Consider the following 115,343-nt stretch of genomic DNA (forward strand, 5'->3'; position numbering starts at 1 on the left):
AACCTTGCAGCAACACATCGACAGTACCTTCACCGCCATCGGCTAAAGGCAAGGTCACATAGTCAGCGTCAGGGAAGATTTCACGAAAGCCCTTTTCAATACACGCCGCCACCGATACCGCCGATAAGGATTCTTTAAACGAGTCTGGTGCAATAACAATTTTCATACTGATAAATCCAAAGGAATAATAATTTTGATAGGTTGCCGATCCAAAAATGCCCCTATGTCAGATTAGCAAGCCAATCAAGCAATAGGGGCAGTATATAAAGGAATTAGTAGACTCATCACGTTGCAGAGATTGAACCACCCAGTTTGTGAGAGAGATCGACTACTTACATATTGGAATCATAGTTTGAGAACATCGACCGAAACTTTAGGCTTGGTAGAGTAGAGTTAAATAAATCGATAATGATATAGTCCACCAAAATCAAATACCTTGGACACGACCATGCATTCTAGCGACATCATCAAATTGGCAAATTTAGGCGTTAATATCGAAATTTCAAAAGACTCTTCATTGCATCCTTCTGATGCGTTAGAAGTGGTAAAGATTGTTGCTGAAATCGGTAGCCAAATCATCATCAAGAAGAAGTACCACACGGACTATCTCATTCAGATGGCTGAAGTAGGTCGTGATCATGTGACGATCGCTGTTTAAACGCAGCCACTATTTCGACATTGACAGAACCTCAGCTTCAAAAATTTAGAGCGACATGTTGATATAAAAATGCAGCATATTGGGGGCAATATGCTGCATTTTCTCTTTTCGTTAGGAACATGGAGAACGCAAAGAGAAACTCGTTAAGCATTCTAAGTAGAGCTAGTGGTCAAACAACATCGGAACACCCGTTTGAACACATACTTCATTCAAGCGTTTTTGTGCCGTGAGTATATTCTCTTTCCAGCGTTCATCTTGAGCCCACATCTCGATCACGAGTGGTACAACGCACTCAGTCTCTTTCAACGTTTCAAAAATGGCATTGAAGTCAACTTCACCATCACCAATCACTAAGTCTCGGAATTGCCCTTTGTACTCGTCAGTCACTTTATACGTGTCTTTGAGATGGATCTGAGTGATATGAGGCTTACTCAGTTTTAGCTCAGTCACTATGTCGTAATTCCAACCAGAGATATTGCCCACATCCGGATACGCCGTGAAATACGGTGAATTAACTTCGCGACTCAGCACTTCGAACTTACTCAAAGAGTTCAGGTAATCAGTATCCATGATTTCCACAGCAAGCATTACGCCCGATCTTTCAGCCAACTGCGCCGAAAGCTTCATGCCTTCAATGAACCTCTGGTGAGTCACTTTATCAGCAGGCTCGTAGTAAACGTCATAGCCAGCCAGCTGGACGGTACGAATACCCAATTTGTAAGCCAACGAGATAGCCTTCTCCATATGGATAACCGCTTGTTCACGAATCGCCGGATCTGCTGAACCGAATGGGAACTTACGATGTGCGCTTAAACACATGGATTGCAGTGGTACACCATGCTTTTCACACAGGCGACGTAAGGCATACACTTCTTCGTCATTCCAATCTAAGCGGCTGCGGCGCTCGTCTGATTCATCTACCGATATCTCAAGAAAATCAAAGCCGAGTTCTTTGGTTGTTGCTAGCTTATCTTCCCAGCTAAGTTCGTTAGGTAGAGCCTTTTCATAAAGCCCTACACGGTGGCGTAACAAGTTTTGATACATAACGCCTCCTAGTTCCAGTAGCGATCGATCTGAGCTTTTAGTGCTTCTGCTGTTTCTTTACCTTTGTCACCCGCAAGTGCGCGACCCGCAATAAAGGTTTTCGCTTTAATGCCTTCAAATAGGTAAAGGTCTTCAGGCACGATGCCACCTGTGATAGATAGCTCGATGCCCATTTCAGACAATGCACGCATTTTCACAAGATCTTCTTCTGTCCAACCTACACCCGCTAATTCAGCGTCACGAGAACGGTGATAAATCGCTTGTGAAATACCTAGGTCGACCCAAGATTGAGCGTCATCCATTGTCCAATTTCCGTAAATTTCGATTTGGATTTCACCGTTAAATTCGTCAGCGACTTTCTTACATGCACCAATGGTTGCGATGTGTGCAGCTGCAGAAACTGTTATCCAATCAGCGCCGGCTTCGAATGCCATGCGAGCCAAAATAGCGCCACCATCTGTTGTTTTCATATCGCACACAAGGATATGGTCTGGGTGATTCTTACGAAGCGTAGAAACCGCCGTCATCCCTTCTGCAAACGCCAAAATAGTGCCCACTTCAATCACATCAACGAAGCTTTCAACGTTGTTTGCTACTTCAATTGCGGCAGGAAGATTTGTTTGGTCTAGGGCGATCTGAATCATTGGTTTAGTCATGTTGTTATCCTTTAATTTGTTCACGTATTAGACGGGCTAAGCCATCATGGTTGTTATCTGTTAAGCACACGCATTGAACGTGTGATTTGACGATGTCATCAGCATTGAGCATCGCTACGCCTAATCCGGCGTACTTGAGCATGGATATGTCGTTGTGGTTATCACCGACAGCTATGACGTCGGCGGCTTGATAACCCAGGTCTGCTATGTATTCAGCAAGGCGTAGGCCCTTACTGTTACCTTTCGCAGCAAAATCTATTCGGTTTGACCAAGAACGTTCTCCGTTGAAGTTCTCTTCTATCCATGGGTGTTGCATTAAACGGTCTACTGAGTCTTGGCTGCCTTCCACCACAAACTTCCAAACGTGTTCGGCTTGCTGAGCCGCTTCAGTGAATGACTCCACTTGGTATATTTGAGGTCTGTGTTGCTCCGGTGCGGTTTCCGCCCAGCTTTCCAACGCCAGCATGTAAGCAAACGGGTTGTACTGTGAGTACGTCATCGCATGTGTGATGTACATGACCATTTTGAGTTGAAACTCGTCAGCCATATCGATGAAGGTAAGCGCCTTATCTTTCTCTATGGCGTTTTGAGTCAGTACCGTTTCAGTCTGATAGTCATAAACATAAGTGCCGTTACAGCAGATGATTGGCGTACCTAACCCCAATTCGTAGTAGTAAGGTCGCGCAGCTGTGTGGTGTCGACCTGTAACAATCACGACATGACAACTTTGTTTGGCTTCTTGAATCGCCTTTTTTACCTCTGGATGAATCGTGTGATCATCCTTTAACACGGTTCCATCGAGATCTAACGCCAGCACTTTATACATAGAGTCTTCTCACTTATTCCCTAAAATCAGGCCTAATCAATATTGAAACTACTTAGAATCGAAACTCGTTAAACGGCTTACTTAAACGACTTGTTTAAACGAAAAACCGATTTACTGTTGGCCGTAATAAGCATTTTCACCATGCTTACGCAGGTAGTGTTTGTCTGACAGCTCTGGCTGAATTTTGATGCCGCTGTTCAAGGTGCGCGTTGCCAATGCCATTGCAGACACTTCCTCTAGCACCACCGCGTTATGAACGGCGTCATTAGCGTCTTTACCCCAAGAAAATGGCGCATGTCCTGCGACAATCACACTTGGAACTGCCATAGGATCAATTCGGCGCTGCTGGAACTCTTCAATGATCACAAGGCCGGTATTTTTCTCGTACTTTTCAGAGATTTCAGAGTGAGATAAACGACGAGTACACGGAATATCACCGTAGAAGTAGTCTGCATGAGTAGTGCCCAACGCTGGAATGTCGATACCGGCTTGCGCCCAAATCGTGGCACTGCGTGAATGCGTGTGAACAATGCCCTTCACTTCAGGGAAAGCTTTGTACAGCTCTAAGTGAGTCGCAGTGTCACTTGAAGGGTTAAGCTTCCCTTCAACAATGTTGCCTTCTAGATCGACGACGACCATATCTTCAGCGGTCATGTCGCAGTACTCGACACCCGATGGTTTAATGGCTATTACGCCGTTAGCACGGTCAAACTCAGAGACGTTTCCCCAAGTGAAAGTCACCAAACCGTATTTCGGAAGTTGCAAATTGGCTTCTAAAACACGTTGTTTCAATTGGCTATATTTAGACATCGTTGCCTCCTTACGCCGCTTCCGCTTGAAGCAATGCAGCATCAATTAAACGCGCCACTTCTTCTGGGCTTTTGCATGCACGAAGTTTCGAGAAGTCTTCATCGAATTCAATCAAGTTCGCCACTTGCATGGTGCCTTCGATATGCTCTTCTGAGTCTTTACCTGCCAACGTGATCAACACATCAACAGGCTCATCAACACCTTCAAACATGATTGGTGTTTCAAGCACAGTTAGCGCAAACCCAGTACGAATAACACCGTCTTCAGGGCGGCAATGCGGCAGTGCGAACGCATCGTGAATACAGATATAAGGGCCTTCTTCACCAATCGCTTTGGTAATCGCGTCGTAGTAACGCTCTTCTGCAATCCCCGCTTTCACCAATGCATCAGTCCCAAGCTTGATCGCCGCTTTCCAGTCAGCCGCTTTAGCGTTGAGTAGGATAGAGTTGTTCTGGATAAGAGATTCTTTTAGGTTCATGTTATTGCTCACTTATATAATTGTTTTTATTGGCTCAGTAGCGCTATGCCACTGAGCCATTTTCATTATTTGTGGAAGTTATTCTCGATGATGGAAACCAGCTCGTCGCCGAAGGTTTTCACCATAATCATGTTCTTCACTGCTAACTGTTGTTTACCTTCAGGAAGCCCCGTAATCTTCGCTGCAAGAGCAACCGAAGTAACGATGATGTCGAATGAGCCAAGGTGCGATTTGTAATCGGTGATGGCACTGTTGAATGTCGTGCTTGGGATGCCTTTCTTGTCCAAGTACTCTTTGATTTTCTTAGAGCACATCATTGAAGAACCTTGCCCAGAACCACAGCACACTAAGACGCGAACGGGTTTCTGATCAGCTGCTGGCGACACTCGATTTTCTGATTTTGTAGAAGCAGCCGTTGCAGAAGCCGATGGTGCCTCAGCGGTCGCTGTCGATTGTTGTGGTACCGCAACTTCAACCTCAATGCCTTCAGGCGTTACTGCCGTCATTGTTTCAGCAGCAGCTTCTGCGTCTTCTTCAGCTCGTAGTTGCTTAGAGGCGAAGTACATGTAGATGCCAGCCAATGCCAAAATCACAAAGAAGAACATGCTAGAACTTGAGATACCTTGCATGATTGGTGGGAATACCAGAGCCCAGTCAGCCATGCCCATCCAGCCATTAAACTCAGTACCTGATTGAGCGAAGATATGGATTGCCCAAGCAGAGCCAACCACTTCGATGATGCCCATCACGAAACAGATCTTCATCACCGCTTTCCAGCCACCAAAGTGGTTAGCAAACACGCCGATGGTTGCGTTCGAGAAGAACATTGGGATAAAGCCAGGGATGATCATGATTGGTGCGTCGAACGCGAGCATTGCAAGCACTGCCGTGAATTGACCCACTGCACCCCACATGAAACCGAATACCATTGCGTTCGGTGAGTAGGCATAAATTGCCGCACAATCGATTGCTAAAACAGCGTTTGGAATAAGACGTTGTGAGATACCGTTAAAGGCCTCAGACAATTCAGCTACGAACATACGAACGCCAGTTACGATAACTTGAATCGCTACTGCGAATTTCAAACCCGTTTCGAAAATGTAGATAAGCCAGTGAGTCTTGCCTGCCATGTCTTGAAGGTTATCAAGACCGAACGAAAGAAGAATAATGCCGAAGAAGCCAGTCATCACTAACGTTGTTGCAGCGATACTGTCGTGGAAAATGTGTAACCACTTAGGCAGTTTGATGTGGTCAACACTGTCGTTCTTGTCGCCAAGCTTCGGTGCAACCTTGGTGGCTACCCATGAAGCAAACTGTTGTTGGTGACCAATCGAGAAACCCGCCCCGCCAGTGACTTCTTGAGTCGGCTTGAACATGATGTTTGACGAAATACCCCAGTACAACGCCATCAATATTGCAGAGTAAATGATGGTTTCCCACATACTTGCGCCAAGCACGAAGTAGAAAACAGCAATAAGGCCAGCTTGCTGGAACATGATATGTCCAGTCAGCATGATGGTTCTGATACCCGTAATACGACGGAAGGCAACAAGAAGAATGTTCAGCCCAAGTGCCAGTAATACTGCATACCCAACCCAAGAGTAATTGTCGCCCATGGTTTCCATGGTAGACATCATGGAGGTGTACGGGTCAATCACCGACCCCGTCAATCCATGTATTTCACTCATTTTTTCAATAACTGGTTTGAAACCCGCTACCAATGTTCCCGCACCTACCTGCACTATCATGAAACCAACGATGGTTTTTATAGAGCCGGAGATAACAGTTGTTGCGTCACGTTTTAAAAGGATGTAGCCGAGACAAGTAACAAGACCGAGTAGCAACGGTGCTTTGGTCATTACCTGACTGTAAAAAATATAGAAAATATCATATAAGAATTCCATATCTTTACCCCTGGTTAGTTTTTAATTTTAATGATTTGTAGGATGTGATGATTCTAAGTTTTGCTCACGAACTAGACTTTACCAATCAAAAGTAATCATTCAATGCTCACTTGTGATTACTTTGATTTATATCAATTAACCACACTAGGAATACGCCTAATTGAGCTTGGGATCACACACAAAAACAACAAAGCATTTAAAATCAATCACTTATAAAAAATTGTGATTGAGATCCTATTTTTATATCGATGTGGTTTGACAATCATGATGGTGATTATTAGAATCAAAACAAATCAAAAGTAATCATCAAATTGTCACAACGACATAAAGAGTGATAAATATGAATGAAGTACAAAGACATAACGGCATCGTGTCGCTGTTAGAAGATATGCAGACAATCAACGTCTCACATATCATTGATAAATTTAGTGTTTCACCAGCAACTGCAAGACGTGATATCGCTAAATTAGATGAGCTAGGCCGACTGCGAAAGATTCGAAATGGTGCAGAGCGAGTAGAAACTCAGAAGAGGAAGTGGTCACCACTGAATATCAACAGCACTGAGTTCTATGAAGAGAAATCCGAGATTGCACAAGCAGCTGCTGGACTTTGTCAGTCGGGTGATACAGTCGTAATCAACTGCGGTTCTACAGCTTTTCTACTTGGCCAACAGCTATGTGGAGATGACGTTCAAATCGTAACGAACTACTTCCCACTCGCAAGCTACTTGATCAACGAGGATCATGACGATGTCATCATCATTGGCGGTCAATACAACAAAGCGCAGAACATCTTTTTGAATCCAGCTCCTAATTCACTAGGCGGTTATGCAGGAAACTGGATGTTCACTTCAGGTAAAGGCTTAACTGACGCCGGGTTATACAAAGCCGACATGTTAACAGCCGTCGCTGAACAGCAAATGCTTGAACAAGTCGATAAGCTCGTGGTGGTGGTCGACAGTTCAAAGGTTGGACAACGCACCGGAATGCTCTTTTGCAATACCAAGCAAATAGACATCGTCATCACCGGTAAAGACGCCAATCCAGAAGTTGTTAAGCAGATTGAAGCTCAAGGGACGCAAGTCATCTTAGTTTAAATCACAGGGCAAACTGCCCTCCCAATAATAATAAATTCAGCTCAGTGCCTTAATCCAAATTAAGGCGCTCGGCTCCCTACATCCAAAATTAATCAAATTATTGAAATAAAAGGTATTATCATGAGCAATGTAAACGAAATCACTCGCGAGTCTTGGATCCTAAATACATTCCCTGAGTGGGGCACATGGTTAAATGAAGAGATTGAACAAACGGTTGTGCAACCGGGTACGTTTTCTATGTGGTGGCTGGGTTGTACAGGTATTTGGCTAAAATCAGAAGAGGGTGCAAACCTATCAATGGACTTCTGGTGTGGTACTGGTAAAAAAACACAAGCCGTTCAAAAAATGAAAAACCAGCACCAAATGATGCGTATGGGCGGTGTGGAAGCACTTCAACCAAACCTACGTACCGCGATCTTCCCATTGGACCCTTTCGCTATCAAAGAGATCGATGCAGTTATGGCATCTCATGACCACGGCGACCACATTGATATCAACGTTGCTGCAGCGGTTCTACAAAACTGCGGCGACCACGTTAAATTCATTGGTCCTAAAGCGTGTGTTGATTTATGGATGAAATGGGGTGTGCCAGAAGATCGTTGTGTTATTGCTAAGGTTGGCGATGAGATCAAAATCAAAGACGTGAACATCAAGGTTCTGGATGCGTTTGACCGTACTGCACTTGTAACACTACCAGAAGGAACTTCTTCTATAGACAAAGAAATCCTAGACGGCATGGATGACCGCGCAGTGAACTACTTAGTAGAAACAACTGGTGGTTCTGTTTACCACTCTGGTGACTCTCACTACTCAAACTACTATGCTAAACACGGTAATGACCACAAGATCGACGTTGCACTGCTTTCTTACGGTGAGAACCCACGTGGCGTAACAGACAAAATGACATCTTCAGACATTCTTCGTGCTGCTGAGTCTTTGAACTGTGAAGTGGTTGTTCCGTTCCACCACGACATTTGGGCAAACTTCCAAAACGACCCACGTGAAATCGAAATGCTGTGGAACATGAAGAAAGAACGCCTGCAATACGGATTCGCTCCTTTCTTCTGGCAAGTAGGCGGTAAATACACTTACCCAACAGACAAAGGTCGCATGCACTACCAACACTTCCGCGGCTTTGCTGACATCTTCAAAAATGACCCTGAACTACCATACCGCGCATTCTTGTAATCATTAGTAACCACCTTAACTAGGGAGCGATTCGCTCCCTTTTTTCATCATCGAATAAGGACATTGATATGGTATTACGCGAATTTAAGAATCACTTTAGTCGTGGTGATTTGAAAGCAGCCATTGGTGTTGTTTCACCTTGTGCTAATGGCTATTACTTAATGGTGAAAAGCAATCAGTGGGGTGTGAACAGTTTTCTTGAATCTGATAGAAAGATGCAACCCAGAGTATTTAAGACTCAACAGGCGCTGTTGAATGCGGCAAAAGCGATCGGTTTTCCTTACCACTCGATCGATATCCAACATCTCTAACCGCTCATATTCCGATTAAATTAAGACCGGAGAGAACTGTTATTCCAACTGAATACGAAAGCCATTCACCTGATGAATAAAACAAAACAGGAAGCATTTATTAATCCACTCGATAAAAATAATTCTTACAATTAAGCGTGTTTATTCGTTAATAATATTGTTACTCAACGGCATAATAGTCACGAATCCATTCAACGAGTTAGGTTATGTTCTGCAAGCGCCTTTTGGCATTGGTTTTACCCATTTCTGTTATCTTTTCTACGCACGCTGAAACCTTTGGTGAGCGAATAGAGCGCATCGAACAAGAAAATGCATTAGCGAAAACAATAAGCGAGACACAAGCAGAGCTCATACAGAAGGTAGTACAAACCAACCACTGCGCCAAAGTGGCATTAGTCCATCATCATCGGATTTTAGGCCAATACAAAAAGCCAACCTCGTCTTCTGAACTATTCGTTAAATGGCGAGAGCTAGGCAAGGAACTAGACAACAAATATGAGACGAATTACCCGGGCTATCCCAAGCATGTATTTCAAGAGTACCCAACCGCTTCAAGCAAGGTTGATGGTTATCTCTTTGCTCTAATCGACAATGGTTTGAATGAAAAGTCATGGATAGCCAAAGAGTTCAAGCAGTGCAAAAACAATAAGCTAATCTCAAGAACCTAGCTTAGATTTCATGGTCAGGGCTTACCCGAAAAGAAGCCCTTTTAACAAGTGCAATCACTTTCAAGATCCGCCTAATAAAGTAAGAACAGCCCTTCATAGCCACCTATCTCTATTTGCGTGACATACTCTCCGATGTTGCCGTTTGCATCGACAGGCTTCATCGGTACGTCCAATACAACCGTAAGCTTCTCTGTCTCATAAAAGCTCGCATTTTTACCGTGGAAATCCGTACGGTACAACACTCGACCCTTATCGAACTCTCTCGCCAACACCATATCTTCAGGGCCACCAGCCACAACTGTTCGCTCAGACTGATGTAAGAAATAGGTATACGTAGGCAATACGTGTGTCATTCCATCGGGTAAGTCTGCATGCACCATTTCATTCATCGAGGAATCACCCACAATGGTGTAATCCGCAGGTACAGGCGTAGTTGTCGAAAGCATCAAGGGAATGGCTTCGAAGCCTTCGGGAATAATATTGCTGGGTTCGCCCAAATAGACCGCCAATAACGCACTTGGTTGATAAGCGACATTTTTTGGCACACCACTCTTCCAAAAGTTATCCGCTGTGGTGTTGTCACTTCCATAGACATAACCATTGTTCCACTGATTGAAATAGCTGTGTTGTGAATGGTGATTCAAGTAATAAATCGCCAATGCTGAGTATTGGTCTTGTCGCCAGTTTTGTTCAGAACCACCGAAGAACTGAACACGACCAAAACGCGTTGTCGCCTGAAAAATCACGCTTTGATCGGCATACGCCAATGCCGAATTATCCCAAAACTTGGAGATACCCGAATAGCCACTAAAACCAGTCGATGGGAACACGTAATGCTCCCTGAAATATAAAGAGCCCGCTTCCACAAGGTGAGATTGACCATTACGCCCAAGTAAGTTGGCTGTCCCAATATTCAAGCCTATCAAAGCATCACGATTGAGAGTTGCGAGGCTTTTTAAGAAAGCAGAGAATTGCGCTTTATAAAGTTCATCGGCCTCGGTAGAACCCGCCACCAATCCTAGCTCTTGCACCGTGCCACCAGAGTGAACATAAAACTGGTTTCCCCCAAGCAGCTTGTTGGTATCATCGTTATAAGCACCATTTAGCCCCTGCTCTGCCCAGTTTTGCTGATAATAAGCATGAACCGCCGATAGGTAATTGAGGTTGGCGACATTAGCTAGCGCCCATGAAGAGCTCTGACTCCACATTCGGCCAAATGGCACCACGCGCGACTCCCAACGAAATCGAGCGGTGGCATTTTTATTGGTGCGATTTTTATACTCACTTTGTGACAAGTAGTTGTCTTGATTCAGATCGGCTGAAACATCAAAACCACGGATCTTACGCCATTGGCTGATTGCATTCCCATCAGGTGTTGTTTCAGGCGCATCGGTAAGCTTCACCACAGGAAAGCTGTTTCTAAGCTTCACTTCTTTAAGGCGCGGTCTGTCACTGGCGTTATCACCTTGCCAACGGATTCTCATCACATACAGACGCCCGCCGTCGCGCACAAAAGTAGAACCAAAATATTGGCCTCCGCCATAGCTAGCACCACTACCGTCATGGGTTGTCGCCCTTACCCAATCAGATGGTAGGTTCCACAACACAGATTGGTTCTTGGTCATGTTGAGGGTTTTGTCTTTCTTCAGATCCAACGCAGACCATTGTGATACCTGCCCATGGGCATCAACTTCTGTTGGATACTCAAGCCAAAACTGACCACCAGAAGCGAATTGAGAGAACTTCAGTGTCAGCCTATCGAACTGCTCTGCGTGATACACATAAAGCGCACCACCTTGTTCGAAGTTCTCAAACACATCCGCATCCCAAGGCGGTTGTTGATAGAGCCAGAAACCCGCGTGGTCTTCACTTGCGGTATAACCGACGATCATAGGTTTTCGATTAAGAAGGGTATTTTCACCGTGGCTTTTGTCGACTTCAGCAATCACAGTGTCTTCAGAGAAATGCAGAAAGAAGTCTTCATAATTGGCACCGTTTAGCGCTGCGTTATTGCGAAGATCATTTTCTAACCAGCCAGAGTTTATCTCCAACTTTTGGTTGTACATGTAACCAATCGCTGTAATTCGCTCATTGTCGGCTTTGTCTGCATAAGAGCCAAACACGATATCATTGTTTGTGATTTCCCAATCAATGACATCCGTTGCCGACATTGGCGAATCGCTTAAGTCGACACCTTGCTGGTGCGATCCGGGTAATACAATCGCTTTACCGGCAGCAAAAGCGTTACTAGCGGTTAGGTAGAATGGAATGAGTGCTAGTAACCATAAAATGTAGGGGTTCATCATTCAGTTTTCCTAATCGATACTGTCGTTACTCAAAAATACGAGACGAAAAGCCAGCCAACTTACGTGTCAATTTAGGAATCAAAATACGAAAAAAGTATCGGTTAGAAACATGTATTGATCAAGCCCCCATCGGCTCAGTATCTCTTACCTCTAAAAATACCTCCTAATACATATGTAAAGTCAGCACGTTAGAACGAAAGCTAAAAACTTATAATCTTAATTTTGCTGACAAGCTAAGTATTCCAGAGTCACGATTCTCGGCTTCACTTTTTCTCATTATGAGAATTAAGTCGAACGAACAGTGAATGCGCGATAGCTACAAAGACAATTCAGTTTGGGAGAAGTTAATCTTGTTGTTCGAAGGAAAATGGAAAGCGGGAATTGGATTTACTGCATCTAATCTCAGTTTCAATGCCACTCTATTGAAACTCAATTGGGATAGGTTAGTCTCTGAAGCTATATAAGAACAATGGCAATAAAGAGTGGTAAATAAAGCAATGTACGTTGACTATCATACGCGGCTGATTCCCGTTGTCCGTTATCTAGAGAAGCACTTTAACGAGCCGCTCAACCTAATCGAAGTCGCGGCATTAGCCAACTTTTCACCTTACCACTTTCATCGCACTTTTAAGGCCGTTCAAGGCGAGACCCTTGCTGATTTCATTCGGCGATTGAGGCTAGAAGCGGCAGCGAATGATCTCTTCAAATCCAAGCAACCCATTATTAATATCGCATTGGACTACGGGTTCTCATCGTCTCAAAGTTTTGCAAAAACATTCAAACAACACTTTGGTGTCACACCGAGTGCCTTCCGTGATTGTGAAGATTACCAAGCGTTTTCTGAGTTAACTCGAAATAGCAAGATTGGACACACGTTGCGCAAGAATGGAAACGATGCAGTGGCAAGCAATTCATATACTGACTCCGAACGAACAACATGGAGTATGACAATGAAAACGCAACAATTCGAACCATCAAAACTAGCGTATGTACGAGTGACAGGCCCTTACGGACAAGGTTATGATGAGCCAAGCGGTCGTCTTTACCAATGGGCCGAAATGAAAGGGTTAGCAGGTAACAGCTGCATCTTTATCTATCATGACAATCCGGAAATCACACCAAACGATAAATGCCGTACTGACATCTGCTTGATGGTTCCAGACGACACTGAAGTACCCAGTGGGATCGAATTGAAAGATTTTCCCGGCGGACAATATGCAGTGATGCGCCAAACCATCACCGAGCCAAGTCAATACGCTAAAGCGTGGGACGACCTAATGATTAAGGTCATAGAGTCCGGCCTAGAAACCGAAGACCGCCCTTGCTTTGAGCTTTACCACAGTTACGATCAACAGACTCAGCATTCAGACGTTAGCTTCTGCACTGCAATTAAATAATAAGAGTAAATACAGTAACAAAGCCTACCTCATGTAGGCTTTCGTCCTTTGGTTAGCTAACCCTTACTAAAGCTTCTTAAAGTCTATGGTTCCACTTCCCTTGGTGGTCACGGTCGCAATTTTCTTGTGTATCGTAGCTGATGTGCTTATCGATATTCTTCAGTGTAATTCCTACCTGACCGAACGCCTTTTGGATGGTCATTGAGACTTGCTGTTGGCCTTCTCCCTCTAGGAAATTCGTTCTATCTTGATTGGTGTCGAACACACAAACGATTTTTAAGCTTTGTGGAAAAGAAGAGAAATTGACCGTATGAGTCACCCAAAGAAAACCATCGTAGCCTTTCAACATATCTTCACACACGTCAGTTAGCACATCTCTGATCTGATTTTCGATCTTCTTATCTGATTTACGCATGCAGAAAACTTCCTATTTAACACCTTAAAAAATAAGGTTTTTCAGTCAATGTTGTCTTAACCGATATTGGACACTGTGGTCGTTTCAAATGCAAAGTATTTATTGAGGATAATGGGCGAGAGGGGTTAGAGAAACGCCTCATGCTTGATAGCTTACGTGACTACCAAGTATGAGGCGTGTACCGGAGTTAGCCAAGAAACTAGCTTGCCGCTTGTTCCCAATCCGTCAGTAACTTCATGATTACGCGAGAGTCTTGATGATTCGCCATTGGCGCTGCAAGTTGTGTGTCGCCTTGCTCAACCGCGTGGCGGATATTGCGCACTTGGTAATGGAAGCCATCGCCTTGCGCTTCGACTTTCACTTCACGTTTCGATGTTTCATAGATCTCAACCGTGAATGTGTTGTCTTCGGTCGGTAGCCATGGGTTGGTGTCGAGCGTGATGCAGCCTTTGCTGCCTAAAATCGTAAAGCCATGCTTTAAGCCATGGTCTTCTGCAGTATGGATTTGCGCAGTGAAGTGGTCATTGAAGCGCATCATCGCCGATGATTCACAGATATTGCCATCTTGGCCACGTCGACCGATTGCTGAGATCTGCAGATCATCAAACACACTTTCACCAAACTGGTGTTGTGCGACAGAGTGAATCAGCGACATTGGGTAACAGCCCAAGTTGTACAGTGCACCTTTGCTCGCAGGGTTAACGAACTGATCAATCGCAGCGACGTATGAACCTTGAATAGAGCGTACTTCACCGATCTCACCTGTAGCTAATTCTTGATGAAGCTTGGCGATCAATGGATGATTCAAGTACATCAAACCTTCTGCAAAAAATACACCCGCTTCTTTCACCGCTTGCAGAGCTTGTTCGGTTTTTTCCATATCAACCGATAACGACTTTTCACAAAGAATCGCTTTGCCTTTTTGAGCAGCTTTAATCACGTATTCGTGGTGAACGTGATTAGGTAACGCGATATAGATGATGTCGACTGACTCATCTTCAATCAAGGCTTCATAGCTGTTGAAGGTCAATGTTGGCTTGTACTGCGCCGCAAACTCATTGAGTGTTTTCTCTGTGCGTCCTGCAACGGCATACAGTTCACTTTGAGCATCGCCTTTGATCGCATCGGCCATAACGCCTGAGATAAAGCTGGTTCCTAGAATTCCCCATTTCATGGCTTATTTCTCCTGCTCTTTTGATTCAAGCTGCGTTTCGAACGCTTGAACTAACTCGGTAATATCACGCTCGATAAACGCTTGAGTGTGAGGCATGCCAAAGTGCTGATTAATCGCTTCACGGTTTACGTATTGCTCAAGCAAAATCACGCGGTCGCTTTGGTCTTGGTCATAGGTTGCTATTGCTTGTAGGCAGCCTGATTCGCTCTGCATATCTAAGCAAAACTGTTCGATGGCTTCAACTGCAGCCTCACGTTCAATGTTGGTTTTAATCTTAAGTTCGGCAGTAACAAAGATGGTTTCGTTTGTTTGAGGCATTTCACGCTCTTATTTTAGTTAATTATCGGTTTGTCATTAATATAATTAACCCCTAATAATTGATAAACTTACCTTTTGTTTATTATTTATCAACCAAGAGTGTTCAATGGATAAGTTCACCAGCATGAAAGTCTTCGTTTACGTAGTGGAGCAAGGTAGCTTTCGCAGTGCCGCCAACCACTTCAACCTATCGGCGACTATGATCAGTAAACATGTCCATCATCTTGAATCGAGCCTCAACTCTCAACTGATTCATCGCACTACACGTAAGCAGTCTCTAACCGACTCGGGGCAGCTTTATTATCGAGAATGTAAGCGAATTCTCGAAGACATCAGCAATGCTGAAAACCTGATTCAAACCTTAGAAAACCAACCTCAAGGCACGGTAAAAATAAACTGCCCAGTTACCTATGGGAACAAGGTGCTTGCCCCAATCGTAGCGAAGTTCCTTGCGAATCATCCAACGATTAATGTCGAACTCGTATTAAACAACGATCTTGTTGATCCCTACTCTTCCGATATTGATTTAATTGTGCGAATTGGTGACCTGTCTGACTCCAGCTTAGTCGCCAGATATTTAGGGGACTACGAGATGTGTTACTGCGCGGCTCCAGAGTACCTTAGTCAACATCCAGAAATCCGCGTATTGGAAGACCTTGCACAACATCCATCGCTTGGGTTCAGTTATAGCAGCCGTCGTGATGTTAATGGCCGAGATGCACAAACGCGGAGTGCGCAAAGCAGTGAATCGCAACTCCTACCCCCTCAGAGCCACCAAGCAACGCATAGCGCGGTGAATAAAGGGCAAGTGCGTTTGATGTCGAATAATGGGGATGTGTTGCGATATGCCGCCCTGCAAGGCGTGGGTGTGTTATTGCAGCCAACTATTTTAGTGTCAGAAGAGATTGAACGTGATGCTCTAGTGGAGATCCTACCCGGTATGGTTCCTTTACCTAAGCCAATTCACTTACTCTACAAAACCAAGCAACTGTCGTTGAAGAACAGAACCTTTGTCGAGTTCTTGTTGGCCGAGCTTGCTGAATAACGAGATAGTTTATGTAACTAGGACTTATAAGCAGTGATAAGCGTTAAATCATTTGCCAATGACTCATCAGGCGCTTACCAAGATCAGAGGGCGTGGTGTTATGGACGACCATCTCGTCACATTGATTGAACACCATGAAGTGTTTTAGCTCATCACATAAGGCATGAACAAATGATTCATGTTTTTTGATTCGCTCTTCCATAACCAAGTTGCGAACATTGAGTAAGCGACTCTTCCTATCAACTTTACAATCCATTCGTGCCACCAGCTCTCCTTGCCACAGAATCGGCAAACTAAAGTAACCAAACTGACGCTTGGCTTCTGGAACATAACACTCAAGAAGGTAATCAAAATTAAACAGTGATTGCATTCGCTTACGTTGAATCAACAGGTTATCGAACGGAGACAGTATCTTTAACTTGGTTCGAGATAGAGGCTGATTCAGCAGTTCAAACGCATCGGGCAACATGTAGTAATCAGAACCTTGAACATCCACTTTCACGACTTGTTTATCTTCAAGCATCTGCTGGAGTGTTTTCTGAATCAGTGGTTTGGTGTTCTTAAGGAGATAGCTCATTTCCGATGTAATGCCCACACCGTTCGCTTCTAAATAACGAACAATCAGATGCTCAATGTATTCTTGCTCAGTTGGTTCAGAGGTATCAATGCCACTTGGTAAAACTCGCTCGGTTAAGTCATACACCTTATGAAAGTTCACTCGGCTTGGCACCATTAAGTCACCTTGCATAAACAAAGTCTCTAGCGCCTGTTTGGCCGGTTTTCCGCCCCATCCTCCAGGGTTGGGTCTATCCCCTTCAAAGTCTTTCGCCATCAATGGCCCTTCGCTCTCAATACGTTTGAGAACATGCGCCATAAGTACATCATCTTTTTTATACCAATGCTTGAGCTTACCGCTCGCAAACCCATTCTTTCGATGCAGGCTGAAGCGGTAGTCACGCATAGGTAAATACGCGGCGGCATGCGACCAATACTCAAACACTTCTCGACGTTCTAACAGCTTATCCAGATGATTCAACTGGTAATCTTGATTGCGATTCCAAAGCGTGTGGTGGTGAGCTCGCTGAATCACAGAGATGGTATCAATTTGCACATAGCCAAGGTTTTCAATCGCAGACAGCGTGTTCGCCAAAGCGCCACCATTACGTTGCTTTTTAGGCGGCAGCTTCTTAGGTGGCAATTTTTGCGAAAGCAATACCATTTTTTGTGCTTGTGCGAGTGAAAGTGATTCCATGAAATTCAGACTCTAATTGATACCAATGATCAGCTTATGATTCCGCAATAAGCTCTTGAAGGATTTGCTTGTACGTTTCTACCGTCTGCGCGCCAGTGACTGCACTCTTGCGGTTGAATACCACAGTAGGAACCGCAGAGATGCCCATGCGTTGCCATTCAAATTCTTGCGCTTCAATTTGCTTTAAGTTGTCGGTGTTCTTCAAGCGTTTCAGTGCCTTCGTTGAGTCCAAGCCAGCCGCTTCAAGTTCTTGCGCAATCACCTCAAGATCAGACAGATCTTTCTGCTCCGAAAAGTGCGCAGTAAAGAAGCGTAGCTTTAACTCCGTCTGTTTACCGTGAGCGAGAGCAAAATCAAGCAGCACATGTAGGTGACGTGAATTCACCATTCTCATGCTGTCATAGAAATTGAAATCGAACCCAACCGCTTTGCCGCGAGCCGCCAGTTGCTCACGTGAGCGCTGACTTTCTTCGGCACTAGAGCCGTATTTTCTCATGATATGCTCACGCAGGTTTTCACCCTCTTGCGGCATATCTGGATTCAACTCAAACGGCTGCCATTCAAGTTCAATCTGTTGCTCTAAGCCAAGTTCTGAAACGGCTTGCTCTAGATTTTTGTAGCCGACTACGCACCAAGGGCACATTACGTCAGAAATAATATCGAGTTGAAGTTTCTTGCTCATAATCTTTCCAAATATCGTTGCTAAGGCGTATCCAATTCGAAGCGGATACCCATCTTTCTGATCAGAATACAATAAATTGAACACTCGTTCAAATTTAACTCTATGCACCATTAGCCAACAAAAAAGCCGACTCATGTTAGTGAGTCGGCTTTGATAAAAATCGGATTGAACTTAACCGCGTTACGCTAGCAGTTTCTCAAGCACTTGGAATACACCTGCATCGACGTTACTTGGCGCGCCAAAACGTGCGATCTCTTTCAGCTTAGGGTGTGCATTTTCCATCGCGTAAGAATGGTAGCTTTCTTTGAGCATTTCGTAGTCATTTAGGTAATCACCAAAGCTCATGGTCTGCTCGAAAGTGAAACCTAATGTGTTTTGTAGATGTTTGATTGCCGCCCCTTTCGACGCTTCAGCATTCATCACATCCAACCAAATTTTTGCACTCACAACCACTTGGTAATTGTCACCAAACTTGGCATCGATGCTTGGGTTTACTTTCTCTTGTGAACCGTCGAAGTGACAAATAGCAACCTTGATAAATTCATCTTCTACCGCCAGCAAGTCTTCTACTTGCTCACGACGATGGTAGTACTTAGAGATCTCCTCTAGAGCACGTTCGTCTTTGGTTTCGATGTATGCCGATTTCTTACCACACAGCACCACATGTGCACCTTCAATAGCACGCGCTTCTTTGATGATGTCATTGATGGCATCAGTATCAAGCAAGCAGCTGTAGAGCTCTTGGCCTTTGTGCATCACTAATGTGCCGTTTTCAGCAACAAACATCATGCGATCTTTTAGCGGAGCAAATGTCTCCATCAAGCTGTAGTACTGTCGACCCGATGCCGCAGCAAAAATGATGTCTTGAGCTTCTAGTCGCTCATAAAGATTGAAGAATTCAGGGTCTAGCTTTCCGTGTTCATTAAGCAGAGTGCCGTCCATATCAGCAGCGATAAATTTGATGTTCTGTTGTGGCATTTCCGGGCTTACCTATAAGTAAAAATTAAAGTGTAAATTATGATTTTCGTTATCTTGTGTAACGGTTCTATGTTCGATTATATCGCTAGAGTAGCCAGTGAATGCAATGCTTATTTCTGAGCTCTAATAAATCGCTTCAAATGTGCTTCAAACGCAAAACTGAACTGCCCGACATGTCGCTTTGAATGATTGAGTCCTACATACCTGAGGTGAACGAAACCTCTCAAGGCTATACGATCCTTAGACTCTATCACTTTATTTTTTGACCACTGTAATCATGATTCTAGCTATCACTTCGACCTTGTTTTGCATCGTTACCATCAAGTTTTTAATCACACTTGCCAATTTGGCGCGCCATCGCGTTCACATTACGCCTAAAGTTTCTCTGAACAGAACGAAATGGCCAACCGTGTCCATTATTATCCCCGCGAGAAATGAAGAAGATAATATTGAGACCAGCCTCAGTTCGCTAATGAAGCAAAACTACCCAAAAGACAGGTTTGAAATCATTGTGGTTGATGATTTTTCTACTGACTCGACACGAACCATCGTTGATACGCTAATCGACGCATCGAGTGTTAACGTTCGTTGTATATCAGGAAGAAAGCTACCGCCCAATTGGCTTGGGAAAAGCAACGCTTGCATGGTCGGCTCACAGCAAGCAACCGGTGAGTACTTGTATTTTATCGATGCTGATACAAAGTCTGAACCCTTAATGCTACAAAGCGTTATCCATTTCGCCTCACGACACAAAACGGATTTGCTGTCGTTCAACCCTAGACAAGCATTCACATCAACGGTTGAGAAAATCACCTTACCCGGCATATTTCTTTCAGTTGCGTCTTACATGAACTTCAAGAACGCAAACGACAAGTCAAAATCAGACGCTATTGCTAACGGCCAAGCCATGCTTTTTACACGAAAGTCGTACGATGCTGTCGGTGGACATACTGCAGTAGCCAGCGAGATATCCGAAGACATCGCTTTTGCAAAACTCGTGAAGAGATGCGGTTTAAAAGCGTTTTGGGCTTTTGCGGACGAGCTTATGAGTACTCATATGTATTCAAACTTTAGTTCGATTTGGGCGGGCTTCTCCAAAAACATGAATCTTATTGTAAATTGCCAATCAAGATTCCAAGTACTTGGTGCATTCATCAAAACGAATATCATTGCATGGGCTGCCCCGGTGATGCTGCTTGTATCAACTCACCATTTCATCGGCGCCCCTTCATCAATCAATAGCTACTCCTTAGCGATCAATGCTCTGATGTTGCTCGCTTCCATTGTCACTTATCTTATTTTGGTCAAAGAGCTCTTTATACCAGCTCGTTATGCGCTAACCGTGCCTTTGGGAATTTCGTTGCAAAGCTTGTTGATTCTCAACAGTTACCGCTTATCAAAGAACAATAAAATCACTTGGAAAGGGCGAGCACTGTCATGATCAGTAAGATTCTAGCTTTCATTATGATCGCGACGTCTTTTTCAGTGTCGGCATCGGATGCAAATGAGTGGAAGCTCGTTCGTGATAAGAAGGGAATCGAAGTCTACAATCGAAAAATTGAAGGTAACGACTTTAAGGAGTTTCGTGCAGAAGCCGATATCCAAGCCAACCTTACGTCAATCATCGCTTTGTTTACGGATACTTCAGTAGGCACTCAGTGGGTAGAAAACATTGATAAAATGGAAGAGATAGAACACTTTAGCGAAGCACACACGGTCACTAAAACCTATACAAAAGCGCCGTGGCCCGTCTCGGATCGTGAAGCCATTGTCGAAAACTTTATCGAGCAAGACCCAGACACATTAACCGTGATGATTACCCAACACGGCAGACCCAATTATCATCCAAATGACGACAAACGCATCGTCAGAGTGGCTCATCTAGAGTCGCGATGGATCCTCACACCACTGGACAACAATACAACTCATATTTCTTATCAAGTGTTGAGTGACCCTGGAGGATCGATTCCATCTTGGTTAATCAATATGGTCGCCGTATCTCAACCCTACAAGACGCTTCTTGGTTTGTCTGAGATGTTGGATTCACATACCTACTCTGAGAGTACACTGAATTTCATCAAGAACTATGAGTCAGCTGAGTAATCGAGTTTTGAAGCTCCAAGATAGACTGTTTAATGGAGATAGGAACGGCCTGTCTTCGTTAATCTCCTTAGAGATCAAGCCAGAGTCGCTAAGACGTTTAGTGCTTGTTGGTAGGCTTTTTTCTTAGCGTCATGGTTTGAATCTGATGCTGAATCAAACTCGCCAAACTCACTTCTTACAATCAGCCCTTCGATAAACGTCATAACCGATTCCGTTCGTCGTTCGAGCGTTGCAGCATCTGCTTCTTCGCCACCGCATACCACGTTGTGAATCGTGTTCTTGAGCCAAACCTTGTGCTTGTGCGAAAGCATCGCTATGTCATCTTCTGACTCTTTAAATTCAGCAAGCGCATGCATGAACATGCAACCTTTGAAGTCCGGTTGTTCAAACCATGAAAAATGCCAATCTAAAAGCGCATCCAGTTGACCTTGTAACCCAGAAGTGGATGCAAGTGCCGCCTCTAAACTCGACTCAAAACGCTGGTGACGCCTTTCCAACACCGCTTCAATCAGCTTAGTTTTAGAACCAAAGTGACGATACATGGATGTCTTAGAAACCGCTGCTTCATCTCGGATCATATCCACCCCAACAGCGGTATAACCAAACTGGTTAAACAAAGACTCAGCCACATCCAAGATTAGTTCTTTCTTACTCATCCTATCCACTCATTCAATTAGGGTCGCAAAATTTTACGTTGTAAAGAGTGTACAGATCTGTATCATTCAAATCAAACAGTACAGATCTGTACACTTTTATTATTTACTCAAAAGCGAGGAGTTAGTGATGATACAAAAACTGATCGGTGGAGGAGAGCTACCTCCAAAGGCAACATTGAGCCAACTACTTAAGGGCTTTATTGGTGGTACGGTAGGCATATTGATCTTGTGTTTACTTGCCGAGCAGTCACAAGTGCCTTGGTTAATGGCACCGTTCGGCGCGACTTGTGTGCTGTTGTTTGCAGTACCAACCTCGCCGCTTGCTCAACCACGCAACATCATTGCGGGTCATTTCATTTCAGCCGCAGTCGGACTCGCAGCGCTGTATGGTTTTGGTGATTCTTATTTAGTGATGTCGGTAGCAGTAGGTAGCGCGATATTTTTGATGCAGTATTTTCGTGCGGTTCATCCACCAGCAGGCGCTAACCCGATTGTTATCGCGTTAGCAGGCACATCGCTTGTCGATTGGACCTTCTTGTTTACGCCTGTTCTAGTAGGCAGTGTCGCGCTCGTTTTGGTGGGCGCTATGCTCAATAACACCTCGACACAACAACGGTGGCCGCTGTATTGGGTAGGAAAGTAGAACTGAGCACTTATTTCTAACTCGCGCAGTAATCATTAAGTTGGCCTTAATCGCGGATGTGAATATTGCATGTTTGATGTTTAAGTTTTGCGACTTTTAAAATTCGCGTTGACCGCCAAAAGAAATAGGCTTACTATTAATCGTCTTTTAACGATTAGTAGTAAGTGAGCCACCTAAGTATGACTGCAACATGCCAAGCAACAGAAAGCTGTTCTCTACCTCTTCCGCCGAGTAATGCTGAAGCAGAAAAAGAGATGGCTGCGTTAGCAAAAGCACTCGCTCATCCAGCAAGAATTCGCATACTTAGTATCTTGTCCGCATTAGAAAAATCGGGCGGCTGCTTAAACAGTGATCTGGTAAGTGAGTTAGGTTTGGCTCAATCAACGGTATCAGAACACCTAAGAATATTAAAAAGCTCAGGTTTTATCACGGCTGAGTCTATCCCGCCGAAGATGTGTTACCGCATCGACCGCGACAATATTCAACGCTTCGAATCGGTATTTAACAGCATTTTAAAATAGAAGTTCACGCTTGAGGGATCGGCTTTGATAGCCTTTACTTTTAAGCGTGTTTTTTTGCCACAATTAATCGTTTTTCGACGATTTACGATATCAACAAAGAGAGATTACCATGAAACCAAAGTTAGGTTTTCTAGATCGCTACTTAACACTCTGGATCTTCATCGCCATGGGTATTGGTGTACTGCTTGGCACCGTATTCCCACAAATCGAACAGTGGAACGAATCTATGTCTGTTGGCACAACCAACATTCCACTAGCGATTGGCCTTATCTTAATGATGTACCCGCCTTTGGCTAAGGTTAACTACAGCCTATTGGGTACTGTGGTAAAAGATAAGAAAGCCATCAAACTGTCTCTTATCATGAACTGGTTGGTTGGCCCTATCCTAATGTTTGTATTGGCGCTGACGTTCTTGGGTGATCACCCAGGTTACATGGTCGGTGTGATTCTGATTGGTCTTGCTCGTTGTGTGGCAATGGTTCTGGTTTGGAACGACATTGGCGGTGGTAACAAAGAGTACGGCGCGGCATTGGTTGCTCTAAACAGTGCATTCCAAGTGGTGAGCTACAGCTTTATGGCGTGGCTATTCATCAGCGTTCTTCCACCAGTATTTGGTTACGAAGGCATGATGGTTGATATCTCAATGATCGATATTGCACACAGTGTTCTTATCTACCTAGGTATCCCATTCCTAGCGGGCTTCCTGAGCCGTAAGATCCTTGTGTCGATGAAAGGCGAGCAGTGGTACAACGATGTGTTCATTCCACGCATCTCACCAATCACACTGATTGCGCTACTGGCGACTATCGTTCTGATGTTCAGCCTAAAAGGTGAGATGATTGTTGAACTGCCAATGGACGTATTGTTGATTGCTGTTCCACTGACTATCTACTTCACAGCGATGTTCTTCATCAGCTTCTTCATCGGTAAGAAGATGAGCATTGAGTACGACAAGAATGCATCAATTGCCTTCACAGCGACAGGTAACAACTTTGAGTTAGCTATTGCCGTAGCCATCTCTGTATTCGGTATCAACTCAGACCAAGCATTTGCAGGCGTTATCGGTCCACTGATTGAAGTACCAGTGCTGATTTACCTAGTGAACGTTGCGCTTAAGATGAAAGACAAGTACTACAACGGTCAGACGGTTAAATCTAGCATCTAGCATCTAGCATCTAGCATCTAGCAGAAGATAAAAAACTAAGGGCTTACCTTTCGGGGTAAGCCCTTTTTATTTGTCTGCCGCTTGTGAAAGATTAGTCGAGCAAGGTTTTGAGATGCTCTTCCAACCACAGCAAACCCGGCCCTTTCATCGCTTTCTTTGATATCACCAAATCGACAGGAGGCGACCATGTTTTATGGTCAAATGAGACGTTAATCTGGTTAAGCTTTCCCTGTTGAATCTCATCTTCCACCAAGTAACTCGGCAAGTATGCCCAGCCCACCGAGCTATGTACGATCATCTCTTTGATAGCGACAAAGCTGTTCGCCCACCACACCTTGCCTGCAACCACAGGAAAATGGTCAATCACCTTACCTTTGTTGCCCCGTAGAATAAGCTGACGATGAGAAATAAAGTCGGGTAACTTCGCAACTGACACTTTCGCTAAAGCATGGTCTGGATGACACACGGCAACGAACGGTAGGTTACCAATAAAACATGGCTCTGAATCGGCATGGAAAGCGAGATCAGTAAACATCAAGCCGATATCCGCGCGGTCTTGTGACACCAAACGATTAACATCGGTACTCGCCGCAGCCATTAACTCAACTTCGGTGGCTGGGAATGTTCGGCTGAATTTGTCCAACACCTTAGGCAATGAAGGAAGCAACAAGGCATCATCTAAAGCGATGCGCAGTAGCCCTTCCTCTTGATTATTGATGGCATTGACTGACGAGTTGAGATCTTCCACCTGAAGGATAATCGCTTTGACCTGTTTGAAGATCTGTTGGCCTTGCGCCGTCAGCGTTGGCTTGCGTGTCGAACGGTCAAAAAGTTGAACATTAAAATCTATTTCAAGATTACTGATGCCTTGGCTCACCGCCGACTGTACCTTACCCAATTCGCGTGCACTGGCAGAAAATGACCCTAATTCAACGGCATACACAAACATCTTCAGCTGTTCTATGTTGTACATTCGGTATCTCCCAACACTTACTATCACCATATGTGATGCTAACTATCTTTATATTATCACTTAAATAGATATTATCTAGCCAAGTCATTAGCCGATAGAGGCTAGAAAACAGAAAGAGAGTAAAGAGATGTCACATAAAGAACGCATGTTGCACATGGTGCTATTTGAATTAGCAGCCTTGATTTTAATGGCCGTGGCGGCAACTTACATTGTCGGTGGCGGAGCAGTAAAAATGGCAGGCTTGGCGCTGTCTTTATCGCTGATTGCGATGACATGGAACTACGTCTACAACTACGGTTACGACAAGATTTACGGTGCTGACCGCAGCAAACGAACCAAGAAAACGCGTATTCTGCACGGCTTAGGTTTCGAGCTAGGCTTGATGTTGGTGTCGTTCCCGCTACTGATGTGGGTACTTCAACTCGAATTCTGGACAGTATTAATGATGGATATCGGGATTGTTATCTTCTTCGTGCTTTACGCAATTGCGTTCAATTGGGTATATGACTCGATCCGAGCTCAGTTGGTTGCGAGAGGAAAGGTCGCAGCTCTGGTTTAGAGAACCGAGTTCTAGAAAAACAAACACCCAAATTAAAACTGCCTAACTACACCGTAGTTGGCAGTTTATTCATTTATGCATATAAGCTCACAGGTTAACGCCCTTGTTACATAGCAAGAACATCGCCTAGCCCTTCTTAATTAAGTCTAATTATCCACCACTCACGAATCAGCATCACAAATCCAGCCATCAACTCCTCGTACCAGTTGTGCATCCGTTTACATACAGGTAATTTTAGCGGCCTCGAAACACATCAATTCGAGCAATGACGTTCATGCGAGCTTCTTTTTCGAACAAAAGTGTTCGGATTAACATTTCAAGTGACTTTAATTAACAATTTTATGCTCAAACGCTCACTTTTAATGTTCGTTTATTTTCGAGTTCGCAAATTTATGCACAATACACGTGCTAGATAAGCAAAACTAAAAAGGACTCGAACATGACAACAAACAAACACCCTTCTTTATTTGGGCAATGCTTAGCCGAATTTATCGGTACAGGGTTGCTCATATTTTTTGGCGTTGGCTGCGTGGCAGCACTGGTATTAACCGGTGCAACATTCGGACAATGGGAAATCAGCATCATCTGGGGCTTCGGTGTTGCTATCGCGATTTACTGTACAGCTGGTGTTTCTGGCGCACACATTAACCCTGCAGTGACCATCGCACTGGCAATGTTCCATGGCTTTGATAAGGCGAAAGTTGTGCCTTACATCATTTCGCAGCTACTTGGCGCATTCTGCTCTGCTGCTTTGGTTTACAGCCTGTACAGCAACCTATTCACTGACTACGAAATCGCGCATAACTTCGTTCGTAGCAGCCAAGACGCATTATCAACCGCTGGTATCTTCTCGACTTACCCACATGCTTCACTCTCTTTCTTCGGCGCTTTTGCTGTGGAATTCGTGATTACCGCTGTGTTGATGTTTGCCATTTTAGCGCTAGGTGATGAGAACAATGGCGCATCTCGCGGCGCAATGAACCCACTGCTGATCGGTATTCTTATCGCGGTAATTGGTGGTTCTTTAGGTCCACTGACTGGCTTCGCAATGAACCCTGCTCGTGACTTTGGACCAAAACTTTTCGCTTACTTTGCAGGTTGGGATTTCGCATTGAGCGGTGCTCGTGATATTCCTTACTTCATCGTTCCAATTCTTGCTCCAATTGCAGGTGCATGTTTTGGTGGTTGGTTGTACCCACGTGTTATCGGTGCTTACCTACCAGTAGAAGGCCAAGGCTGCACTATTCCAAACCAATGTGAAACAACAGAAGAAGCTGAACAAGCTCAAGCTTAATCACTAAGCGACCCTACATTTACTAGAATATAAATAACAAAAGAAAAAGGATTCTTACCATGACCGAGCAAAAATACATTGTTGCCCTAGACCAAGGCACCACAAGCTCTCGCGCTGTAATCCTCGACCACGATGCAAACATCGTAAGCTCTTCTCAACGAGAATTTACTCAAATCTATCCGAAAGCGGGTTGGGTTGAGCATGATCCAATGGAAATCTGGGCAACTCAAAGCTCTACATTGGTTGAAGCTCTTGCTAAAGCAGGCATTCGCAGCGACGAGCTAGCGGGTATTGGTATCACTAACCAACGTGAAACCACCATTGTTTGGAACAAAGAAACAGGCAAACCGGTTTACAACGCAATCGTATGGCAGTGTCGCCGTACAGCAGACATCTGTGAAGACCTAAAAGCACGTGGCCTAGAAGACTACGTACGTGACAATACTGGCTTAGTCCTTGACCCGTATTTCTCAGGTACAAAAGTAAAATGGATTCTAGACAACGTTGAAGGCGCTCGCGAAGACGCTGAAGCAGGAAAATTGCTATTCGGTACGGTTGATACTTGGTTAGTTTGGAAGATGACTCAAGGACGTGTACACGTTACGGATTACACTAACGCGTCTCGTACTATGTTATTTAACATCAACGACCTATGCTGGGATCAAAAGCTCCTTGATGAGATGGGTATCCCTTCATCAATGATGCCAGAAGTGAAGCGTTCTTCTGAGGTTTACGGTCAAACGAACCTTGGTGGTAAAGGCGGTACTCGTATCCCAATCGCGGGTATTGCGGGTGACCAACAAGCTGCACTTTACGGTCAAATGTGTGTAGAAGCTGGCCAAGCTAAGAACACGTACGGCACAGGTTGTTTCCTTCTGATGAACACAGGCCAAGAGAAAGTAACGTCTAAAAACGGTCTACTAACAACACTGGCATGTGGTCCTAAAGGTGAACCTGCATACGCACTGGAAGGTGCGGTATTCATGGGCGGTGCATCAATCCAATGGCTACGTGATGAGATGAAACTACTGGCTGGCGCAGAAGATTCTGAGTACTTCGCAACTAAAGTAGATTCTTCGAACGGCGTTTACGTGGTTCCTGCATTCACAGGCCTAGGCGCACCATACTGGGATGCTTACGCTCGCGGTACGATTGTTGGCTTGACTCGTGGTGTTAACTCGAATCACATCATCCGTGCAACACTAGAAGGCATTGCTTACCAAACTCGCGACGTACTAGACGCGATGCAAGCGGACTCTGGCATCAAGCTAGCAAATCTGCGTGTTGATGGCGGCGCAGTAGCGAACAACTTCCTAATGCAATTCCAATCAGACGTGCTGGATACTGAAGTTCACCGTCCTGAAGTAACGGAAGTAACGGCTCTTGGTGCGGCGTACCTTGCAGGCCTAGCGGTTGGTTTCTGGGACAGCATTGATGAGCTTCAAGGCAAAGCGGTTCTAAACCGCACCTTCATGCCACACCACGATGAAGAGAAGCGTAACCGCCGTTACAAAGGTTGGAAGCGTGCTATCAAGTGTGCGCAGGTTTGGTCTGAACTGCACGATGACGACGAAGAGTAATACTGAGTATTCAGTTAGTCACTATTAGCTAGATACTAGTCGTTAACTGAACTGAGGCCTTCGAATAATCACTTTCACGTCGGTTGGATTGTTCGAACCTCAGTAAACGAAACTAAAAAGAGCACTATTTTGTGCTCTTTTTTGCGTTTCAGGCTCAAATTTTCCACTCTGAGCACCGTTTTTGCGGTTTAGACACGATTCCTTACCATCATTACTTCTCTCTCTTCGTCAATTCGAGCACAATAGCGCGAGTTTATATTTTCGATTTTGACACGTCAGAGCCTTTGGCGTGCAGGGAGTGGTAAGTTAAGTGAAGCAGATACCAAGACACCAGCAGATTGTAGACCTGGTTAAAACACAAGGATATGTGAGTACCGATGAGCTCGTTGAAAAGTTCGATGTCAGCCCACAAACCATCAGACGAGACCTCAACGAACTCGCCGATAGCAACAAAATCCGTCGCTATCACGGTGGTGCAACCATTCCTTTAAGCTCAGAAAACACCTCTTACAACACGCGCAAAGCGCATAACTTCAACGAAAAAGACGTGATCGCCGACGAACTGGTAAAACACATCCCAGATGGCGCAACCTTGTTCGTTGATATCGGAACCACACCAGAATCGGTGGCTCGCGCACTCAACAAGAATCATAAACAGCTACGAGTTGTGACCAACAACATTAACGTTGCGAGCATCCTTCTGCCGAACCCAGAGATCAAGGTTATCTTGGCGGGCGGTGAAGTAAGAAACCGCGACGGCGGCATCGTGGGTGAAGCAACACTCGATTTCGTTAAACAGTTCCGCCTTGATTTCGGTATCTTAGGGATCAGTGGTATAGACTTTGACGGTTCACTGCTCGATTTTGACTATCATGAAGTTCGAGTGAAACAAGCTATCATCGAAAACAGCCGCAGTATCTTCTTAGCTGTCGACCACACTAAGTTTGGTCGTAATGCGATGGTTAAGCTTGGTAATATCTCTCAGGCACACATGGTGTTTACTAATAAGCAGCCGCCGGAAGAGATTCTTAACATCCTTAAAGATTCAGACATTCCGTTAGAAGTCATCGATACCGCTCAGCCTTCTACACCAAGTGAATAGCCCTGCTAATCCAAGCTCGATTAAATTGAATTGAATTGGTTTTAGTTAAGTTAAGTAAGAGCACTCGCATTCCTGAGCAATCAAAAGCCAGTTCTATTGATAAACACTTATCGATAGCTGGCTTTTTTATGGTTCATCGCGGATTAGCGGGAACTAAAAACAAAAACGGTAGTAAGTGATATGGTTTAATCGCCAAACAAAAATCATACACAAACTACCGTTTTCATGCCGAATCCTGCTTTTCTATCTTCATTCTGGGAAGGCTTTAAAATAGTAAAGTCTCACCAGACAGCATCACTTATTATCCTGACTCTTAAACTAACTCTGAGGCTAAATGCCCTTTTGGTCTTGAGGCCGAGGCTATCCATGAGTATCAATGGCGTCATGTAAAAGAAGCGATGTTGCTCGGTGTTCCTGTTGAACTTTCCGTTCAAATTCGAAGGATTAGGTGCCGTGAATGCGGCATAAAAGCAGAGGCAATTTAAATACACAGCAAGACAGCTATCTTACAGAAATATTGAATATCAATAAGGACTTAATGACCACTTATATACTCGCTCACAACTCAAAGAGCTTTGGTATTGTGAATCAGAAGCGCATGCTAAGGGGCTCTGGGAGGTGTGATGGGCAAAAGTACAAGAGAGGAATTAAGCCATTGAAAGAGTTCACACCAAAACTGAGCCACTATCTTCACGGTATTATAGCATCGGCAAATTATCAGCTAAACACCTACACCCTAGAAGGGACAAACAACAAGATAAAACTAATCAAGCGAATGAAGTATGGGTATCGAGATACAGACTACTTCTTCTTGAAGATAAAAGCGGCTTTCCACGGAAAGGAGCTATGAACCAAAAAAGCCGCCCCAAAGGACGGCCAAAACTCGCGTTTTATAGGTAATTCTTAGAATGCGTACTGAGCACCCGCACCAACAACAACGTCGTCAGAAGATGCCGCCAGTGTACCAGATGCAGACCAACCAGTGTCAACAAATGAATGAGCAACACCAATCGCTAGAGCAGCCTCAGAGCCCGCGTAACCAACACCCGCACCGAATGCAGTCATGCCGTTAGTAACCATTGGGCGAGCATTCACAGTCGCAGCATTTAGAGCTTGAGTTTGGTCAATGCGAGTATCTAAGCGGTCAACTTCACCGAATAGAGTGTCGATGTCTGATGCGTTTTGGTTGCCTAGAGCGTAAAGCTCATCGATTTGGTTTTGTTGTGTTGCAGCGTTCTGTGCAGCAGCTTTACCCGCTTCAGTTAGTGCTTTGCCTGAACCTGCTAGACCTTCAAGGCCGTCAACAAGTGCATCACGTGCTTTACCTGCATTATCGTTTGGTAGTTTAGGTTCAGTTTCAAGTTCACGTTCAGCTTGGCGTTCTTCCTGCTTTGCTGTCATGTATTCGTTGAACTCTTCAGCAGATACAGTAACTTCTTCACCCGTTGCGTAACTTGTGAAAGTCATTTTAGCAACACCATCTTGTGACGCTTCATGAACAGTTACCTGATAACCGTTTTTAAATGCTGCGTTCTCAATTTGTGCCTTCTTCTCTGAGTTAGAAAGGCCGTCTTTCCATTCAGTTACAACAGTCTGAGCGTGTGCTTTGATAGCGTCAGGATTGCCCGCAATTGGTTGAACTGGGTTAATAGGATCGATGATTGGGTCTACACCAAACTCAGGAAGGTTAGGGTCGATAATTACATCATGACCACCTTTGCGCTCGTCGCGGCGTGTCATCATGTTAACGTTAGCCTGTTTTTTAAGACCAGTTAGAATTGAATCCACGTTATCAGGGTTAGACAGGTCGATTTGGTCGATTTTGCTGTCGCCGTTAACGTTAGCAACTAAAACATAACCGTCAGCCGTTGGCATGATGTGAGCATCGTGGCCCGCTTTTGACATCACAGTATTGAAAGCATTGATTTTCTGAACTGTGCCGTGGTCGATACCAATTGGATCGTTTACGCGGTCTTGAATGCCGGCTACTGAACCGAAAGAAGTTGCGATGATTGCCGTTGCTAAGATTGTGCGTTTCATATTCATTTTACCTATAAATATTAATTAAGCGTATATATACGCATTGAGTTTCAAAAAAAGGCCAATTCAATTTGGCTTTAACTCGATGTCCGCTTCGATGGGATATATTATGTACATATACCCATTACGGCGCAACCTTTTTTTGGTATAAATACGAATTAATTTTTAATATATTGATTTATAAAGAAAAAATACCGTTATAAATACAGTTTTTATACTTGCCATTGCATGTCGCGTGTCATGTTCTGAGATAATGCGCCTACAAGCCAGTTAACTCCATTGATAGTTTGCGCGTTTGTGTTCTCTGCGAGGGTGCTATGGAATAACATTCTAACCACTTGAGGAAAGAAGCCACAGCTCCCACAGCTCTGACCCAAGAGTCCTCGAAAGCTTGCGGGCTTGATGTATCTGGCATCGCCATCATGCGAGGAAATACTCGTCCCTACAATGTCAGAGCTCTCACGCCCATCATTTCTGCAACCCGTCCGCAGGATGACGCGTCCCATCCCTCGTTCATAAATAAGTCATATATGATTTCATGTTGGAAATGTGTCAACCATATTTAGGACGGTACAGACCTTATTCATTGATGCGTGAGCGGTAGCCAGAACATAGAGTCCCAACATTTGAACCTCTGCTTTCATAAGCAGAGGTTTTTTTATGCGCAAATCACATAAAACGCGCATAAACGAAAATAATAAATGACCGAAAACGAAAGTTAATATAGGATTCAATTATGTTCTAAAATGCTCGTTCGCTCAGAAAGAGGTCAAAACCATGAGTGCTCAACAAAATAATTCAAAAAATAGTACATCTTCAACTCTAGACTTAATCGTGATCGGCGGCGGCATCAATGGTGCAGGCATCGCGGCAGATGCAGCAGGTCGTGGTCTAAACGTTGGTTTATACGAAGCAAATGATTTCGCCTCTGCGACATCGTCTGCAAGTTCAAAACTTATCCACGGTGGCTTACGTTACCTTGAACACTACGAGTTTCGTTTGGTTTCGGAAGCACTGGCCGAGCGTGAAGTATTGCTAAGAAAAGCACCTCATGTTGCTCAACCAATGCGTTTCCGTTTACCTCATCGACCATTTTTACGCCCAGCTTGGATGATCCGCTGTGGCCTATTCCTTTACGATAACTTGGGTAAACGCACCACGCTTCCTGGCAGCAAAACAGTGAACTTGGCAAAATCAGGTTTACTAAAGCCAGAGATGAAAACCGGTTTCGAATACTCAGATTGCTGGGTAGATGATGCGCGCATGGTATTGCTCAACGTGTTAGCGGCTAAAGAGAACAACGCTGAAGTACGTAACTATTGCCGTGTTGAAAAAGCACACCGTGAAGGCGGTATCTGGCATGTGACGATCCTTGATGTCATGACAAACCAACGCTTTGAACGTAAAGCAAAAGCGCTAGTGAATGCAGCAGGCCCTTGGGTTAAGCAATTCTTTGATGATGGATTAGAGCAGGCTTCGCCTCGTAATATTCGTCTGATCAAAGGCTCACACATTGTTGTGCCACGCATTCACGACGAACCACAAGCGTACATTCTACAAAACAAAGACAATCGTATTGTGTTCATGATCCCTTACCTAGATAAGTTCTCGATCATCGGCACCACCGACCTTGAATACAAAGGCGACCCACGTAACGTCGCAATTGATGATGTCGAAGTGGATTACTTGATTGATATTGTTAACCAGCATTTTGTTAAACAGCTTGGCCGTGAAGATGTAGTTTGGACATACAGTGGCGTAAGACCGCTTTGTGACGATGAATCTGATTCACCACAAGCGATCACTCGTGACTACACGTTGGAATTGGACGCAGAGCTAGATCAAGCACCACTGCTTTCGATCTTTGGCGGCAAACTAACCACTTACCGTAAGCTAGGCGAAGCAGCACTTAAGAAGTTAGAACCACACCTAACCAACATGGGTGCGCCTTGGACAGCCAACAACACGCTTCCAGGCGGTAACTTCAGCTGTAGCAGAGAGCAACTTGCGAAGATGATCCACACTAAATACCCTTGGGCATCTGAAGCGTTGTTGCTTCGCTACGTGACTCAATTCGGTACTTACACGTGGAAACTACTGGAAGGTGCGAATAGCGAAGCTGACCTTGGCACCCAATTCTCAAGTGAAGCTCATGGCGTTTATCAAGTTGAAATCGATTACTTGATCAATGAAGAGATGGCGATGACTGACGAAGACATCTTGTGGCGCAGAACCAAGCTAGGCCTTTACATGAGCGAATCAGAGCAGCAAACGGTGACTGATTACTTGAAAGAGAAACTACAAAGCAAGGTAGTGAGCTTTTCTCAAGTAGGCTAATTCCACCAGCCAACAATACATTTCAAGAACCTGATTATCTCGAAGCTTAGCGTCCCCCGCGCTAAGCTTTTTTATTGTCTATTACTTCCCTCTAGCTGAGACTTCGTTCGCACTTCCATTTTCAACAAAATCTAAATAGTGTTTTATTAATCCCGTTGATTATCAACTTCACAAAAGGTTGCTATTCTTTATCTCAACGAAACAACACATTTAAAAACGCTCGCGATGTCAGCGCTTTAATAAGGAATCTACTCCATGCAAAAAGTTATCCTGATCACAGGCTCTACCGATGGTATCGGCTTCGAAACTGCAAAAGTACTCGTTCAACAAGGTCACCACGTTTTATTGCATGGACGTAACCCAAGCAAACTCAAAGACGTTGAGCAGCAACTTGTGGCTATTTCGACGGAAGCGAAAATCCAAAGCTACGTGGCAGACTTGTCTGTTTTGGCTGATGTGGATGCGTTGGCTGACCAATTAATTGCTGAGCACGATAAGATTGATGTACTGATTAACAACGCAGGCGTATTCAACACTCCGAACCCAATCACTAAAGACGGTTTAGATGTTCGTTTTGCTGTAAACACAGTGTCACCGTATCACCTAACCAAGCGTCTATTACCAGTGTTAGGCTCATCTAGCCGAGTGGTTAACCTTTCTTCAGCTGCGCAAGCCGCAGTGAGCATCGAAGCGCTAGAAGGTAAAAAACCGCTTTCTGATGGCGACGCTTACGCACAAAGCAAGCTTGCGATCACCATGTGGACTCGTGAAATGGCAAAAGAGTTAGGTTCTGCAGGTCCGATGGTGGTTGCGGTAAACCCAGCCTCCCTATTGGGCAGTAAAATGGTGAAAGACGCTTACGGCATTGCAGGCGGCGACCTAAGCATTGGTTCTGATATTCTTGTTCGTGCATCATTGTCTGACGAGTTCGCACAAGCGGGCGGTCAGTACTTTGATAACGACAACAACACCTTTGCTAACCCGCACCCAGATGCAATTTACGGTGATAAATCACAACAAGTTGTCGCTAAAATTGATGAGATCATCGCAGCAACGCTTTCTTAATGACAGCTACACTCAATTGATTTTCTGATTCCAAGAAAAAGCCCAGCATGACTAACGTATAACTTAGTCATGCTGGGCTTTTCGTTAAATCGGTTTATCTCTACTTTTGTTCCCAATACGGCGGGTTGCCATAATACTCAGAGAAGTAGTCTATAAAGGCTCTCACTTTTGGCGCAAGCAACCTTGTACTTGGGTATACCGCCCAAATCGCCGCTTCAGAGGTGAGTGGGAAATCTTCCAACACTTGAATCAACTGGCCACTTTTCAGTTGCTCGTACGCACACCAATTCGACGTCACCGTAATACCAATGCCACCTAACGCCGCATCACGCAGTGCTTCGCCGTTATCCGCTCTAAAAGATCCCGAGGCCTTAATCGTTTTAGGTCCGTTTTCAGTGTGGAAGGTCCAGCTTTCTAAACCAATCAAACTAATACATTGGTGGTCATTAAGATCTTGAGGCGTGGCAGGCTTGCCGTACTTAATTAGATAGTCTGGCGACGCACACACTACACGCTTGTCTGTCGCGAGCTTTCGAGCAATGAGTGTCGAATCTTTCAGTTCAGAGATGCGAATTGCAATATCGAAGCCGCCTTCTACAAGATCGACCATAGAATCTGACAATCTGAAATCGACTTTTAAACCTGGGTAGCGTTCAAGGAAGCCAGGCAATGCCGGAACAAGGTGCAAACGCCCAAAAGACGCAGATGCCGTAACGCGCAATGTTCCAGTTGGAGAGTCACAGCCCACACCAACCGCCGACTTGGCAGCATCCACACTCGATAACACCTCTTCAGCGTGAGGTAAGAATGCCTCCCCCTCCTCTGTTAAAGACACCTTACGAGTGGTGCGGTGTACTAGGCGAACGCCCAAATTGTCTTCGAGTTTACTGATGTGCGAACTAGCGACCGCAGGCGACAACCCCAGCTCTTGACCAGCCATACTGATGTTATGTGTGGAAGCTAAACGAACAAACAATTTGAGGTGTTCAATATTCATGTGATTACCAATAAAATCTTAAAAATCGTGTACCAGTAACCCTCATTATGCGTCATTTATATAACAATACAACGCATTAACTCAGTTGAATAATGAAGATGTTATTGAGCCAAAAAGAAAAAACTCCCGAAGGAGTTTTTAGTATCTAAATCTGCAATTCGCCATTTCGCTAATCAGCAAAATTACCAGTTCACTAACCAGTTAAACGAGCGTGCAGTGCGTCTTTCAGTACAGAACGATCGTGTTTCAGTTGGTGCATCGAGCCGTCATCAATGGGTGAATCTTTCAGCTCAAGCTTACGAATCTCTTTATCAAGGTTGTCGTACGTCTTCATATCTGCTGCAAAGCCATCGTCAGTTTTAACAAGCTCAGCAATTTTATCTTTCATTTCAGGAAATTCGTGAACAAGAGAATGATTTTCACCTAGCATAGAAACCTCTTAAGTTGAGTAAAGTGATTGGTATTAAACATATTCATTATTTACCTTAGCAAGGGACTCAAATAACAAATGAGATCCAGTACACAGCATAGAATATAGACAATTCAGATTCACAAATTTACAACATGTACCTAGAAAATAGCCTTATTGATTTTGAATTGTCTTAGTAACGAAAGTAGGTTCACGGCGATTATCACGCTTCACAAACACTACTTCCATTTGTGTTGTTTTATCTTTGTCGCTTTGTTGGCAGGTATCGCTTTTAAGTAAACGCTACCAAGCAAACGTCTGAATAACGCTATCTTTAGCCATCGGGTTTGATGCTATTGCATGGTTCACCTTCGCTAAAAATTGCTCTCTAGAATCCAACAGGAAGCCTTTTTGAGTCACGATGTTGTTACCATGGTCGCCCCAATAGAAAGTATCGATGTTTAGATTCTCAAGCAGGTACTTTTCTTCTTCCAGAATCTGAAGTTGCGTCGGCATAATGAACTTGCCGTCTTTTACTTCTTGTTCCATCACAGTACCAGGCTGAATCGCTAACGCCATTGGCGCAATTTGTTCAGGCTTCATGATATTCAATAATCTTGTAGTCTCGACAATATGTTCACGGGAACGATCACGTCCGCCAAGGCCAAAGATGAACGACAGCAAGGTTTCAATGCCGGCTTCTTTTGCCAGAGCCATACCTTCAAGCGCTTGCTCTGGGGTCATGCGCTTTTTAATGTTGTCGAGTACAACTGCATCGCCCGACTCAAGACCCGCATAAGCCATGGTTAGGCCTGCACTTTTGAGCTCTTTAAGTTCGCTCAGGCTTTTACGACGGAAATCGTTCAGCCCACTATAAAGCGATACTTTTCTGCTTTCAGGGAAGGTATGACGAAGCTTATCCAAAATCTTAAGAAGGTAATCTGTGCGAGCGGCCATCACGTTGCCATCAATAAGGAAAATCGATTCAACGTAAGGATAGATCAAACGAGCTTCTTCGATATCTTTAAACACATCTTCGATGTCACGAACCTTGAATCGCTTATCGCTGAACATATTACAAAACGTGCATGTGTTAATGCTGCAACCTAAAGTGGTTTGAATAAGAATGCTCTTCGCCTCTGTCCATGGACGATATACTTTTCCCTCGTAATTCATATTGGTTTCTCCGGTCTATAAGCACGAGAGCGTGCTTGAATAAAACAGAGTTTATCAACACCAATATTCATTGATAATCTGCAATATAGTCGAATCAGTTTTTAGATTTTGTATAAAATATCCATTACTCTCTAGCGTATCCGTTAATTAAAAAAACTGAAATCCGACAATCAGAATAACCAAAAAACAACAACACAATAACTTCAATAGTAACTAGGCTTATTTCACCTTGGCCCAATTGCAGATTCGTTGTAGCCCATGAGTAACACTTTTTTACTATTACGTCTTTATACGTTATATTAACAAAAAACGACTCAGGATAATAAAATGGCACGCATATCAGCAAAAGAGAAAGAAGAGAAACAAAAGAAATATGACGAGGTGGTATTTAACATCTTCATCGCCGAAGGCTGGGATGCGATCAGCTACGGACGTATCGCTAAAGAAGTTGGGGTGACAGCTTCATCGCTACAAAACTATTACCCACGACTAGTCGATTTTGGCAGAGCACTGCAGGGGCGCGTCTTCCCTATGGTCGCACACCAATTAGATTTCACTTCTAAAGAGGCATTTGTATCTTCATGGGATATCGCAATTCAAGGTGGAGGCTTATTTCCTTCATTGGTGAGAATGCTCATTCAAAGTGCTCTAGAAACCGAAACTAGCCCGCAAACAGTTCAGGGCATCATCCGACTAAAAGGTATTTTAGGGCAGCATATGAGCCTAGAAGACGCAGATGCAGCAATAAAGTCCGCATTAGGAACAACGATAATAACTCTTATGGATCAATAGATTAGAAATTAATTCGTAATATAATTAAATTTTCTTCCAAAAACCATGTGTCTCTATTGGTATATGCACCTAGGACTCACCCCACCTAAACAGAATGACTTTTAAATCCGGTCAAACGGCTTTATTTTGAATATTAATGCATGCATATATGTTTGTTTGAAAGTTTGTGTGGCGCACAACTTTGAAGGTGCTGATTGGTCTGCTCCAGGTACTATCGCAGCTTCTTCTGATGATTCAGTACTAGGTGCGGGTGTTCAATACGCATTCTAAGGGTTACCTATAAAACTAAAGTTTTAGCCCCTCGAAAGAGTTTTTTTTCGTTTAGGTAAAAACAAAAAGCTCTGTAAAACTACAGAGCTCGATTAAACATACGAAAGGGCTAAGATTGGGTTAACTACTACACCCTTGGGTATGAACTCGGTTCATGTCGTCACCGACTTGCGCTTCTTGAGATCTCGTAGATTGGCATCCTGCCACGAATAATAGCGTTAAAGATAAGATAAGCCATTTCATAATAAATCCTCTTTTTTCATGACTAAAGCATAGTGCTTAAAAGCGCGGATACCTCAGCCATTAACTAAAGCCTTACCTGCCGATAAAGCCTTGGTTAATGAACAAAGCATCGCTTCATTAATTAACGACCTGCTTTTGTACAAAAAACTTTCACTCCTATGAATAAAAATTGCACATGAGCGAAAAGAGGACCGTTATGGAACTAAGAATAAGAGCTAGATACTAGTCACTCGTCGCTAAGCGCACCGCTGCTTCAGAGTGAATTACTGTTGTATCAAACAACGGTACATCTGTATGTTGCTGTTGAATCAGTAAGGCGATTTCAGTACAGCCTAGAATAACGGCTTCTGCTCCTTGTTGGCTTAGCTTCTCGATGATTTGACGATAGACAGCTCGAGACTCTTCTTTAATTTCGCCTCGGCATAGCTCTTGATAAATGATGTTGTGCACTTGTTTTCGGTCACCGTCATCAGGAATAACAACATCGATACCGAATTTATCGGCTAAACGTCCTTTATAGAAATCTTGTTCCATTGTAAAAGCTGTGCCGAGTAATCCGACTTTCTTCACGCCCTGCTCCAGCAGCTCCTGCGCGGTGGTATCAGCGATATGTAAGATGGGGATCGTGATCTTCTGTTCGATTTCAGGAACGACCTTATGCATGGTATTGGTACAGATAAGGATGAAGTCCGCGCCGCCCTTCTCTACCGATAAAGCTGCATCCGATAAGATGTCAGCCGTCTCTGCCCAACGACCTTGGTGCTGTAGCTTTTCAATCTCATCGAAGTTCACGCTGTACATACAAACCTTTGCAGAATTGAGCCCGCCAAGTGTGGCTTTCACACCCTCGTTAATGGATTTGTAGTAGCTCACTGTAGATTCCCAACTCATGCCACCAAGCAATCCGATCGTTTTCATTTTTCTATTCCTTTAATTTCTGACTATCCCGATTAAAACGTCTTACGTTGAAAATTTATAGTACGTTCTTGCTGAAAGTGAGGCATTAAGCTCGCTTGGCAGATTATAGAATCAAAGCCTCAGCATACAATGAAGCTCCCTAAAGGTTATATTGCTGGCAACTCCACGTTGTCTTTTGAAGTTCTGGTTATTCGATGCCTGAGCGCAAAACCGGCAAATACCAAACCCACAATAAACCCGAGCCAGAAGCCACCCGCTCCCATTCTCGACACAATTAAATCTGTCTTTGCTAAAACATAGCCTAATGATATTCCGACTAACCAATAGGAGATAAAAGCCACAAGCAAGATTGGGAGGGTGTCTTTATATCCCCTTAGTGCGGCGACATAAATCGTTTGAATGGCATTAGGAACCTGGAACAAAGCTCCCCATAACAACAAGGTTGTAGCAAGGCCAATTACATCTTGATCTGTTGTATATAAATTAGCGATAGAACCCTTAAACAATAAGATGAGAAGCATCACGACACCCGAAATCAAGGTAGCAATCATAACGCCTACCGACACTATTCTTCTCGCCCTGTCTGACTCATTTAGCCCCAAGTAATAACCCACCCGAATCGTCACAGCAGCGCCGATGGAAAGCGGGATCATCAGGCTAATCATTGTGAAATTAACCGCTATTTGGTTACTTGCGACCACAATAGAACCAAGTGGAGCTAACATCATTGCAATGAAGGCAAACACGGCAACTTCCAGAAAAACAGCCAATGCTATTGGCATTCCTGTCGCTAAGAGTTGTCGCTGTATTGCTACATCAAAACGACCACAGTGGCTAAATAACTTGAATCGCTCAAAGCGTTTAGTAAAGACGATATAAACCACAAGCGATATCGCCATCGACCAATAAACAATCGCAGTAGCGACACCACTTCCCACGCCACCTAAAGCAGGCATACCTAAGTGCCCGTAAATGAAGACATAGTTCGCGGGAATATTAACGAAGAACCCAATAAACCCAATCACCATGGAAGGTTTTGTCACCGACATCCCTCCAGTGAAACAGCGCAGACTTTGAAATATCAAGAATGCAGGAGATCCCCACATAAGCGCGTTCAGATAACTCGATGTTGTCTGTACTAAACCCGAATCGACTTGCATTACTTTTAAACCTAGGCTCGCATTACTCATGATCGCCATCACCACGATGGAACACAAAGCCGCCATGTATATGGTTTGGTGGATCAGAGGGCGAATAGCGTTTTCCTGCTTAGCTCCATGTTTACGAGCAACCATCGCAGGAACAGCCATAATGGTTCCCCCCACCACAATAATCGTTGGCAACCAAACACTATTCCCAAGAGCAACAGCTGCGACGTCAACTGCGCTCACTTGCCCTGCCATCACGGTATCAACAAACCCCATCAATGTTTGAGCGATCTGAGCCACTAAAATAGGCCACGCGATTTGCATCAATGTTTTGGCTTCACCAAGGAAATTCTTCATAGTTAAAATCTTCACTCTTCATCTTATATTTTTATGATACATTTGTATCAAATAAAAATTCAAACGCTAATTTACGGAGCAGATATGCCGAAGATCGTTAATCATGATGAAAAGAAAGCTCAGATAATCGAGGCGTTTTTAGACTTATCGACAACAGCAGGGTTGGAAAATGTGTCGCTGCGAGGAGTAGCCTCTCATGCCAACGTATCTTTGCGTCAGGTTCAATATTATTTCGGTACCAAAGATACGCTTGTGTTGGCTGGGCTACATTCTTTGGAACAACAGAGTCACCAAGCCGTCGCGGAAAGTTTGTCTAAAATTGGCGAACAAGCCAGTGCTTCAAATACTATAAAGGCCATTTTTAAACAAGCACTTCCAACTGATGAACAGAGCCGACGCTTTCACCACCTCTGGATGTCCTATGCGATGTTATCGATAACGCAATCTGGATTTGAGGATAAGACCTTATTGACCGGAACAGACCGACTTCAGGCACAACTAGAGTCGCTTCTTAATCAGGGAGTGGCGGATGGAGAGTTTTGTCGTGAGCTGAATGTCGCGTTGGAAGCCGTAAGTTTACTTGGTTTGATTAATGGTTTGGGAACAGCAGTGCTCTTAAAGCAGCAGACCTTTGAGAGTGCTACAAACACGTTCATGTATCAGTTATCTAAACTGTCTCGTTAGTGTCGTGGCGCTGATTTAGCTTCTCTTCCCGACACAAGAAACAACGTAAGACATAATAGTGAGACAAAAAAGCTCGAATCAAAGATCCGAGCTTTTATGAATCAAGGATCAATCAGGCGTTAGTACACCTCACACCAATCTGATTTCATGTCGATTAACGTCCAATCATCTCTAGAGTTCGCTTCGTCGAGTGCTTTATCGAGCTTACCGACATGAGATTCGCGATCGTACTTCCACTCGCGCTCGGCATCGGTGTGATGAACAATCATAGCCATTGAGTTAGGTTGGCTCGTTGCCCACTGCATCATTGCTTGGTCACCGTCTGAGTTACCCACCGCTAGAATCGGCTTCTTACCGATAATATGCTGAATGTTGGTGACTTTTCCGGCTTTGTCATCAATCGTCAAAATGGACGAATCTTTGGTCACGGTCGGGTTGCCATCGTTGTAGCTGTAGTTGTATTTAAGCGCGCTGCCGATGATTTGCTCTGGCGGGATGTTATAAGCTTGCGGAGCCCACGCTCGCATGAAATCAACACCACCTCCCGACACGATGTAAGTTTTGAAGTCATTCTCTTGCAAGTAGGTCAGCATCTCTTTCATTGGCTGGTAAGTTAGGTCTGTGTACGCTTTATTAAAGCGCTCGTCTTTTGCTACCGCCAACCATTTCTTAACCTCTTGTTGGTATTCTTCGACTGTCATACCAGAGTGTGTCGCCATGATGATTTTCAATAAACCTTCTTCGCCACTGCCCAGAACGCTTTCAATATCATCTTCGAGTACAAACTTAAACGGTACTTCCGTTTTCCACTCAGGGTGCTCAGGTGCCATCTCTTTTACACGATCTAGCGCAAAGGCCAGTTGGAAGTAATAAGGTTTTTCAGACCAAAGCGTACCGTCGTTATCAAATACAGCAATACGGTCTTGGACCGCAACGAACGTATCTGACTCAGCTTTGGTGGCTTGACCAACAAAGTCGACGATAGCTGATTTACTCTCGCTGTCTTTCCACGAAGGCAGCAAACTAGGATCGCAATCTTTAGCAAAAGATGAGAAAGAAAGGCTAGATAAAATCGCAACGGACAAAAGGGTTATTTTCTTCATAGCACTACCATGTTGTTGAATTAATTACCGGGTTTAATGTAATTCATCCTAGTTGGTCTACTCTGATTTTCCACTTATGAACACTATAACCAGTGTTTATGTTGCTATTGATACAGACGTAAAACGAGGACTGACCTCACGGCCAACCCTCATTGTTTTAACGCTAAATTGAAAACTTAAGGGCTAGGCGGAGTGCCTTCACCATTGGAAGCGATGGCATCTATTTGCACCAAAGCGCCCATAGGAATATCAGAGACACCGATAACCGTGCGCGCAGGCAATGGACCGTCAAAATAATGCGTGCAAACGTCATTGAGCACATCTAAATCAGCCATATATCTCAATTGGATATTGAGCTTCACGATGTCGTCCATGACATGCCCAACGCTCTCAATCACTTCTTTAATATTATTGAGGCACTGCATCGCCTGTTCTTTGGCACCATGCGTCACAATCGCGCCAATTCTAGGATCAAGTGGCAACTGGGCAGAGATATTGTTGTAGTGAGAAAAAGCCACGGTTTGTGTTGAGATCTCGCTGATTGGCGCCGCTTTGGTGTTGTTTGCCTTAATCACTATACCATGACGATCTTCAACAGCTTGTGGTGGTGTGCCATCGCCGTGTGAAACGGTCGCATCCATCTGTACTAACGCTCCCATCGCCAAGCCTTCAACAACCGCCACCGAACGTGCTGGCATATAGCCGACAGCCCTTGCAATCGCAGAGTCAGGGAAGAAGGTCGTATACACTTCATTGATGGCAGCAAGGTCATCCAAACTTCTCACATGGATATTCACCTTCACAATGTCATCAAGTGGAACATCAACATTCTCCAGAATCGATTTGATGTTTTTGAGACATTGAATGGCGTGCTCTTTGGCGCCACCAACAACAATATTGCCCGTTTGAGGATCAATCGGTAGCTGGGATGAAATATGGTTATAGTGAGAGAAAGCCACCGTCTGAGTTGATAAAGAACTGACTGGTGCATGTTGGGTGTTTCTTGCGATTTTAACTAACTCACAAGCCGCTTGAGGATAGGTACCTTCACCATTCGAGATCACCGCATCCATTTGCAAATGAGCACCTTCTAACGGTAAATCGGCTACCGCGAGTGTCGTGCATGTGGGTACGTAGTGTTGGAAAAAAGACGCATAGATTTCATTAACCGAGTCGAGATCCGCAATGTTCTTCAAGTATATGTTTACTCTCACAACATCGTGCATGCGGTGTCCAACGCTCTCCACAATCGCTTGAATGTTTGATAAGCACTGTTTTGTTTGATCTTCTAAAGAGCCTGAGATCAGGCTGCCTGTTTTAGGATCAATCGGTAATTGAGCAGAGAGGTTATTGTAGTGTGAAAATGCCACCGATTGTGTTGAGAAAGGGCTCAATGGTGCATCTTCAGTGTTTCTTGAAACTTTAATAATATCGGCACTCATGTCGATACATCTCCTATTCGAGTATTGATGTCAGATAGAGCCAATTAGCTGCATGTTTACCGACATTTCAAAATAAAAGGTACAAAAATAGCCGAACCAATAAATCGTGATAAATACTGGTTCAGCTTAATTCGAGCATCACAGTGGAGGCTCTTACGCCCCCACAAATAAACCCCTACAGAGTGCTTAAGAAGCTGCTGATTTTTTCTTCATGATGCTTAACGGTTTCTTGTGTTGGGATAACCGCATCTTTATGTGTGAAGTACACTAAAATCGCCATCTGAGCAGTGAGTCGGTTTTCAGCTTCATCGAACGCCACTGAGTATTCACTTTCTAGTGCGCCGCGAGTCACTTCTTCTTTGTCATTCGCAGGTAGGCAGTGCAGCAACATTGCACCCGGACGAGCCTTAGCCATTAGCTCTTCAGTAATCACATAGTTAGGCATGAATGCCGCAAGGCGCTCTTCCTTCTCATCCATTTGCGTCACCCAGTAGAAACTGTCGCCATACACCACGTCACAATCACTGATACGCTCTACATCATCGGTAATTTCAATCGTGCCACCAGACTCTTCACAGAAGTTCAGCGCCATGTCGATCCACTCTTGTTCCATGTGGTATTTCTTAGGGCCAATTTGCTTGAAGCCCATGCCGTACTTAGCACAAGTCAGCATCAAAGAACGGCACACATCGGTCGCATCACCCATGAATGCCAAGGTGAGATCTGACAGTTTACGTCCATCTGTGATGTGCTCTCTGATCGTGTAGAGATCCGCTAGCATTTGAGTTGGGTGAAAACGAGTATCAAGGCCGTTGATTACTGGTACCGTCGACATTTCCAGTAGGCCATCGAGTGTTTCAGGGCTATTGGTACGAGCCATGATGATGTCGCACATACGTGATAAAACACGAGACGTATCATCAATCGACTCTTTACCCCCTAAGTGAATGTCTTTTGGAGATAGGAATAGCGCATGACCACCCAGTAATGTTGCCGCCACCTCGAAAGAAACACGTGTACGAGTCGAACCCGCTTCGAAGATCATCCCTACTGATTTGCCTTTAAACAGAGGTGGAATTGCATTGTCTTTACGCGCCTGTTTCAGGTGAGTCATCAGCTCCATCATGTTGTCCATCTCTTCTACAGAGAAGTCTTTCATGGAAACCATGTGCTCTAGGTTTGCTTTGTTTAGTTCAGTTGCGCTAGAAGAAGGTAATTTCATAATAAGTTCCTATTTTTCATAATTTTGTGTGCGGTTCTTTTCCGTTCACTTTCATGGCGATTTGATTTCGAATACCTGCCATCACTTTCAAGAACCGCTACGTTTGGATTAAATATTGGTGTTAACGACTGTTTTAAGTCTTTGTTTTATTTTAATTCTCATTTCTAAATTGGTTTTATTGTTCCAACTAAACTCTTGGCACTTGTTGTGTGATGCAGTGGATATTGCCGCCACCTAACAAAATTTCTCGAGCTGGGACGCCGTTCACTTCGTAACCGGGATAAATATCTTCTAAGATCCCGATAACATCGTTGTCGTAGCGTTTGTCCAATAACGGCAGCACGATTTGGTTGTTAGTAATCAGGTAATTGGCATACGACGCCGCTAAACGCTCACCCGCTTCTCGCTCCATTCCGTCTGCGATATCGATACCTGCCGCTTCTTCCTCGGTCATAAATAGAGGGCCTGGCATTGGCAGCTTGTGTACCTTTATCTGACGGCCTTTGGCATCGGTCTGACTGGTGAGGTAGTCATAGGCTTCATTGCTGATCTCATATTGTGGGTCGTTCTTGTCATCGCACCATGTGAGAACCACTTCACCCGGCTTCACAACGTGGAGAATGTTGTCGACGTGACCATTGGTTTCATCGTTGTATAAACCACGAGGCAGCCAAATGACTTTCTCAACATTGAGGTGTTCGCAAAGCACTTCCGTCAGCTCTTCTTTGCTCATGTCTGGGTTGCGGCTTTCGTGTAATAAGCACTCTTCTGTTGTGTAGAGCGTGCCTTCACCATCAACATGAATTGAGCCACCTTCTAGTACGATTGGAGCGCGGTATCGAGAGTCACGAATGGTTTCACACATCTTTTGAGCGACTTGGTTATCGCGGTTCCATGGTGAATACAACCCATCCACAAACCCGCCCCATGCATTGAATTCCCAATCCACACCTCGGCGTTCACCGCTGTCATCAACAACATAAGTCGCCCCGATGTCGCGCATCCAAGAGTCATCCGTCGAGATTTCCAACACTCGAATGTCCTCAGGTAAACGAGATACCGCGTTATCGTATTGCTCAGAGCTCGCTAGCATGGTGACCGGTGTTGTTTGGCTTATCTTGGTTGCCACGTCTGCAAAGACCGCTTGTGCTGGTTTTGCACCATTGCGCCAGTTGTCGGTGCGCTCTGGCCAAGCCATCCAAATTTCGCTGTGTGGCTCGTGTTCCCCTGGCATTCTGAAGCCATCGTGTTTTGGAGTAGTCTCAATCAGCTTTTTCATCGTTATGTCCCCTAAATTATGCTTGAGCTTCTTTTTTATCTTGCGAATCGGCAGTGTCGTTATCGTCCGAGCCTTGCTGTTTCTTGCGCTTTAGCGCACCGAGCAGAATCCACTCACCAGCGAGAACAGTGGCAATCACGCCAATCAAAACAGGTCCTGTGTATCCCCAATCAGCAACGGTTAGATCAAGCGCCTCAGGGAAGATGAATAAAATCACGGCTTGAAGGATGACGAAGAAACAAACAATGGACATGACCCACTGAGCCGCCATACCACCCGGTACTTTAAATGGACGTTCACGTTGACCATCAACCACACGAAGCTTTAGGTATGCCGGGAACATGAACAGATAAGGAAGTAAGAAAATGCAGCTAGAGAAAGCAAATATTGACCAGAACAGATCATCATTCCCTTGTGCAAACAGTGCGTAAGACAGGATAACGACCGTTGATACGGTACCTGTGATGTTGTTTGCACCAACTGGAGAGCCTTTCTCTGATACTTTCGCCACAGGCGCTGGCAGCTCACCTTCTTGAGCGGCTTCTGCTGCAGCTCGGCTAGCACCCATTGTCCAGCTCACCATGTTTCCGATAAGCGTTAACAGAGCGAAAGTACCGAAGATGTAGACCATGGCTGTACCAAACACGCCACCACCAAAGAGTGTTTTGAAGGTGTCGATAAGGCCCGATACTAAGCCAATACTTTCAACAGGCAGCGCCATTAAGATGCCTACCGTACCGAAGATGTATAAGAAAGCGGTGATACCGATAGAAAGGAAGACGGCCTTAGGCATATCGCGAACATCTTTCATTTCTTTAGTCATGGTCGCAACCAGTTCAAAACCCATTAGGTTGAACACAATCGCTGGTAAGAAAGAGACGGCTGAGTCCAATGAAGGCATCATTGCGGGTAGCGTAAATTCGTTGGCAACACCGTTTTTCATCGCATAGATGAAGCCACCTACGCCTAATGTGCTGATCACGATAATTTTGAGTACCGCGCCAATATTCGTAACCCAAACACCGATGTCGGCCGACACATTACAAATCCAGACCGTTAACCAGGTAAGTAATATACAGATAGCGATTTGGCCCCATAAAGACAGGCCCGGCATGAAAAGTTCGGCAAACATGCCTGCAAACATGATGTATACCGCTGGCATCCATAAACCAACGTTAATCCAATAAAACCAAGTTGTTCTGACTGCCCATTTAAAGTTGAAGGCTTGCTTTACCCAATCGTAAATACCACCTTCCCCTGGATAGGTCGTACTCAATTCAGAAGTAATTAAGCCGTATGGGATAACAAAGAAGACCAGCATTAACACCCACCAGCCAATGGCACTGACACCAATACTGGCTGACGCGGTTAATGTGTCGACCACCAAAACTGCACACAGTGTAAAGAGTGCAATTCCCGTAACCCCCATTTTTCCTTGCGTTTCGTTACTCATCTCTTAGCTCCTTAATCTCTAATTCGGGATTAATTAAACGGCAAAGCGATGAAGTGAACTGGGATGAAAATTGAATATCGGTTTTACACAAACGAATTCGGGTAAAAAACAAAATAAACCCAACAAATATTAGATTTATAATGATAAAAGGCGGAATACTTGATTTTGGTCAATAACCATTCGATTAATAAATACATTTTCTATTTCAAAACCAAGATCACATATCTAGTTAATCTAGAGATAATTAAGGCTTTCTGTGACATATAGGCGACTAAAAACATCAAATATTGAGCACAAATCGAATTGTGATTTTTATCCCCACGACTCCGACAATATTTAAATACAATTCAAACCAACTTATTTGCTATGAGCGAAATATCATTTGGAGAATTAAACATGTCGAAGCCTATTATTGTTGTTGCTGTCGGTGGGAATGCTTTACTACAACGTGGTGAGGTAATGAGTTGCGAAAACCAAAAAAAGAGCATCGCGCAAACCGCCGCTTCTTTGGCTGAACTAAGTAAAGATTACCGTTTGGTTGTTGTGCACGGAAATGGCCCTCAAGTAGGCTTACTCTCGTTGCAGAACAATGCTTACAAAGATTGCCCACCTTACCCATTTGATGTACTTGGCGCTGAGACGCAAGGGATGATTGGTTATCTTATCCAACAAGGCTTAAACGCTGCGATTCAAGATCGCTTTACCACCACGATCTTAACTCGAATTGTTGTTGACGAAAATGACCCTGCAATTGCTGACCCGACCAAATTTATTGGCCCTGTCTATACAGAAGAACAAGCTAAACAACTCGCCGAAGCCAACCAATGGATTGTGAAGCCTGACGGAGCACACTGGCGCCGCGTGGTTCCGTCCCCTTCACCGAAAGAAGTACTAGAGATAAAAGCCATCAAAGACTTGCTAGAGAAAGAACACTTAATTATTTGTGGCGGCGGCGGCGGTGCTCCAGTCGTCGAGAAAGATGGCGCTTATGTGGGTTTCGAAGCGGTCATCGATAAAGACATGACAGCGGCTCTTATCGCAGAAGAAATCGGCGCTGAACATTTGCTGATCCTCACCGATGGCTCTCATGTTTGTTTAGATTGGGGAACCCCAAAAGAAGAGAAGCTTGAAAACGTGTCAGTTGAGCAAATGAAAAAATACACTTTCCCAGCCGGTTCTATGGGGCCGAAGGTCGACGCATGTTGTCAGTTTGTGGAGAAAACAAAACAACACGGACACATTGGTGACCTGTCGAGTGCATTAGAGATCATAGAAGGAAAAACAGGGACACATATTAACGCCTAATAACAGCTTATCATGCTTTATATAAATAAAGGGTAACAAAGTCTAAGTTTTGAATATTCCAATTGGAACTTTGATTAAAAACCCTTTATGTTTTTTGTGTTCCAAATAACAGTGAGGACCATTAGATGCGCAAAGTAACCACCGAAGAAAAGTTAATTCGAATTCATGATGCTGTTGTGCAACTAATGGAACGCCGTGAAGCGACTGATATTTCAATGTACGATGTTGCCAAAGAGTGTGGAATGGCAACATCCACGGTTTATCATCACTACCCGAATATTGAAAACTTATTCCACAACTTGTTAGACGACGTATTTATTGACTTCGATTCTCTGCTCGGTAAATGTATAGATGTGGAACATGTTAATCACTGGACTGATATCAATCGTATGATTGAAACAGCGTATGTGAATTACTATAACAATCACCCGATTGCTAAAAAGCTTATTTTAGGTCGTCATACATTCACAGAGTTAGGTCATGCAGACACAGAGAATGACTTAATTTTGGGCAAAGAAGTAGAAACGATTTATCGACAGTTCTTTGATGTTCCTCAGTTACCGCAATCAATCAATGTCTTCGCTATCTCGCTGCAAGTTGCTGATAAAATTTACTCTTTGTCCTATCGTCAACACGGTCACATCACTCCAGAGCTTGCTAATGAAGCCATCCGGCTAACGGAATCTTACCTACAATTGTACATTCCTCACATTTGTCCTAAAACGATGAAAAGCCAAACCCACTAGTCTTCAACAAAGGCTGTTTTGAGGTTTACCCCAACCTCAAATGTCGTTATGGTGATTTGTAATACATCATAAAAACAAGGACAGTCTGAGAGCTATGAACAGTACGATTGAGACAATTTTGGGGCACCGCTCCATTCGCCAATATACGGACCAACCAATAGAACAACAGCACCTCGATTTAATTGTTCAGGCAGGCCTTGCCGCGTCGTCATCGAGCTTACTGCAGGCTGTTTCTATCGTGAGAGTGACAGACAAAGAGAAGCGCAAACTGTTAGCAGAATACGCAGGCAACCAAGCTTATGTGGAGAGTGCCGCCGAGTTTTTGGTGTTTTGTATCGACTATCAACGCCACGCTCAGATTAACCCAGAAGTAAAAACCGACTTTACTGAGCTAACCCTTATTGGCGCGGTAGATTCTGGCATCATGGCGCAAAACTGTATGCTGGCGGCGGAGTCTCTTGGTTTAGGTGGCGTATACATCGGTGGCTTACGTAACAGCGCGCAACAAGTCGATGAGCTACTGGAACTTCCACAACACACCGCGGTGCTATTTGGCATGTGTTTAGGTCACCCTGCGCAGCAGCCTGAAATCAAACCTCGCCTTCCTGCTCACGTAGTGATGCACGAAAACCAATACCAACCGCTGAGCCTAGACGAAATTGCTCGCTACGATGATTCAATGCAGAGCTACTACGCAAACCGCTCAAGCAATCAAAAGCAAAGCAGCTGGTCACAGCAGATCACGCAAAAGCTGTCTGGTGAGTCTCGCCCTCACATTCTGCCTTACCTGAACAGCAAACAGCTGACCAAGCGATAGATCGAGAGCGGATCTAAAGACAGAAAAAGATTCCGATGAACGAGCTCCGTTTTCGCCATCACAAACAAAAATGTCAGCGTATTATACGCTGACATTTTTCTTTTCTAGGGTGCTGATTCTCTTAGAGGTATTTCTCTATTGGGAGAAGCTGTAGGAAGCCTGACTGCATTCGTTCCCACTTGCCTGTTTCTGGCTCGCTGTCCCAATTTTGGTCACCTGAGTACCAATACACATCACCATCTTCAAGTTCCAAGCGCCAGCTATTGTCTTCGCTCATCGCCTGTTCAATGGTTTTAGCTAGCATTTCAGCAATCGCTTTGTTCTCGATGATTAGCACCGATTCCGTATTAAGGTAAGTCGAACGCAGGTTGAAGTTAAATGAGCCAATACTCGCGATACTGCGGTCAAATACAACAGATTTAGCATGCAGACCATAAGCTGTCTCTGGTGCACATTTAGACACGTCTTGGGTAGATGCTTGACACAACTTGGAATCTGGTTTTAGCTCAAACAAGTCGATGCCATGCTCTAACATGTCGTAGCGTCGACCCGCGTAAGCAGAGTGATTGGTCACCAAATCATTAGAGGCCATTGAGTTGGTCAGTGCCTTTATCTCGACGCCTTCGTTGTTCAACGTTTGCCACTCTTCTAGCTGACCGTCATCGAATACCAAGTAAGCCGACTCAAGCAAGATCTCTTGTTTCGATTCGCTTGCGAGCTGGCCTAACAGAACCGCCGTTGCTTTAGGTTCATCAGTATTGTCTGAATCGACAGGCACAGGGCGATCATAAGCAAAACGAGCATTAACCCATGTCATCTCATTAAGCACCTCTTTCAGCAGGCTATCTGCCGTTTCGCGATCTAATGGTAACTCTGGGTAGTTTTTGTATTGGGGAACGGTGATATCGTCAATCTTTGAAAGGTCCGGTTGTTCGTCGTCACCCAGCATATCGACAGGGTAAGACCAACGGCTGTCCCAATACTCAATAAAGCTGGTTTGGATCGTGGTAACGACTGAGCCCATCACCAATACATCACGATCTCGGAAGTTGATCTCGTCAGAAAGATCGAAGTATTCATCACCAATATTACGCCCACCAACTACTGACAAGGTGCCATCAACGGTAAACGACTTGTTGTGCATACGGCGGTTTAGGCGAGAAAAATCGCCAAGGAAGCTCAACCACTTACTAAAACCACGACGTGTTGGTGTTGGGTTGAAGATTCGGATCTCGACGTTTTGGTGTGCATCCAATGCCGATAATAGGCCTTCACGCTCATTGAGGTTAATGTCGTCGAGCATGACTCGCACCTTAACACCACGATCAGCTGCGGCTAACAAACGGCTGGCTAGGTACCTGCCCGATTCGTCAGAGTTCCAGATGTAATATTGAATATCGATGGTGTGTTCTGCACTTTCAACCAACGCCAAACGCTGTGCTAATGCATCCCAACCGGATTCTTGTAAACGAACGGCGGTAGTTGCCTGCTCTGATGCTTGTGGTTGATATTCATCCGCTAAAACCGACAAAGTGCTTGGTCCATAAGAGGTGTACGGTTCTGCTGGGTGGTCGATGCCTTCTGGTAATGAAGAACAGCCGCCCAAAATAGCGGCCAAAACTAAGGTTAAACTGATGCGTTGGAGCACAGGCATGTATCTGACTTCCTTTTCACGATGACGTCTTTAGAAACTGTCCCGGCAGCTTTCGACTCACAAGCTGTTCAGGTCTATTCATTGATTATTACTGCTAAAGCCTGAAATTTATAGGTAATTATCCACTATAAATGAAACATCAGTACTCCATCGTGAGTAACACATCACTAAACTGCGCCCTGAAACCTTCACTTTGTTCTGAAATTACTGCGCTCTCAGCTGTTCGATACCTAAGCAGTAAAGGCTTAACGGCTTTCTCACCATCTCAACCGTAATTTCCGTTCTATCTGGGTTGCAGTTCAGCGCAAGCGCATAGCCATGCAGATAGTCCACCAGCAAATGAAGGGCGTCTTCCGTTTGTTCTGATGTTAGCTCCAAAGGGCTCATTACCGCTTCAAAGCGCTCGCTAAACACCTCAACAGGCCCAAGAGATTTCATCGTCAGCAGGGTTTCGAGCAACCCACGATAGTCATTCAACACCGACAGGTAACTCACGCTGAGCTGATAAAGGTTCTCTTGCCACACTTGGTTTTGTTGAGGCTGAGCAACTTCTCCTACCAACGACACAGTGATCGATTCCAAGAGATCATTTTTATTCTTGAAGTAATGATATATCGCCATCGCATCCACACCGAGCTCCGTCGCTAACCCTCGAATACTCGGTACTTTACCACTTTCGCGCATCATGCTTTTTGCCATATCTAAGATCTTGTCAGCGCTGAGTTGGCTTGATCCACTCTTTGGTCGACCTCGCTTTTGATCCTTGACAGTCATAACACCACCTCTTAAACTTAATTTCTACACTGTAGAATATTTTAATTTATTATGGTGTGATTGCCAAGTTCCTGTTCAATTTCGGAGTTAAAAATGTCAAATATTGTCTTTATCGGCGCGAGTCTTGATGGTTACATTGCAGACAAACAAGGTGGCCTAGATTGGTTACACGCGATCCCAAATCCAGAGAGCGATGACATGGGTTACAACGCCCATACTGATCGCATTGATGCTTTGGTCATGGGCCGTAACACGATGGATATGGTGTTGAGCTTCGGTATTGATTGGCCTTACAGCAAGCCGGTATATGTGCTGAGTAACACCTTGACGGAAGTGCCTAAGGAACTGGAAGGTAAAGTGTTCCTTGTGAAGGGCGAGCTCACTCAGATCATCAAGGATCTGAACAGCAAAGGCATGAACAACCTTTACATCGATGGTGGTGTCACCATTCAAAACTTCATGAAAGAAGACCTGATTGACGAACTGATCATCTCGACGATTCCCGTCGTTCTTGGTGGCGGCTCTCCTTTGTTTGGTGACTTAGTCTCTCCTCTCGACTTTACACTGAAAGGCGTCACGACTTACCTTGATGAGATTGTACAAACTCACTACTTGCGTAAGCGTTAAACGGCTAACCCACATACTCGGGGTAACTGTACTGATGAGCCAAAACCGACTTGGCTCATCATGAAATCCCATCATGCTTGCCAGACTATCCCCTTTCCCACTCTGCCTTAGCTCTTACCCAAAGCCGTTCTATATTTTATTGACAAGATAGGTCGACATTGACATTCTGTAATGCTGCGTTGATTTTGCCGCACTAGCTGCCCTGCAGTTCTAACTTTTTCAAGATAGGTAAAATATGAACTACCCAAGCACTCTTCCAGCACCTCACAAAACACTTCTTATCAAAGTGATTGATGTCCTGTCTCAAGATCCTCGAATTTGTGGTATTGCCGCGAGCGGATCTTTTGGATCTGACTCGATGGACAAATACAGCGACTTAGACTTTGTTATCGCAATCAACCCAGCCGACTACGAAAGCGTGATGCAAGAACGATTCAACATTCTTGATAAGATTGGCGGTAAAATTGCGGCATTTACCGGTGAACACGTTGGCGAGCCACGCTTAATTGTGTCGATATTTGGCCCAGAACCAGTACACGTTGATTTCAAATTTGTCTCTCTACCAGATGCTGCCGTGCGAGTTGATAACAACCATGTGTTATGGGAACGAGATAGCTTATTGACCGATGTATTCAGTACCGCTGAACCACACTATCCACAACCAGATCCACAATGGATTGAAGATCGCTTCTGGATCTGGACGCACTATGCAGCAACCAAAATTGCTCGCGGGGAATACTTCGAGACGGTCGAATTCCTCTCCTTCCTTCGTCAAAACGTGTTGTCTCCGTTAGCCCTCAAGCAAGCTGGATTGACACCATCTGGCGTGAGAAAAATTGAATCTCGTTTACCAGAGTTTGCACAAGCACTTGCTCAAACAGTTTCAATGCCAGAGCGTGATGCTCTAATTCCTGCGCTAAAACAGGCTGTAAAGCTATACCTCGAGTTAAGGGGTAACGAACAAATTACACTCGATGAAAAAGCTCAGTCTTTCTGTCTTCAATATGTGGAAGATGAACTGAGCTAATTCATACCAAATGAATCCACCCAAAGGGTGTAATTGTTCATCAACCAAAAACGCCGAGAGCGATTTGTTCTCGGCGTTTGTATGTTGTCCTTTGCAATCTGTTCACCGCTTTTTGTTCGTCGTAATGTATTCGCTATATCCTTTAAATAGCCCTTCCAACCCGCAATAAAATCCTCCCTACCAAAACCTCCCCTAAAGTAGTACCATTTATCGTATCTCATTCTTAATGGTATCTGGGTCTTATGAAGCTTTTAGTCGATCGCACTGGTGAACAGTTTTTAGAAATTCTGGAAGAGTCGGGAGACAAACTGACGGTTCAATTCATTAGCAATGAAGGCAATCGAAAGGGTAAACCATTCCAAGATAGCTTGAGTGGCTTGTTCCTCACAGGTTGGAAGCCTCGCACGACCTCAACTGCCATTGGTCTAGAACGCTTTAAACAAGGCAAGCTGCAAGACCCGAAAGTGAGCTTTGCGCTACACCAACTCTACCCGCTCGGCCGAGATGTCAAATTGCCTTCTGGTGACATCGCCACAGTCGCAAGTTACGCCAATACTCACAGCGATGGCTACTACATGTTTGTACGTCTTAATGACGAATTGAAGCGCCTAAAAATGACGCCAGAATGGGAACTGCTTCCTTCTGTTGTGAGGTTAGCGCTGCCTTATTACCCTGCCCCAAGAAGTCAGCAAGAACTCGACAACATTGATGACTTTGATGCTTGGGCTGGCGGGTTTTAATCTTCAATCAAGGTAAAAAGTTACATTGGATGTTGGGTATGAAGAAAACCCAGACCTCTAATCAAAGATGCTTTTCCTAAAAGAAGTCCGCGTCATATTTAACACTACTCACCCACCCACTTGCCACTGATAAATATATTTCATTATTGCAATTCTTGACGGGAAGAGATTTTTGCATGTTGCTTCAGGTAAACACCAAACCAGTTTAAGCAATATGACTTGCTTTATGAAAACATTCTAAGAGAAAGACACATCACTTCTGCCTAAAACAACGCTATTAAAATAAAAACAAAAATTTACGATCAATTGAAAATTATCAATCGATAGTCGCCGAACCAATTCTACTTTGCTTCGAATACTTAAAATGTATTTTGATGCATCATGCAACCCTCACATTAGCCAAGCCATCAACCAATTAAGAAAATATTCATCAAAAGACCAATCATCAAGATTGATTTACATCAAGTTAGCATTTGATTTACACAACTCATACCTCAGGTGGGTGATGCCAACGCAACCATATTTTTTTAACGTGATTTCAATGCTAGGAACGGCACCTGAAAATATGGAGGCACTATGGAAGTATCTAAAACAGCTATTGCGTTGACACTAGCGACCAGCTCATTGTTGACAGCTTGTAGTGACAATGACAGCGCTTCTTTAAATAACACTGACCACGGGCAATATTCTATAACCGCCATTGACGGTTACCTTAAAAATGCCAAAGTTTGGCTCGATATCAATCATAACTTTGAACACGACCCCGCAACCGAACCTGTCGCCTATTCTAATGGTGAGGGCGTGGCGAACCTTGAATTGGATGGCTTCGAACTGCATGGGCTAAGCCCACAAGAGTATCCTGTTGTCGTGGCGGCAATTGCCAACCTTACAGAAGATCTTTCTAATCCAGGTCAAACAGTCACTTCCGACTTTCTTTTGTCAGCCCCCATAGGGGAAGATACCGTCACTCCTCTTAGTACCTTGGTACATCTGCATATCTCTCAAAATTTCGCGGCAGGTACTGACACGACAAAAGAGGAAGCGGTAAGCCACGTTGCCAACACTTTCAACCTCTCACCTTCGCAAGTACTTGGGGATTATATTGCAAGTAACGACGGTTCTTCAGAAGATAATGAGACGCTATTTATCGCAGAGAATATTGTCGCTTCTCATGTCTTAAACCTTAACTCACAGCAACTTGAACAATTGGCTAACACCCCTACCGGCGAATCCGAGTTAGATGAAAAGCTAACCATGGTTTCCGACAAAATTCAGCACGCACTCGAAACAACTGGGACAGAAACCCCTGTGTATACAGAACAAGATTTCACTCAAGATGATGACGGAGATGGCGTTATTAATGTTGACGATCTATATCTCAATGACTCTTCCCAAGCAGGCGATCCTGACAGCGACGGAGTCGATAGCATCCTAGATTTATTTCCCTACGATCCTACAGAACATGCCGACAACGACTTAGACGAAATTGGTGACAATGCCGATACCGATGATGATAACGATGGTATTTCGGACGATTTAGATGAATACCCTTATGACATATCACGGGCGGGTGACCCTGATGGTGATGGCTACGACACGTTGGTTGATGCATTTCCCAATGATTCAACAGAATGGCAAGACAGCGATAAGGACAATGTGGGCGACAACCAAGACCTGTTCGACGATGACCCGACTGAGTGGAGTGATTTCGACCAAGATGGCGTTGGCGATACAGCCGACCTTGATGACGATAACGATGGTTACCCAGATCTAGAAGACCAATTCCCTAACGATGAAATGCAAGCCGGGGACAACGATAACGACGGAATTGACTCTGTCACAGACAACTGCCCTTTCGATGCCAATCCTTCACAGTCTGATATGGATGAGGATGGAATTGGAGACGCATGTGATAGTCATTCACAGCTTGACGCTACATGGAATCAAACTAAATGGAACCAATCAAACTGGCAGTAACCTTGCCTAAGGATAGAATTATGCGAAATATAAAACGGAACCTGGTCACTACTCTTTTGCTCACCACCACTTCCATAAGTTTGGCCCATGCCCAAGAGCTTGTTACCTTTTCAGCAGGAACCCCAGCGAAGGCAGAAGAAGTGAATGCTAACTTCTTATACCTTGAGGAAAAAATTGAAGCAGCTAATAATAGTGAAGACTCAACGGTATCTATTAACTGCAGTGATGATAGTCAGGCACTAAAAAACCTGCTGGACTCGACCTATTACCCAAGCCCGCTCACTGTAACATTCAGTGGTAATTGCACAGGCCCAATTACCATCAACAAAGACAACCTGCTTTTAAGTGGTGAAGACGGCAGTGTGATCTCTGGTGCAGTTGAAACAGCTGATGACCCAGAGCTCTACGCTTTGATTATTTTAGGTAAAAGTAATATTTCTTTTCAAAACTTTAATATTGCCTCGGGTATGATCGATATCGACAGAAACAGCTATGTTAAGTTAAGCAATGTTGCCCTTCCTGCACCTCAAATACTAGATGGTGAAGTGCTGGACAATATCTACATTAATTCATCAAACCTACGAATAAAACAAGGTAGCTTAGATAACCTTAAACTCGGTGCTTATCATGGTTCGTATATCCGTTTTGATAAAAACCTCACTGGTATATCACAATCAATTAGGCTCGCTGGCAACTCTGTTTTAAAAAACAAGTTAAGCCCTTTAAACATTAATGATTCTTTAGAGCTTTACCTAAATGCGACCTTTTATGGCGGAGAATTAAAGGCGCATTCACTGGAGGTTGCAGACAGCTCGACGCTTGAAGCAGAAAGCATCTTGCTCTCAGGCTTTCTTGCTCTGAATGCAAACTCTTCTCTCTCTGTTGGAAAAATAGAAGCGAAAGCTATGGAATGCCACGCTGCTTCTTTTTACCTACCAGGCGATTTTACACTAACAGGTATAGACGAAGAGGCGGGCTTTGCATCATTTGAGGCTTATCATGGTTGCAATGCTGAGATAGAAGGAAGTGTTAACTTTGATGGATTATATGGAGTAGAGGCATGGAATAGCCGAGCCAACATCGGTGAGCATAGTGCCATAGATCACTACGACCTATAACTTATATAAGAAGAAAGACATAAAGATAGGTACTAGGTCATACATTTAATAAGACATAATTAAGTGCGACGCGTTGTTATTAGCGTGTCGCTTTTTTACTCTCTTCAACCCTGCTGTTCATTTTGGTCGTCAAAAACAAACTCATTCCACCATCACCAATCAAACCAGAATAGGAACTGCTCCCTTCTGTTGTGAGATTAGCGCTACCTTATTACCCAACCCCAAGAAGCCAGCAAGAACTCGACAACATTGATGATTTTGATGCTTGGGCTGGAGGGTTTTAATATTCATTAAACTATGCCCTGTAGACTATAAACCTCAATTTATTATCAATTAATTTTTGATAATAATTCAAACGTAGCGCGGTTTATCGTTTTGGCTATTCCTACTATTATTTATCCATCGACACAGACTAGGGTTCAACAAGCATAGACCCGCTCTTGAGCTAATAAGCCCTGTGGCAAAGAACAACACCATTTCGGTAAATCAAATAATATAGGTAATGAACATGACTCAACTGACTATCATCGCAAACATCGTCGCTAACGAAGACAAAATTGAATTGGTTAAAGCAGAGCTACTAAAACTGATTGATATTACTCGCGCTGAAGAAGGTTGCATCAACTACGACCTACACCAAGACAACGAAAACCCTGCGCATTTCACTTTCTACGAAAACTGGACGTCTCGCGAACTTTGGCAAACACACATGGGTAATACTCACCTCGCTGAGTACATGGCTGCAACGGAAGGTTGTGTTGCGTCATTCACACTTAATGAGATGACGAAAATCGGTTAGTTTCTGACTGCGAAAATCGATAGACACACAAAAGTCGCCTCTATCGACTATGTAGCATCATAAAGAACATACACCACTAAAATCCCGTATCTATGTACGGGATTTTTTATAGGTTGCAGAAATAAACGACAATACATTATCTTTGAAAGCACAGGGTTATAAAACTCTTTAAATTTCGTAATATTCAAAATCCAATAAAATTGACAATTAAATCAATAAAACTTTGGTTTATAAAAACAATAAAATAAATATATTAACATTAATATGACTTCATAGGGGTGGGATTATTAAAAACATAAGTACCTAATACTTTAGTTTATTAATTACCATCACTATCCATCTTTATTGGTACTTAGGAGGTAGGCTTTCAGGGCTAATATATATTTGTTCCATTAATCTTAATGAAACAAGTATATAAATTGACATAAGGAAAGTCATTATGAAAAAAGTAGCGATCGCAATTGCTGTAATGGCAGCATTAGGCAGTACCGTAGCTAGTGCGGATAATAATTTAGCCGCTTCAACTACCCTTACTAAAAATGTCCCTCAAGAGTGTAATATTGGTCTTTGGGCTACTGGTAGTGATGGTTCTGTCGGTGGTTCATTAACTAGTATTTTAGGCACTGGATACGGTGACTTTGTTAGTAGCGAACTCAACGACCTTAAAACGACTGGTCAGTCTATGACTGGTGCTGTGAAATGTAACGCTAATGGCGGTTACACAGTTACTGTAGTTCCTACATACGGAGTGCTTCGAGCGCAAGATAATAACGGTCCAATTGACGTTAATTATACATTGGAGTTCGGTACCCCTACTAACTTTAAGCACGCAGGTGCAGTTGCTGCTAGCCTTGGTAGTCTCTCAGCAGGTGGCATACTACCTGTTGGCACAGGTAGCAACGGGCAGGTTGGTGAATTCAAAGTGATCATGAAAGCACCGGGTAGTTTCGATTACGCAGGTCAATACACTGAAACCCTAACATTTGACCTAACACCACTTTAATAAAATTAAAGTCTATGGAGGGCTTCGGTCCTCCTTTGTTTATTGCTGCTGGGACGTCTGCCATGAAATATTTAACTCTTATTCTATTAATATTGTTTACTCAAACATCTTATGCAAATTTCAAGATATCACCATTATCCCAAAGCATGGATGTCAAAAAAAGGTCTGCCAGTTATACATTAGAGAATATGACACCTAACAGCGCTGCTTATAAAGTCACAGTAGTTCAAAGAGATCTTGATAAAAAAGGAAAAGAGCTAAGAATTCCAACAAAAGAATTGAGAATATTTCCATCAAAAATAATTTTAAAACCACTAGAGAAAAAACGCGTGAAAGTTTTATATCTTGGTAAAAGAGATATTTCAATTGAGAAATCATATCGCATTATCTTTACCCAACTAGACCGAGATGTCTCTGAAGATGAAAGTGAAGGCGTACAATCCAAATTTAATTTTAATACGGCATTTTACGTCACACCGAAAGAAGCTAAAGCCGAGATCAATCCATCCGTTCTTGAATATAAAGGCAATAAATATTTGTCACTAAACAATCAAGGGAATGGGCACATCATATTGAAAGACTGGAAATTGCAATTAAGTAACCAAGGTAAAAATAGAATCTACCCAGATGAACTACCGAATATCAATATCCTTGCAGGTAAAGAGGTACTGCTGCCACTCAACAAAACGGTAGCGGTTAACCAAGATGTAGAAATCGTATTCAACTAATGAGTGAAAAGGTGGTTTGCAATGGATATGCGATTCTCCTGTTACATAGTGTTAGGAGTACTACCCAGTCTCGCGATGTCGGAAGAGATGTTATTCCCACTAGATGTGCAAATCCTCAACAAGCAACTGGAAATCAGTGCCTACCTTGATGATGAGCAAGAGGACAGCTGGGCATTGGAGGGCAACGAACTACTACCGACACTCATCGAGTCACTTAAGCCTTCAAGGCTCGAGACATTGCGAGGGGTATTTAGTGATAGAAAAGTCACTCAAGACGACTTCAAACAACTTGGCTGGGAGGCTGACTATGACACCGGAACGCTGGTAGTCCAAATTAAAGTCCCTGTTGCTGACAAAAAGACCATTGATATTCCTTTGGGCAACTCTGGTGTTTACACTCCACCTGCGGGGATGTATCAGGCGCCGACATCGACATTCAGTGGTCTACTCAACTCGTATTGGTCACACAGCCATAATTTGATCGATACTGAATATTCGGCGTCACAAGTCGCTCTAAGAGGGCTTTTTGCATTTGGTCCAGTCACCTTTGAGGACGGTCATACCTATACCTACAACCATTTCACCAATGAAGACTATTGGCTAAGAGACCGCACACGTCTCATGGCTAACTTGCCCAATAACGCAGGTTATTTGCAGTTTGGTGACTACCTCAACGAAACGGATATAGAGTCATTGCCTAGCAGCGAGCTGTTTGGTCTATCGTATTCATACCAGCCCAGTTATCTCAAAACGTACAGTGCGCCTAATGTTGTGCCAATTAGCATACAGACGCCATCGCTAGTCACCATTCGTATTAATGGTGAGGACTACCGTAATCTGCGTTTAGCAGCAGGGGAATACAACCTCAACAACCTTCCGCTAGAGCAAGGGGTCAACGAGGTCGAAGTTACTTATATTGACCAGAGTGGCGTGGAGCAAAAACGCTACTTTAACCTTATTGATCATCCGCAACTATTACTCAAAGGTGATATCGAGACTCAGTGGGTTTATGGTGCCGAACAAGTGTATGAGGATGATGGTGATAAAGACATCGACACTGAAAAGATGGCAGGCCAAGCGGTTATCTCTTATGGGCTCACCGATTGGTGGACCTTATCGCCCTCTGTTGCCATCCACAAAGAGAGGGAGAACTACGCATTAAAACAAAGCTTTTCTATTGGTGACTATTTCCTATCACTCGATGGTAGTTATAACGATTACCACGACTATGATTCTTATGACCTCTCGAATCAACTCTACAGCGAGGAGCTATTTTATGGCGCGCTCACTAGTACATCTTTAACTTACGGAGTTAACCGCACTAGCGACGATACTCCGCTTACTCAGACGGTTTCATTATCGTCAGGGGTGGAAACGCCAATTGAAAATGGTTACCTCTCATTTGCCTTACAACATCAATTTAATAACGAAGAAACATTAAGCCAAACCGCATCCATCAACACCAGTTATCGTTTCAATAACAATCTGTCAACGAGCTTGAACTTAAGATGGCAAAGATACAATGACACCATAGATCGAAGCTTCTATGCCAATATCTCTATACCGTTCAATATCTTTGGGCAAAGTGTCTCAGCAAGCACGTCATATAACAGTACAAACGATGAATACCAGAGCTCACTCTCGGCATCGAAATATGATCCTAGTTATTACTGGCGAACATCTGCTCAGTTTGTCGACGAAAATTACGATGGCTTTGATGCATACGGCAAATGGTACTTAGATAAGGTCAATCTTAATGCTCGTTATTCATCAACCAATGAATCAAACGATAGCACTGCCAGAACGCTAACTGTAGGTGCTGATACCGGAGTAGCATGGTCGGGAAGCCATATAGCGTGGACATCACCTTTGGGTAGTAGTTTCAACCTTGTTTCAATTCCCAAAGCGTACAAAGAGAAGTACACCCTAAGCTACGATGAGTATAAACGTTTGCAGATATTGCCAGTTGAAGATGGGGGCAGTTCAACGGTAGTTGTACCCGTGCCTAATGAAAATTTTAAACTGATTAGAGTAAGTGGCGATAACCTCGACTTCAATGAGGAGTTGAAGCAAAAAGAATTCGTTGTAAAAGGGGGGCTATATACGGGCTCTCACTATGAGCTTGATATCGTAAAGGGCTATTTTGTGAGTGGTTTCTTACACAACTTAAACCAGGAGCCCTTAGCTGATGTCGTGGGAGAATTTCAAAATCAACTGACCAATGAAAGCTACCCTTTTTTTACTGATGAAGAAGGAAGTTTTGAGTTGGATACCCTACCAGAAGGGCACTATTTTGTTTATTTCTACGATGGAGTGGCTAAAGGTTTTCAGCTAGATATATCAAGATCACAAGTTGTTGATGATGTATTTATAGACCTAGGCATGCTTAAAACGAGTAAGTTCGAGAATTGATTCTATGGCTTCCTCTATCAGTTATTCGGTTTAAGGCTTCAGAATTAAAATTTATTAGACATTATACCCCACATGGGTGTGGAACAATATGCATAATGAAAACATAATAAATTGTGTCCCATAATTCAAAGGATTGAGAAATTATGACTGTTAATCAATTTGCCACTATTTTATCTAGAGACCTTAATTATAGTCACAAATTAATTAGCCAACTAAGAGATATAGATATCTTCAACTTAGAGAAATTTGGCGTAGTAAGCGATATGGAGAGAGTACTCTTCATTAAGAGCGATATTTTAATATTAGATTTCAATGTGCTGTTTACCATGTCTAATGAAGAACAGAAAATCATTAATCTATTGAAACAAAAGATTATCGTCGTCAATGTTCCAATTGGCTTGATCTGTGAAGAACTGATGCGAAGACGACAACTGAGAGCCGTACTGAACAATGGCACATCAATTAGCCAATTAAGTGGCGTGATATTAAGAGTAGGGAATGGAGGAATGTGGTTTCCCATAGAATGGATGGAGAAGATAATCGATAAGTATCGTGCTCTATCTCTATCATACGACAACACTATCCAATACTTGACTCACAGAGAAAAACAAATTTTAAAGAAACTGGCAGAAGGCTACTCCAATCAGTCTATCGCGGATAAACTTTTCATAACCGAGAGTACCGTAAAGACACATGTACATAAAATTTATCAAAAGCTCGGGGTTCACAACCGAAATGAAGCAATTTTGTTTGCTAGTCACAATTAGCTGCTGATTTTTGAAATTTATCAGATATGGTCAGTCGGTTAAGTACGACTAAAGGTTGAATGGTATGAAAGATGATCCAAGTGAAGGCGTATTAATTTCTCGAGAGAGTATTCAAACTGAGTTTCTCATATCCGGCTTACTTTCTGAACTGCATTTAAAATTGTCGCTAGTCGATTATAACTACTTATCAAAACCAATAAATTTCAAAAAATTTGACTTAGTTGTCATAGATTATGAAATGCTGGAACAGTTAAATGAACAACATCACTTCCAAATGTCATGTAACGTTTCGAAAATTCCTGTCATCATAATCAACTGTGATGATAATATTGATCTTGAAGAAGTCTCCCTTTGGACAAGTGTTATGGGGATTTTTTATATTAAAGATTATATTGAAACCCTATATAGAGGCTTTAGCTTCGTTATAGATGGAAACATATGGCTAAGCCGAGATGTTTCCCAAAAGCTATTGAATATATATCGGTCAAAAATCAAGATAGAGGACACAACTCAAGACTGCTTACTGACTAAAAGGGAGTGGCAAATACTCAAACTCGTTGGTAATGGCTTAACGAACTCAGAGATATCGAATCACATCCACGTTGCAGAAGGCACTGTCAAAACACACGTTTACAACATCTATAAAAAAATCCGGGTCAAGAATAGGGTTGAAGCGATTTTATGGTTAAAGTCAGTTGAAAATGACTTTGAGACTGAGCTTAAGCACAAAGCTATTTTGGAACGATTTAATGATGGGTAGAGATGTATAATTATTTCATAATATCAATGTATTATAAAGATAACCCTGTTGCTCCATAGGATAATTTTTGTCTATGAGCGAAGCTAACTTCGTTCATTTTCGGTTTCTGATCGCTCCCTCACTATGCTCCATATGGACAAAGTCAACTTTACCAACGCTTTCCCATTCCCTTTGCCATAACTAATGTTGTTCTGACTCTGCTCTGATAACTGATTTAACTAGAATGATATGTTGCTATATCCTAATAAAGGAATATTTAAGTACCCACTTATATCAGATATTAGTAATGTAACATTGAACAAACATCATATTTAGTTGATTATGAAAACGTAGGAGATCGAATTTATCTTGATCTTAATCATTTAATTCATCACTTTGTAAAACTTCCATAAAATTTCACCCAATAGGGTGATGATAATAAGCTATCGAAATGAATTAATATAAAATAATGATATAAAATATAACTAAACTGGTGTTGGCTAATATATGTCTATAAAGAGAAATAACGAGTTTACAAGTCCAATGGTACCTTGTTTTCCAAATGAACTGGAAAATGAAGTTCGCGATGGACTAGAAAAAATCGGAATTGAGCATGTTAGTCTTATCATTCTCTCTGAAGGCATGGACATTATCTTTGAAAATTTAGAAAGCCTTTCTAAACGAATATCCATCAGCAAAATAATATCGGAGAGCATTGAAAGTTACATTGAATCAACTCTATGCAATCAGAAAAACACCTTAAAATTTACCTACGACAATGTGCTGGAGAATCGAATATTTGACCATAAAAAACTATCAATAATCACCAAGCATCTAAGCAAATATTCTATTTTCTATCCTCTAAACTATGAACACAAAATGGTTGCTATATTTCACAGCGTAGAATCATTGTCTGAGCATCAAACTAAGCAGTTGGAGCTTGTATCCAATATCATGACGGCATGGTCTAACTCATGGGTTGCTCATAATACTATGATGCATTTCTGGAAAAAGTACTCAGAGCCCAAAAATATTGATATTACCTCTGCACTCACAAAGTCAGAGTTCAACGTTTTAGAGTTGTTAATAAAGGGTTTTACCGGGCCAGAGATATCTAGTATTCGAAATGTTTCAAAAGAAACGGTACGAACTCAAATCAAAAGTATTCTTCATAAAACTCACTGCCATAGTCAAAATCAACTGATATCACGATTCTCTCAGGCTCAATGGACTCTGAACTGTCACCATCGCGGAATGTACTCTTGAAATAGCTAAGCAATGACTTAAGTAGAGTATAATTTCATTTGCTTTAGACGAGAGAATAGGCAGTTATGAGTGTTTTTAACTTTCTTATTATTAAAAGGAATATATTAATTTTTGGCATTAGCTTTCTTGTGTCATTATCCATTATAACAGTCTCAATCGTATAGTGGATTCAATAGAGGTTGAGAAAAAGAAAAGAGCGGAATCAATTTCAAACCTTATTAATTACAATGTTGAGTACAACCTCTCTATTTTCAAAGAGAATATTACTAGCTTTGAGGAAAATCCAACTTTAGAAAGTAAAACATTGCATACAGGGTCCACAGAAAAATTCCTACTTCCACCTGATAAAGCACATATGATGGTAACGTGCTCTTCTTCGATGAAATGACAAGTTCAGTCCTCGAGCTAAAAGATAAGGCCGAAACTTATTGCAGAGCTACATTTAAACGCAGTAATTTCTGAACATAGCGGCCTCTAGTTTGTATAAATGACCGCAAAGTCTACAAAACAAAGTCTAGATTGTAATATTCTCAACTAAACATTATCTCAGCCAGTCATCAATTAACGGACTAGGCAAACGATACCCTTCACAGCCATTACTTTACATCGATTTATGAAACATTCCGATTTCAATCTAATTCCGATCTTCATTGCGGTCATGGAAGAACGAAGTATCAGTGCTGCTGCACATCGTCTCAACATTAGCCAATCAGCGGTGAGTCAAAGCATCCAAAAGCTCAAAATACTGTTTGATGATCCTCTTTTCTTTCGCGAAAGCCATGGCGTTTCACCCAGTAAGTTCGCGAAAAGCATTTACCCAAAGCTTGCCGACGCAGTTCATCAAATCAGACTCACCACTCCTCCTCTTTCTAACTTTAGCCCTGAAACCTGCTCACGAAATTTCATGCTCTCCGCTGTTTCAGTTATTGGATTAAGTTTACTCCCTATCGTCTCCGACCTTATATTCGATCAAGCGCCCAACGTTACAGTCAAAGTGGATTCAAACTTATCTAATGCGGATATGCGGTCCTTACTCAGAAACCAATATGACTTATCGATTGATATCGATTTTGGACAGTATTCGGGACTTAAGTATCAAGAGTTGTTGGATGAAAAGTTATGTGTCTTGTGCAGAAAAGATCATCCGCGCTTAACGTCAACTACCGTCTCAGAGAGCCAATTCTTGTTCGAAAAACATGTCGTGCACACCACTTCAAGCCCAAAAAAAGCCTACTTACATGACAAAGGGTTGAGTTGTGAAAAGATCTTAGGGGAACGTGATATCGTTTGGAGCGCTAACAGCATAGTGGAGATGATGAGTGTGATTGAAAATAGTCATCACATCAGTCTGTTCCCCAAACGATTACTCAGTAAATATCTAAAAGATTCAAGCTTAAAGCTCATCCCTTGTGACTTCATTACCGAAAGCGTTAAAGTTGCTATGTTTTGGCATCCAGCACGACACAATGACGCCGGACATCGTTGGCTGAGGGAGATCGTCTCTAAAGCCAATCATCACCTTGAACTGGAGTTCAGTGATCCCGTCAGTGAATTAGGGACTTTAGAAGTCACTACTACAAACTCAGCCGAGGCTGAATAAAATCGATAAACGCGGAGATACGCTTGGATACCGATGACGACTTGTAGAACACCGCATTCACCAGTTCTCTGTCTGTGTGATTCAATTTCACTTTTTCCAATACAGGGACTAGCCGACCTTCCGAGATATCTTGCTGTACCATAAAGCCCGACAAACACGCAATGCCATTCCCTGCCAACACTAGCTGCCTGATGGTTTCACCGCTACTGGCTTTGACGTTTGGCTCAATATAATGGTGATTGGGCAACGGCCATTGATTAAGCACCTTATTATCCGAAAAACCAACAGTAAGGTGACTGCTGAGATCGTCTGTCTTCTGTGGAATACCACGCTTCGCCAAATACTCTGGTGAAGCGACCATATACAACAAACTCTTACCCAATGGTCGTGCATGGAGTGTTGAATCGGCAAGCTTACCAATTCGTATCGCGACATCGGTGCGCTTTTCTAACAGATCAACAAAGCCTTCGTTAGAGGTTAACTCAAGCTCAATATCTGGATAAGCTTCATTAAATGATTGCACCAAAGGCACCAACTGATGAAATACAAAAGGGCTGGCTGCATCGACTCTTAATCGGCCTTTTGGCAGTTCTCCGCGCGAGACAATCTCTTCTTCAGCGCTCTGAATCATCTGCAAACCGAGACGAACGGAATCCACAAACTGACGCCCCTCTTCAGTTAGCTCGACACGCCTTGTGGTTCGGTTAAATATCGATACGCCCAATTGGGATTCAACCTTACTGACAGAGCGAGATACCTTCGCGACCTGCACATCCAGTACCTCTGCTGCCGCTGAAAAACCACCCGCATCGACAACGGTCAACACCATTTCCAAATCATCTGATCGCGTTAGCATAAGGCTCCTTATCTACTCTCATTGTGCCTGAAGTTACTAGAGTGCTTAGTCAATTGAACGTTGTATCTGTTAAACATCTAACGGATTAAGTAGCTCAAAACCTACCATTGACTCATCCAATCATTATTGCAGATAACACAAAAGTTATTTGTTAATAGTGGCATTTTTCACAAATATATTTTGCTCGATAATCCTCGCCATCAAACGAAGCGCTCTTATTGCAGCCATAAACTGCCCCACTTTATCGCGCTCGATACTTAACACAGAATAGTAAGAGAGATGATTATGCCCTTAGCATTACTCGCATTGACGCTCAGCGCCTTTGCCATCGGAACCACAGAATTTGTCATTGTAGGCTTGATTCCTACCATGGCGACCGACTTGAATGTATCAATTCCATCAGCTGGACTGTTAGTGAGTTTGTACGCGTTGGGCGTAGCGATCGGCGCACCAGTACTCACAGCATTAACGGGAAAATGGAACCGTAAATTAGTGCTGTTAACCGTGATGTCTTTGTTTGTTGTCGGTAACTTACTGGCGTGGCAGGCTCCCGGCTATAACACGCTGATCGCGGCACGTATTCTTACCGGCCTTGCGCATGGTGTGTTCTTCTCGATTGGGTCGACCATCGCAACAGGGTTGGTCTCTAAAGACAAAGCGGCGAGCGCCATCGCAATCATGTTTACCGGTTTAACCGTCGCATTAGTAACGGGTGTGCCGTTGGGTACTTACATCGGCCAAACATTTGGCTGGCAAGCAACTTTCTTGATCGTTGCATTGCTTGGTCTTATCGCTCTGATTGGCAGCACTATTTTGGTTCCGAGCAACCTTAAACAACCACCGGCCGCTAAGATTTCAGCACAGTTAAAGGTACTGACTCAGCCTCGTTTATTACTGGTGTACGCCATCACAGCACTTGGTTACGGCGGGACATTCACAGCTTTCACTTTCCTTGCTCCAATACTTGAAAACATATCAGGGTTTGATTCAAGCTCTATCAGCCTAATCATGTTGGTTTACGGAGTTTCCGTCGCGATAGGTAACATCTGGGGCGGTAAGATGGCCGACAAAATGGGGCCAATTAAAGCGCTGACGGTCATCTTCTCTGGTCTAGCAGCTATATTGGTGGTGTTCAACTTTACCGCAGTTAACCCATACGCATCAGTGGCTACCATTTTGGTGTGGGGTGCATTCGCATTCGGTAACGTACCGGGGCTGCAGGTGTATGTCGTTAAACTGGCAGAGAAATACACACCAGACGCAGTAGATGTGGCATCTGGACTCAATATTGCGGCTTTCAATGTCGGTATCGCTTTAGGTTCTTGGGGCGGAGGTTTGATTGTTGCGGAGTCTGGACTAATGAACACCCCTTGGGTCGGCGCTGTGATTGTTTTAATTGCTCTTGGATTGACTCGATTCAGTGGTGCGTTAGATAAGAAGCAAACACAACAAGCTGTTCCATCTAGCATCTAGCATCTAGCATCTAGCAAGAATAGACAAAATAAAGCCCGAATCTAAGTTCGGGCTTTATCGTTTAAATCTGATGGTTATTAGTTATCAATCGCTTTCAAAACTTTGCATGGGTTACCTACGGCAACCACATTGTCTGGAATATCTTTGGTCACCACACTGCCAGCGCCAATCACGCTGTTTTTACCAATGTTCACGCCAGGGCAAATGATCACACCTGCGCCAATCCAAGCATTGTCACCAATCGAAATTGGAGTGCCGAACTCAACACCTTCGTCAACACGACTCTTTACATCTAGCGGGTGTCCTGCAGTTAACACCTGAACATTAGGCGCGAATAGCACATTGTCGCCAATCGTTACCTCTGCGACATCTAACACGACACAGTTGAAGTTGGCATAGAAATTCTTACCCAGTTTGATGTTTGAACCGTAGTCGCAACGAAATGGTGGCTCTAAATAGGCACCTTCCGAATCAGGGATCAGCGTATCAATCGCAGTGCGCCACTCTTCGGTATCTGGAATGCTGTTATTGAGTTTTTGCAATACCTTACGACATTCGATTCGCTCGCCATATAGCTGCTCGTCCCATGCTAAATAAGGCTCGCCAGCCAGCATTTTTTGTTTTTCTGTTTTCACGTTACTTACCTACTCTTTCACATTACTTACCTAATAATGGTCAACACATCGACCAAAAAACGCAATATCGTACATCTAATAAAACGGAGTAAGCAAGGTTTGAGCTCTATTTCAGAGATGTGTAGCCCATCACTTTTTGTAGGCTAAATATGAAATCGACTCTCTGTTAATTGAGCTTAAATACGCTGAGCGATTGAATCACGAATCACTAAACTGCCCGTCGTATCCAAGGCTTGTGCTTGCTTAGTTTCACCGACGATTTGCAGAATCGCCTTTTGCGTCATTTGCTCTAATGGCACACTCACCGAAGTCAGGCTAGGTGTAAGAAATGCACCCACCTTACTGTTATCAAAGCCGACAATAGAGATATCTTGAGGTAAAGAATATCCCAGCTCAGTTAATGCCTTAATCGCACCAATCGCCATATCATCGTTTTCAGACAGAATTGCAGTGAAGCTTGCTTTGCTTTCCACTAAAGCTTGTACGGCACGGTAGCCACTCTCCATTGTCCAATCGCCCTGAACAACGTTAGATTCGTTTAGCTTAATATCGTGCTTGGTGAGCACATCTTGATAGGCTTGATAACGCTGTTCATCGGTCGACGAGCCTGCTTTACCACGAATGACCGCAATCTCCGTATGACCCTGCTCGATGATGTGTTCAACCATCAAACAAGCACTTTGGTAATGGTCTGTGGTGATTGCATGATTGGGCTTCGAAGGCATTTCTCGGTTGAGCACTAAAATCGGCGTATCAGTGCTTTCGATAATCTGCACTATCTCGCTTTCCGTTAAACATTGCGGATAAATGATGATGCCGGCGCATTTCATGTCGAGTAGGAAATTGATCGCCTTCCTTTCGTCTTCAGCACTGTGTTTACCATCGGTGATAACCAGTTGGTGATTCGATTTTTCGCTATAAGAAGCCGCGTGATACATCAAGGAAGAGAAGTAAGGGCCGTTGAATAGCTCATTAGTGATAACGAAGCCGATGAAGTTGGTCTTCTTGGTCGCCAATTGCTGAGCTAGCAGGTTTGGTCGATAACCCGTTTCTTGAATCGCATCAAAGACCTTTTTCACCACATCAGGGCGCACGATATTCTTGCCGTTTAAGACACGAGAAACCGTCGACTTTGATACACCCGCGCGGTTCGCGACATCAAGCATTGTGACCATTCGCTTCTTTTCCTCATATAAAAAATTAGCCGACATAAGCCGACTAATTTAATGCTAATTCATATTGCGTATAACTTTATATTACGTGTAACTACGCAGCACAACGCATTCTAAATAGTGGCGCCGTTAGATGCAATCACGCCTTTATACCACTCAAACGACTTCTTGCGCTTGCGCTCTAAAGAACCAGATTGGTCGTTGTGCTTATCTACGTAAATGAATCCGTAGCGCTTTTTCATCTCACCTGTGGTGAACGACACCAAATCGATGCAGCCCCAAGGGGTATAACCCATCAGGTCGACACCATCAATCGCAACCGCTTTTTTCATCTCTTTGATGTGATCGCCAAGGTAAGCGATGCGGTAGTCATCATTGATACTGCCATCTTCCTCAATGGTATCTACCGCGCCAAAACCATTTTCAACGATGAACAATGGCACTTCGTAGCGTTCATAAAGAGAAGCTAAACAGAAACGCAAACCTGTTGGATCAATCGGCCAGCCCCAGTCGCTCGACTTAATAAACGGGTTATCAACCGAGTTTTCATGACCACCGTCCATCGCTTCATCCGTCGATTGGTGAGAAGACGAGTCTAATGTGTTCGACATGTAGTAACTAAAGCCTAAGTAATCGGCCTTACCTTCTTTTAGGATCTGCTCATCTTCAGGCTGCATTTCGATATTAAAGCCTTTGATGGCCCAATCACGCTTGGCGTAGCTTGGGTAGTGACCGCGAACCATCACATCCGAGAAGAAGTAGCGATCACGCATCGCTTGCTGCGCCACCATGATATCTTCGGGTTTTGATGATCGAGGGTAAAAAGGCACCATCGCACACATTGCACCGATCTGAAGATTTGGGTTGATCTCATGACCTTTCTTAACCACCAACGCACTCGCGACAAACTGGTGGTGAACCGCTTGATACATCGCTTCTTGCGGCTTTTCGCATTGCGGGAACTTCACGCCAGAGCATAACCAACCGAAGATGTCTGCCGAGGTGTTCATCTGATTATTGATCTCGTTAAACGTCATCCAGTACTTCACTTTGTGCTGGTATCGATCCATTACTGTGGTCGAGTACTTAACGAAGAAGTCGATCACTTTACGGTTCATCCAGCCGCCATATTCTTTGGCTAGATGGTAAGGCATTTCAAAATGGCTCAGCGTCACGACTGGCTGAATATCGTATTTCAGAAGCTCGTCAAATAGGTCATCGTAAAAGGCTAAACCTGCTTCACACGGCTCTGCTTCATCGCCATTTGGGAAAATACGCGTCCAAGCAATACTGGTTCTAAAACACTTAAAGCCCATCTCAGCGAATAACTTAATGTCCTCTTTGTAACGGTGGTAAAAATCAACCGCTACTTGGTTTGGGTAGTTTTCGCCATCAATCACACCATCGGTGATTCGACGTTGAACACCATGAGCGCCTGCCGTTAACACATCGACCACACTCACACCTTTACCATTCGCATCCCAGCCGCCTTCTAGCTGATGCGCCGCAACCGCACCGCCCCATAAAAAATCGTTTGGAAATTCGTTGTTCATACCATTACTCGCTACAAGTTATTCGTGAAAAGATCAGGATTAGAGAAGCAATCACAGCTCTGAAACCGATTTCAATAAAAGTAAAGATACAGAATGAAACCGGTTTCAACAATACATTTTTGATCTTTTTTTGATCAGAGAGGGCTCTCACTACATTAGATAAACTTCAAATTCTCGTTTGACCCGTCTACAAGTGTAGGCTTTAGACTGCGCGGCTTGCTTGTGGCATGACAAGCAATTCACAGGCTCAAATACGGCCTGTGAACCACGTAAAACTGTTAGATGAGGTAGATATTATGGCTATTGGATTTGATTACGGAACCGCAAATTGTTCGGTTGCTCAAGTGGTGAATCAAGAGGTAAAACAGATCCCTTTGGTGGGTAATGACTACTACATCCCTTCAACGTTGAGTGCGCCAACCGCAGAAACAGTTTCAGAGTATTTGTTTCGTTGTTTAGACATCAAACCGATTGGTGAAATCGGCGAAAGTGTTTTGAGTCGCGCAATGAAGATGAACCGCAATGAAGGCATTGACGTTCAAGCTGACGATGTACGTTTCGGACAACCCGCACTCGATCTTTATCTAGAAGATCCCAAAGAGATCTACTACGTTAAATCACCCAAATCGTTCCTTGGCACTGTGGGGTTAAGGGATCTACAACTGTCGTTTTTTGAAGACTTGGTCTGTGCCATGATGGCGAATGTGAAACGCCAAGCAGAGGCATCCATTCAACAAGATATCACTCAAGCGGTGATCGGTCGCCCGATTAACTTTCAAGGCCGCGGCGGTGACGCATCCAACCTGCAAGCTCAAGGCATTCTAGAGAGAGCAGCGACTCGCGCTGGCTTCCAACAGGTTGAGTTTCAATTCGAACCTGTTGCAGCAGGGCTTGAATACGAATCAACATTAACCGAAGAACAGAATGTGTTGGTCGTCGATATTGGTGGAGGCACCACCGATTGTTCGATGATTCGCATGGGACCTAAATGGGTCGGAAAAGTTGAGCGTTCTGAATCTTTACTTGGTCATACAGGCCAACTGATCGGCGGCAATGATCTGGATATTTTTGTCGCTTTTAAGAACTTTATGTCTGAGTTTGGTATCCACAGCTTACGCAAATCAGGCTTGGCAATTCCAATTACTCAGTTTTGGAACCCTATCGCCATCAATGATGTACAAGCTCAACGACGTTTCTACGGTAGCGATAACCTCATCGAACTTAAGAGTTTGATGGGTGAATCTCTGGTGCCAGAGAAACTCGCTCGATTGATAAAGGTTCAACAAAACAGCCTAGGTTACGGCCTAATCAAAGAAGCTGAGAACGCGAAGATAGCATTGGGTGAACAAGCGCATTACGAGGCAAGTATCGACCTAAAAAATGAGCTACTAACCATCCCAATGTTAAGCGAACATATGAAAGACGCCATTGCTGACCCGACCCGTAAGATCCAAGCCTTAGTGAAAGAAGCTCTAGCACAAAGCCAAACTAAGCCGGATGTGATTTACATGACAGGCGGTTCGGCTCGTTCGCCTATTTTACGTGACGCAATTCAATCCGTTTTACCGAACACGCCTATCGTGGCGGGTAATTACTTTGGCTCAGTGACCGCAGGTTTGGCTCGTTGGGCAGACCTGCGTTTTAGATAACGACCTCGACTCACTATATCGCTGGCAAAATGAAAACCAGCGGCCTCTAGCAATGCCTTCATTGACTCTTCAATGGGTATTGCTCACTTACTACTCCTATCTGTTGACCCGTCTACCGGTGTAGGGCTTATGCTCTGCACTCACTTATCACGAGGTGTGTTATGTCTATCCATCGTTCCTTTGCAGCCCCTCAGCCGCTGCTTTCTTTTTTTAATGGACTATCCGATCCCGCAAAAGGAATTGCACTCGCTTTAATTTCAAACGCGCTGTTTATTTTAGTCGGCGTGATTGTGCGAGAGCTCAGCCAGACCATCGACATTTTCCAAATATTGCTATTCCGACAGTTAGTTTTTGTCACCCTACTGATGCCTTCTATCGTCAGTAACATGGATGCGATGTTCAATCCTAAGATGGTGTCAATGCATGTATGGCGTGTCACTGGGGCATTCATCGCACTCTACTTTAGCTTCTTAACCGTGAGTAACATTCCGTTTGCCGACGCAACAGCGTTAGGGTTTATGAAGGTATTATTTGTGGCGGTCATTTCCCGTCTGTTCCTACAAGAAAACGTTGGTTGGGCACGAATGACAACCATATTAGTCGGATTTACTGGGGTGATGTTGGTTGTGCAGCCGACCCTAGAGAGCGAATCTCTGTTCTACGTTGGGACGGGCTTGGTAGCAGCGTTAGGCGCAGCAATAGCCGTTATCTGTGTAAGAAAAATGGCGAATATCGAATCTAAGGTTGTGGTGCTGGCTTATCAAGCGATCTTTGTTGGAGCCGTCGCACTTATCCCTGCGATCATTGAATGGCAATGGCCAACATGGTCTGAACTCGCTTTGTTGGTGTTGGTCGGCGTGATTTCTTCCATCGGCCAATGGTTTGGGGTCACTGCCTACAAGTGGGGAGAAGCGAACGTGGTATCGAATGTCGAATATTCACAGATGATCTACTCAATGATTCTTGGGTACCTGTTATTCGCAGAATTACCAAACAGCTTGGCGTTGATTGGCGCAGCAGTGATCGTTTTCAGTGCGGTTATGCCCTTTGTAATCAAGCGAAAGAAAACTCAGTAATTCACGACTTAATTTGCCCCTTCACATTTGATAGGGGCATTTATGATCTAACAATCAATGCTGCTCGAAATACTGGTCGTGTTGTGATTTAGCTGATTGGTCTTGAGTGCCAGGATAGAACTGTACGAGCGTTTGATCGGCTAAAGTGAGGTGAATCCAACCTTCTTTGACCCTCAACCAATTGGTGCCGCTTGTCTCATAGACGCTAGGAAAACTGCCCCAGCCTGATTTTGATACTTGCAGTTCTTGGAAGCGATTAATCGGAGTGAGTTTGTTGCTGTTGAAGTCAGCATTGGTGTAAACCAGCATAGGCTCGATAGCATCGGTTGGCTTAAACGTATAACAGCTGACAGACTCTGAAGTGCGATCAAACCATTGGTAAGGCTGTGCGCCGGTTAAATCATAAACGGTGCAGTCATTGAATTTAAACGCCCACTCTTGGTGAGCTTTAAAGCCGAGGTAGCCTATTGGCTGTGATGGTTCAGGCTTAGAGTCAGTCTCTGGCTCATAAACCGGTTCTGAGGTAGCACATCCCATAAGCCCAAGACTAAAAAGAAAAGTCACAGCACGCTTTATCATTGTAATACCTCAGTTCCGTTCGTAGATGAGTAACTCAATTAAGTCTCTACATTAAACGGTAAGTTCCAAGCGATTACCATCAGGATCGAGTACACAGCTCTCATAATAGCCATCACCTGTTCTTCTTGGCCCATCTAAGCGCTCATAACCCTCTTCAACCAAGCGGCGAGTCAGTTCATCGACAGCCTGCTCCGACCCTAATGAAATCGCCATGTGAATGAAGCCGGTGAATTGATCATAGATGTCATCTTTCGATTCAGGAACCGAGTCCATTTCCATGATCTCTAAGCGGCTACCACTCTCAAAAGATAAGAAGTAAGACGAGAAGCCTTTGGTTGGGTTGTGGTATTTCTGGTTAGATGTCGCACCAAAGTAATCCTCATAAAAGCGTTTAAGTACTTCGAGTTGTTTGGTCCAAATCGCAATATGTTCAATCTTCATTTTTATCACCTAATGTTTACGTATGACACTAGATTACTCGCCAAACAAGGAAGGATAAACAGAACAGAATTCATCATAGATGTTCCTATTTAAAGAACGTTTGAATTATCAAAATAACAACAATTAGCTGCACAGTATTAACATCTAAGTTTGTGTAATACATAGCTTTGATCCATAGTCGGGTTTTTACACAATCCGAGATTTACACTGTGAGCTTTTTAAAACTGATCATGCTAGCTGCAATATGGGGAGGCTCGTTCCTTTTCATGAGAATTGCGGCTAATCCTTTAGGCCCAGCAGTCCTAATTGAAGCGCGAGTTCTATGCGCAGCAATCACCCTACTCTTGGTTTCTTTTTATCTGAAAAGGAAGCTCTCTTTTAATGTTCACGCGAAACACTTTTTCATTCTTGGGTTGTTTAACACCGCGCTTCCTTTTCTGTTTTTCGCTTATGCGGCTCAAACACTCAATGCGTCGACGCTTGCCATTCTTAACTCCACAGCGCCAATTTGGGCCGCGATCATCGGGGCGATTTGGACAAAAACAGCGCTTGAGAGCAAGGTATTACTCGGGTTAGGTATCGGTGTCACGGGTGTATGCGTGTTGGTCGGTTGGGATGCGATGAACATAGGACAAGAAGCGATTATTCCTATTTTCGCCGCAGTTATGGCTGCGTTTAGTTACGGCATCGCATCTAACTACACCAAAACAGCTCCAAAAGTAGAAGCCTTCAATAACGCACACGGCAGCATGTGGGCGGCGGTGTTAATCGTATTACCATTTGTGTTCTTCATTCCGATGAGAGAAGCACCCGATCTCACGATTACCACATCAGTCATTTTGTTAGGTGCTGTTTGTACTGGGTTAGCGTACCTACTTTATTTCAACCTCATCAATGAGCTTGGCGCGCCTTCGGCACTATCAGTCACCTTCTTGATTCCGGTGTTTGGTATCCTTTGGGGGAACTTATTCTTAGATGAGGCGATTGGTATCAACACAGTGGTTGGTTCCATTCTTGTTATCACAGGAACTATGTTGGTGACGGGCTTATCCCCAGCTCAGATGATCAAAAACGCACGTGAAAAGCGCCGACAAAAAGCGAGTTAGGCTCAAATCAATTCCGCCTTTAAAGCAATAAAAGTGGAACAATCAGATACAGAAACGGCCTCATTTTCGAGGCCGTTTTTATAAGGGTTGTCTAGAAATTTAACTGATTGCAGACTTGTTCATGTACTGCTGAATTTTGTTTCGCAGCCACTGGTGAGCCGAGTTCACATCGGTTCGTTTATGCCAAATCATGTATTGCTGCATTGGCAGTATTTCAAACGGCTGATCTAGCACTTGTAGTTGGAAGGCTTCTGCAAACTGATTAGCAAAATCACGCGATGTACTGCCTACGCAATCTGAGCCCGACACCAATACACACATGGTCATCAGCGAGTCACATTCTGCGCTGACCTTACGTTGCTTGAGTGGTGATTTAGTGAAGTAATCTGCCGTATACAAGCGAGTACGACGCATCCGAAAAGTAATGTGCTTCTCGTTGTAATATTGTTCTTCGGTCACCGAACCATTGATTCTGGGGTGTCCTTTTCTTGCAATGAGCACAAGTTCATCTTCAATCACAGGTTGCTTCATGTAACCATTCACTTGAGGGTAGTGAATATCGATCGCCAAATCGGCCTGCTGCATACTCAAGCTCTGCAATAACTCTTCTTCGTTATTCGGCACCATATTGAACTCGATCGAGATATTACCCAACGTATCATCTTGCTCAACAAGAGGTTGAAGCTTGGTGAGACCGATCTCGTTAACCAGAATGCGAAACACATGATGTTGCTGATTATCGAACTGCTTTAGTGTGCTGACCGCGCTGGTTATCCCTTCTAACGCCGGCTCAACTCGGATTGCCAATTGTACCGCCGCATTGGTCGGAGTGATCCCACGCCCTTCGCGAATAAAGAGGTCGGTATCCAATTGAGATTGCAGTCGCTTCAATGCACCGCTGACTCCGGGTTGAGTCATACCAAGGGATTCCGAGGCTAAGGTAATCGACTTTAATCGATACACTTCCAAGAACACGCTCAGTAAATTCAGGTCTAACTTTTCAACATCACTCACGGCTACTCTCCATGTTTGCTTGAAGTCGTATCGAGCATACGACAAGGTTCGGTTTTCAATAGGTCACTGATAAAGCGTACAACACATAACAGTTCGTTATGTGTTAAATAAAGCTTACTTTATTTTTTACTATATGTGTTAGCCATACAATTTCCTCATCGAAACGAAATCCGAATTGAAGAGGCTCTAATGACAACTTCACGTACTTTCAAGAACGCATCCCTGTTCCTTGCAATCTCTCTGGCATTTCCATCCATTGCAGCGAATCACGACCACGCACACTTTAGTGAGATTGGCGATCAAGGTGGCAAAGACGCGACCGAGATGACCGCACAAGCCAACCAAGAGTTTGCGAAAACGCTGAACTACTCAGACACGCGCGCCTTCGACAATAACAACAGAGGCCTGATCGCGAGCTTCGACCAAGAAACTGGCGATATCATCCGAAACAGTTTCAACTTTATCGAACCCAGTGTCACCAACGCCGACAAAGCACCAGATTCAGTGAACCCATCATTGTGGCGACAAGCGGTATTGAACCAAGCTGCCGAAGGCCTGTATGAGGTTGTCCCAGGTAAGGTTTACCAAGTTCGCGGTGCCGATTTAGCGTCTATCTCTTTCATCCGCAGTGACAACGGTTGGATCGCTTATGACGTGCTACTTACTAAAGAGTCCGCGGAGAAATCACTTAAGTTTTTCCAAAAGAATGTCCCTGACGGCGGTAACTTACCTATCGTCGCGATGATCTATTCTCACTCTCACGCCGATCACTTTGGTGGCGCGAGAGCGATCAAAGAAGCGTACCCAGATGTAAAGGTGTACGGTTCTAAAAACATCACTAAAGAAATCGTAGATGAAAACGTATTAGCGGGTAACGCGATGTCTCGCCGTACCGCTTATCAATATGGTGCGACACTGAATCGCCATGAACACGGTATTGTGGATGCGGCACTCGCGAAAGGCTTGTCGACGGGCACCATCACTTACGTATTGCCAGATTACGAACTCAACCATAACGAAGAAATTGAGACGCTGGTTATCGATGGTCTAGAAATGCAATTCATGGATGCATCGGGCACTGAAGCCGCCTCTGAAATGGTGACGTATATACCAAGCATGAAGGCACTTTGGACAGGTGAGTTGACCTACCAAGGCATGCACAACCTGTATACGCTGCGCGGTGCAAAGGTGCGTGATGGCTTGAAGTGGTCTAAGAAAATCAACGAAATGCTGGTGACTTGGGGTGAAGAAACTGAAGTGTTGTTTGCTTCTCACTCATCGCCAATTTGGGGCGAACAAGAGATCTCTGATTACCTAAAAATGCAGCGTGACGCGTACGGCTTTACTCACAACCAAACCCTTCGCTTAGCGAATAACGGCGTGGTTCTGCAAGACATCGGCGATGAGATCTACAAAGTGATGCCAGACAGCATTCAACAATCTTGGCACACCAATGGTTATCACGGTACTTACTCACATAACGCTCGCGCGGTGTACAACATGTACCTTGGCTACTTCGATATGAACCCTGCGAACCTGAACCCGCTACAAATTCATCCTGAGTCGGTCAAATTTGTGGAATACATGGGTGGCAGCGACGCTGTAATTGAAAAAGCGCAGCAAGACTTTAAACAAGGTGAATACCGCTTTGTCGCAACGGCGTTGAACAAGGTTGTTCAAGCAGAGCCAGAAAACAAAGTCGCACGTGGCTTACTGGCCGATACTTACGAACAGCTAGGTTACCAATCTGAAGGTGCGGGCTGGAGAAACATCTACCTAACAGGTGCACAAGAGCTGCGTATCGGCACACAACCGGGTGCGCCGAAAACCGCTTCTCCGGATGTATTGGCGAACATGACTATCGAGAACCTGCTGGATTACTTAGCGGTAAAAGTGGATTCATTGAAGGCGCAAGACACGCCGTTCACCATGAACATTCAGCTGCCTGACGTGAAAGAGTTCTACTACGTAGAAATGTCGAACGGAAACCTAAACAACATTCAAGTAAGCGAACTGCAAGAGGCTGACACCACACTGATCATCAATAAATCAGACGTGTCTGACATCGTGTTGAAAGAAACGACACTCAATAAGCTGTTAGAAGAAGGACAAGCAGGCGTGAAAGGTGACAAGTCGTCTTTGAACAAGCTGTTGTCTTCACTGACTGAGGCTGACACCTCGTTTGAGATTGTTCCGCGCCCGAATAAAGGCGAAGAAGTGGACGCTGAGCTATACCAAGATTCAACGGTACACGCTCATTAAATGCCCGATACATTAAACCTAATAAAAACAACAAGCAGTTAGCTAGAAAAAACGTTCTATAAAGAACATAAAACAAGCCCCAGCCTTTGGTCGGGGCTTTCTTGTTTATTGTGTCGTAGTTGGGTGATTTACTGCGTTTGACCGTTCACTTCACAGTCCCAATAAGATGGCGAACCGTAATATTGAACAAAGTAATCGATAAAGACACGCACCTTAGGCGCAAGCAATTGAGCACTCGGGTATACCGCCCAAATCGCAGCCGCATCTTTTAACGGGTAATCCGGCAACACCTCGACCAATGTGCCCTCAGCTAACTGCTTATAAGCAATCCATGACGCGCACATCGCAATGCCTAAACCATCAACACACACATCCCTTACCGCTTCACCATGATCGACACGAATCGCGCCCTTTTTCTTGATGGTGATATCACCTTCGGGCGTATCGAATGTCCAACCTTCCAAACCGGTTTGATTAATGCATTGATGTTGCTTGAGATCTTCTGGCGTTTCAGGATAACCATGAGCGGCTAAGTATTCTGGCGACGCACACAAAATGCGTTTATCCGTAGAAAGCTTACGAGCGATCAGGCTTGAGTTTTGAAGCTCGGCATTACGGATCGCCACATCGAAACCACCATCAACCAAGTCGACGATTGAATCACTCAGTGAAATATCGACCGACAAATCAGGATACTTAGCTAAGAAGCCTTTCAACGCGGGCATAACATGCATTCGACCAAACGATGACGGAGCAGATATTCGTAATACACCTTTTGGCAGTTCGTTACCGGTTCCGACCGACGCGACACCCGCCTCCACACTCAACAAAATTTGTTTAGCATGAGGGAGAAATGCCATGCCCTCTTCAGTAAGAGACACCTTTCGCGTGGTGCGATGCACAAGACGAGCACCAAGGCTCTCTTCCAACTTACCAATATGAATACTAGCAACCGGAGGCGACAACCCCAGTTCTTGTCCGGCTTGACTGATATTGTGCGTAGATGCGAGTCGCACAAACAGTTTTAGATGTTCAATATTCATCAATATTTATTAGCCTGCGCTGAGTGCACACGGCTTATTGGCAGCGGCGGCACGAGGAATAATGTGAGTTTTAATATAGGCATTAAGCTTAAACCATGCAAAAGCGCCCGCTAAAACATTGGCGATGGTCGCAGCAATAACCGCATTGATCATATCTCCGGTTAGCGCCCCTAGCCATATCGCCGGAATGTAGAACACAAACAGGCGAGAGAAGGACACACTCAACGCTTTGCGAGGCACACCCAATGCGTTAAACACCGAAGCCACCAACATGCAAAGTCCCAGTGGCCCATAGCTAAATGGTATGAACAGCAAAGTCACTTCAAACCAGCTTCGAATGCTCTGCTCTTCTGAAATCACAGGAATAATCCAGCCACTAAAAATAGCTAATAGTGCCGCCATCGCGGTGTGGAAAATCAATAGGAACTTCGCGGTACTATTCAATAATTCAGGGATTTTACATCGTTGCTGCGCGCCTAAGTAACGGCCTATCATTGGAGGAATCGACATGGTCAGAGCCAATGAGAACACCAACATAAAGCTTTCGACACGTGCTAATAGGCTCCAAAAAGCCATCTCACTTGTGCCGATTCGAGCAATCAAAAGCACGGAAACGAACGCACTTATCGCGGGTAGAATCTGATTAGCCGTGGTAGGAATGACCGTCTTAATTAACTCAAAGCAATAGCCTCTGATCTGGTCGTTGCACGCACCATTAAAGCCAAACCACCCTTTACCTCGTGATCTAACCAACATGTAAATCGCACCGAATGCGTAGCCAATGCTGGACGCAATCGCTGCGCCTGCAATACCCATATCCAAGCCAAAGATTAGAATAGGGTCGAGAATCAGGTTAATCACACTGGCAGCCAAAAACATGCTGCCTGTCGTTTTGATATCACCGTTTGCTCGATAAACACAGGTTGCCAAATAAAGAGCAGCGACAGTCAGTGCACTGAACAACCACAGTGGCCAATACACATTAAAAATCGACAACATAGATTGGTATTGCGCCTCAGACACATCATTGACGAACGATGCAAAAACAGAGTCGCCAAAAACCACTAACCCAAGGCAAATCAAGGCGATGATTGTGACGCCGAAGCCAACCGACAGTGTGGCGATTGAGGTCGATTTTCGTTGCTCTTTTGCTCCCACCGCCTGAGAAATAATAGACGTTGCCGCCACACCAATGCCCACTTGAACACCCGTAAATGCCGCCTGAAATGGCAAGGTAATACCGTGAACAGCCAGCTCATTCACCCCAAGTTGACCGATAAAAATCGAGTCGACCAGTTGCACCATCATGATCGCAAACACACCCAACGTCAGGGGCAGCGTTTTATCAATAATGGTTTTCAAAGTCGCGGATCGCATCAACATAGGTCGGTTTACTCTCATCTGTTGTGTGGGGCATTAATGGCCTAGTTGAGCAGTATACGAAGCCAGAGTGAAATAATAAGAGCGCTAAAGGCTGAATGAGTTTTTAGTTTTCGTTAACAATCGAGTTGGTAAGCACAATCAAAACAACAAGTCTCATTTAACACATTGAATTTATTTAATTTAGCAACCAAAAGATCACTCTTAATAATTCGTTAATAGTGTTTCGTTTAATGGTTAATTGTTGGTTTGAGCATTCCTAGCTAGCCTGAATTTAGGCCGCATTCACCACCGAATAGGCTGAAATGAAATCTTTCAGAAGGAATATGGAAATGGCATATCAAGGTTATACAACGTTTAAAGCTCAAGCCGAAGATGGGATTCTTACCGTCACTTTTGACTTCGGTACTGTGAATGTTCAAGGGCAAGAGATGCTTGCCGATTTAAATGGCTTAGCAATGAGGCTGGAGCGCGACCGTGACATCAAGGTTGTGGTATTCCAATCAGCAAACCCTGAGATTTGGGTCTGTCACTACGACACCAATTTGTTAAAATACATGTCGACAGAAGCTGTGTCTCGTGAAGAAGCAAAACTGCTCGACCTGCAATCTGTGTTAGAGCGCATCAGCAAACTACCACAAGCCACCATTGCCAAACTTGAAGGTTTCGCACGAGGTGGAGGCCATGAATTTGCACTGGCGTGTGATATGCGATTCGCTGCTCGTGGCAAGTACAAATTCATGCAAATGGAAGTGGGCATGGGCATCCTTCCTTGTGGCGGTGGCGCATCACGTATGGCTCGCCAAGTTGGCTTAGGTCGCGCACTCGAAATCATCCTAAGTGCTCGAGATTTTGATGCCGATGAAGCGGAAGCGTACGGCACCATCAACAAGGCTTTAGAGCCGGATGAGATTGGTGAATACGTTGATACGCTAGCGAAACGAATTTCAAAATTCCCAGCAGAATCGATCAACGCATGTAAGCAAGCGGTGTACGAATCCATCGACAAACCTATCGAAGAAGCACTAAAAGCGGAAGCATACTGGCTGTACCAAGCAACCAGCAAAACCCCAGCGGTTAAGCGTTTCCAAATTGCCGATGAGCAAGGCTTAGAGCACGATATCGAAAACCAACGTAACTGGGAAACTCTGGTTATGAACGTTCAAGACATCAAATAGCTCGTTCACTTCCCTTATTTGGGTCAGCCGAAAACTGACCCATTTATCTTTAAATTAGCCTTTTTTTGTCCCATAGACTCACATTTGAGTCTTCAGCCTGTGAGCCAAATGCAACTATGTGTCATTAATCTTTGTTATAACGTTGTTCAAACTATTTTTTGAAGGATCAAAAATGCAAAAAATAATTCTGATCACAGGAGCCACAGATGGCATTGGTTTAGAGACCGCAAAAGCGCTGACTCAGCAAGGACACCACGTTCTCATTCATGGCCGCAACCCAGCCAAGGTCCACAAAGTCGTGACGGCTTTATCTCGCCTGTCTAAAAACGCCGTCATCGAAAGCTATATCGCCGACCTATCGACGCTCTCCGATGTTGATAAGCTCGCGACCCAAATCAAAAGTAATCACAAGCGACTCGATATACTCATCAACAACGCTGGCGTCTACAAGGTGTCAGACGTCACTACTCCAGATAATCTTGATGTGCGTTTTGTGGTGAACACCATTGCGCCCTATCTTCTGACACAGAAGCTGCTCCCTCTTTTTGATGCGACAGGTCGTATCGTGAACCTATCTTCAGCAGCGCAATCATCCGTAGATTTAGACGCACTTACCAGCCCAAATGCAGGCGAACTGGATGGCCCAGTTTACGCACAAAGTAAGCTTGCGCTAACGATGTGGTCTATCGAATTAGCCAACTCCTTATCTAACCCTCGATTAGAGAATGGCCCCGCCGTGATCCCTGTAAACCCAGCCTCTTTCCTCGGCAGCAAGCTAGTAAAAGATGCTTATGGCGTTGATGGTAACGATCTGGCGATTGGTGCGGATATCCTCTGTCGTGCCGCACTCAGTGAAGAGTTTGCTAACGCTTCTGGGAAATATTTTGATAATGATTCTGGATTGTTCAAAGACCCTCACGCGGATGCATTAGACCCTGCCAAAAACCGACAACTGGTGATGGTGCTTGATCAATTACTCGAAGAGAAGTTGTGCGTCGCGCACTGATCATTAATTAGTAAATACGACGACTAACACTCCCCAACAATCCAAGCCGCAGTTCTATCTATCTAGACGAAGAACTGCGCGCTCATTCGATTATTAAAATTTCTTTAATACTGATTCCCTGCTTTGCCCAATTATCACCCAAGATGCAGATTGTTAGACTTGTCCTCGTCGAAACAATACAGGCTAAGGCCGAGGAGCATTTATGCGTTTTGAAGGCAAAGTTTATCGTCCTTGGATGGAAGCAGAGAGCGTTCTCATCCAGACAACATTGGGATGCAGCAATAACCAATGTACCTTCTGCACGATGTTTGATGATAAGCGTTTCAAAGTACGAGACATCAAAGACATCTTTGAAGATATTGATGCCGCGAGAAAGATCTACCCGCATGTAGAGTCTATCTTTTTGGTCGATGGTAACGTGATGGCAATCCGAACCGAGATGCTGATTTCGATTCTGGATTACATCAAAATTATCTTCCCAGAGATCAAAAATATTTCTCTGTATTCAGGCTTCAACGACTTCCGTCGTAAGAGTTTATCGGAACTGAAAGAGATCAAATCGGCAGGTTTGAGCATGGCGTATTCAGGCTTAGAGTCAGGTGATCCTATTGTTCTGGATCGTATTCAAAAACGCATGACACGTGAGCACGCAATCGAAGGCATGAACCTAGCGCGTGAAGCCGACATAAAAGTGCTGGCTTCGTTTATCTTTGGCCTTGGTGGTCGTGAACGTTCAAAAGAACATGCGATTAATACCACCAGCTTGCTGAACATCATGCAGCCAGATGCGATTGCACCGATGGCTTTGGCGGTTCAACCGGGTTCAGTATTAGAGAAAGAAGTGCAGCGCGGCGAATTTGTATTGCCGACACCATTGCAGATTCTAGAAGAAGAGAAGTACTTGCTCGAAAACCTAGAGGACTTCGATTGTTACTACTGGGGCGATCATGGGAACAATATCTCGCCAATGCGTGGCATGCTCCCTCAAGCGCGCAAGCCGTTTCTTGATAAGATCAATCAAGACATCGCGCATAACCCGATCACTAAGCAAAACGTAATTAAGACCTTTGCTTGGTAGTCGCTCGATTTAACTCATAACGAATAAACATTAACAAACTAAACGACAGGCGTTGCCACTCCATATTATGGAATAATCAAAGTCCAGCAGCGCCTAACGTATCTCTTAGTTTTTCAGATTCAAATCCCTAAGCCAAAGCCGCTAAGAACAGCTTGAAGGTCGCGATGCGTTCACTAGTGATAACAAATAGCATCGACATGGTTCACCCATCGACAAATTAGCATGGCGTTAACGAAAGGCCGGCACTACGCGTGCTTGATAAAGGCTTGGCTTAACTGCTGAAAGAGTGAGTCTACGTTGGGCAAGGGCATTACATGTTCAGATAAAAGCGTATGAACGTACGGCTCTACCACGGTCGGGTTGCCGCAAATCTGATTGTAAAAGTTCACGGGAGCAACGATGTGCTCTAAGTCCGCATCTAATAAGATACAAGCTTGCGAAAGTACGATTTGACCACCCCCTCGTTTCAGCAATACACGCTGAGCAGTACCCACTATTTTCTGTTTGTTGATATTGAGATTGTAGTCACCATCACAGTAAGAACCCGGGGTTGCATGTACATCCACATCAACGCCTAACTCTTTAAAAAACAGGGTCAAGACGTTGCACAGATGTAGATACGCTTTTTGGATGTTGTAGGCTTCATCACGAGGCCAATGGTAAATGTGCGATAGGTTAATGATTCCCGGCAATTGGGGAACAGGAGCGCCACCTGTTTTACGTGAAGTAAGTTGCCAACCTTGTGCCTCGAGCTGTTTTCTAGACTCTAGTGTCACTGGCCACTTTTTACCTGAGGGCAAAACGAGTGTCGGCGTTTTTGCTTGCCACAGCATTAAGGCTTGTCCAATCTCACCCGCCTGTATTTGCTGCAATAGCTCATCTTCTTTTTCAAACGCACGATCAACATCAATGTGCGGGTAACGTACGAGTTTATTCGTTAACTTCAATGCACTTTCCTCTACAGCTTGTTACGGCCTACCATTTAACATACCGCAATGGTTGATGACATATGTGACTATGTAAGATGAAAACAGCACCAAAATTTAGTTAATGGTGTCATAGTCGCTTGTTAGTTGCCCATCTCAGAGGCTAGTGCTAACATTTGTACACACACTAATAAAGGAATACATCATGGACACTAGAATTCAATTTCGTGTTAATGAAGAAACAAAACGCCTAGCTCAACAGATGGCTGAGAGCCAAGGTCGTACACTGAGTGGGGCTTGCCGTGAGCTTACTGAGCAACTCGCTGAGCAACAAAGACAAACATTATCTCACGATGCATGGCTAACTGAACAAGTAAACCTAGCATTTGAGAAGTTTGACTCAGGAAAATCCGTTTTCGTTGAACACCAAACTGCTAAATCTCGAATGGAAGAACGCAAAGCCAGAATCCGTAATCGAGGTAAGCAATGATTTTATGGGAAGAAGATTCACTCAATGATCGTGAAAGGATCTTTGAGTTTATCTATGACTTCAACCCTGATGCGGCAGAGAACGCAGACAACCTCATTGAAACAAAAGTAGAAAACTTGCTTGAGCAGCCTCTAATGGGTGTACAGAGAGGCGGTATTCGTGGACGATTACTGATAATTCCTGAGGTTTCGATGATCGTCTCCTATTGGATCGAAGGCGACATTATCCGAATTATGCGCGTGCTCCACCAGAAACAGAAGTTCCCTATGGATTGATTACTTCCTCTGGGCAACTAACGCTAAGCATTGAGAATCTACTTGAATTTCTTGTTATGTGTAATTTTTTCCCTTGAGTACCAACCTTACAATCTCACCGATAGAAGTGATGTACAGGCTCGCACCTCCACTCGTTTCGTATTTCTCACAGTCCTCGTAACAATCGCTATCTTTAACTACCACAGGTTCAAAATATACATCGACTAAACCAGTGTTAATAAATGTATTTTCAGAATTAAAATCAATCGGGTCTGACGACTCACTAGCAAACTCTAAAAAATCACCAATAAACATACTATCGATAATTCGACTGATTTTTAAAAATTGATTGTATGTAATTTCTCCGACAAGAAACTCAGAGAAGAATATTGCAATGACTTTACTCGTATAGTGGTCTTCTGCTTTCTCTATGATATAGATAAGCTTCTCTCCAACTTTTACTTTATAGTCATCCGAGTTATCAATTGAATCAATCATACTTCGGCGCTGTTCTACTGGAATATCAGACAACTCAGAAAGGAATGATATAAGCTTTTTCGTAAACAGAGCATCACGCACGCTACCAATCGCATTGATACCACCTACAAGACTAGAAAGAACCGGTATGTCTCTTAGTACTCCGTTATCTAAAATTGCATCTATACCAACTTCGGCAAGATTTACCGCCAAATTTCTAAGATCATCTTTTTTAAGAGATTCTTCTAACGACTTTGAAAGCATCATTTTCTCTGTTTCCAATGATTACACATAACGAATGACATGGGTTCACCCTACCGAAGATCCTCCACATTGATGTGATACTTAAATCCATCGGAGGCACCATGTCTGATTATTCTTATTTCTGCGGTATCAACCTAGCTAAAAACCACTTTAGCCTTCATGCAGTAGACCAAAATGGTACCGTCATACTTCATAAGTCGGTAACTCACTCTAAACCACTGAGTAAAATAGCAAATATGCTACTCATGCGTATAGATATTGATACGTGTGGTGGTACATATTATTGGATAAGAGTGATCTAAATTATGCTTAGGCTATCTCCAAAACAGTCCGACACCTTTTCTCGATAACACAGTGTATTGGTGGCTTCTGTCTAACAAGGTTGTCTGATATGGTGGCGGCAGAACTTCAGCAATTGTTTAGATAGTATTAAATATGAAAACACTAACCATACTTGATGGCGGCATGGGTCGAGAACTCAAAGAAATTGGCGCGCCATTCTCACAGCCTCTTTGGAGTGCTCAAGCGCTAATCGAAGCGCCAGAATTTGTTAGCCAAGCGCATCAAAATTTTATCGATGCAGGCGCTGAAATCCTGATAACAAACAGCTATGCGTGTGTTCCCTTTCACCTGGGTGAAGAGCTGTTCGAGCAACGAGGCTTTGAGCTAGCAAAGCTTTCTGGCGAACTGGCTAAGGCTGTTGCTGACAATGCCCCTAACACAGTGAAAGTTGCGGGCGCGATTCCACCGCCATTTGGCAGTTACCGACCAGACTTGTTCAAGGTTGAAGAAGCAGCGCCAATCATTCAAACGCTTTACGATGCGCAAGATCCAAACATCGATCTTTGGATCGCGGAAACCATCTGTAGCCTGCAAGAATTCGAATCCATTCATGCGGTACTTAAGCAGTCCGATAAGCCGTGTTACTACGCTTTTAGCTTAGAAGACACCAAGGTTGACTCTGTCAGCATTCGTTCTGGTGAGAGCGTAACAGACGCCATCAAATTGGCCTGCCAATCAAACGCGAAAGGAATTATGTTTAATTGCTCGGTACCGGAAGTGATGAACCAAGCCATCATCGATGCTAAACAAGTAATTGATGAGTTAGGCTGCGACCTAGACATCGGTGTCTACGCAAACAACTTCGCGCCGATCAGCAGCGAACATGAAGCTAACGACATGCTTCAAGAGATGCGTGAGTTAGATGGTCAAGGCTACTTAGCTTATGCAAAACGTTGGCACGCATTGGGTGCCAATATTGTCGGTGGTTGCTGCGGCATTGGGCCAAAACACATTCAGGCTTTAGCTGATTGGAAGCGCTCGATATAAGACTAGTCATGCACGGCTAAAGCAAGCTTATTAAAAATAGAGAACAGGTTGAGAAATCTGTTCTCTATTTGTATTGGGCAACTCTAAGTACACTTATTACAAAGCAAAGATTTGGAGTAAGTAATGAGCAACACGCAACACAAGATCAAATGGGGTATAGCTGGACTAGGTAACATCGCTAACCGCTTTGCGACCGCACTCACCGAGCACTGCTCATACGGCGAACTCTACGCAGTGTCAGCACGAGATCACTCAAGAGCCTCTGTGTTTGCTGATGAATTTGGTTGCGACAAGGCTTATGGGTCTTATGAAGCCATGGCGCAAGACCCAGACGTTGAAGCGGTGTACATCGCCACGGTTCATCCTTATCACAAGCCTTTAGCTGAACTGTTTCTAAGCCATAAAAAGCACGTTCTGGTAGAAAAGCCTGCTTTCACCAACCTTGGTGATTGGCTAGAGATGAAAACTCTTGCCGAACAAAACGGTGTGATGCTGCTAGAAGCGATGAAGACCGTCGTGTTCCCTGCTTATCGTGAGCTCACGTCATTCTTAGCCAACAACAAGATTAAGATTGATTCGATAGAAGCCAGCTTTGGTAACCATCACAACTACGATCCTAAACTGTTTATCTTCAACCCGGACTTGGCAGGTGGGGCAACGCTCGATGTTGGCGTCTACGGGCTGTGGTTTTTCTACGATTTATGCCGCACGCTTGGAGTTAAACCATCTAGCCCTACAGTAGATATGTCGAGCCTTTATGAGGGTTCGAACGTTGATACCGACTCCTGCTTTCAGTTTTCCGGCGAGATCAACGCCACCATCTCGGCATCGACAGTGCGCGACCTTCCACGCGCAGCTCGATTAACTGGCCCAGATACCACCATCACGATTCAAGAAAAATGGTGGAACCCAGCCTACATCGAGGTCGAATACCAGAATGAAACCTTTATCATCGAGCACCCAATTCAAGGCAATGGGTTCGAATATCAAATCGAACACTTCTCACAGCTGGTGCTAGAGGGAAAAACGCAGTCTGATATTCTAAGCTCAAAGGTAAGTGCCCAGGTACTGGATACCATGGAAAAAGCACTCATTGATGCTGGCTACCAACATTTAACTCAACCTAACGTTTAGGACTTCGAATTGGGCAACCTTAAGCGCAAGCTTGAACTGTACGAAAAGATATTTCAGGCTTTTGGGCCTGGAGTATCACGCTGCCAAGTCAGCCAATTGGCAGCATTACTGCATGTGAGTGAGCGTCACGTTCAAACTCTATTAAAAGCAATGACAGCGCAAGGCTGGATTGAATGGCAAGCCAGTTCGGGGCGCAACAAAAAGGCGCAGCTTACGTGTTTGATTGAACCGATGGAAGCGTGTTACCAATACGCCCAAAGCCAAGCAGATTCAGGCAATATTGAGCAGGTGTTTAACACCTTAAGCTTCAATGGCCGCAACGCTGGCGCTGAGTTGCAAGCCTTTCTAAACAGCAACAATCATTCAACACAGAATGTCGCGTACATTCCCTTTCACCGAGAACTGGAGACACTCCACCCTCAGCGTGTGCTAAGGCGTACTGAACGTTTCTTAGTGATGCAAATTTGCCAACGCCTCACCCTAATTCAACAAGGGAAGCTGACTGGTGACTTAGCTTATCAGTGGCAACCTAATGAAGATGCTACCGTTTGGCATTTCCAAGTTCGTAATGGTGTTCAATTCCATAACGGTCGAACGCTTGAAGTCCAAGACATAGTACGTTGTCTCGACTCACTTTCTAAGAGCAAACTCTGGCGAAGTTGCTATCAACATATTGTTGAAGTGTCGGCTGTCACTGGTGATGTGCTCAAAGTGACTCTGAGTGAGCCTGATTGGCATTTGCCTCGGTTACTTGCTAGAGCTGAAGCTTCGATATTTGAGCACACATCAAAAGATAAGCTAATTGGCTCAGGTGCTTTCGCGTTGGAGATTTTCTCAAGCAAGATGTTGAGGTTAAACCGTAACAGTGCCTATTCACACAGCGCACCTATTCTCAATCGAGTCGAGCTTTGGGTTTATCCTGAATGGTCACAAACTAAGACATGTGCGCAAAACCAAGTGTGCGTCAAAATGCCAGAGAAAACGGTCACGGTGAGTGGAGCGAACGATTCAGTTCTACAGAATTGCGGGTCAACCTTCTTTAAGATTCAAAACCCAAAGTTGTCGACAACCACTCGTGAGTTCACTGTTGAGGACACCTCTGAATGCCAAGCGCTTTTCGAGCAATTATCAGTATCTGGCGATCAAAAAACCAATATCGAATATGGACACTACACGGCGACCAAAGACATCGCACTGTGCAGCATTATTGATGAAAACGACACCTTCTCCTCATGGTTGAGCTTCTTTACTCGTTTCCCTTTTGAGGACTTATCTCCAGCCACAGAGAAGCTAAACACGATTGAACAAGGGATAATCTCAATTCGACACGAGCCAGATTTCGACCGAGCGATGAATATGCTGTTAGAACTTAGACGCAGGTTAGATGAAACCGGGGTTGTGGTTGAGCTCAAACAGGAGGCATTTAACTTGGAAGTATCAGAAAAGATACAGGGTGCACAGGTGAATGGTTTCGGTTGGTGCGATCTCGAAAAGGTATGGATTAGTCATATCTGAACCACTCCTTGATAGAGATAAATCATTAGGCACAAAGACTTATCTTTAACACTCCTCTGCCAATAGCAAACAACGGGAGTGCTAGATTACGGTTGAAACTCGGCTCAAATTCAATAGACCCATTAGAAGGTAAATCATGAATCGACATCTAAAAGGCTCAATACTGTTTCTCTGTGCATTTTCATTTAACAGTATGGCAAGCACTGAATGCGACGCGATCACAGGCTGTGAGAAGAAATTCTGCGAGATCGAATACCAAATCAAGAAAGCGGAACAGTACGACAATCAATACAAAGTCGAGCGATTGACCACCGCACTTAAAGCTGCGAAAGAGAACTGCACCAATGAAGGTTTGAAAGCCGACCTCCGTGAAAAAATCGAATCCAATGAGGAAGATTTGGCCGAATACAGAGCCGACTTAGAAGAAGCCAAACAAGACGACAAAGCCGATAAGATCCAAAAGTACCAACATAAGATAGACAAAGAACTGCGCAAAATTGATAGCTTAAAGCAGGAACTGGCTGAAATCCCCTAAACCGCTGTTGCGATCAATTCAAACTAAATACAGTCAGCCAAAAACAAAAATGGTCTTACTGATTCGTAAGACCATTTACAATCTACCGCTAAAAACAGTACCCAGAATTAAAACGACTAATCCTCAGATCCTAGAGTACGAAGCTCTAAGTCTTCAGCTTATCCCACCAATGCTAATCCAGACTCTTTATAGATGCGGTTAGCCACTTTGAATGCCGCAGGTGACATCAGCGTTTCTTTGCATCGCGTTTTAAACTGCTTAGTATCAATCGCCTGCTCTTCCAATAAGTATTTCAACTCACTTAGGTAGTTAGCCTCAAACACGGCTTGGCCAAGCGGTGTGCATTGGTATCGGCTCGATTCTTGGTATCCGATCACCGTCAGCACCGATTCGGGCATTTCCCAAAACTTGGCAATGGTGTAGGTCAAACGAATAGAGTAGCTATTCATCAAACGCTTCAATGCTAACGAATTCGGCGGAACTGAAGGGTCTACATGTTTAAAAGCTTCTACCATCATTTGGAAGATGATCATCTTACCTAGGTTACGAATCAGCCCAACAAAGTAGGCTGTGGCTTGGTCTTCTTGAGCTTGTGACTCTTTCATCAGCTCCTTAGAAAAAGACGCGGTTTGGATGCTGTGATTCCAAATTTTCTCACCGAAATGGCGCCAGTAGATGTTATTGCCCGGCGTAAAGTTCTTCATGTAAGAATTCACCACTCCTTCAATTAGCCCTTGTGAGCCCATGTTTAGGAATGCGGTCTTCAAGTCGGTAACTTGTTTTTCACTACGCTTATAGAAGGCGCTGTTAGCCAGTTTAATCACATCGGCTGCCATGCTTGGCTCACGCTCAATCACCCTTAACAGTGCCTCGACATCAAACTCGTCGCTCTGTAGTTCACCCATTAATGTCGTGACAGAGGCAGGCATAACGGGCAGCTCATTAAGCAACGCTTTCGGAGAACGAATCAAGCGTTCGATTTGGCAAGCCACAAAGTCGCTAAACGGATCTGACTCTGTTCTTAGGCGTGATTCCCCAAACAGATAATCAAGAAACTCACCATCGTGAAGGCTTATCGTTTTATCGACAATTAATGATGATGGCTGAGCAGACGACGGCGGAACAAAGATTGAAGTGCAAGGCGTGACTTGGTCTGCTTTAACATTTTCCGGCTCAGAGGTCCTTTGTTGAGAGATAGCTTGTTGGGAGACACTTTTTGAAGAATGACTTTGCTTACTTTGATTAGCAACGAAAGGGGAAAATAGTACCTGTAATACCCTTTTAAACATCAATATGGCTCCTAGATGAATACAACATAGATCGGGATATATAACGACGGTGATTATCGCACAGGCAACTCATAAACCATACAGTGATAAATGAATCATTAACCTTTCAGCTGTATAGGATCTGTTACTCAACGATTTGTTAGGCAAAGCCCCCAGTATTCGCCAGAAACAAAAAGAGCGAGCAAATAAAGCTTGCTCGCTCTTCCATAATCTAAATAGTGACGCTGACTAAAACTAGCGCTCTGCTACTTCTAGTACAATCTTGCCTACGTGCTTTTTCTTCAAGAACTCATCTTGTGCAGTATGGATATCAGCCAATGGGAAAGACTCCGCGACAATCGCGCCGATCTGCTGCTTCTCAATGCGATTAACCAAGTTTTGGAACACTTGTGGCTCTAAAACCGTGCAACCGAAAAAGCTAAGGTCTTTCAGGTACAGAGTACGAACATCAAGCTCGACCATCGCACCACCAATCGCCCCTGATACAGCATAACGGCCATGCGGTTTTAGAATGTCAAGAAACTCTGGCCACTTGTCACCGGCAACCAAATCGATAACCACATGCATACTGCTTGCACCTAATGCTTCCACCAAATCAGCATCACGAGCAACCACCTCATCAGCACCTAATTCAAGTAACTGTTGGTTCTTGCTTGGGCTAGTAATTGCAATCACGTAAGCACCGCGCGCTTTCGCCAATTGAATCGCTGCCGAACCCACACCGCCCGATGCGCCAGAGATAAGCACGCGATCCCCTTCAACCACATTCGCGCGAGTCAGCATGTTCTCTGCCGTCGAGTAAGAACATGGGAAAGACGCTAGCTCAACATCCGACATAGAGCTGTTCACCGCATAAGCGTGCTTCGCTGCGACTTTTGTGTATTCAGCAAAACCACCATCGCACTCAGAACCGAAATACCATGGTTGTGGCAGATCTCGTCCGTACACTTCTGTTACACAAGGTTCGATAAGAACACGTTCACCAATACGATCAGCAGAGACTTCATTACCGACTGCCACGATGAAACCACACACGTCAGCACCTTGGATACGAGGGAACTTTAGCGCTTCACCCGACCAGCTTGCGTCGTCTGAATCGTCACTTTTTGAGTACCAACCGATTCGTGTGTTGATATCGGTATTGTTAACGCCTGCTGCCATTACTTTGATCAGCACTTCATTAGGTTCGATTTGAGGAACCGCGATATCTTCGCGGTAGCCAAGCATTTCTGCTCCGCCGTGACCCAACATCTCTACGCCTTTCATTGTCTTTGGTAGTTCGAATTTCATCGTGTTTCCTCGAGTAATTTTGTAACCATATTCTGTGTTGATGCCACCGCTTCTTCGCCTAATACTGGCCACGCGCTTGATACGCCTTCATGAAGTAAAAACAGTGGTGTCGCGAGATCATCTCGCAGGCTCTGCTTGCCTATAAGCAAACGAACTTGTTCTTTATGCTGCGTAACGGCTTGGTTAATAAGCTCATTATCTGGGAACGCAGCGATCGCATTCATCGACATGCACCCATGCGGCGCATACTCTTCTAACCATTGTTGGAGCTTGTTGAAGATATGAGTGACAGATTCCAATCCAGCCTCTGGCGACGCCTCCAATAAGAAATCGAGATAGCGTTGGTGTCGGTATTCCAATGCACCAACAATCATCGCTTCTTTTGAAGGGAAGTGTTTATACAGGGTTCTTAGGCTTACGCCGCACGCGGTTTTCAGCTGTGCAACGCTCGGCTCAGCAAAACCTTGTTGGCTGAACGCTACTTCAAGGCTTGCTGCAATCTGTTCTCTCAACATAGTGCTCTCTCAATACCCGACAAAGGGTAGAATGATTGTTCTACTTACAGGGTAGAACGATCACTCTACCCATGTCAACATCCTAATTTACGAATCAATAAAATGAAAAATTCCGCACCAAATAGAATGCGGAATTTATAAATATAGATGAGAGACTTATCGTTTAAGCTAGATTCGACTACGTATCGTCACCAACACAGATAACGCGCCACAAAGTACTAGCACCACACCTAGATCTTGAATCATTCCCGCTAAAGCAAGCCCTGAACCAATCAAGGTGTAATACATCAAACCAAACAGTGCGCCTGCACTTCCTGCTTGAGATTGATAGCTTACCAAGGCACGGCTCAATACATTAGGAATCGCGATTCCAAACGCCATAACCACCAGCATCATCGGAAGCAAGAACCAGATCGTGTGTTGTGAAAAATACACACCCACCGCACCTAATGTTTGAAGCCCTGCCGCTAAGCTAATCAAAGAGATAGATGATACTTGTCGCTTCAATAGTGCTTTGTTAACCAAGCTTCCCAACAAGGTTCCGAATCCAAGCACCACGCCACTATAACCAAACTGCTCGATGCTGAATCCAAGCTGTAAGAAGGTGAATGAACCCAGTTGGTAATACGAAAACAACGCAATGTTGAACGACGCAACAAGTAGTGCCGAGACCCAAATACCGCCGTCTTTGATCATATGAAGACTGAGTGATTTTAATTGTAACGGCTGCTTAGATTGTTGTGTTTCAGGCAGCGACCATAAGCTATGTAACAGCAACGCTAGTACCATAATAAATAAGGCAATAAACACATATTGATGTCCACCCGCTTGGCTTAATTGACCACCAAGTAGCAACCCGATGATTGGGCTAATCGACAACCCCATACCCATGTAACCAAACACCTTGGCTAGCTCTGTTCCGCTAAAAGCATCTCGAAGCATGGTTTGAGTGACTACAGAGCCAACTGCAAGTCCAAAAGCACCCATCGCTCTTGCTATCATCAACCACGTAAAACTGTCGGTTTGCATGGCAATAAGTGCAGAACAGGCGAATAGTCCCATCCCCAATAACATGGTGGGACGACGTCCCCATTTATCCGCTAACACGCCCCATACCACCACACCCACCGCAAATGCAGAGAAGTAAATCGATAGAGTTTGAGCAGCTTGTGTGTAACTGACATCAAAGGATTTCGATATTGAATCCAGAGTCGGGCTATAGATGGTTTCTGCGATTTGAGGGAACATCAACAGCAGCACCATTTGCCATAAAGAAGGTTTTGTTTTCATCATTTTTCCAAGACCAGTGAACTTGACGGGAAGTCTAGGGGAAACTAACCTTGACTCGTTAACAACATTAAAACCAAAAACAACAAGATTGGGACAAATGGCACTAATTAGTGAGACTATCGAGTTTGATGCAGACAGCTTACCCGCGCCTGTAATTGGCATTGCCGCAGAGCTAGGCAAACATGACTCGGGCATACATCATCACGTTAAGGGGCAACTTCTGTATGCTCCGCAAGGCTGTATCACCTTGACCTTAGAAAACGCCCTTTGCATTTTACCGCCGACCAAAGCCGTGTGGATCCCGCCCTATACCAAGCATCGAGCGCAGATGACCAATGTTGTTGCCTATCGCTCGCTCTATTTTGATAGCAGCATTTACACCTGCCCAGAGGCCATTGAGATTGTGGAAGTGAATGATCTTTTGAAAGCGCTGATCAATAAGATGGCCTTTTGGGATTGGAACATCGCACCAGAGCAAACCACCAACACCGCCAACCTATTCTGGGAAGAGTTTTACAGCGCCAATCAGCATTCGTTCATCTTGCCGCTACCGACAGATCGCCGCTTTAAAAGCTTTTGCAAGCAAGTTCGAACCGCCTCTTTTCTCGCCCCTGCATTATCGACATTAGCGAACTCTGTTGGCGCAAGCACCAAAACGATTACTCGATTGTTCAAAGCCGAAACAGGCATGACCTATCAAGAATGGCGACAACAGTGGCGCTTGTTTAAAGCGATTGAATTGCTCTCAGAGAACCGACAAGTCGGCGATGTGGCGCACCAGTTAGAGTTCTCATCCAACAGCGCGTTTATCGCCTTTTTCAAACAGCAAACCGGACAAACGCCACTGGCTTTTACCAAGTTAGGGGCGTGATTGTTGTTATCCAAACTCTTTGATTTCACTTAGCTCAGATACAAAAAAACCAGAACTTGGGTTCTGGTTTTTATTTAGAGATATTAAGTTAATCAATCAACACCAACGAATCTAGAATGCCTTTGCCGCTGTGGATCCCGCCTTCGTTTTCGCTGGCTGGCTTACTGCGGATCAAATAACCTGCGTAGCCGTCCAGCTCGGTCACTGGCTTGCCTTGATAGTAAGCGGTGAATAGGCCGACTTCGCTGACTAGATCTGTGACGAGTGTTTGTTGTGTGTCACGAACTGCAATAGTCGGTACGTCACGTTCATGTGGGTACAAGCGCTGCATCAATGCCCATGCGTCGTACTCTTCTGGCTTAAGTTGGCTCAGTTGCTCGCTGATATCATCACCGAATACACAGTGGCCACCGCCCTCGCCTTGGTTTTTTAGCACCCACTCTTGCTTGTTCGCTTGCGTGTTAAACCATTCAATCGACTCACTGGTGATTGGCTTCATGTCAGCTAAAACACTCTTCACCAATTCCGCTTCTTCTAGCGTTAAACCCCAGCGTGCGTATTCTGATGCAGGCATCATGGTCAGCAGCATTTGCATGGTTTTACTGGTCGCAAGCTGCTGGCTGAAGGTGGCATTCACAGCGACATGGTGTTGTTCGATGAACAAACGCGTCTGACTTAGCGTATGGCAACAAACGGATTCATTAAGCTCGGGCGCCCAATAGTCTGAATACTGATAACCCGCTCTTAGATACACAACATCGACTGCGCCTATATCTTGCAGCAATAGACGTTGGTTATCACCCGTAGAAAGCTGAGAGCTCAATTGTTCGAAGGTACGGCGAACCGTACGAACACCCTGCTTTTGTAGCTCGACTTCAAGTAGATGTTGGTCATACACGTTGTCTTCGTTCTTCTGCACCACCATCAAGAAAACTGGTTTGCCTTGCTCATTGAAGCCCGCTTTAACTTGTCTTGCGGTCGTTGCAATACCATAAGCTAGCTGGGTTAAACCTTGGTTCTCTGCAGGTGTTGCCGACTGATCTTCTAGCCAGTTCTTGTACGTTTCTGACCATTGGTTTTGCATGTACGAGTGGAATTCTGTTGCGCGTTGACCAAAAGGCGCCATGCCTGCCGCAATACCATTGAATTCAATGACTTTTGCGCCATGCTGGCGATCGTCCATAAAATCGGTTCGCATCAATAGCAATGGCTGACGAGCTGGATTCAAACGTTCATCCGCACTGCCATGAGCTTGTTGATGAAGTGCCATCAAGCGACCGAAAAATGGATCGGCTTGCGCCATATCACTCAATGAGGACTGCAAAAAATCATGATCTTCCGATACGTTGCTGATCAGCTTAGTGATAAGCGGAGTCACGCGGCGCAGGTGTTCATAAACCTCACGTTCCATTGTCATTGGCGCAATACTGAAAGGGCAATGCCTAGCGGTATTGTCTGACTGGCGGAACGCAACGCCGTGCATGATCGCCCACTCACATGCATCTTCAATAATCTGTTGTGATAACGGTGGAATTGTCATATCTCATCTTACAAATAAAAATAGCACCCGGAATAAGACGAAGCTTAATCCCAAAAGACGAAACAAAGTGAAACTTTTTATCAAATAATTATGTTTGCTCTTTATTTCAAGGGCTTATATGACTGAAACATCTCAACTATCGAGTCTGTTCGATGATCAAATCACGCAACCATTTGTGGCTCGGCTCTGAGTCGAAATATTTATGCCACAGTAAGAACAAGCCTCCTGGCACTAAATCAACCGGAACGGGCTTCATCACCAACTCACCGCTATCAATGTAATCGCGTACCGAGTTGTATGGGTAACACATCAACAGATCGCTCTGCTTACACAGCTTAATAGCGCTGGTGATGTCTGACACGTTAGCGGCTTTGTTGATTTCAAGCTGTTTGGAGTTCAATACTTCCATCAATAGCCAGTCGCCAGCTCCGCCCGTCACCAACTGTATGTGTCGGTACTTCAAGAAGGTGTCGAGGTTCCACTCTTCTTGCAACGCGGGGTGGTCATTCCGCATCAAACACACCGAATAATCCAAGCACAACTCAACGTAATCCAACTCATCAGGAATACACTGCACGTGAGTAGAGGCACGTTCATCCAACTCGAATATACCAATGCCAAAATCGACTTCGCGCTTTAATAAACGTTTAAAGCTGTCGCTACTCCACGTTGAACTGTTGATAGTAATATGAGGCGCATCAGCTAGCGCTGTCGGCATAAAGTGCGGATAAATCGCCGTGTAGGCAGTTTCGACAAGGTCTATAGTGAAGGTACGTTCACTGTCTTTAGGGTCGAAAACTTCGGGAACAGTCAGCTTTTCGATCTGCAGCAAGATTTGGTGGATCTTAGGCGCTAATGCGAGTGCTTTAGGGGTTGGGAATAGCCCTTTGGATTCGCGCTCAAACAGCGGATCATCAAACAATGCTCTGAGTTTAGTGAGCTGTTTACTTACCGCAGATTGGCTCAAAAAGAGTCGTTCTGCCGTTTTACTCACGCTTCGCTCTTCAATCAGAACGTGTAAGCAAAGCAGCAAATTCATATCGCATTTAAGTAAGCTTTTAACATCTACCATGATATTCCCTAAATTCAGGTTAATGATGATTAATTGTCACTTTAAATCATATCATGGTCTTGGTAAATTTAGCGCATGTGAGTTAACACGCTCAAAGAATAATAGAATTAAGGAATACTCATGGATTTTCTAGCACTACCAAAGATTGATTTACACTGCCACCTAGACGGAAGTGTTCGCCCAGATACGATTATTGACCTAGCAAAACAGTACAATATCGAACTACCTGAAGATCGCGATGCGGTTGTTCAATCTCTAACTGTGCCAGAAGATTGCAAAAACCTAGATGAGTACCTAGCTTGTTTCAGCCTGCCACTGCAAGTCATGCAGACTGAAGAAGCAATTGAACGTATCTCTTTTGAGCTTTACGAAGACGCGGCACTAGAAAACGTTAAGTACCTAGAAGTTCGCTTTGCGCCAATCCTGCACGTAAACAAAGGTCTGTCTCTTGATACGATCATTGCAAGCGCAGTAAAAGGCATGAAGCGTGCTGAAGAGAAATACGACATCAAGGGCAACTACATCATGTCTGTACTGCGAATGTTCCCTAAAGACTCTATCAAAGACGTAATCGACGCAGGCAAACCTTACCTTGGTAAAGGTGTTGTTGCGTTTGATATCGCCGGTGGTGAAAAGCCTGGTTTCTGCGCTGAATTCCCTGAATACACGCAATATGCTATCGAACAAGGCTACCGTGTGACAGTTCACGCTGGTGAGCAATGGCATGGTCAGAACGTTTACGATGCAGTCACTATGCTAGACGCTGAGCGTATCGGTCACGGTGTTCACATCCAAGGCAACGAAGATGCGTACAACATCGTTAAAGAGAAGCAGGTTGCACTAGAGACTTGCCCAACAAGTAACGTTCAAACTAAATGTATCCACCAATTCAGCGACCACCCAATTGCTGAATTCAAAAAAGATGGCATCGTTGTAACAATCAACACAGACAACCGCACTGTGTCGAACACAACCATGACTAACGAAGTGAAGCGTGTTTGTGAAACATTCGGCCTAACAAAAGAAGATTACGCTGAAATCTACAAGTACTCTGTAGAGAGCGCATTTGCTTCAGATGAAGTGAAACAACACCTAATGGGTTTCGTTGAGCAAATCTAATTTGGCAAAGTGCGCCTACTGCTGAATTGCTAGGTTCACTTGGCATTAGTGCTTAAAGGCACAAAATAGGAAGAGAAAGGCTGAGGCTTTTCTCTTTTTTTATGTCTGTATATCCGTATGCTAATACCGATATTGATTCGGAAGATATAAACAATGAAAACAGAACTCGAAAAAATGCTGTCTGGCGAAGTTTTTGACGGTGCCGATCATGAGATTGACCAAATGCGCACTCATACCAGTAAAGCTCTGTCAGATTTCAATCAATGTTCCGACGACACTCAACAGCCAAGCCTTCAAGCAACTCTATTTGGCAAAATCGGCAGCAGTGTTGTGCGTCCTCCTTTCCATTGTGAGTTTGGTAAAACCATCGAAATTGGTGACGATACCTTCATCAATATGAACGTGGTGATGCTTGATGGCGCGAACATCAAGATTGGTAACAATGTTTTGGTGGGGCCAAGCGTGCAGTTTTACACGGCTTCTCACTCTCTGGATCACCGCAGTCGTCGTAAATGGGAAACCTTCTGCTTTCCAATTATCGTTGAAGACGATGTGTGGATTGGCGGAAACTCAGTCATCAACCAAGATGTCACGATTGGTGCTCGCTCTGTTATCGCGGCTAACTCTGTGGTCAACAGCGACGTACCGCCAGATTGTCTATACGGTGGCACACCAGCTAAGTTGATTCGATACTTGAACACTGAGCAGCCAAGTGACGATAGCGAATAAGTACGAATCGACAACCCAGAAATGAATAATAAAAGAGGTGATGTTTTTAATTAAACATCACCTCTTTTTTAATTAGTTTACCGTGTCTCTTCTATCGAATGGGCTTCGTTCCATGGCTTTTTCATACTCACTTTTCGGGCCGCTCAAATACGTAGTTTTGACGAATTTTTCCCAATCATAAAACAGCGACTCTATTGGCTGTTCGGTAAGCTGTGAGGGATCCCCATTGCTCTTAATGAGATTAATAAACGCCTCTTCTCCCCATGAACGTTCAATAAACTCACCGACCGTATAGCCAAGCTCATAAACCGCCGAGCTACTGTTCGGCTTGTTGTATAAGTCCTGAGCCAGATCATCGAAACGGCGGCTGATGGCATGTCTGTTACTCATGTGAAACCAATAATCTTCAGACTTATAGATAGCGATGGCTTCCCACAACCACCGTGGGTTGTTTGCAAAATTCGGATTCACTTGCAGAGTCAGCAAATGTACAAACTCATGTAGAGCGGTTTTATGAATTTCACCACCAAAATAGAGCAACCTAATCTCATTACTCTTAGGTTCGATATACCCCGTAGAGAACGCATATCGATACCCGATGCTTCTTTCTTGCTCGTCTAAATAGGCCTTTTGATTTCGCCACACTCTAACGGTGACTGGCGGCATAGAATCAAGCTCGAACGTTTTCATTAAGGAAGTGCGGTTAATCAATAAGGTATTATGGATGCTTGGAATAACGGAGGGCGACGTCCCATCGTAAAGCACATACTTGAACTGCCCTTTGTCTGATTCATAGCAATCATCACATGCTTGATCACCACGAATTTGAAGCGCAACAGCCACCATTAATACCAGTATCGATATTGCTAAAATCGAAAATGTAACGATTGACTTAGATGGGTATCTTTTCATTTTCTATATCCTCAAACGAAGACATGATTCGAATGAGTGTCAGTGTTTCAAATTGACACCCAGGGCTTGTAAGCCATTTTTACACTGCACTGCATCGATAAACTGAATACCAGCCATACCTACAGCCTTAGCCCCTTCAACGTTATAGGGCATATCATCAATGAAAACGGTTTCTGAAGCTTCAAGACCATTATTAGACAACAGAGCTTGGTAAATCTCAGGCTGGGGTTTAAGCATACCCAACTCAGCGGATACCGCCGCGCCATCAAACAGCGGCCAAAATTCATAGGTTGATTTTAGGTATTCAACAATCTCGACCACGTTATCAGTAAGTGCATACACACCATAACCAACACGCTTTACACGCTCGATGAGATCGACAGAACCATGCAATAAGATCTGCGTTTGTTTAACGTAATAGAACAGGCGATCGCACTCTAATGGAGATAAGTTGAGTTCTTGTTGATAGCGAAGTTTAGCCTCATTTTCGGTCAAAAAACCTTTGTTCAAATCCAACCAGATCGAGCTTTGGAAAATCGAACGCGCTCGCGCTTCAGGGTCGGCGATACTTCCGAACGTTAGTTGAGTAATTTCCAATGGCGACCAACGCACAATCACATTACCCACATCAAACACGACATTTTTAATTTGATTAGAACTCATAACCTACTCCTCAATTAGTCACATAAAATAGCAACAACACAAACATTAAATGCCGCATATTAAAGTTCATAATCTTGTTTTACAAAATGAGGACTGAAATCACAATATGTCGACGAGCAGGCACAAAAAAGACCATCATAAAGATGGCCTTTTTCAGTATTCGTAAGCTTAAATCATTAACACAAATCAGCGTCAGAGGAGATAATCGTGGGTGCGCCTGCAGAAGCATTCGAGCGATAAATAACAACACAAGTTTCGCTTTCTTCAGCATTGGAAAATGAATAGACGATAACTTCGTTTAATACTGACTCTGTATGAGAACCAAGTTGCTTCCAATCACTATTGTCACCAATCAGCCCTTGTACCGCAGTTCCAATACCGGTCTCTGAGGCTGTGGGATAACCGTAGTCCGTCACAACACCTTCCACTAAGGTACTTTGACCATCCGACACTGGAAGGTTTTCAACCCCTGCAACTGCTGCCTTACCATAAACAATGGAAGCTGCACCTTCCATTGACGCTTTAAGGCCCTCTAATGCTGCAGCTCTAGCATCAGATTGAAGACCTAAGAACCTGGGTGCCGCAATCACAGAAAGAATTCCAAGTACAACAACGACGACGACAAGTTCAATTAGAGTAAAGCCTCTTGTTCTTCTCATCTTAAAAATCTCACACTCTTTATGGAACGGGAGTCAGTATATCTTCACGCGAGATCAAATGATACCGTCAATCATTCCTATTACTTGATTTTTCTTCTACCCTTTTGCCATTGATAAGGTGTGATCCCGTAGACTCGCTTAAACGCCCTAATGAATTGCGAAGCGTCGGCATAACCTAAATGAAGCGCTACATCAGCTATTGAATAGCATTGCTGCGAGATTACCCGCTTCGCGAACTCGATGACTAAGGATTCTTTGATCGCCTTGTAAGTGGTTGTAGATTTCACCACCAAGAACGCGAAAATGTACGACGATGGCGGCTACATGATTGAGGCGTTCAACAAAGGCGCTACCGGTAATGGTGAACTGTCGAAGATCCTTGCTGCTATCACAGACGAACTTTGGAAACGCGGTTACAGCAACGATGATCTTGCTAAGATCTACGGCGGCAACAAGATGCGAGTTTATGCTCAAGTGTCAGAAGGCGCAGACCCTGACGAATTCCAAAAAGAGTATACAAAACGCCTTAAAGCGCTAACCAAACTGAGAAATGAAAACTTGACGATGTAGCTTGTTAGCCGAGTCAATTTCTAGCTAGCAAAACAGACATGAAGCACGCCGATAGTGGCGTGCTTTTTTATATCTATGTAACTCCAATTACGTGCGTTGCACCTCTCAATTACCATCCCTAACATGGCCTTATATGTTATAATTACAAGCTATTCAGAGCGTGCTGAATCCTTGATTTAGTTCACTATTCTTTAGCCACAGTGAATACACTTTAACGTTATCGAGCTATGAAAAAATACGAATTAGTTGTTCAAGATATTGTAAGTAAAATCTGTCAAAACAGTATCAGCCATAAGCTTCCAGCAGAAAGAGAACTCTCTGAAATATATGGGTTATCTCGATTTACTATTCGAAAAGCACTAGCAAAGCTAGAAGCGATTGGCATGGTGACATCTAAGGTAGGTTCGGGCTACTTCGTCAACACCGCTCTGATTGGTACTCCTCTCGTGTACAACTCGATCACGGAGAACAGCTTTGAAGAAATCTCTTATAAAAAGATTCAGTTAAACAAAGCATTACCCGACAATCACGAGCAGCAGATTTTTTCCTTAAACGACAACGAATATATTTGGAAGATTAGACGTCTTCGATTGATCAACAATAAAGTGGTTCAAATCGAAGAAGCCAAAATACCCGTTAGCGTATTTCCGGAAATGAATGCTGAGATCATAGAGAGCTCGATTCAAAAGCACGCTTTATCAAAAGGGCTGCAGATCGACAGCTATTTAACGACTTATCAAGCCATCAATGTCTCTAAAGAAGATGCTGAACTGCTTGGCTGTAAAAAGAATGCGGCAGCGATGAACATCACCAACCGAGGTTTCTTAGCATCGGGCGAACTGTTTATCATCAGCGATATCATCGACATTAATTACCAATGTACGTATCACACGCCTTTTAACAGTGAAAGTATGAGTTACCGAGATAAGAAGTAATAATTCTGTCTTTACGCGATGCGCTCCCTCTCTACACTTAAGGCCTAATCTATCTTTCGTTGAATGAAAAACAACCCGCACATTAGCGGGTTGTAGATAGTGATTCGATACTCTATTTAGAATTGGTAGTAGAGACGAACTCGAGCACCGAAGTCATCATCTTCCGAGAAAGCTGATGTGTTATTGGTTTCATTTTCAACGGTGGTGTAATACGTACCAAGTAATACCGAAAAGTCTTGTACTTCAAGTACGTTCTGGAACTCATAAGACGCGTAGCCAGTATTAACCTGCACATCACCCTTTGCCCAAGTTGAGTCATACTCGTTGGCACCGTAGATGTAGCCGATCCCGAAGTTGTTATAAAGCGCATTCAAACCTGCTGTCGCATTGGTTTCATCTACCGCATCAAGGTAAGCAACATTCGCATTAATGCTCCAAGCTCCATGAGACCAGTTACCCGTTAAACCATAACCAGTGCGGTCTGAAATATCTTTCCCCTGAACATCGACAACCGCATCACTGATTAAGTTAGCTTCCATAGACGCCGCAACAGTAAAATCTCCCACCTTATAAGAGACAACAGGACGAACAAGGAACGCGTCTTTCGCGTTATCGTGGTCTACTTCTACACCGTGATAGCTATCAGAGAATAAGTCAGAGCGATCTCCAATCATTGTCCCCAATTCAACATAAAGATTACCAAAACTTTGGCTATACATAAGCTGGCCATCAGAACCTCGACCGCGCGCCTCTTTCATTTGATACACATATGCGCTGCCCCCCGTATAAAGTTCGTTTGACGTGTCACCCGAGTACTCAAGAAAAACATCTAGACCTACCGGAAACATGTCATAAGCTTCAAATCGACCGGCTTTTATTGACCAGCTGTCTTTTTTACCAAACTCAAAATAGGCATCATCAAGTGCTACTGTGCCAGTACTTTCAAATAGAGGCTGCGCCTTCACTCCGACATAGTGACCACTGCTCGTGTACTTCTCTCCGGCAAACTCAATCAAGACTCGACCATCTTGGTTAAACTCGGAATCATTGTTCTCATTAGACTCTCTATCTTGATAGTTGAAGTTCAACTCAACATCACCACCAACAGAGAAGTTTCCTTCTTCAGTGTCGACGATCGCAATACCAGCATGCGCCCCCATAGCAGAAGAAACCAAAACAGCAGCTAAAGATAGTTTGAATGTGCTTTTCATATAAACCCTAATAATAAATATTGTTTTATTGTTATTCGTTGCATAGCAACTTATTGATAACCAAGCTCAAATATATGGACAGTATTCAGCTCAATTTCTAGGGGTATATTCACTAATTAATAAAACACTCACAATCCAACACCATTATATTTGCAGACCTAAATCACTCTTTTATATATTTTAAAATTTCATTTAAATTCAATAACTTAAATATAAATCCAATCATTAAATTCAAAAATATTCTCTATATTAAAATGATGGCAAAATAGAAAGGAACTTTATCTATATTTATATACAATTAGGCCTAAACCAAAATTTACGTTCAAAATACCGTTGTTATTAGAACGTGTATAAAGGTTAAATTTAATCCGATGATAAATGTAACTTAAGTATCAAAAGTTCAAGACGAAAAAATATTGGAATGATTCAGTCTAACCCTTAATTAAGAATGAATACTTGTTAAATAAAATAGTACGGTACGTACTGAACATAATGTTGAAAAGGGAGTAAGCTATGTGCTGTAAAAGAAGGGAAATGAAAGAGTGCTAAGCAAGGTGAAATAAACTAGACGATTAATTACTAATAAAAAATGGCCGCTTATAGCGACCATTTGATATTAAAACACGAGTTAAGGGGTATGGATTGCGCCATCAGGAAGGCGACTTTGTGTCCACTCGTGGGGGCGATACATCACAGGAAATTCCGCGGCGACTTCTCGGTCAATCTCGACACCAATACCTGCGATTTCAGATGCGTATAAGTAACCATTGATTGGCTCTGCCGCATTCGGGAACACCTTATGTGTATTCTCATTGTATTCAACATGCTCTTGAATCGCCGCATTGTGTAAATGCACGTTCAAATGCGTGTTGACCGCAGCACCTATTGGCGTCATATCTGGCGGGCAGTGCCATGCAATACGAACACCGAAATTCTGACATAAGTGACCAAGTTTCAGAGCGGGCGTAATACCACCGATTTGTGAAACATGGCAACGGATGAAGTCGATTCGACGATTCGCGATCAGAGATTTCCACTCTTCAGGATTATTAAACAACTCACCTAAACCTAATGATACCGAGCTTTGGCTGCGAATATTGTCTAGCCATTCCGTTTGGTTTGGCGGAAGAATATCCTCGATGAAGTACGGCTTGTATTGCTCGACTTCCTTCGCAAATTGTATCGCTTGATTTGGGAAAAGACGCTCATGCACATCGTGGAGGATATGGAATTGGTTACCATATTTCTCTCTCAGCGACTTAAACATGATTAGCGTGTTGTCCATGTACTGATCTTGGTCGTAGTACGAACCTTCAGTCGGGTTTTGAGTGGTATGTAAATCGGTTGGAACACCGCCATAGAAACCCAGCTGACAACGTATATGCTTGTAACCTTTCTCTAAGAAACCTTCAACTAAATCATAAATGCCTTCCATGGTGTCGCTTGTCGCATGCGTATACACAGGGATTGCATCACGAGACTTACCACCAAACAATTGATGCAGAGGCATACCTGCTAACTTAGCTTTAATATCCCACAGTGCCATATCAACACCAGAAATCGCATTATTGATGACAGGTCCATTTCGCCAGTAAGCGTTAACCATCATCATTTGCCATAAGTCTTCAATATTATTAGCGTTTTTTCCAATAAGAATCGGTTTTAAATATTCATCGACCATTGTTTTTACAGCAAGTGGTCGTTGTTGGAATGTCGCACAACCAAAGCCAGTCACACCTTCATTCGTTTCAACTACAACGGTAATTAGGTTGTGTCTGTCTGGTTTAGTAATAATACAATGGATGTCAGATATAATAGTTTCTTTCACAATTAAATAACCTAAACTTAAGTCAACTCCTATTATCTAACCGCTTTAAAAATCACATTTCAAGCGCTAATTTTCGCCCTAAAATAATTGGTACGTTAAGTGTTTTTTTTTGATAAACAAAACATACCAATTGGCAAAAAACGGTGAAAAATTAATTTTTCGGATTTTAAATGTGATTGAGATCTCTTTTTACTCCGTTGGATTTAAATTGGTTGTCGTTATGATTTCTCGAGTTAAATATATTCCAATAACAGGTGTAGTATGCAAATGGTAGAAAAGAGTGATGCCGTTGTGAATAACTCTAAGTCATCATCGAAAAAGAAAAATTTCAAAGAAAATATACAGTTATTAGTCACTGCTGTTGGTGGCGAAGACAATATCGTGAGTATCACGCACTGTATGACAAGGTTACGATTCAAATTAGCAGACGAGTCGCTAGTAGACGAAGAAGCGATCAAGCAGATCGCTGATGTGAAAGGAGTGGTACTTCAACAAGGCCAAACCCAAGTCATCATCGGGGTTGAGGTAGAAAAGTGGTTCAATGCGCTGTCAAATACTCAACAAGCTGACGCGACTCCGGCCGATGAGCTAGAGAAAGGCAAGCTGTTCCAAGGCGTGATGCGCATTGTCGCAGGTATCTTTGGCCCGGTTGTACCGGCAATCGCTGGCGCTGGTATGTTGATGGGTCTGTTGTCTGGCCTTATTGCAACCAATGTTATCTCTGAAACTTCAGACACGGTTTACTTCTTCCGTTCAATTTCTGTCGCTGTGTTCTTTTTCTTACCTATGCTGGTTTCTTTTTCTGCCGCTAAGGTATTCAAAGTAAATGAATACATCGCACTTGCTGTCTCTTCTGCCATGCTAGCGCCACTGCTTGTCGATAAAGCCTCAATGTTAAAAGAAGCAGGCGCGGCTCCAGAGCTGACCGTTCTTGGCGTGGTACCTATTGAGCTGCTTAACTACGGTGGTGCGATCGTTCCTGCGATTCTGGCAATCTGGTTACTATCGAAAGTGACTCCGTTAGTTGACCGTCTAGTACCGTCTTCTGCGAAGCCTGTATTTACACCACTGTTGGCCTTTACGGTAACTTCAACCATCACACTGTCTTTTGTTGGTCCTGCAGGTATCTGGCTAAGTAACGGTGCTGGTTGGGTTATGAGTTCATTGCTGGAGATCTCTCCGACATTAACGGGCTTTGTGTTTGGCCTTACTCGACCTATTACGATTGTGTTTGGTATTCACCACAGCATGACGCCAATCAGCCTCAACAACTTCGCACTGTATGGTAAGGATCTACTGATGCCTATTATGTGTCTGGGTAACATGGCGATTGCGGGTGCAACTATGGCTATCTGGCATAAACAGCGCAAGACGGTTTCTAAAGAGCAATCTTCAATCACAATGGGCTCAAGTGTTACTGCGATTCTAGGTATCACAGAACCAGCTCTGTTCGGTGTACTCACTAAATACACCAAAGCGATGATGACAGCGAGTTTAGCGGCAGGTGTATTCGGTGCTATCTCGGTAACAATCGATACGCACTTAACGAGCTACATCCTTTCTTCTGTATTCAGCTTGCCAGCTTACCTTGCAGGCGGCACGCAAAACTTCATTCAAGCACTGATGGGCGTGGTGGGTGTATTCGCACTGTCTTTCGTTCTAACTATGTTGTTCGTAAAACTAGACAACAAGTAATTCCCTTCCCTATTCATTGGTTAAAAGATTCACGTGGTTACCTCTTGTGTAGCCACGTTTCATTATTTGATACCGAGCAAACTCACTTTTTTTAAGGCCACACTATGAGCCATATTGCGATTATCGGCGAATGCATGATTGAACTGAATGGAGCGCCATTTGGCACCATGCAACAAAGCTATGGCGGAGACACGCTCAACGCAGCGGTTTACTTGAACCGAAGTGCCACTAGCTATGCTAACCAGACAGGCAACCCTGTAGTACGTACAAGTTATGTGACTGCGCTTGGTGCTGACGCCATTAGCCAACAAATGCGAGAACGCTGGCAAGATGAAGGCATATCGACAGAACTTATACTTATCGACGAGAAACGCTCTCCGGGCCTGTATTTGATTCAGCTAGATGACGAAGGCGAGAGAACCTTCTTATATTGGCGCAACAACTCTGCTGCACGCTATCTAGTCCAACACCCTAGTTTCGATGATATCTGCCAAGCATTGAACGATGTGAATATGATCTTTTTCAGCGGGATTTCACTCGCGATATTGCCACATGCCGATCAACTCAAATTATTAGAGGTTATCCAAAACCTAAGAGCGCGTGGCGTCACTATCGCTTTTGATAGCAATTACCGACCAAAGTTATGGGATTCAGAAAGCGCGACCAAAGAGTGTTATCGATTAGGTTATCAAACCACTGATATCGCCTTGGTTACCTTTGATGATGAACAGGAATTATGGGACGACCAAACACCTCAAGATGCCATTGACCGACTGCATAAACTGGGCGTAAAAACCATCATTGTTAAACTCGGTGCTGAAGGTTGTCTGGTGAGTGAATCTCCGGCCCATACACCAAGCCTAATTGAAACCACACCAGTAGAAACCGTGGTTGATAGCACCTCAGCAGGGGATTCATTCAATGGCGGATTCTTGTCTTGCTATCTATCTGGCGGCTCTGTTGAGCAAGCCTGTCGTCAAGGTAATGCACTGGCGAGATTGGTCATCCAACATCATGGAGCCATCATCCCTAAAAGCATCACAGATACACTTTTCACAACGAATTAAGAAGTACACTATGTCTACAATTAACGACCAACTGCAAGCCCTCAAAGTTATTCCTGTTATTGCCATCGATAACGCAGAAGACATCATTCCACTAGGTAAAGTGTTAGCAGAAAATGGACTGCCCGCAGCGGAGATTACGTTCCGTTCAGATGCTGCTGTTGAAGCGATTCGATTACTTCGCCAAGCACAGCCAGACATGCTTATTGGTGCAGGAACCATCTTAAATGGCGAGCAAGCACTCGCCGCTAAAGAAGCGGGCGCGACATTCGTGGTTTCTCCAGGTTTCAATCCAAATACAGTCAAAGCGTGCCAAGAGATCGGCATCGATATTGTTCCTGGCGTAAACAACCCAAGCACAGTTGAAGCAGCATTAGAGATGGGACTGACAACGCTCAAATTCTTCCCGGCTGAAGCATCGGGTGGCATCAGCATGGTGAAATCTTTAGTTGGGCCATACGGCGATATTCGACTCATGCCTACCGGTGGTATCACGCCATCTAACATCGATAGCTACTTAGCGGTGCCTCAAGTTTTAGCTTGTGGTGGCACTTGGATGGTCGACAAAAAGCTCGTTACCAATGGCGAGTGGGACGAAATTGCCCGACTAACACGAGAGATTGTTGAGCAGGTGAATCGTTAGTCGATAACGTTCGAGAAAGAACAAACTTCCTTGCCTCCAAAACAACAAATCCACAGCAATTGCTGTGGCTTTTCTTTTTGCTATAAACTGACGAGTCAATTAGTTGAGCAACCAATAACTGACAGGGTTATCAGGGCACTGATAAGGCCCACACTCAACAAAGGTAGCGATAGCATTGAGTGCAACT

Annotated in this window: 111 protein-coding genes and 2 pseudogenes (2 of these 113 only partly in view); 60 read left to right on the top strand and 53 right to left on the bottom strand. The window is 44.0% G+C overall.

Annotated elements, in window-relative coordinates; genetic code table 11:
- A protein-coding gene (locus tag FLM53_RS23200) for a glycerate kinase (RefSeq protein WP_176679219.1) crosses the window boundary here: on the bottom strand, positions 1-166 show its beginning. Its footprint begins 1,007 nt before the window's first position; only the first 166 of its 1,173 coding nucleotides appear in the window; the start codon lies at positions 164-166; its stop codon lies off the left edge, out of view.
- A 282-nt stretch (positions 167-448) separates the two neighbouring features.
- On the opposite strand from FLM53_RS23200, the gene FLM53_RS23205 reads away from it, so the two are divergent.
- Positions 449-658 (top strand): hypothetical protein, encoded by a 210-nt coding sequence (locus FLM53_RS23205; protein ID WP_017092753.1) that lies wholly within the window; start codon positions 449-451, stop codon positions 656-658.
- Positions 659-820: 162 nt separating this feature from the next.
- On the opposite strand, the gene FLM53_RS23210 is transcribed toward FLM53_RS23205, so the two are convergent.
- The 6 genes from FLM53_RS23210 to FLM53_RS23235 form a co-directional block, all read right to left on the bottom strand.
- A complete protein-coding gene (locus FLM53_RS23210) occupies positions 821-1,702 on the bottom strand; it encodes an L-ribulose-5-phosphate 3-epimerase (protein WP_176679218.1) in 882 nt (293 codons plus the stop codon).
- 8 nt (positions 1,703-1,710) lie between these two features.
- Positions 1,711-2,358, bottom strand: coding sequence for a 3-keto-L-gulonate-6-phosphate decarboxylase UlaD (locus FLM53_RS23215; protein WP_009845897.1), 648 nt, complete (start codon positions 2,356-2,358; stop codon positions 1,711-1,713).
- A gap of 4 nt (positions 2,359-2,362) precedes the next feature.
- Positions 2,363-3,184: a pyridoxal phosphatase gene (locus FLM53_RS23220; RefSeq protein ID WP_176679217.1), complete on the bottom strand. Its 822-nt coding sequence runs from the start codon at positions 3,182-3,184 to the stop codon at positions 2,363-2,365.
- Between the two features lie 111 nt (positions 3,185-3,295).
- Entirely contained in the window at positions 3,296-3,994 is a 699-nt protein-coding gene (locus FLM53_RS23225) for an L-ribulose-5-phosphate 4-epimerase (RefSeq protein ID WP_176679216.1), read from the bottom strand.
- A 10-nt stretch (positions 3,995-4,004) separates the two neighbouring features.
- On the bottom strand, positions 4,005-4,472 hold the full coding sequence (locus FLM53_RS23230; protein WP_019827025.1) for a PTS sugar transporter subunit IIA: 468 nt from the start codon (positions 4,470-4,472) through the stop codon (positions 4,005-4,007).
- Between the two features lie 65 nt (positions 4,473-4,537).
- A complete protein-coding gene (locus tag FLM53_RS23235; RefSeq protein ID WP_176679215.1) occupies positions 4,538-6,376 on the bottom strand; it encodes a PTS ascorbate-specific subunit IIBC in 1,839 nt (612 codons plus the stop codon).
- A gap of 340 nt (positions 6,377-6,716) precedes the next feature.
- On the opposite strand from FLM53_RS23235, the gene ulaR reads away from it, so the two are divergent.
- The 4 genes from ulaR to FLM53_RS23255 all read left to right on the top strand — a co-directional run bounded on the left by ulaR (position 6,717) and on the right by FLM53_RS23255 (position 9,639).
- A complete protein-coding gene (gene ulaR, locus FLM53_RS23240) occupies positions 6,717-7,472 on the top strand; it encodes an HTH-type transcriptional regulator UlaR (RefSeq protein ID WP_019827029.1) in 756 nt (251 codons plus the stop codon).
- 120 nt (positions 7,473-7,592) lie between these two features.
- Positions 7,593-8,660, top strand: a complete 1,068-nt coding sequence (gene ulaG / locus FLM53_RS23245; RefSeq protein WP_048660966.1) for an L-ascorbate 6-phosphate lactonase — start codon at positions 7,593-7,595, stop codon at positions 8,658-8,660.
- 68 nt (positions 8,661-8,728) lie between these two features.
- A complete protein-coding gene (locus FLM53_RS23250; RefSeq protein WP_132981751.1) occupies positions 8,729-8,971 on the top strand; it encodes a hypothetical protein in 243 nt (80 codons plus the stop codon).
- Between the two features lie 206 nt (positions 8,972-9,177).
- The gene (locus FLM53_RS23255; RefSeq protein ID WP_176679214.1) at positions 9,178-9,639 is read left to right on the top strand and encodes a hypothetical protein; all 462 of its coding nucleotides are present in this window, start codon (positions 9,178-9,180) and stop codon (positions 9,637-9,639) included.
- 71 nt (positions 9,640-9,710) lie between these two features.
- On the opposite strand, the gene FLM53_RS23260 is transcribed toward FLM53_RS23255, so the two are convergent.
- Positions 9,711-11,942, bottom strand: coding sequence for a hypothetical protein (locus tag FLM53_RS23260; RefSeq protein ID WP_176680055.1), 2,232 nt, complete (start codon positions 11,940-11,942; stop codon positions 9,711-9,713).
- A gap of 500 nt (positions 11,943-12,442) precedes the next feature.
- Between FLM53_RS23260 and FLM53_RS23265 the strand changes: the two genes are divergently transcribed.
- Entirely contained in the window at positions 12,443-13,342 is a 900-nt protein-coding gene (locus FLM53_RS23265; RefSeq protein WP_176679213.1) for a GyrI-like domain-containing protein, read from the top strand.
- 76 nt (positions 13,343-13,418) lie between these two features.
- On the opposite strand, the gene FLM53_RS23270 is transcribed toward FLM53_RS23265, so the two are convergent.
- From FLM53_RS23270 to FLM53_RS23280, 3 genes are all read right to left on the bottom strand, one after another.
- A complete protein-coding gene (locus tag FLM53_RS23270) occupies positions 13,419-13,757 on the bottom strand; it encodes a Fis family transcriptional regulator (protein ID WP_176679212.1) in 339 nt (112 codons plus the stop codon).
- Positions 13,758-13,956: 199 nt separating this feature from the next.
- Positions 13,957-14,931, bottom strand: a complete 975-nt coding sequence (locus FLM53_RS23275; RefSeq protein WP_176679211.1) for a Gfo/Idh/MocA family protein — start codon at positions 14,929-14,931, stop codon at positions 13,957-13,959.
- A gap of 3 nt (positions 14,932-14,934) precedes the next feature.
- On the bottom strand, positions 14,935-15,249 hold the full coding sequence (locus FLM53_RS23280) for a putative quinol monooxygenase (protein ID WP_176679210.1): 315 nt from the start codon (positions 15,247-15,249) through the stop codon (positions 14,935-14,937).
- A gap of 106 nt (positions 15,250-15,355) precedes the next feature.
- Here FLM53_RS23280 and FLM53_RS23285 point away from each other — a divergent pair, with 106 nt between their 5' ends.
- Complete coding sequence (locus FLM53_RS23285; protein WP_176679209.1) at positions 15,356-16,294, top strand: LysR substrate-binding domain-containing protein; 939 nt, start codon at positions 15,356-15,358, stop codon at positions 16,292-16,294.
- Between the two features lie 43 nt (positions 16,295-16,337).
- Here FLM53_RS23285 and FLM53_RS23290 read toward each other — a convergent pair whose 3' ends face one another.
- The 3 genes from FLM53_RS23290 to FLM53_RS23300 form a co-directional block, all read right to left on the bottom strand.
- Complete coding sequence (locus tag FLM53_RS23290; protein WP_176679208.1) at positions 16,338-17,546, bottom strand: winged helix-turn-helix domain-containing protein; 1,209 nt, start codon at positions 17,544-17,546, stop codon at positions 16,338-16,340.
- Positions 17,547-17,580: 34 nt separating this feature from the next.
- A complete protein-coding gene (locus FLM53_RS23295; RefSeq protein WP_176679207.1) occupies positions 17,581-18,228 on the bottom strand; it encodes a DsbA family oxidoreductase in 648 nt (215 codons plus the stop codon).
- Between the two features lie 180 nt (positions 18,229-18,408).
- Entirely contained in the window at positions 18,409-19,206 is a 798-nt protein-coding gene (locus FLM53_RS23300) for a Cof-type HAD-IIB family hydrolase (protein ID WP_176679206.1), read from the bottom strand.
- Positions 19,207-19,483: 277 nt separating this feature from the next.
- Here FLM53_RS23300 and FLM53_RS23305 point away from each other — a divergent pair, with 277 nt between their 5' ends.
- Together FLM53_RS23305 and FLM53_RS23310 are read left to right on the top strand one after the other, a co-directional pair.
- Positions 19,484-20,647 carry a glycosyltransferase family 2 protein gene (locus FLM53_RS23305; RefSeq protein ID WP_176679205.1) on the top strand — a complete coding sequence of 388 codons (1,164 nt, stop codon included), beginning with the start codon at positions 19,484-19,486 and terminating at the stop codon, positions 20,645-20,647.
- Positions 20,644-21,309, top strand: coding sequence for an START domain-containing protein (locus FLM53_RS23310; protein WP_176679204.1), 666 nt, complete (start codon positions 20,644-20,646; stop codon positions 21,307-21,309). The genes FLM53_RS23305 and FLM53_RS23310 overlap by 4 nt, the downstream gene beginning before the upstream one ends.
- 74 nt (positions 21,310-21,383) lie before the next feature.
- Here FLM53_RS23310 and FLM53_RS23315 read toward each other — a convergent pair whose 3' ends face one another.
- Positions 21,384-21,965, bottom strand: coding sequence for a TetR/AcrR family transcriptional regulator (locus FLM53_RS23315; RefSeq protein WP_176679203.1), 582 nt, complete (start codon positions 21,963-21,965; stop codon positions 21,384-21,386).
- A gap of 127 nt (positions 21,966-22,092) precedes the next feature.
- On the opposite strand from FLM53_RS23315, the gene FLM53_RS23320 reads away from it, so the two are divergent.
- From FLM53_RS23320 to arsB, 3 genes are all read left to right on the top strand, one after another.
- Positions 22,093-22,608, top strand: coding sequence for an HPP family protein (locus FLM53_RS23320; RefSeq protein WP_176679202.1), 516 nt, complete (start codon positions 22,093-22,095; stop codon positions 22,606-22,608).
- A 179-nt stretch (positions 22,609-22,787) separates the two neighbouring features.
- The gene (locus FLM53_RS23325) at positions 22,788-23,129 is read left to right on the top strand and encodes a helix-turn-helix transcriptional regulator (protein WP_008215942.1); all 342 of its coding nucleotides are present in this window, start codon (positions 22,788-22,790) and stop codon (positions 23,127-23,129) included.
- Between the two features lie 109 nt (positions 23,130-23,238).
- Positions 23,239-24,294, top strand: coding sequence for an ACR3 family arsenite efflux transporter (gene arsB, locus FLM53_RS23330; RefSeq protein WP_176679201.1), 1,056 nt, complete (start codon positions 23,239-23,241; stop codon positions 24,292-24,294).
- Positions 24,295-24,385: 91 nt separating this feature from the next.
- On the opposite strand, the gene FLM53_RS23335 is transcribed toward arsB, so the two are convergent.
- Positions 24,386-25,267, bottom strand: coding sequence for a LysR family transcriptional regulator (locus FLM53_RS23335; RefSeq protein WP_176679200.1), 882 nt, complete (start codon positions 25,265-25,267; stop codon positions 24,386-24,388).
- 127 nt (positions 25,268-25,394) lie between these two features.
- On the opposite strand from FLM53_RS23335, the gene FLM53_RS23340 reads away from it, so the two are divergent.
- The 5 genes from FLM53_RS23340 (at position 25,395) to FLM53_RS24200 (ending at position 30,652) form a co-directional block, all read left to right on the top strand.
- Positions 25,395-25,826: a PACE efflux transporter gene (locus FLM53_RS23340; RefSeq protein ID WP_176679199.1), complete on the top strand. Its 432-nt coding sequence runs from the start codon at positions 25,395-25,397 to the stop codon at positions 25,824-25,826.
- Positions 25,827-26,265: 439 nt separating this feature from the next.
- Positions 26,266-27,120 (top strand): MIP/aquaporin family protein, encoded by an 855-nt coding sequence (locus tag FLM53_RS23345; protein ID WP_026084170.1) that lies wholly within the window; start codon positions 26,266-26,268, stop codon positions 27,118-27,120.
- A 59-nt stretch (positions 27,121-27,179) separates the two neighbouring features.
- The gene (gene glpK / locus FLM53_RS23350; protein WP_123285491.1) at positions 27,180-28,700 is read left to right on the top strand and encodes a glycerol kinase GlpK; all 1,521 of its coding nucleotides are present in this window, start codon (positions 27,180-27,182) and stop codon (positions 28,698-28,700) included.
- A 310-nt stretch (positions 28,701-29,010) separates the two neighbouring features.
- Entirely contained in the window at positions 29,011-29,802 is a 792-nt protein-coding gene (locus FLM53_RS23355; protein ID WP_123285490.1) for a DeoR/GlpR family transcriptional regulator, read from the top strand.
- Between the two features lie 457 nt (positions 29,803-30,259).
- Complete coding sequence (locus tag FLM53_RS24200; protein WP_176679198.1) at positions 30,260-30,652, top strand: transposase; 393 nt, start codon at positions 30,260-30,262, stop codon at positions 30,650-30,652.
- A gap of 53 nt (positions 30,653-30,705) precedes the next feature.
- Here FLM53_RS24200 and FLM53_RS23365 read toward each other — a convergent pair whose 3' ends face one another.
- Entirely contained in the window at positions 30,706-31,842 is a 1,137-nt protein-coding gene (locus tag FLM53_RS23365) for a YadA C-terminal domain-containing protein (protein WP_176679197.1), read from the bottom strand.
- Between the two features lie 777 nt (positions 31,843-32,619).
- On the opposite strand from FLM53_RS23365, the gene glpD reads away from it, so the two are divergent.
- The gene (glpD, locus tag FLM53_RS23370; protein WP_102438776.1) at positions 32,620-34,179 is read left to right on the top strand and encodes a glycerol-3-phosphate dehydrogenase; all 1,560 of its coding nucleotides are present in this window, start codon (positions 32,620-32,622) and stop codon (positions 34,177-34,179) included.
- 255 nt (positions 34,180-34,434) lie between these two features.
- Complete coding sequence (locus FLM53_RS23375) at positions 34,435-35,244, top strand: SDR family NAD(P)-dependent oxidoreductase (RefSeq protein ID WP_176679196.1); 810 nt, start codon at positions 34,435-34,437, stop codon at positions 35,242-35,244.
- Positions 35,245-35,344: 100 nt separating this feature from the next.
- On the opposite strand, the gene FLM53_RS23380 is transcribed toward FLM53_RS23375, so the two are convergent.
- From FLM53_RS23380 to FLM53_RS23390, 3 genes are all read right to left on the bottom strand, one after another.
- A complete protein-coding gene (locus FLM53_RS23380; RefSeq protein WP_176679195.1) occupies positions 35,345-36,241 on the bottom strand; it encodes a LysR family transcriptional regulator in 897 nt (298 codons plus the stop codon).
- Between the two features lie 193 nt (positions 36,242-36,434).
- Positions 36,435-36,671: a YdcH family protein gene (locus tag FLM53_RS23385; protein ID WP_017067743.1), complete on the bottom strand. Its 237-nt coding sequence runs from the start codon at positions 36,669-36,671 to the stop codon at positions 36,435-36,437.
- 282 nt (positions 36,672-36,953) lie between these two features.
- Complete coding sequence (locus FLM53_RS23390) at positions 36,954-37,826, bottom strand: radical SAM protein (protein ID WP_176679194.1); 873 nt, start codon at positions 37,824-37,826, stop codon at positions 36,954-36,956.
- A 327-nt stretch (positions 37,827-38,153) separates the two neighbouring features.
- Here FLM53_RS23390 and FLM53_RS23395 point away from each other — a divergent pair, with 327 nt between their 5' ends.
- Positions 38,154-38,618, top strand: a complete 465-nt coding sequence (locus FLM53_RS23395) for a TetR/AcrR family transcriptional regulator (protein WP_176679193.1) — start codon at positions 38,154-38,156, stop codon at positions 38,616-38,618.
- 735 nt (positions 38,619-39,353) lie between these two features.
- Here FLM53_RS23395 and FLM53_RS23400 read toward each other — a convergent pair.
- Both FLM53_RS23400 and FLM53_RS23405 read right to left on the bottom strand, forming a co-directional pair.
- A complete protein-coding gene (locus tag FLM53_RS23400; RefSeq protein ID WP_176679192.1) occupies positions 39,354-40,049 on the bottom strand; it encodes an aspartate/glutamate racemase family protein in 696 nt (231 codons plus the stop codon).
- A 146-nt stretch (positions 40,050-40,195) separates the two neighbouring features.
- Positions 40,196-41,554, bottom strand: a complete 1,359-nt coding sequence (locus FLM53_RS23405; protein ID WP_176679191.1) for an MATE family efflux transporter — start codon at positions 41,552-41,554, stop codon at positions 40,196-40,198.
- Between the two features lie 84 nt (positions 41,555-41,638).
- On the opposite strand from FLM53_RS23405, the gene FLM53_RS23410 reads away from it, so the two are divergent.
- Positions 41,639-42,238, top strand: a complete 600-nt coding sequence (locus FLM53_RS23410) for a TetR/AcrR family transcriptional regulator (protein WP_176679190.1) — start codon at positions 41,639-41,641, stop codon at positions 42,236-42,238.
- Positions 42,239-42,357: 119 nt separating this feature from the next.
- Here the strand turns inward: FLM53_RS23410 and FLM53_RS23415 are convergent, their stop codons facing one another.
- From FLM53_RS23415 to FLM53_RS23435, 5 genes are all read right to left on the bottom strand, one after another.
- The gene (locus FLM53_RS23415; RefSeq protein ID WP_176679189.1) at positions 42,358-43,341 is read right to left on the bottom strand and encodes an HAD family phosphatase; all 984 of its coding nucleotides are present in this window, start codon (positions 43,339-43,341) and stop codon (positions 42,358-42,360) included.
- A gap of 176 nt (positions 43,342-43,517) precedes the next feature.
- On the bottom strand, positions 43,518-44,783 hold the full coding sequence (locus FLM53_RS23420) for a RidA family protein (RefSeq protein ID WP_176679188.1): 1,266 nt from the start codon (positions 44,781-44,783) through the stop codon (positions 43,518-43,520).
- Between the two features lie 175 nt (positions 44,784-44,958).
- Positions 44,959-46,005 carry an ornithine carbamoyltransferase gene (gene argF / locus FLM53_RS23425; protein ID WP_004732254.1) on the bottom strand — a complete coding sequence of 349 codons (1,047 nt, stop codon included), beginning with the start codon at positions 46,003-46,005 and terminating at the stop codon, positions 44,959-44,961.
- 187 nt (positions 46,006-46,192) lie between these two features.
- Complete coding sequence (aguA, locus tag FLM53_RS23430) at positions 46,193-47,284, bottom strand: agmatine deiminase (protein WP_176679187.1); 1,092 nt, start codon at positions 47,282-47,284, stop codon at positions 46,193-46,195.
- 16 nt (positions 47,285-47,300) lie between these two features.
- Complete coding sequence (locus tag FLM53_RS23435; RefSeq protein WP_132761721.1) at positions 47,301-48,737, bottom strand: APC family permease; 1,437 nt, start codon at positions 48,735-48,737, stop codon at positions 47,301-47,303.
- A 396-nt stretch (positions 48,738-49,133) separates the two neighbouring features.
- On the opposite strand from FLM53_RS23435, the gene arcC reads away from it, so the two are divergent.
- The 3 genes from arcC to nfsA all read left to right on the top strand — a co-directional run bounded on the left by arcC (position 49,134) and on the right by nfsA (position 51,605).
- On the top strand, positions 49,134-50,042 hold the full coding sequence (gene arcC / locus FLM53_RS23440) for a carbamate kinase (RefSeq protein ID WP_176679186.1): 909 nt from the start codon (positions 49,134-49,136) through the stop codon (positions 50,040-50,042).
- A 125-nt stretch (positions 50,043-50,167) separates the two neighbouring features.
- Positions 50,168-50,788 carry a TetR/AcrR family transcriptional regulator gene (locus tag FLM53_RS23445; RefSeq protein WP_176679185.1) on the top strand — a complete coding sequence of 207 codons (621 nt, stop codon included), beginning with the start codon at positions 50,168-50,170 and terminating at the stop codon, positions 50,786-50,788.
- Positions 50,789-50,882: 94 nt separating this feature from the next.
- Positions 50,883-51,605 carry an oxygen-insensitive NADPH nitroreductase gene (gene nfsA, locus FLM53_RS23450; protein ID WP_060469216.1) on the top strand — a complete coding sequence of 241 codons (723 nt, stop codon included), beginning with the start codon at positions 50,883-50,885 and terminating at the stop codon, positions 51,603-51,605.
- 121 nt (positions 51,606-51,726) lie between these two features.
- Here nfsA and FLM53_RS23455 read toward each other — a convergent pair whose 3' ends face one another.
- Both FLM53_RS23455 and FLM53_RS23460 read right to left on the bottom strand, forming a co-directional pair.
- Positions 51,727-53,259 (bottom strand): phospholipase D family protein, encoded by a 1,533-nt coding sequence (locus FLM53_RS23455; protein ID WP_176679184.1) that lies wholly within the window; start codon positions 53,257-53,259, stop codon positions 51,727-51,729.
- 204 nt (positions 53,260-53,463) lie between these two features.
- Complete coding sequence (locus tag FLM53_RS23460; protein ID WP_176679183.1) at positions 53,464-54,033, bottom strand: TetR/AcrR family transcriptional regulator; 570 nt, start codon at positions 54,031-54,033, stop codon at positions 53,464-53,466.
- Between the two features lie 93 nt (positions 54,034-54,126).
- Here FLM53_RS23460 and FLM53_RS23465 point away from each other — a divergent pair, with 93 nt between their 5' ends.
- From FLM53_RS23465 to FLM53_RS23525, 13 genes are all read left to right on the top strand, one after another.
- A complete protein-coding gene (locus FLM53_RS23465) occupies positions 54,127-54,660 on the top strand; it encodes a dihydrofolate reductase family protein (protein WP_176679182.1) in 534 nt (177 codons plus the stop codon).
- A gap of 235 nt (positions 54,661-54,895) precedes the next feature.
- Positions 54,896-55,687, top strand: a complete 792-nt coding sequence (locus FLM53_RS23470) for an oxalate:formate antiporter (protein WP_176679181.1) — start codon at positions 54,896-54,898, stop codon at positions 55,685-55,687.
- Positions 55,688-55,929: 242 nt separating this feature from the next.
- Complete coding sequence (locus FLM53_RS23475; protein WP_176679180.1) at positions 55,930-56,427, top strand: hypothetical protein; 498 nt, start codon at positions 55,930-55,932, stop codon at positions 56,425-56,427.
- A gap of 576 nt (positions 56,428-57,003) precedes the next feature.
- A complete protein-coding gene (locus FLM53_RS23480) occupies positions 57,004-58,404 on the top strand; it encodes a thrombospondin type 3 repeat-containing protein (protein ID WP_176679179.1) in 1,401 nt (466 codons plus the stop codon).
- Positions 58,380-59,522 (top strand): hypothetical protein, encoded by a 1,143-nt coding sequence (locus tag FLM53_RS23485; RefSeq protein ID WP_176679178.1) that lies wholly within the window; start codon positions 58,380-58,382, stop codon positions 59,520-59,522. The genes FLM53_RS23480 and FLM53_RS23485 overlap by 25 nt, the downstream gene beginning before the upstream one ends.
- A 508-nt stretch (positions 59,523-60,030) precedes the next feature.
- Complete coding sequence (locus tag FLM53_RS23490; RefSeq protein ID WP_176679177.1) at positions 60,031-60,321, top strand: putative quinol monooxygenase; 291 nt, start codon at positions 60,031-60,033, stop codon at positions 60,319-60,321.
- A 439-nt stretch (positions 60,322-60,760) separates the two neighbouring features.
- Complete coding sequence (locus tag FLM53_RS23495) at positions 60,761-61,324, top strand: hypothetical protein (protein WP_176679176.1); 564 nt, start codon at positions 60,761-60,763, stop codon at positions 61,322-61,324.
- 62 nt (positions 61,325-61,386) lie between these two features.
- Positions 61,387-62,052 (top strand): hypothetical protein, encoded by a 666-nt coding sequence (locus FLM53_RS23500; RefSeq protein ID WP_176679175.1) that lies wholly within the window; start codon positions 61,387-61,389, stop codon positions 62,050-62,052.
- Positions 62,053-62,073: 21 nt separating this feature from the next.
- Positions 62,074-64,464 (top strand): fimbria/pilus outer membrane usher protein, encoded by a 2,391-nt coding sequence (locus FLM53_RS23505; protein WP_176679174.1) that lies wholly within the window; start codon positions 62,074-62,076, stop codon positions 64,462-64,464.
- 143 nt (positions 64,465-64,607) lie between these two features.
- Positions 64,608-65,231 carry a response regulator transcription factor gene (locus tag FLM53_RS23510; RefSeq protein WP_176679173.1) on the top strand — a complete coding sequence of 208 codons (624 nt, stop codon included), beginning with the start codon at positions 64,608-64,610 and terminating at the stop codon, positions 65,229-65,231.
- A gap of 64 nt (positions 65,232-65,295) precedes the next feature.
- On the top strand, positions 65,296-65,991 hold the full coding sequence (locus FLM53_RS23515) for a helix-turn-helix transcriptional regulator (protein WP_176679172.1): 696 nt from the start codon (positions 65,296-65,298) through the stop codon (positions 65,989-65,991).
- Positions 65,992-66,477: 486 nt separating this feature from the next.
- On the top strand, positions 66,478-67,236 hold the full coding sequence (locus FLM53_RS23520) for a helix-turn-helix transcriptional regulator (protein ID WP_176679171.1): 759 nt from the start codon (positions 66,478-66,480) through the stop codon (positions 67,234-67,236).
- A 613-nt stretch (positions 67,237-67,849) separates the two neighbouring features.
- The gene (locus FLM53_RS23525; RefSeq protein WP_176679170.1) at positions 67,850-68,836 is read left to right on the top strand and encodes a LysR substrate-binding domain-containing protein; all 987 of its coding nucleotides are present in this window, start codon (positions 67,850-67,852) and stop codon (positions 68,834-68,836) included.
- Here the strand turns inward: FLM53_RS23525 and FLM53_RS23530 are convergent.
- Positions 68,811-69,692 (bottom strand): LysR substrate-binding domain-containing protein, encoded by an 882-nt coding sequence (locus tag FLM53_RS23530; protein ID WP_176679169.1) that lies wholly within the window; start codon positions 69,690-69,692, stop codon positions 68,811-68,813. The two genes, FLM53_RS23525 and FLM53_RS23530, sit on opposite strands and share 26 nt — an antisense overlap.
- Positions 69,693-69,977: 285 nt before the next feature.
- Here FLM53_RS23530 and FLM53_RS23535 point away from each other — a divergent pair, with 285 nt between their 5' ends.
- Positions 69,978-71,165: an MFS transporter gene (locus FLM53_RS23535; protein ID WP_176679168.1), complete on the top strand. Its 1,188-nt coding sequence runs from the start codon at positions 69,978-69,980 to the stop codon at positions 71,163-71,165.
- A 77-nt stretch (positions 71,166-71,242) separates the two neighbouring features.
- On the opposite strand, the gene FLM53_RS23540 is transcribed toward FLM53_RS23535, so the two are convergent.
- From FLM53_RS23540 to FLM53_RS23550, 3 genes are all read right to left on the bottom strand, one after another.
- Positions 71,243-71,800: a sugar O-acetyltransferase gene (locus FLM53_RS23540; protein ID WP_176679167.1), complete on the bottom strand. Its 558-nt coding sequence runs from the start codon at positions 71,798-71,800 to the stop codon at positions 71,243-71,245.
- A gap of 176 nt (positions 71,801-71,976) precedes the next feature.
- Positions 71,977-72,975, bottom strand: coding sequence for a LacI family DNA-binding transcriptional regulator (locus FLM53_RS23545; protein WP_176679166.1), 999 nt, complete (start codon positions 72,973-72,975; stop codon positions 71,977-71,979).
- A gap of 110 nt (positions 72,976-73,085) precedes the next feature.
- Positions 73,086-74,525 carry a 6-phospho-beta-glucosidase gene (locus FLM53_RS23550; protein ID WP_176679165.1) on the bottom strand — a complete coding sequence of 480 codons (1,440 nt, stop codon included), beginning with the start codon at positions 74,523-74,525 and terminating at the stop codon, positions 73,086-73,088.
- A 296-nt stretch (positions 74,526-74,821) separates the two neighbouring features.
- On the opposite strand from FLM53_RS23550, the gene yegD reads away from it, so the two are divergent.
- Complete coding sequence (gene yegD, locus FLM53_RS23555) at positions 74,822-76,174, top strand: molecular chaperone (protein ID WP_176679164.1); 1,353 nt, start codon at positions 74,822-74,824, stop codon at positions 76,172-76,174.
- A 161-nt stretch (positions 76,175-76,335) separates the two neighbouring features.
- Positions 76,336-77,250 (top strand): DMT family transporter, encoded by a 915-nt coding sequence (locus tag FLM53_RS23560; RefSeq protein WP_176679163.1) that lies wholly within the window; start codon positions 76,336-76,338, stop codon positions 77,248-77,250.
- 54 nt (positions 77,251-77,304) lie between these two features.
- Here FLM53_RS23560 and FLM53_RS23565 read toward each other — a convergent pair whose 3' ends face one another.
- Together FLM53_RS23565 and FLM53_RS23570 are read right to left on the bottom strand one after the other, a co-directional pair.
- Positions 77,305-77,829 (bottom strand): hypothetical protein, encoded by a 525-nt coding sequence (locus FLM53_RS23565; RefSeq protein ID WP_176679162.1) that lies wholly within the window; start codon positions 77,827-77,829, stop codon positions 77,305-77,307.
- Between the two features lie 51 nt (positions 77,830-77,880).
- Positions 77,881-78,270, bottom strand: a complete 390-nt coding sequence (locus FLM53_RS23570; protein ID WP_171731289.1) for a VOC family protein — start codon at positions 78,268-78,270, stop codon at positions 77,881-77,883.
- A 209-nt stretch (positions 78,271-78,479) separates the two neighbouring features.
- Here FLM53_RS23570 and FLM53_RS23575 point away from each other — a divergent pair, with 209 nt between their 5' ends.
- Positions 78,480-79,376: a DMT family transporter gene (locus FLM53_RS23575; protein ID WP_176679161.1), complete on the top strand. Its 897-nt coding sequence runs from the start codon at positions 78,480-78,482 to the stop codon at positions 79,374-79,376.
- A gap of 99 nt (positions 79,377-79,475) precedes the next feature.
- Here the strand turns inward: FLM53_RS23575 and FLM53_RS23580 are convergent, their stop codons facing one another.
- Positions 79,476-80,390, bottom strand: coding sequence for a LysR family transcriptional regulator (locus FLM53_RS23580; RefSeq protein ID WP_176679160.1), 915 nt, complete (start codon positions 80,388-80,390; stop codon positions 79,476-79,478).
- A gap of 189 nt (positions 80,391-80,579) precedes the next feature.
- On the opposite strand from FLM53_RS23580, the gene FLM53_RS23585 reads away from it, so the two are divergent.
- On the top strand, positions 80,580-82,652 hold the full coding sequence (locus FLM53_RS23585; RefSeq protein WP_176679159.1) for an alkyl/aryl-sulfatase: 2,073 nt from the start codon (positions 80,580-80,582) through the stop codon (positions 82,650-82,652).
- 128 nt (positions 82,653-82,780) lie between these two features.
- On the opposite strand, the gene FLM53_RS23590 is transcribed toward FLM53_RS23585, so the two are convergent.
- Both FLM53_RS23590 and FLM53_RS23595 read right to left on the bottom strand, forming a co-directional pair.
- Positions 82,781-83,695: a LysR family transcriptional regulator gene (locus FLM53_RS23590; protein ID WP_176679158.1), complete on the bottom strand. Its 915-nt coding sequence runs from the start codon at positions 83,693-83,695 to the stop codon at positions 82,781-82,783.
- Positions 83,696-83,704: 9 nt separating this feature from the next.
- Entirely contained in the window at positions 83,705-85,078 is a 1,374-nt protein-coding gene (locus tag FLM53_RS23595; protein WP_176679157.1) for an MATE family efflux transporter, read from the bottom strand.
- 329 nt (positions 85,079-85,407) lie between these two features.
- Here FLM53_RS23595 and FLM53_RS23600 point away from each other — a divergent pair, with 329 nt between their 5' ends.
- From FLM53_RS23600 to FLM53_RS23610, 3 genes are all read left to right on the top strand, one after another.
- A complete protein-coding gene (locus tag FLM53_RS23600) occupies positions 85,408-86,253 on the top strand; it encodes an enoyl-CoA hydratase/isomerase family protein (RefSeq protein ID WP_176679156.1) in 846 nt (281 codons plus the stop codon).
- 172 nt (positions 86,254-86,425) lie between these two features.
- Complete coding sequence (locus FLM53_RS23605) at positions 86,426-87,259, top strand: SDR family NAD(P)-dependent oxidoreductase (protein ID WP_176679155.1); 834 nt, start codon at positions 86,426-86,428, stop codon at positions 87,257-87,259.
- A 202-nt stretch (positions 87,260-87,461) separates the two neighbouring features.
- Positions 87,462-88,337 carry a radical SAM protein gene (locus tag FLM53_RS23610; RefSeq protein ID WP_176679154.1) on the top strand — a complete coding sequence of 292 codons (876 nt, stop codon included), beginning with the start codon at positions 87,462-87,464 and terminating at the stop codon, positions 88,335-88,337.
- Positions 88,338-88,582: 245 nt separating this feature from the next.
- Here FLM53_RS23610 and FLM53_RS23615 read toward each other — a convergent pair whose 3' ends face one another.
- Complete coding sequence (locus FLM53_RS23615) at positions 88,583-89,284, bottom strand: lipoate--protein ligase (RefSeq protein ID WP_176679153.1); 702 nt, start codon at positions 89,282-89,284, stop codon at positions 88,583-88,585.
- A 184-nt stretch (positions 89,285-89,468) separates the two neighbouring features.
- Here FLM53_RS23615 and FLM53_RS23620 point away from each other — a divergent pair, with 184 nt between their 5' ends.
- Together FLM53_RS23620 and FLM53_RS23625 are read left to right on the top strand one after the other, a co-directional pair.
- Complete coding sequence (locus FLM53_RS23620) at positions 89,469-89,753, top strand: damage-inducible protein J (RefSeq protein ID WP_176679152.1); 285 nt, start codon at positions 89,469-89,471, stop codon at positions 89,751-89,753.
- Positions 89,750-90,028 (top strand): type II toxin-antitoxin system RelE/ParE family toxin, encoded by a 279-nt coding sequence (locus tag FLM53_RS23625; RefSeq protein ID WP_176679151.1) that lies wholly within the window; start codon positions 89,750-89,752, stop codon positions 90,026-90,028. Before FLM53_RS23620 ends, FLM53_RS23625 begins: the two co-directional genes overlap by 4 nt.
- Before the next feature lie 54 nt (positions 90,029-90,082).
- On the opposite strand, the gene FLM53_RS23630 is transcribed toward FLM53_RS23625, so the two are convergent.
- Entirely contained in the window at positions 90,083-90,751 is a 669-nt protein-coding gene (locus tag FLM53_RS23630; protein ID WP_178992136.1) for a hypothetical protein, read from the bottom strand.
- 98 nt (positions 90,752-90,849) lie between these two features.
- Here FLM53_RS23630 and FLM53_RS23635 point away from each other — a divergent pair.
- The 5 genes and pseudogenes from FLM53_RS23635 to FLM53_RS23655 form a co-directional block, all read left to right on the top strand.
- Positions 90,850-91,047 (top strand): annotated as a pseudogene (locus tag FLM53_RS23635) (IS110 family transposase); the annotation flags it as partial.
- Positions 91,048-91,183: 136 nt separating this feature from the next.
- Positions 91,184-92,077: a homocysteine S-methyltransferase family protein gene (locus FLM53_RS23640; RefSeq protein ID WP_176679149.1), complete on the top strand. Its 894-nt coding sequence runs from the start codon at positions 91,184-91,186 to the stop codon at positions 92,075-92,077.
- Positions 92,078-92,200: 123 nt separating this feature from the next.
- Positions 92,201-93,211 carry a Gfo/Idh/MocA family protein gene (locus FLM53_RS23645; protein WP_176679148.1) on the top strand — a complete coding sequence of 337 codons (1,011 nt, stop codon included), beginning with the start codon at positions 92,201-92,203 and terminating at the stop codon, positions 93,209-93,211.
- 9 nt (positions 93,212-93,220) lie between these two features.
- Positions 93,221-94,726 (top strand): SgrR family transcriptional regulator, encoded by a 1,506-nt coding sequence (locus FLM53_RS23650; protein ID WP_176679147.1) that lies wholly within the window; start codon positions 93,221-93,223, stop codon positions 94,724-94,726.
- 136 nt (positions 94,727-94,862) lie between these two features.
- Positions 94,863-95,261 (top strand): DUF1090 domain-containing protein, encoded by a 399-nt coding sequence (locus FLM53_RS23655; protein ID WP_176679146.1) that lies wholly within the window; start codon positions 94,863-94,865, stop codon positions 95,259-95,261.
- A gap of 158 nt (positions 95,262-95,419) precedes the next feature.
- On the opposite strand, the gene FLM53_RS23660 is transcribed toward FLM53_RS23655, so the two are convergent.
- The 4 genes from FLM53_RS23660 to FLM53_RS23675 form a co-directional block, all read right to left on the bottom strand.
- A complete protein-coding gene (locus FLM53_RS23660) occupies positions 95,420-96,550 on the bottom strand; it encodes an HDOD domain-containing protein (protein ID WP_176679145.1) in 1,131 nt (376 codons plus the stop codon).
- A 234-nt stretch (positions 96,551-96,784) separates the two neighbouring features.
- A complete protein-coding gene (locus tag FLM53_RS23665; protein ID WP_176679144.1) occupies positions 96,785-97,840 on the bottom strand; it encodes an alcohol dehydrogenase family protein in 1,056 nt (351 codons plus the stop codon).
- Entirely contained in the window at positions 97,837-98,355 is a 519-nt protein-coding gene (locus FLM53_RS23670; protein ID WP_176679143.1) for a TetR/AcrR family transcriptional regulator, read from the bottom strand. Before FLM53_RS23670 ends, FLM53_RS23665 begins: the two co-directional genes overlap by 4 nt.
- A gap of 168 nt (positions 98,356-98,523) precedes the next feature.
- Positions 98,524-99,645, bottom strand: coding sequence for a multidrug effflux MFS transporter (locus tag FLM53_RS23675; protein ID WP_176679142.1), 1,122 nt, complete (start codon positions 99,643-99,645; stop codon positions 98,524-98,526).
- A 97-nt stretch (positions 99,646-99,742) separates the two neighbouring features.
- On the opposite strand from FLM53_RS23675, the gene FLM53_RS23680 reads away from it, so the two are divergent.
- Complete coding sequence (locus tag FLM53_RS23680; RefSeq protein ID WP_176679141.1) at positions 99,743-100,516, top strand: helix-turn-helix domain-containing protein; 774 nt, start codon at positions 99,743-99,745, stop codon at positions 100,514-100,516.
- Positions 100,517-100,604: 88 nt separating this feature from the next.
- Here FLM53_RS23680 and FLM53_RS23685 read toward each other — a convergent pair whose 3' ends face one another.
- Complete coding sequence (locus FLM53_RS23685; protein WP_176679140.1) at positions 100,605-102,056, bottom strand: glutathione synthase; 1,452 nt, start codon at positions 102,054-102,056, stop codon at positions 100,605-100,607.
- Between the two features lie 136 nt (positions 102,057-102,192).
- Positions 102,193-103,128 carry a LysR substrate-binding domain-containing protein gene (locus tag FLM53_RS23690; protein ID WP_017098499.1) on the bottom strand — a complete coding sequence of 312 codons (936 nt, stop codon included), beginning with the start codon at positions 103,126-103,128 and terminating at the stop codon, positions 102,193-102,195.
- 120 nt (positions 103,129-103,248) lie between these two features.
- Here FLM53_RS23690 and add point away from each other — a divergent pair, with 120 nt between their 5' ends.
- Both add and FLM53_RS23700 read left to right on the top strand, forming a co-directional pair.
- A complete protein-coding gene (gene add, locus FLM53_RS23695; protein ID WP_017631457.1) occupies positions 103,249-104,247 on the top strand; it encodes an adenosine deaminase in 999 nt (332 codons plus the stop codon).
- Between the two features lie 153 nt (positions 104,248-104,400).
- Positions 104,401-104,976: a sugar O-acetyltransferase gene (locus FLM53_RS23700; RefSeq protein WP_176679139.1), complete on the top strand. Its 576-nt coding sequence runs from the start codon at positions 104,401-104,403 to the stop codon at positions 104,974-104,976.
- Positions 104,977-105,048: 72 nt separating this feature from the next.
- Here FLM53_RS23700 and FLM53_RS23705 read toward each other — a convergent pair whose 3' ends face one another.
- The 4 genes from FLM53_RS23705 to FLM53_RS23720 all read right to left on the bottom strand — a co-directional run bounded on the left by FLM53_RS23705 (position 105,049) and on the right by FLM53_RS23720 (position 107,500).
- Positions 105,049-105,888, bottom strand: coding sequence for a hypothetical protein (locus FLM53_RS23705; RefSeq protein ID WP_176679138.1), 840 nt, complete (start codon positions 105,886-105,888; stop codon positions 105,049-105,051).
- 39 nt (positions 105,889-105,927) lie between these two features.
- On the bottom strand, positions 105,928-106,551 hold the full coding sequence (locus FLM53_RS23710) for an HAD family phosphatase (protein ID WP_176679137.1): 624 nt from the start codon (positions 106,549-106,551) through the stop codon (positions 105,928-105,930).
- Positions 106,552-106,727: 176 nt separating this feature from the next.
- The gene (locus tag FLM53_RS23715) at positions 106,728-107,210 is read right to left on the bottom strand and encodes a type II secretion system protein (RefSeq protein WP_176679136.1); all 483 of its coding nucleotides are present in this window, start codon (positions 107,208-107,210) and stop codon (positions 106,728-106,730) included.
- An 80-nt stretch (positions 107,211-107,290) separates the two neighbouring features.
- Positions 107,291-107,500 carry an AraC family transcriptional regulator gene (locus tag FLM53_RS23720; protein ID WP_306293730.1) on the bottom strand — a complete coding sequence of 70 codons (210 nt, stop codon included), beginning with the start codon at positions 107,498-107,500 and terminating at the stop codon, positions 107,291-107,293.
- Here FLM53_RS23720 and FLM53_RS23725 point away from each other — a divergent pair.
- Together FLM53_RS23725 and FLM53_RS23730 are read left to right on the top strand one after the other, a co-directional pair.
- Positions 107,481-107,780, top strand: a pseudogene (locus FLM53_RS23725) (dipeptidase); the annotation flags it as partial. The gene FLM53_RS23720 and the pseudogene FLM53_RS23725 overlap by 20 nt on opposite strands.
- A gap of 227 nt (positions 107,781-108,007) precedes the next feature.
- Positions 108,008-108,715 carry a GntR family transcriptional regulator gene (locus tag FLM53_RS23730; RefSeq protein ID WP_176679135.1) on the top strand — a complete coding sequence of 236 codons (708 nt, stop codon included), beginning with the start codon at positions 108,008-108,010 and terminating at the stop codon, positions 108,713-108,715.
- Positions 108,716-108,831: 116 nt separating this feature from the next.
- On the opposite strand, the gene FLM53_RS23735 is transcribed toward FLM53_RS23730, so the two are convergent.
- Together FLM53_RS23735 and FLM53_RS23740 are read right to left on the bottom strand one after the other, a co-directional pair.
- Complete coding sequence (locus FLM53_RS23735) at positions 108,832-109,926, bottom strand: carbohydrate porin (RefSeq protein WP_176679134.1); 1,095 nt, start codon at positions 109,924-109,926, stop codon at positions 108,832-108,834.
- Between the two features lie 628 nt (positions 109,927-110,554).
- Positions 110,555-111,754: an enolase C-terminal domain-like protein gene (locus FLM53_RS23740; protein ID WP_176679133.1), complete on the bottom strand. Its 1,200-nt coding sequence runs from the start codon at positions 111,752-111,754 to the stop codon at positions 110,555-110,557.
- Positions 111,755-112,015: 261 nt separating this feature from the next.
- Between FLM53_RS23740 and FLM53_RS23745 the strand changes: the two genes are divergently transcribed.
- The 3 genes from FLM53_RS23745 to FLM53_RS23755 all read left to right on the top strand — a co-directional run bounded on the left by FLM53_RS23745 (position 112,016) and on the right by FLM53_RS23755 (position 115,156).
- A complete protein-coding gene (locus FLM53_RS23745) occupies positions 112,016-113,449 on the top strand; it encodes a PTS transporter subunit EIIC (RefSeq protein WP_176679132.1) in 1,434 nt (477 codons plus the stop codon).
- A gap of 104 nt (positions 113,450-113,553) precedes the next feature.
- Positions 113,554-114,516, top strand: a complete 963-nt coding sequence (locus FLM53_RS23750) for a sugar kinase (RefSeq protein ID WP_176679131.1) — start codon at positions 113,554-113,556, stop codon at positions 114,514-114,516.
- A 10-nt stretch (positions 114,517-114,526) separates the two neighbouring features.
- The gene (locus FLM53_RS23755) at positions 114,527-115,156 is read left to right on the top strand and encodes a bifunctional 4-hydroxy-2-oxoglutarate aldolase/2-dehydro-3-deoxy-phosphogluconate aldolase (RefSeq protein ID WP_176679130.1); all 630 of its coding nucleotides are present in this window, start codon (positions 114,527-114,529) and stop codon (positions 115,154-115,156) included.
- Positions 115,157-115,255: 99 nt separating this feature from the next.
- Here the strand turns inward: FLM53_RS23755 and FLM53_RS23760 are convergent, their stop codons facing one another.
- Positions 115,256-115,343: the 3' portion of a disulfide bond formation protein B gene (locus tag FLM53_RS23760; RefSeq protein WP_176679129.1), read on the bottom strand. The gene runs 452 nt beyond the window's last position; the window shows 88 of its 540 coding nt (coding positions 453-540); its start codon lies off the right edge, out of view; it ends in the stop codon at positions 115,256-115,258.

The organism is Vibrio sp. Scap24 (assembly GCF_013394185.1).
In the GTDB taxonomy this organism is placed as follows: Bacteria; Pseudomonadota; Gammaproteobacteria; order Enterobacterales; family Vibrionaceae; genus Vibrio; species Vibrio pomeroyi.

What these genes read in the sequence shown, in the direction of transcription:
- FLM53_RS23205 (WP_017092753.1), top strand. Translation starts at nt 449, where the DNA reads ATGCATTCTAGCGACATCATCAAATTGGCAAATTTAGGCGTTAATATC.
- FLM53_RS23210 (WP_176679218.1), bottom strand. Translation starts at nt 1,702, where the DNA reads ATGTATCAAAACTTGTTACGCCACCGTGTAGGGCTTTATGAAAAGGCT.
- FLM53_RS23215 (WP_009845897.1), bottom strand. Translation starts at nt 2,358, where the DNA reads ATGACTAAACCAATGATTCAGATCGCCCTAGACCAAACAAATCTTCCT.
- FLM53_RS23220 (WP_176679217.1), bottom strand. Translation starts at nt 3,184, where the DNA reads ATGTATAAAGTGCTGGCGTTAGATCTCGATGGAACCGTGTTAAAGGAT.
- FLM53_RS23225 (WP_176679216.1), bottom strand. Translation starts at nt 3,994, where the DNA reads ATGTCTAAATATAGCCAATTGAAACAACGTGTTTTAGAAGCCAATTTG.
- FLM53_RS23230 (WP_019827025.1), bottom strand. Translation starts at nt 4,472, where the DNA reads ATGAACCTAAAAGAATCTCTTATCCAGAACAACTCTATCCTACTCAAC.
- FLM53_RS23235 (WP_176679215.1), bottom strand. Translation starts at nt 6,376, where the DNA reads ATGGAATTCTTATATGATATTTTCTATATTTTTTACAGTCAGGTAATG.
- ulaR (WP_019827029.1), top strand. Translation starts at nt 6,717, where the DNA reads ATGAATGAAGTACAAAGACATAACGGCATCGTGTCGCTGTTAGAAGAT.
- ulaG (WP_048660966.1), top strand. Translation starts at nt 7,593, where the DNA reads ATGAGCAATGTAAACGAAATCACTCGCGAGTCTTGGATCCTAAATACA.
- FLM53_RS23250 (WP_132981751.1), top strand. Translation starts at nt 8,729, where the DNA reads ATGGTATTACGCGAATTTAAGAATCACTTTAGTCGTGGTGATTTGAAA.
- FLM53_RS23255 (WP_176679214.1), top strand. Translation starts at nt 9,178, where the DNA reads ATGTTCTGCAAGCGCCTTTTGGCATTGGTTTTACCCATTTCTGTTATC.
- FLM53_RS23260 (WP_176680055.1), bottom strand. Translation starts at nt 11,942, where the DNA reads ATGAACCCCTACATTTTATGGTTACTAGCACTCATTCCATTCTACCTA.
- FLM53_RS23265 (WP_176679213.1), top strand. Translation starts at nt 12,443, where the DNA reads ATGTACGTTGACTATCATACGCGGCTGATTCCCGTTGTCCGTTATCTA.
- FLM53_RS23270 (WP_176679212.1), bottom strand. Translation starts at nt 13,757, where the DNA reads ATGCGTAAATCAGATAAGAAGATCGAAAATCAGATCAGAGATGTGCTA.
- FLM53_RS23275 (WP_176679211.1), bottom strand. Translation starts at nt 14,931, where the DNA reads ATGAAATGGGGAATTCTAGGAACCAGCTTTATCTCAGGCGTTATGGCC.
- FLM53_RS23280 (WP_176679210.1), bottom strand. Translation starts at nt 15,249, where the DNA reads ATGCCTCAAACAAACGAAACCATCTTTGTTACTGCCGAACTTAAGATT.
- FLM53_RS23285 (WP_176679209.1), top strand. Translation starts at nt 15,356, where the DNA reads ATGGATAAGTTCACCAGCATGAAAGTCTTCGTTTACGTAGTGGAGCAA.
- FLM53_RS23290 (WP_176679208.1), bottom strand. Translation starts at nt 17,546, where the DNA reads ATGGAATCACTTTCACTCGCACAAGCACAAAAAATGGTATTGCTTTCG.
- FLM53_RS23295 (WP_176679207.1), bottom strand. Translation starts at nt 18,228, where the DNA reads ATGAGCAAGAAACTTCAACTCGATATTATTTCTGACGTAATGTGCCCT.
- FLM53_RS23300 (WP_176679206.1), bottom strand. Translation starts at nt 19,206, where the DNA reads ATGCCACAACAGAACATCAAATTTATCGCTGCTGATATGGACGGCACT.
- FLM53_RS23305 (WP_176679205.1), top strand. Translation starts at nt 19,484, where the DNA reads ATGATTCTAGCTATCACTTCGACCTTGTTTTGCATCGTTACCATCAAG.
- FLM53_RS23310 (WP_176679204.1), top strand. Translation starts at nt 20,644, where the DNA reads ATGATCAGTAAGATTCTAGCTTTCATTATGATCGCGACGTCTTTTTCA.
- FLM53_RS23315 (WP_176679203.1), bottom strand. Translation starts at nt 21,965, where the DNA reads ATGAGTAAGAAAGAACTAATCTTGGATGTGGCTGAGTCTTTGTTTAAC.
- FLM53_RS23320 (WP_176679202.1), top strand. Translation starts at nt 22,093, where the DNA reads ATGATACAAAAACTGATCGGTGGAGGAGAGCTACCTCCAAAGGCAACA.
- FLM53_RS23325 (WP_008215942.1), top strand. Translation starts at nt 22,788, where the DNA reads ATGACTGCAACATGCCAAGCAACAGAAAGCTGTTCTCTACCTCTTCCG.
- arsB (WP_176679201.1), top strand. Translation starts at nt 23,239, where the DNA reads ATGAAACCAAAGTTAGGTTTTCTAGATCGCTACTTAACACTCTGGATC.
- FLM53_RS23335 (WP_176679200.1), bottom strand. Translation starts at nt 25,267, where the DNA reads ATGTACAACATAGAACAGCTGAAGATGTTTGTGTATGCCGTTGAATTA.
- FLM53_RS23340 (WP_176679199.1), top strand. Translation starts at nt 25,395, where the DNA reads ATGTCACATAAAGAACGCATGTTGCACATGGTGCTATTTGAATTAGCA.
- FLM53_RS23345 (WP_026084170.1), top strand. Translation starts at nt 26,266, where the DNA reads ATGACAACAAACAAACACCCTTCTTTATTTGGGCAATGCTTAGCCGAA.
- glpK (WP_123285491.1), top strand. Translation starts at nt 27,180, where the DNA reads ATGACCGAGCAAAAATACATTGTTGCCCTAGACCAAGGCACCACAAGC.
- FLM53_RS24200 (WP_176679198.1), top strand. Translation starts at nt 30,260, where the DNA reads ATGCGGCATAAAAGCAGAGGCAATTTAAATACACAGCAAGACAGCTAT.
- FLM53_RS23365 (WP_176679197.1), bottom strand. Translation starts at nt 31,842, where the DNA reads ATGAAACGCACAATCTTAGCAACGGCAATCATCGCAACTTCTTTCGGT.
- glpD (WP_102438776.1), top strand. Translation starts at nt 32,620, where the DNA reads ATGAGTGCTCAACAAAATAATTCAAAAAATAGTACATCTTCAACTCTA.
- FLM53_RS23375 (WP_176679196.1), top strand. Translation starts at nt 34,435, where the DNA reads ATGCAAAAAGTTATCCTGATCACAGGCTCTACCGATGGTATCGGCTTC.
- FLM53_RS23380 (WP_176679195.1), bottom strand. Translation starts at nt 36,241, where the DNA reads ATGAATATTGAACACCTCAAATTGTTTGTTCGTTTAGCTTCCACACAT.
- FLM53_RS23385 (WP_017067743.1), bottom strand. Translation starts at nt 36,671, where the DNA reads ATGCTAGGTGAAAATCATTCTCTTGTTCACGAATTTCCTGAAATGAAA.
- FLM53_RS23390 (WP_176679194.1), bottom strand. Translation starts at nt 37,826, where the DNA reads ATGAATTACGAGGGAAAAGTATATCGTCCATGGACAGAGGCGAAGAGC.
- FLM53_RS23395 (WP_176679193.1), top strand. Translation starts at nt 38,154, where the DNA reads ATGGCACGCATATCAGCAAAAGAGAAAGAAGAGAAACAAAAGAAATAT.
- FLM53_RS23400 (WP_176679192.1), bottom strand. Translation starts at nt 40,049, where the DNA reads ATGAAAACGATCGGATTGCTTGGTGGCATGAGTTGGGAATCTACAGTG.
- FLM53_RS23405 (WP_176679191.1), bottom strand. Translation starts at nt 41,554, where the DNA reads ATGAAGAATTTCCTTGGTGAAGCCAAAACATTGATGCAAATCGCGTGG.
- FLM53_RS23410 (WP_176679190.1), top strand. Translation starts at nt 41,639, where the DNA reads ATGCCGAAGATCGTTAATCATGATGAAAAGAAAGCTCAGATAATCGAG.
- FLM53_RS23415 (WP_176679189.1), bottom strand. Translation starts at nt 43,341, where the DNA reads ATGAAGAAAATAACCCTTTTGTCCGTTGCGATTTTATCTAGCCTTTCT.
- FLM53_RS23420 (WP_176679188.1), bottom strand. Translation starts at nt 44,783, where the DNA reads ATGAGTGCCGATATTATTAAAGTTTCAAGAAACACTGAAGATGCACCA.
- argF (WP_004732254.1), bottom strand. Translation starts at nt 46,005, where the DNA reads ATGAAATTACCTTCTTCTAGCGCAACTGAACTAAACAAAGCAAACCTA.
- aguA (WP_176679187.1), bottom strand. Translation starts at nt 47,284, where the DNA reads ATGAAAAAGCTGATTGAGACTACTCCAAAACACGATGGCTTCAGAATG.
- FLM53_RS23435 (WP_132761721.1), bottom strand. Translation starts at nt 48,737, where the DNA reads ATGAGTAACGAAACGCAAGGAAAAATGGGGGTTACGGGAATTGCACTC.
- arcC (WP_176679186.1), top strand. Translation starts at nt 49,134, where the DNA reads ATGTCGAAGCCTATTATTGTTGTTGCTGTCGGTGGGAATGCTTTACTA.
- FLM53_RS23445 (WP_176679185.1), top strand. Translation starts at nt 50,168, where the DNA reads ATGCGCAAAGTAACCACCGAAGAAAAGTTAATTCGAATTCATGATGCT.
- nfsA (WP_060469216.1), top strand. Translation starts at nt 50,883, where the DNA reads ATGAACAGTACGATTGAGACAATTTTGGGGCACCGCTCCATTCGCCAA.
- FLM53_RS23455 (WP_176679184.1), bottom strand. Translation starts at nt 53,259, where the DNA reads ATGCCTGTGCTCCAACGCATCAGTTTAACCTTAGTTTTGGCCGCTATT.
- FLM53_RS23460 (WP_176679183.1), bottom strand. Translation starts at nt 54,033, where the DNA reads ATGACTGTCAAGGATCAAAAGCGAGGTCGACCAAAGAGTGGATCAAGC.
- FLM53_RS23465 (WP_176679182.1), top strand. Translation starts at nt 54,127, where the DNA reads ATGTCAAATATTGTCTTTATCGGCGCGAGTCTTGATGGTTACATTGCA.
- FLM53_RS23470 (WP_176679181.1), top strand. Translation starts at nt 54,896, where the DNA reads ATGAACTACCCAAGCACTCTTCCAGCACCTCACAAAACACTTCTTATC.
- FLM53_RS23475 (WP_176679180.1), top strand. Translation starts at nt 55,930, where the DNA reads ATGAAGCTTTTAGTCGATCGCACTGGTGAACAGTTTTTAGAAATTCTG.
- FLM53_RS23480 (WP_176679179.1), top strand. Translation starts at nt 57,004, where the DNA reads ATGGAAGTATCTAAAACAGCTATTGCGTTGACACTAGCGACCAGCTCA.
- FLM53_RS23485 (WP_176679178.1), top strand. Translation starts at nt 58,380, where the DNA reads ATGGAACCAATCAAACTGGCAGTAACCTTGCCTAAGGATAGAATTATG.
- FLM53_RS23490 (WP_176679177.1), top strand. Translation starts at nt 60,031, where the DNA reads ATGACTCAACTGACTATCATCGCAAACATCGTCGCTAACGAAGACAAA.
- FLM53_RS23495 (WP_176679176.1), top strand. Translation starts at nt 60,761, where the DNA reads ATGAAAAAAGTAGCGATCGCAATTGCTGTAATGGCAGCATTAGGCAGT.
- FLM53_RS23500 (WP_176679175.1), top strand. Translation starts at nt 61,387, where the DNA reads ATGAAATATTTAACTCTTATTCTATTAATATTGTTTACTCAAACATCT.
- FLM53_RS23505 (WP_176679174.1), top strand. Translation starts at nt 62,074, where the DNA reads ATGGATATGCGATTCTCCTGTTACATAGTGTTAGGAGTACTACCCAGT.
- FLM53_RS23510 (WP_176679173.1), top strand. Translation starts at nt 64,608, where the DNA reads ATGACTGTTAATCAATTTGCCACTATTTTATCTAGAGACCTTAATTAT.
- FLM53_RS23515 (WP_176679172.1), top strand. Translation starts at nt 65,296, where the DNA reads ATGAAAGATGATCCAAGTGAAGGCGTATTAATTTCTCGAGAGAGTATT.
- FLM53_RS23520 (WP_176679171.1), top strand. Translation starts at nt 66,478, where the DNA reads ATGTCTATAAAGAGAAATAACGAGTTTACAAGTCCAATGGTACCTTGT.
- FLM53_RS23525 (WP_176679170.1), top strand. Translation starts at nt 67,850, where the DNA reads ATGAAACATTCCGATTTCAATCTAATTCCGATCTTCATTGCGGTCATG.
- FLM53_RS23530 (WP_176679169.1), bottom strand. Translation starts at nt 69,692, where the DNA reads ATGCTAACGCGATCAGATGATTTGGAAATGGTGTTGACCGTTGTCGAT.
- FLM53_RS23535 (WP_176679168.1), top strand. Translation starts at nt 69,978, where the DNA reads ATGCCCTTAGCATTACTCGCATTGACGCTCAGCGCCTTTGCCATCGGA.
- FLM53_RS23545 (WP_176679166.1), bottom strand. Translation starts at nt 72,975, where the DNA reads ATGGTCACAATGCTTGATGTCGCGAACCGCGCGGGTGTATCAAAGTCG.
- FLM53_RS23550 (WP_176679165.1), bottom strand. Translation starts at nt 74,525, where the DNA reads ATGAACAACGAATTTCCAAACGATTTTTTATGGGGCGGTGCGGTTGCG.
- yegD (WP_176679164.1), top strand. Translation starts at nt 74,822, where the DNA reads ATGGCTATTGGATTTGATTACGGAACCGCAAATTGTTCGGTTGCTCAA.
- FLM53_RS23560 (WP_176679163.1), top strand. Translation starts at nt 76,336, where the DNA reads ATGTCTATCCATCGTTCCTTTGCAGCCCCTCAGCCGCTGCTTTCTTTT.
- FLM53_RS23565 (WP_176679162.1), bottom strand. Translation starts at nt 77,829, where the DNA reads ATGATAAAGCGTGCTGTGACTTTTCTTTTTAGTCTTGGGCTTATGGGA.
- FLM53_RS23570 (WP_171731289.1), bottom strand. Translation starts at nt 78,270, where the DNA reads ATGAAGATTGAACATATTGCGATTTGGACCAAACAACTCGAAGTACTT.
- FLM53_RS23585 (WP_176679159.1), top strand. Translation starts at nt 80,580, where the DNA reads ATGACAACTTCACGTACTTTCAAGAACGCATCCCTGTTCCTTGCAATC.
- FLM53_RS23590 (WP_176679158.1), bottom strand. Translation starts at nt 83,695, where the DNA reads ATGAATATTGAACATCTAAAACTGTTTGTGCGACTCGCATCTACGCAC.
- FLM53_RS23595 (WP_176679157.1), bottom strand. Translation starts at nt 85,078, where the DNA reads ATGTTGATGCGATCCGCGACTTTGAAAACCATTATTGATAAAACGCTG.
- FLM53_RS23600 (WP_176679156.1), top strand. Translation starts at nt 85,408, where the DNA reads ATGGCATATCAAGGTTATACAACGTTTAAAGCTCAAGCCGAAGATGGG.
- FLM53_RS23605 (WP_176679155.1), top strand. Translation starts at nt 86,426, where the DNA reads ATGCAAAAAATAATTCTGATCACAGGAGCCACAGATGGCATTGGTTTA.
- FLM53_RS23610 (WP_176679154.1), top strand. Translation starts at nt 87,462, where the DNA reads ATGCGTTTTGAAGGCAAAGTTTATCGTCCTTGGATGGAAGCAGAGAGC.
- FLM53_RS23620 (WP_176679152.1), top strand. Translation starts at nt 89,469, where the DNA reads ATGGACACTAGAATTCAATTTCGTGTTAATGAAGAAACAAAACGCCTA.
- FLM53_RS23625 (WP_176679151.1), top strand. Translation starts at nt 89,750, where the DNA reads ATGATTTTATGGGAAGAAGATTCACTCAATGATCGTGAAAGGATCTTT.
- FLM53_RS23630 (WP_178992136.1), bottom strand. Translation starts at nt 90,751, where the DNA reads ATGATGCTTTCAAAGTCGTTAGAAGAATCTCTTAAAAAAGATGATCTT.
- FLM53_RS23640 (WP_176679149.1), top strand. Translation starts at nt 91,184, where the DNA reads ATGAAAACACTAACCATACTTGATGGCGGCATGGGTCGAGAACTCAAA.
- FLM53_RS23645 (WP_176679148.1), top strand. Translation starts at nt 92,201, where the DNA reads ATGAGCAACACGCAACACAAGATCAAATGGGGTATAGCTGGACTAGGT.
- FLM53_RS23655 (WP_176679146.1), top strand. Translation starts at nt 94,863, where the DNA reads ATGAATCGACATCTAAAAGGCTCAATACTGTTTCTCTGTGCATTTTCA.
- FLM53_RS23660 (WP_176679145.1), bottom strand. Translation starts at nt 96,550, where the DNA reads ATGTTTAAAAGGGTATTACAGGTACTATTTTCCCCTTTCGTTGCTAAT.
- FLM53_RS23665 (WP_176679144.1), bottom strand. Translation starts at nt 97,840, where the DNA reads ATGAAATTCGAACTACCAAAGACAATGAAAGGCGTAGAGATGTTGGGT.
- FLM53_RS23670 (WP_176679143.1), bottom strand. Translation starts at nt 98,355, where the DNA reads ATGTTGAGAGAACAGATTGCAGCAAGCCTTGAAGTAGCGTTCAGCCAA.
- FLM53_RS23675 (WP_176679142.1), bottom strand. Translation starts at nt 99,645, where the DNA reads ATGAAAACAAAACCTTCTTTATGGCAAATGGTGCTGCTGTTGATGTTC.
- FLM53_RS23680 (WP_176679141.1), top strand. Translation starts at nt 99,743, where the DNA reads ATGGCACTAATTAGTGAGACTATCGAGTTTGATGCAGACAGCTTACCC.
- FLM53_RS23685 (WP_176679140.1), bottom strand. Translation starts at nt 102,056, where the DNA reads ATGACAATTCCACCGTTATCACAACAGATTATTGAAGATGCATGTGAG.
- FLM53_RS23690 (WP_017098499.1), bottom strand. Translation starts at nt 103,128, where the DNA reads ATGGTAGATGTTAAAAGCTTACTTAAATGCGATATGAATTTGCTGCTT.
- add (WP_017631457.1), top strand. Translation starts at nt 103,249, where the DNA reads ATGGATTTTCTAGCACTACCAAAGATTGATTTACACTGCCACCTAGAC.
- FLM53_RS23700 (WP_176679139.1), top strand. Translation starts at nt 104,401, where the DNA reads ATGAAAACAGAACTCGAAAAAATGCTGTCTGGCGAAGTTTTTGACGGT.
- FLM53_RS23705 (WP_176679138.1), bottom strand. Translation starts at nt 105,888, where the DNA reads ATGAAAAGATACCCATCTAAGTCAATCGTTACATTTTCGATTTTAGCA.
- FLM53_RS23710 (WP_176679137.1), bottom strand. Translation starts at nt 106,551, where the DNA reads ATGAGTTCTAATCAAATTAAAAATGTCGTGTTTGATGTGGGTAATGTG.
- FLM53_RS23715 (WP_176679136.1), bottom strand. Translation starts at nt 107,210, where the DNA reads ATGAGAAGAACAAGAGGCTTTACTCTAATTGAACTTGTCGTCGTCGTT.
- FLM53_RS23730 (WP_176679135.1), top strand. Translation starts at nt 108,008, where the DNA reads ATGAAAAAATACGAATTAGTTGTTCAAGATATTGTAAGTAAAATCTGT.
- FLM53_RS23735 (WP_176679134.1), bottom strand. Translation starts at nt 109,926, where the DNA reads ATGAAAAGCACATTCAAACTATCTTTAGCTGCTGTTTTGGTTTCTTCT.
- FLM53_RS23745 (WP_176679132.1), top strand. Translation starts at nt 112,016, where the DNA reads ATGCAAATGGTAGAAAAGAGTGATGCCGTTGTGAATAACTCTAAGTCA.
- FLM53_RS23750 (WP_176679131.1), top strand. Translation starts at nt 113,554, where the DNA reads ATGAGCCATATTGCGATTATCGGCGAATGCATGATTGAACTGAATGGA.
- FLM53_RS23755 (WP_176679130.1), top strand. Translation starts at nt 114,527, where the DNA reads ATGTCTACAATTAACGACCAACTGCAAGCCCTCAAAGTTATTCCTGTT.